This window comes from Achromobacter sp. UBA2119 (assembly GCF_002331005.1).
GTDB lineage: Bacteria > Pseudomonadota > Gammaproteobacteria > Burkholderiales > Burkholderiaceae_B > Achromobacter > Achromobacter animicus.
Genome location: NZ_DCYD01000013.1, coordinates 226,841 through 330,085, shown reverse-complemented (window position 1 = coordinate 330,085; position 103,245 = coordinate 226,841). Strand labels below are relative to the sequence as shown.

The window sequence follows — 103,245 nt, the reverse complement described above, 5'->3', positions numbered from 1 at the left end:
AGTTTTCACTGCAAACCAACACACGCCGGCTTTCCTCACCTCTTTGCCCCAGAAAAGCCGATAAAGGTGGAATTCGGCCCAGGGTGGATTCCATTGTGCTTCGCCCTCTGCGAGGAACTTGAGGCGATGTGGGAAGCGGCTCCACCGCCTAAGTTTCACATCGCCACGATAAGGGAAAAGTTTGGCGTGCTGCGAATCGCATTCTGCGTGCCGTCCGGCGATCCTCTGATGAGCTCTCTATATCAGTTGACCCATCGCTATGTGAAGAGGTCGTCTGAGACATGCGAGCTGTGCGGCGGTCCTGGAGTCCTGATCGATCAACCTTGGCAACGTGTGCGCTGCGCGTTGTGTCGAACTTAGATCTCAACGGGAGGCTCCGTATGAAGCTGAATGTCTTCTTCCGCCGGACCTTGCTGGGCACACTTGAACGCGAGCCTGGGGGAAACTTCTCATTTTCGTACGCTGATAACGTGCCGGCAAATTACGCCCTCGCGCTTGGCATGCCTACATCGCAGAAGTTTTGGAAAAGCCGAACTCTCTTCCCGGTTTTTCAAGTCTCGTATCCCGAAGGCTTTCTTGAACGACTACTGGAACAACGGCTGCAATTGAGTGGCGAGACGTCCTCTGAATTGGCGGTGCTTCTCGCTTCTGGCCAAGATCGAATAGGAGGCCTGCAACTAGTTCCTCCCGCGGTCCTAGGACAGGCGGGAACTCTAGCCCCTATATGGCCGAAAGACAGTGGTGCCGTTTCTTCCCTCGCCGATCTGAAAGCGGTCACATTGGGACGGTTGCCCGGAGTGTCAGGAGGCTTTCCGAAGCACCTGGGGACATCACCGGATCCAACATCACCCAGCCCCCTTCATCCCTGCATTGTGAAAACCAATGACGCTGACCATCCAGAACTAACGGTATTGGAATTTTTTGGCATGAAGGTCGCCAGGGCGATGGGGCTTACGACAGCCACAGCACGACTCTCAGAGGACGGCGAAGAGCTTTTCGTAGAGCGCTTCGATATCGATGCCGACGGAGCGTCGCTGCAGTTTGAAGATATGTGCTCGTTGCTCGGACTCGCAGCGCGTGACAAGTACGCCGGTTCTATCGAACGTGTGGTGCGCACAGTTAGGGACCTTGTGGAACCCGAGATCGCGGACGTCAGCTGCTCGAACCTCTTTGGCCAATACTTGCTGGCAGCTTCTATACGAAACAGTGACGCGCACCTGAAAAACTTTGGCGTTCTCTATTCGCCTGAGTCAAGGCCGCAGCTAGCTCCCGTCTACGACATGCTGACGATGGGAGCTTATGCTCCGCGCAGCAACAATGGCGATGCTTTTGATGGCATGGCGCTAACTTTGTGCGGAACGAAACGATGGCCTCGCAAACCGGAGATCGAGTCCTTCGCACGTCTCTGCCGCATTTCAGCAGCCGAAGAGGCGGCTTGGCACGGCCGTCTCAGCGCGGCGATCAGCCTGGTCAGCAAAGAGGTGGCTGAATTCTCCTGTCGAAAAGTGTCAGCCCCGACCTTACATCGACTTAGAAGAATGCTGGAACTATGGTCGATAGGCTGCTCGCCAATGTCACCCGCAGCATCCCGCGCTGCGCTAGAAGCAAGCCACGCCGTGCGAGATTTGCAGTGATGACATACGTTGGGCAACTTTCACGACTGTGTTCCTCCGTTGCGTGATGCCGATGCACTTGGCAATGAGTAGAGGCGCTGCCTGCCACAATGTCGGCTCTGCTAAAAGCAGATGAGAAGGGTTATCGAACTGACGGCTTACCGGTAAGCGGCAACAACATGGAACACTGGATTGATGTTGCTTAGACGCAGTGGAGACCCGGCAGGAACTGGATCTAGCTTCAATAAGTAGGTGGGCGATCAACCTGGTGAGAAACACGTTGCACACTTCCCTTCGGCTAGGTGTCGGGCCAACTGCCGCCGGCGCTTGCCTTTCTTTGCAGCATTCCTAACAACGACCACCTCAGGCTGCTCGCGCCATCCAGCCATCGCCAGACATACGAGCGATTTGCCGGCATGCCCACTAGGCTTGGAAGGGGTACTCCGCCGAAGGTTGACGTGCGAGAATTAGCCCATGGCAACCGTTCGCAAACGCCCATCCACGACTAGTGGGGACCTGTCTGTAGTCCGCTACGTCGTCCAAACCGGCTCGCCCACTCCGAAGAGCAAAGCTCCTCGGAAGCAAACAGGCGAACTGGTGCGCGCCGCAAAGAAGGTAGCAGATCCTAAGCCAGCTTCTAAGAGGGCCAAAAAAGCTTCGGGCCCGCCCGAGTCGGTTACCTATACTGCTCTGGCGGCACCAAAACGCACCAATCCGTTTTTGGTAGGTCATAGAAAGGCCATTGAGATTGCCAAGCGCGTAGGGATTCTCGACGAAGCCGGCAATCTCCAAACGTTCTACCTGTGAAAGCAGGACATTTGATTGCCGGTTACCGCGGTGGAGATGTAGTAGTCCGTGACGAACTGGTGAGCCGACGACTCGCATTCCGCATTCAGAGTCGCAATGACTACGACTGGCTGGACCGGCGTCTAATTTTCGCGAACGACGCGGAGCGAACTCAATTCTTGTTTCCGTGAGCATTGACCCGTTCACATCAAAGTCCTTGCGGTGGGGCCGAACTCTTTAGACAGTGTCGAACAGCGAAGACGAAGACCTGGCCACACCCCGACAGAAAGGACGATCGGCACTAATGCTTCGACCAAGGGTTGGGTTGACGGTATGCATCTCCTCGAACTTACGACCGAATGCTTAGGGGCGAGGGCCTGCACGCCGCTTCATGGCCGCGAGCCGCCGCTGGTGACGGGCGGCTTCCGACCCATAGCTGCCGTTCGAGTTCCATTGCTAAAGTTCGCTTTGTGCAAGCGGTCATTTGATAGAAGCTGCGTCTAAAGATCGATGCAATCGACGCCAGAGCACAAGATCGACCGTTAGCTCTGAGAAAGAGGCGTGTCGTACATCTTCTTCAACAACGGCTCCATCAACTTGTCCGTTAGCTCCCACTCATCTTCGGTAAGCATGCTGTATCTCTCTGTCAGCGTCATCTCGAGGTCGAACTTGAGGTCGATAGGTGTTTCCAAGCCAACGATAAGTTGCATGCCGGCGGGCAAGTCCTTCGCGATGAAACTCAGGACGGCAGGAAGGTTAAAGTCGTCTTGCGCTTGCTGGTTTGGCGAATCGATGACTACCGGGACGTCGTACGTGCCTTCCTTGCTTTGTACGGTGCGCCAGATGGCGGCGTAATAGGCAAGGATCGAGCGAGGTCCACCACTGCCCGAAAGAGAGGGGCGGGACCCCAGTTGCATCGTTTTGGTCGTGACCGAGTGCAGCTGCAGAGCGATGCGGCCGTCCGCGTAGTGTTCTCGGAACTCGGCCAAGATTTTCTTCGTGCGCTTAAGAGAACGCAGTTCCTTCATCCTTGTTTCAAGTGCGTTGATCTTAAGGACCACGGCGTCGATAGCCGCCTGAATCTGCTTGCGCTCGGCCTCGAACGTTGCGAATGCAGACTCAGCGCCGAGGCTTCCCACAACGTCCTTGAATCTCAGCTCGCCCTTGCGCGAGTCCAGCAAACGAGAGATGCGCTGGTAGTTTTCGTTAAGTGAGCTTAGCTCGGCGAAGACCTTATGAGTACGCTTTCGAACCTCTGCGGCATCTTCTCTCAGGCGTGCAGCGAGCTCGCGAAGGACGCGCGCATCCTCTGCAAACTCCAGCAAATCGAGGAACGGTTTTTCGTGCTCCGCGTGGCACGTCGGGCAGATGAGTGGCGCCGCGCCGTCCTTGAGCAGGTATTTGGCATCGCTGTCATGTGCAGCGAGAGCGATGTCCGCAAGATGGATTTGATGGTCCAAACTGTTGAGAAGCTCTTGCTCGCGGACTGCACTACTTCTAAGCACTTCTTGTCGAACGTTGAGCCCATTGACCTCTTTGGTCAGCAGTTCAATCTCGGCAGCAAAATTATCAGCGTCGACTTTTGGTCCAGACAGCGGGACAGATCTGCTGAAGCGATCTATCGCACGTTCGAGTAGTCGGTATTCTTGTCGGTGTTCCTCTAGAACCTTGGAATGTTGGGACTTTTCGGCACTTGCCGAGTAGTACTCCGGTGGGCATATGCCGGTGAAGTACTCAAGAATCGGCTTAAAAGGTGCGTTGAAGCGCTTCATGCCGCTGAACGTGTTCCATTCAGCCTGCCAGCTTCCATCCTGGTTGACGTAGAAGGGTGCGAAGAAACACGCTGGATCTGCAGGGACCACCTCCGCCTGCTTCTTGTCAGAGAAAACCAAATTGAAGTCGGTTATCTCACAAAAGCGTCTGGACCAGTCGCCGAACTTGGATGTGGAGATGAGCAGATTGAACGTTGCATCAAAGAGCGCGCGCCGCCCATCCTGGTGGAGGGCGAAGTAGCTCCGGCTGTCTACTGAGAACTCGAGTAGTGACGCAGCGTTTTCGTCCCATTGTTCGAGCTTTCCCTGTGGCGTCGCGCCTAGCGTCTCAAACAAGCTCCGAATCAGCGTCGTCTTGCCTGTGTGGTTCCTCCCCACTAGCAGGTTCCTGCTCGGATGAAACTCCACGTGACGTGCCTTCTTCTCGCGATGAGAGAGAAGCCAAATGTTTTTGAATCGGAAGCGATGCATAGTCTTTTGTTCTCAGGCTTCGGACGAGGCGTCTTAGTTCTGGTCCACGCATTTCGTTATGGCTCTCATGACAAACCGGGCAATCAGGTCGATATCGCGCTGTGCGCCGAATTGGGCCTTGAGCGCGGTTAGGGCGGCCTCAGTGTAGGGCCGAAGTTTGGATGTAGGCGGATTTGACGCGAGCCATGCATCGCTGAATTGGTCGATGTCGCGGGATAAGTCAGTCCCCCCGGTGAGTCGATCTTGCTGGGCACGCGTGGCTGCGACCCGGATCGACGAGATGGTCATGAAATCCACGCCCTCAGATTGAAGTTGGTTCAAAAAGTCGTTAAGCAAGGCGCTGCGGTCGGGCACGGCCTCGAGGGCTGCTAGAGCACCCATGAATGCTCTTCGCGAAAATCCGCGTTCTTTAACAAGCTCGTCGAATGATTGGCAGCAGTCTGTTCCACGCGTCAGCGGCGAAATCTTCATCACCAATGACTCTACGAAGGCCCTCGCCTGGCCGGCATGTAATGGGCTGCGCTCGATTAGCAATTCAAGCGCTGCGGCAATCGCCGGTGCATTCAGATTGTCGGGATGTATAGCGACCTTCTGCAGCTTCAGCCGAGTCAAATCAGGTGGAGAACCGTCCGTCGACAACGCGGCAAAAGCGTCGGTCAACAGCTGAACATGGTCGGCAGCCAAATCTGCGAGTGTGCAAGGCAAAGTTGTAGCTGCGGATCCGCCTCCTGCAAGTGGGAAGTCGCAGCCCGCGTTTGAAAGGAATACGCCTTCGACAGACAGCGCCGTGAATGCGTTCAGGCTGAGTTGTAGCTTGCCAAGTGCGGAGCCTTGGACCTTCTTAAAGTCCAGCGCCTTTCGAGTTGCGGCAGGAGCCTTGGTGGGCGTCTTTGGAGCAGTCGATGCTCCCTTGGGAGCAACCGTACCTGTGAGCACAGACCAGCTCCAAGTCCCCGCGTCCTTCTTCTTGACTTGATAAACCCTAGCCCGTGTTGGCTGGGTTGCAGAATCTAGTTCTGCGACGTCCTGAACGGATTCAAAGAGGAGTAGGAAATCCGGCTCATTGGCCTTCTCCAACTCCACCATCCGGACGACAGCCCACCAGCGCGCAAAGTCTACGCCCTTGGCCCCGTGCCCGCCACCGGTCTCTGAGTACTTCGGATTGTTTGCAACGGACAAAAGCTCCGTCGTACCTCTGATTCCGCTCAACGCCCCCTCCTAAATCGGCTTCGTTTACATGGTGGAGTTCTTTGACGCGCCGCCTATCATCGTGGATCAATAGATTTATGTAAAGTCTTGCAACATCCGGCCTCGTTATAAACCAAGATGCTGGATCTCGAAATGTAGGAGGAGAGACGCATGAAAGACGATTCAGATCCGTCGTACGCCAAAGAACTCGCGGAGATGGAAGCTTGGGACAGGATGCTCTGGCTTGCTCGGGCCTACCTGGAGGCAAGCGAGGCGTTGTGCCACGCGATGCTCGATGGAGGATTCTCATCTCAGTACTCGTCGAGCCGCGTCGTTCTTCATATTGCGCGCCAGGGTATTGAGCTCTTTCTGAAAGGAGCCATCGCCGCTCATGACGAGGCGCCTGAACACCATGGCCACAACCTCAATAAGCTTTACAGAGAATACCGACGCCTTTACCCCGAGCTTAGGTACCATTTCGAGGTCCCGCGCCAGTTTTTGGTGTCCCTGAACGAGGAGCTGTTTCCTGAAGATACCGAAGCATTCCATGGAGTATTGGACCAGCGCCATCGATACGCGACAGATAGAAAGGGAGCTTCGTTCGCTATTCCGGAGACTTTCGACCCGGTGACAATGAAAGAGACGCTTAGCGAACTTCGCCGCGTATCCCAAGTTATCGAGTGGGTCGAGTTACGGCCTTATCTAAAGGCAGTGCTGGGGAAGGGCGGGATGTGACGTACGACTTCAGGTGTCTGTGCTATGGGTAGACAAATTCCCGGTGCTCGGCCGACGCGGTGGTCCGCGGGGATAAATTAAAAGGCTGCTTCTGGCCGTAGGTCGTCATGCGACACGAAGCGGCCGCCAAGCACTTGTAAGAACCTCGGCTCAGTAGGATGACAGATACCATTCATACTTTCCCGCACCAAAGATGGTGGCTTGTAGGCTAGCCCGAAGCGACTGTAAGTTATGAACCCACTACATCCCTATATGTTTGATGTATTTGCCTTGTCGCTGCCGAAAGGACTTAGTTTTGGCGACGAGCCTCCAGTAAATGCGTGGATTGGTAGCGGCAGGCTCACTGTCGGTGTGTTGACCCAGAACCAGCATAGCAAAAAGCACGGTGTTCTTGTCATGCGGCGCCGAGAGGACGATGTATGGGTAGTGTTGCGTAGAGAAACGGGTGCCTTCAGGCAAGAAGATGCGATGGCGATTATTCGTCAGGCATGCGACGAGCCCGCTAGACGTGTTCCCGTACCGTCGGGGGTCCGTAGACGGGCGCCACTAGCGGATGCCAAGGGTAATGAACCCAGCGGCATTTTCAAACTGCTCGCACATCCCTGTCGAGAGCGTGGAGCCTGGATGCTCAACCAGTTGTATCTCGCCATGCCGAATCCAGACCCTAACTGGGCCAGCGACTGTCGGACTAATAATTTCCACACTCGCTTATGGGAAGCTCAGCTTCTGGCTAGCTTCCGAGAGCAGGGTCTGTTGGTTACCCAGGACCACTCATCGCCAGACTTCCACGTCGCCAATCGCAAGGGTGGCGAGGCTTGGGTCGAAGCGGTAACTGCTAATCCTCCAGTGCCATACGACCATGCCCATGCAGGCACAGCTCCGTTTCCTCTAGATCGACGCGAACGCGTGCTGGGAGTGGCGGCAGAACGTTATGCCAGAACCCTGCGAAACAAGTTGAGCAAGGGCTACAGCAACATGGCACATGTGGTTGGCAAACCGTTTTTGATCGCAATAACGGACTTCCATTCCCCAGGATCCATGATGTGGAGCCGTGAGGCTCTTATCGCCTATCTCTACGGGGTGTATGCCCGGGAAATAAGTGGCGACAAGAGGATGGTCGCTGTAGCTGAAGCAGTCAATTTTCTCCCGGGAGATCCCGATATTCATGCCGGCTTGTTCTTTTTGCCCGAAGGCCAGGAGTTGTCGGCGGTTATCTTTTCGAATGCAGCTACTTTGGCCAAGTTGAGCCGCGTACCTATTTCCGCCGGTGGAAACAGTGGCAACTACCGTTATGTGAGGATTGGTGAGTTCGCAGATGACACCCCGGGGGCACTGCGCGGTATCCCATTCAGTATGGACGTAAACAGCGACGAGTATCGTCAGTTGTGGAAGCCCTACGGCTACGAACCTTGGACGGCGGAGATCGAGGTGTTCCACAACCCAAACGCGAGGTATCCGATCAACCCGGCGCTATTTCCAGAAGCAACTCATTGGCTTCTTATCAATGGTGTGATGGATTGCCAGCGCTACTTCAACACCAGCATCCTCAAGAGCCAGACTTTGATTCAACCGGCATCGCAGCCTGTCCCAAGGGTGGACGAGCTAGTGTTTCAAGATACCTATGATGGCGTTGACACTGAGTTTGTTGAGGACATCGACTGAGGATCAATATCGCGTTAACGTATGCTTTTGTGCCACTGAGGCAAGAGCGCATCCGTAATTCTGGCGTTCTTCAACGTCCGCTCCTGGCCGGAAGCGGTCGGACAAAGCGCCGCGACATCTGTTCCGGTCACTTCTCGTAGCCACTCTGGCCATCCGCTGTCTGAATTGATTTGGCTCCGTTGTTATTAAGACCGCGCCTCCGCAAATATCCTCCGACGATAAGACGGTTTGCAGCCACTCAACGTCGGCGGTCAGAATCCATCGAATTTCGTCAAAGCTGGAAACCCCGCGCCTTCCAGTCTAAAACCACGCGCAATCCCGCTCATCCGCTCTGTCCGCGGCGGTTTCTCTCCACACAGATTTCTTCCGAAAGTTGTGTTTGGGCATGGGAAGTAGGCGATCAATCAAGGCTGGGTTGACAGCCAGCACGGTCCAGCCGTTCGAGATTAATCATGCCCGCTTGGAGCTACTTGCTTGAGTACGCGCTAAATAATGTTCGCCCCACAACTTCATTGCCTCGAGCGTAGGCGCCAGCGTGGTACCGAGTTTCGTAAGTGTGTATTCCACCCGCGGCGGGACTTCCGCGAAGACCTCTCGGGTGATGATGCCGCTCGCCTCCAGCTCGCGAAGCTGAAGCGTCAAAGAGCGCTGCGTCACCCCCCCGATCAACTTTCTCAATTCTCCGAAGCGTTTGGTCCCACTAAGCAGGTAGTGAATGATCAACGGCTTCCATCTTCCCCCCGCAATGTCGACAGTTATTTCAACTGCGCATCTGAATTCCCGCTGCTTGATGTCCGCCATGGCCTGCTCTCCCCCTCATTAGTATATTTAGTATACCTAGGTATCAAAGGTGTGCCTACTTGTACATAAGCCTCTTGCGTCCAATAATGCGCTCAAGAAGGGCGCTGCGTTGGCGCTCGCAGGAGAATGCAATGAAGGCTGCCTACTATGACCGCCAAGGCCCCGCAGACGAAGTACTGCGCGTCGCTGATCTACCTCTTCCCCACCCCGGTCCGGGAGAGGTTCGGATCCGTGTTCACGTGTCGGGGCTGAATCCAACCGATCTAAAGGCCCGGACGGGATTTTCTTCCGCCATGCCATTTCCCCGGATCATTCCTCACCAGGACGGCGCGGGCGTGATCGATGCCGTCGGAGATCCGGCAGACTCCGGTCGCATCGGCGAACGGGTCTGGATCTACGAAGCCCAGTACGGGCGGCCGAGCGGAACTGCAGCGGAGTACGTTGTAGTACCCAACGCGCAGGCTGTGCAGCTTCCCGAGAATGTCTCCTTCGACACCGGCGCATCGCTTGGAATCCCCGCGCTTACCGCTCACCGCTGTCTTTTCGCAGACGGGGACTTGAGAGGACTGACCGTGCTGGTGCATGGCGGTGCCGGCGTGGTCGGGACAGCCTCCATCCTGCTTGCCAAATGGGCCGGTGCGTCGGTCTTGGCAACGGTCCTGAACGAAGAGCAGGCAGCCATAGCCCGGGCCGTAGGCGCGGATCTCGTCTTGGACCGGCGAACGGATGATATCCCTGCAGCCGTGACGGCCCATACGGCCAGCAAAGGGGTTGATCGCATCGTAGATGTAAACATCCAAGCTAATCTGGATATCAATCTGGCATGCATTGCCCCCGGCGGCGTCATCAGTTCATACGCGATGACGAATGCAGCCGATGAGCTGTCACTCCCCCTTCTGAAAGCGATGGTACGGGGCTGCGTGCTGCGATTCGTATTCATCTATTCCGTTCCCGTCGAGGCCAAGCGCCAGGCGGTCGAAGACATCACGTCATGCCTGCAGAGCGGCGCATACACACCGCATATCGGCCTGAAAGTCGGCTTGGAAAGCATCGCGGAAGCCCACCTCGCCCTCGAGTCTGCTTCAGTGATGGGCAAAGTTCTGATCGGCGTGTAAGGCGGAACACTGGATATCAAGGATGGCCCATCCATGCCGTGGAGGAGGCCGTCTCAACACTCGGATTCGTATGAAAAAGAGTATTTCGTTAGACGACATCTACTATTTCGTTCAAGTCGCCCGCCACGGTAACTTCAGTGCGACCGCACAAGCGCTTGATGTGCCGACCGCGACGCTTTCCCGACGTATTACGGAACTGGAGAGGGCGTTGGGCTATGTCCTATTTCAGCGAACCACCCGAAAGGTATCCCTTACGGCGCTTGGCGAACGCTATCTTGAAGAATGCGCCGACAGGCTCGACGGTCTTCTGAATGCGCATGAGCGCGTGCAAACCTATCTTGAATCACCGGCAGGAAAACTGCGCGTTTCCATCTTGCCGGGACTTGCACCCATGCTTCCAGATGTCGCTGAAGATCTGAGCAAGCGTTTTCCCAATCTGAATTGTGAATTCGTACTGAGCAGCGCAACCAAGGAGGCCGAGCTCTGTGGCATGGATGTCCATATCCGCTGCGGGCCGCAGGAAAATTCGTCGTGGATTCAAAAGCCGCTGTTGAACCTGCGCCGAGTGCTGGTGGCATCCCGCGGCTACCTCAAGTGCCATGGCGTTCCGGCCTCGCCGCAAGACCTGTACCGACATATTCAGATCTCGGCGCATGCCGATAGCATCTGGGAGCTTTCGCGGGCCGCAGATATCCAGTCCATCGCGTTGACGCCGAAGCACACCAGCAACAGCGTCATGTTGAATCTGCAGATGGCCAGCCGTGGGTTGGGCATTACGCAGGTTCCGGCGCAGTGCGCCAGGCCGCACATAGCTTCCTTTGATCTGCAAAGAGTGTTGCCGGAATGGGAGCTCCGGCCAACGATGGTCTATGCGTTATTTGAAAGTCGCGTGATATCGGCGCGGGCGGCCGCATTCATCGCAGTACTCAAGGAGCATCTGGTCGCCCAGTTTTCTGAGGACTTGGGAGTCGGGCGCAAGCAAACATCAACGTGGAAAGCCGTCCATGGCTTTGATGGCCTTGAGCTGCTCCATCCCGCGAAATTGCTCGAGAAAACCCAGCCCTGTCCTAGTCTCTGTTGATTTTTACGCCTTCCCAGGACGCGCCAGCGGTCTTCGGCAACGCAGGGGATCCGCTCGGAAGCAGCAACCTTCGGTTGACGCTACGGCACCAGCCCCGCCACCACACCTACAACATGCTGCAGCGCCCGGTCTCTATCCCTGCGCCGATGCCAAGCGAGATGCAAAGGGAATCCGCATACAGCAATCGGCGGCGGCAACACAGTGAGGTCGCCGGCGGGGGGCACGACGCGCGAGGGCAACATCGCGATCATGTTCGAGCCGCGCAGCAAACCCGGGACCATGCCGAATGACGGCAGCACCACCCCGACGCGGCGCTTGCGCCCCATCCGTGCGAGCTGCGCATCCACCGGGCTGCGAGCCTCGGCTCGGCCAGAAACAAGAATGTGCGGGTATGCGTACTTGGATGAAGAAATGTCGATACGAGGAGTGCGGATTATCGCGGCGATTCCCGCCCTTCTAACGACGATGATTAATTTGAAGATATTGAAGAATAATTTCTTTGGGTATAGAAGATAACAAATACGCACAGCAACAACTAGAACACATGTACTGCATTTTTAGAGTTGCACCTGTTCTAGTTACCGCCGCGCGTTGAGGAGACAGACCAAGAATTGCAACGTTATGGCAAGAAATGAGTGCCACGTAACGTCAAGTCTCTGTTCTGATCACGGTTCCGTCCTCGAGTTCGTTCATCGTTTCGCTTACCCAGTCCGCTATCGTATCAACACCAAGCTTGATGTTGTCCACACTGCAATGCTCAGCCCCTCCGTCTTTCAACGTATGCACAAAAAGCTCGGCTTTAGGACTGTTTACGCACTCCCGAATCAGACGCTCTGCTTGCTCCAGCCGAATCTGGCGATCATTTTCGCCGTGCGTGACCAATATCGGGCAACGAATTCTATCGAGAATCCCTTCCAGACTCATACGATCGGCAGTGGTTAGCATGGAGTCTATATCCTTCTCCCCAAAAACCCACATAACGTGATCCCAATAATGCGGTACCGGCAGCCGTTGATCGCGGCTTTCGTAGCGATATCGTTGCGTAGCGCCCCAATCATAATTGGCTCCCCATGCAACGCAACACCGCAATCGGGGTTCGAACGCTGCAGCGCGTGGAGCATGGAAACCGCCTAGCGACAAGGCCATAATGCCAATACGTCCTGTATCCACGTCATCACGGCACTCGAGATAATCAACGCACGCCGCGGCGGGTATCTCTGACTCTGGGAAGTTGGTAAGTCCGTGAAACCGCAAAGCTTCGCCGACGCCGGGATTGTCAACTAGTAATACGGACACACCACGGTTTCGAAGGGCGTCGCCCATCCCCAGGAGGTAAAGAATCTCTTTGGTGACATCTAGGCCATCAAAGTGCACCATGCACGGCGCTAGCCCCTCATCGTGTCCGACAGCGGGAACGAACAGTGCGGGTAGGATGCCGCCTTGGTAGGGAACGTTGACGAATTCAACTGGCTGATTAGTTGTCTCTACATACTGGCGAAAGCAGGTGAGCATTTTGCTATACGCGGTACTGCGGTCAGCGAAGTTCGGAGACTGCATCCTTTCTGCCTGCACATAGTAAATCGCAGCGCGTCTGAACTTTTCGCCAGCACTAAGTTGCCGACCCCGCTGTAAATCTTGATGAGCAAGCAAGGTCAAACGATCACCGAGGCCCGTCCAAGACGCGAAGAGAATTTCCGCCGCTTGGGGATCTTGCCGAAGAGAAGCCTCCTTCGCCAAAAAAGAGGCATCGTCGATTTCGCCAATGGCGGCCCCCATGCCCAGGGCTAAATTAACAGCCATATTCCAGGTGTAGTTTTCGTCAAAGAATTGAAACAAGCTTAGCTCCTAATTCGGGTCTTGAGCACCAACCGACTGGCGCTGGGGATTAAGATAGGAAATCCGCTGGGTCCAGATTGCCATTTTCGCGTCAAAAACTAATCGCGGCAGCACTGTGTCACAGCGAATCTGCAGAAATGTTTTCCTCAGCGATGAGCTTTTCCCAAAGCGTCCTTTCTGCGAGGATATCCTTAGCGAACTGATCAGGAGATTGGTTAACCAGTTCATACCCCTCCTTATGAAGCCTCGCATTCAAACCAGGATCGCTCATAACTATTTTAATTGCCGACGCAAGCCTGTCGCGCACATCAGGGGGTAAATCTTTCGGCCCGAATATACCCTGCCAGATATACGCTTCCACAGGAACCCCATGTTCCGTCATGGTCGGAATATCGGGGACCGCAGCTGTTCTCTTTGCTGCGGTCAGAGCCAATCCCTTCATTTTTCCTGCCTGCACCATGGATTGGGCGTTTCCTACGGAATCGCACATATAATCAACTTCTCCAGACATCAGAGCCGCAATTGTCGGGGCAGCACCCTTGTAAGGAATATGCAGTGCTTGGATGCCTGCGGCGCGATTCATTAGCTCGCACGCGAGGTGATTTCCACTTCCCGTGCCGACGCTTGCGTAAGTCATCGCTCCTGGCTGCGACTTCGCCAGTTCAACAAATTCCTTAAAACTATCGACTTTAACTTTTGGCGACGCCAAAAGGTACATCGGATATCGGACGGGCTCCGTAATGGGAGTGAAGTCCTCTACAGGATCGAAGGGACGGGGTTTTCTCAGCAACGGACTGATGACTTGTGCACTATTAGAGGTATAAAGAAGTGTATATCCGTCGGGTGCTGCATCTTTCACGGCTCTCGTGCCGATGAGGCCCGTAGCCCCTGCGCGATTGTCCACTATGATTGATTGTCCCAATTCGTCGCCAAGTAGCTTGCCGATCAGCCGCGCATAAATGTCGGTTGGACCGCCAGGGGAAAATGGGACTACCAACCGAATAGGCTTAGATGGATACCCTTGTGCGGATACCGTAGCCGTCAGCGCCAGCAGTGCACTAGCAATCCAGGCGCGCAAAGTTCGGCTAGAAGTCAGCATCGATGTCGTCTCCTTTGTATGTGTCCTTTCATTGTGGCGGCCCCACCAACCGACGACAAATGCCAAATAGTTTGCCGTGCTATAAAATTTACTTATAGAGGAGGGGTGCCATGGATTTGGTTCAATTGCGCTACTTTGTGCGGGTTGCTCAGCTAAAAAGCTTTACGAAGGCTTCCAAGGCTCTGCACATCACCCAACCCGCCCTAACGCGCCAGGTTCTTCTACTTGAAGAAGAGCTCAACGTTGCACTCCTGTATCGTCACAGTCGAGGGGTCGAACCCACCGAGGCCGGGGCACGGCTTGCCTCTGGTGCTGAATCGATCTTTAGAGCGGTGCAAGATGTCAGAGCACTCGTCGCAGAGTCAACGTCGACCGTTGCGGGGGTGCTAAGAATCGGCTTCCCCCCTTCTCTGGGCGGCTTCGTGGTAGGTGCTGCAGTTCAGTCCTTCCAGCGCACCTATCCAGATGTACGCTTTGAGCTCCGAGAAGGACTGAGCAGTGACTTACAGGATCATCTTCTCGGTGACCGGTTGGATATCGCCATCTTGATGAGAGGTGCCGACTTTCCTTTAATCAGCGTTCCCCTGTGTGTTGAGGATTTGTGGGTCGTTCGGCCCGTAGGTTCAAAAGGGACGGGGGAATCGGAATGCTGCACCCTTGACGATCTTGCACATCAAGCGCTTATTCAACCTTGTTCGCGGCAAATGGTACGTCAATACCTGGACAGTGAAGCGTCTCGACTTGGCATCACTCTGAACGTCATTGCGGAAGCCGACGGACTAGCCATCACGAAGGACCTCGTGCGACGCGGAGTGGGAGCACATATTTCCCCGTATTCTGGTATTGGCGCTGATATCAAACGAGGAGTTTTTTCGGGCGGCCCAGTTAAAGATTTGGCGATTTCTAGATATATAGCTCGGAGAGTTGACAGACCGCTGACTGTCGCCACGGCCAAATTTCAGGAGGCCCTTCTGGCTACGGTTCACACTTTGCATTTGACGGATGCAGCAATTCGACCAATGGCCGCTTAACAGAAAATTGCGCCCCACTTCGGTCACTCGACCGCAGAGCCGAAAAACAATCTATGCACATCGGACGGTGACTCCAGCAAAGTCCGAGCTTTTGTGGACTTCATTAACGGGTCCGAGAAAATATTGATTTGCGCTCGCGACGGCTATGAAAACAGCTCGCTTGCCGACGAGCTCGAGGACGAAATCCTGGATCTGTTAGCCGAACCGCCGATGCGTATCCCGGCGCATCCCTACGCAACCGCCCCTGAGTGAAATCCGGTCCTGCCTGGACGCTCAGTTCAGAAGCGCCATTCGCGCGACCGAGAGCATGCCAATTAGCGTTGAAGTCAAGCCAGCTCCCGGCCAAGAACGGACTTTCACGCGAGTTTGTAACCGCCAGTCGTGATGGCAGCGCACTGATTAGCCGTTGACCCATGAATTAAGGAAGCGCTTGCCCGTTTCGAGCAAGCATTTCTAGCGCGTCATCGGGCGTTGTCGCCCCGACAGTCTCTCGAAGCACCGCTTCAAATGGCTTCTCTTAAATCAGTTGCTGCCGAAGCACGCAGCAATCCGTGAATGAGGTGGTGGGGGACGCAAAAGCCGATCCTACTGAAGCCGCCGCCGCGCCCCGACGGAAGAAACGACCGGCTAGATTTCATGAAGGGGCCCCCGTCCGGCCGCCTCGGATGAAGGCGCTTGGCGCTTGGCCCAACCGCTTGCGGAACATGGTCGAAAACGCGCTGGAGCTGTCATAGCCGAGATCCAACGCCACCTTCGTGACCGACTGCCCCGCCGACAGTCGGGGCAGCGCTGCTAGCAGGCATGCCTGCTGTCGCCATGCGCCGAAGCTCATGCCCGTTTGCAGCCGGAACAGCCGCGTGAAGGTGCGCAGGCTCTTGTGCATATTCTGCGCCCACGCCTCGGGCGTCGCCTGCAGGCTGGGCGTCTTCAGGAACGCCTTGCACAGTTTCGCAAGCTGGCGGTCCTGCGGGATGGGTGCGAACAGCGGCATGGTCTGCGCCTGCCGCACCTCAAACAGCAGCAGTTGCACCAGGGCGCCATCGCGCCCTTGCTCATCGTAGAGAGCAGGCAGAGCCAGAGAATCCAGCAGCAGCTCGTGCAGCAGCGGCGTGATGACCAGCGGTTCGCAGTGCGCCGTCGGTCGCGGTGCTGCGTTCGGCTCGATGTAGAGGCTGCGCGTGCTCACCCCCTGCATGCGCACCCGGTGACGCTTGCCCGCCGGAATCCACACGCCGCTGTACGGTGGAACCACCCACGCTCCATCGTCCGTTTCAACCTCCATCAAGCCCGTCATGCCATAGAGCACCTGCGCGCGCCGGTGCGTGTGCATATCCAGCAGCGTACCTGACGGATAGTCGGTGCAGATGGCGAGCAGGGGCCGAGCCACGGCGTCGACATCAGCGAGGGAGACGTTCTGCATGATAATTCAATGGCCGAAATAAAAGGATTGTTGACCAATTATCGAATGAAGGCCATTGCCTGCGCAGTTATCGTGATCTTTTGCAAAGAAAACGGCTTTCCATGTATCTGTTACTGGGGTTCTTCGGTGTCCTCGCCGGTGTGACAACCGTGCTGTTCGGCTTCGGCGGCGGGTTCGTCGTCGTGCCCGTCCTTTACTCGGTTCTGCTTGCGACCTATGGTGCCGAAAGCGATGTGGGAGGCTCGGCTATGCACATCGCTGTCGCCACTTCGACTTGCGTGATGATCTTCGGCGCGAGCATGGCTACGCTGCGTCATTACAAGGCTGGCACCGTACCCTGGAGCCAGGTGCGGCCGCTGCTGGGCTACGTTGCGCTGGGCGCCGTGCCGGGCGCGGCCGCCGCGATGGCCTTGAGCGGCGCCTGGGTGCGCTGGGCCTTCATCGTCTATCTGGGGCTTACGATTCTTGACAGTCTGCTGCGACCCGGTTTCACCGAGGAAGCCAAGGCACGGACTCGCCCGCTGGATAGGCTGGGGACTGCCGCCGCAGGGACGACGATTGGCGCAATCGCGGCCTTTCTGGGCGTGGGCGGCAGCGTCATGACAGTGCCACTGATGCGCAGGCGTGGCGCCAGCATGACGGCCGCGACCGCGGCGGCGAATCCCTTGTCGCTGCCGATGGCGGTGGTCGGCTCCGCGAGCTACGTGCTGCTTGCCTGGAATGTGGCGCCGCTGGGCGCATGGCATATCGGCTACATCGACCTACGCGCCTGCCTGGTTCTTGTCGCGGGCTTGTGGTTGGGCATTCGGGTTGCGTCGCGGTGGATCGGCAAGATTCCCGACGCCATCCATGCCAAGGCGTACGTCGCGCTGCTATGTCTGGTTCTGGCCGTTATGCTGGTGGTCTAGCTTTCTACGCGGGACAGGACCGCATCACCTCGGGCGGTCTTTACTGTTTTCGAAGCGGGGCTCACTCAAACCGTTTGGGCGGCCCGGATAGGGCCTGAGGTGCGTTATGGGTCACCAGATGGGCTCAGCCCCCTATCGACAGCATCGCTTTCATCGTTTGCTGGAAGCCTAGGATGCGCATGACCCACTTGAGGTTATAGGCCAGTACATTCAAGCTCATTTCCGTGCTCACATTGCCCAAGCGACGAGTTAGGAAGTGGGTATAGCCCATCCAATGCTTGAACGTGCCGAACACAGGTTCCACCGTGTGTCGCCGCACCTTCATCCAACCTGGCAGTCGGTCTAGTCGGCGCTGCGCCGCCTCAAGCTCGGCCCCAAGTTCCCATCGACTGATACGCCGAAACGCGCTAGGTGTGCATCGCTCCTTTATAGCGCATCGTGGGCAGGCACTACTCCAGTAGCGCCGCAATTGAAGACCATTCTCCTCTCGCGTAAACCGGTGGATGGCGCGCTAGCCTGCAGGGCACTGTACTCATCGTCCTTCGCGACGTAAATGAAGTCCGAACGGTCGAAGCGGCCTACGGCCTTGGCATTGAACGTTGTGGGTTCGGGCAAGATCGCATCTATACCTGTCTCCGCACATACCTTGATCTGCGGCGCGCTGTAGTAGCCGCGATCTGCAATCGCACGCAATCGCTTCTTGCCCATCGCCTACCGCGCGGCTTGTGTCATCGATGCCAATGAGTCCTTGTCATGTCCTCGGTTCGTCACTTCGTGCGCGACGATCAGATGGTGCTTGGCTTCGACAACCATCTGCATAGCAGACCATCTCCGAGCCCCGGCCGCTGGTAGCCATCGAGCGGGCCTCCAGGTCGGTCACTGACAGTTGACCGCCTAGACTGTCTTTTGAGCCTCTCCTTGACGTCATCCAACGTGCGCGTTTATTTGCGCAGACGTTCGATCTTGTCACTGAGCCGATTGGTCCTGACCTCGATCTCGACAGGTTGCGTTCGGTCCGCTGTATCGAGCGCCGCCAGATAGCGGTGGATGGTCTCCTCAATCCGCTGCTGACGACCATCTATCTTGGCAGCCGTGAAGTTCTTGTAAATACGAAAAGTAAAGTCGGTCGCAACCGGAACGAACCAGATCGTCACTGATTGCGTAGCGAAGATGGACTCATCGGTTGTTAAAGCATGCGCGGGGCCGCAGAGCGGCTCTCTTATGGGTGCCTCCGATTAGCTAGGGGCGCACCAGGCTCTGTCCGGCCGGGTTTCGGACCTGCGCGTCTGAGTGCACTTGGGGATAGCGGTCGTCGACGACTGGCCGCTTTCGACCCATTGCTGCCGTTGACGCCTCGTGGCTCGATGTCCGCTGTGCAGCATTCTTGGTCACTCGTCCTGGTTGAGCTGATTCTCGGTCTCCGTACAACTGCGATCATCGAGTGAGCCGGGGCCACCGTCCCGCGGACGGCTGGCATCGAAGGCACGGCGGACGTAGCCAGCATCGCCGCACGATGCACAGTCCGTCCTGTACAAGTCGCCGCGACGCTTTCATTTAGTCGACTGAGTGCTATCAAGCAGCCGCAGGCCCCTTTTCAGTAGTTCCTCTCAACGAGAGCGGTGCACGTCGTCGGCGCGGCCGTCGTGGCAGATGCGTTAGCATCATGTTACAAAAAGCGCCCGCGAACGTCAGACTCAGCTACGCGGGCAACGACGTGGTGACCCAGCGAAGGAGTGAGCATGTATCTGAAACACATACGCGCGCGGAACTACCGCGCGTTCGGGAACGGCACGTCTGCGCCAGCACTTGATTGGGAACTCAATCCTGGGCTCAATATCCTGGTGGGTGAAAACGACGCGGGCAAGACGTGCATCGTTGACTCCATCCGCCAGGTGCTACTTACCACCAGCTACGAGCCCGTCCGGCTCTTCGAGCAGGATTTCCACATCAACGGAAATGACCGTGCGCACACGCTCAACATCGAAGCCACACTGTGCGGCCTAAATCCTGACCAGGAGGCCTCAGTCCTTGAGTGGCTAACGCTTGAGAAAGACGGCACCTGCTCGCTTATCCTTCATCTCGAAGCGCGCTATCACCCGCCTCAGGCGACAAAGAGGGCTCGGGTAGACACCATCGTTCGGACCGGAACGAACGGGACTGGCCCGGAGGTTGGCCACGCGGTCAGAGAACTAGTGCGGGCGACCTATTTGAAGCCGCTGCGCGACGCCGAAGCAGACCTACGCCCGGGTCGGCAATCACGCCTTTCTCAAATTTTGGGTGTACACAACGACATCGCTGGCCAGGAGGTGAACGACTTCGACAAGGCCTCGCCCAAAGAAATTCCAGAGCGGCTGGTTGGTCTGATGGCCTTTGCACAGCATCACCTTAGCGAGCATGAGGTCGTGAAAGGCGTCGAGAAGGATATCAACGACAACTACCTCAGCCAGTTCGCGTTTTCCGGAGACGACCTCCAGTCCCGCATTCGCATCGTCCCTGACCTCGCGCTGTCGCCAATCCTGGAGAAGTTTGAGCTATCGCTGCTTCCGGGTGCGCATATCCATCCCGATGCGCGATGTGCCCGTGGCCTTGGCTACAACAATGCCCTGTTCATGGCTACGGAACTAGTTCTGCTGCGCGATGGTGAGGAACTGGCGCTGCTGCTCGTCGAGGAGCCCGAGGCCCACCTCCATCCTCAATTGCAAGACCGGGTCATGGATCTCCTGAACGAGCATTCGAACGTGGACCAGGCTGACAAGAGGGTTCAAGTCATCATGACGACCCATAGCCCATCGTTGGTGTCAACTGCGCGCATCGAGGATATGACGCTTGTGCACAAAAGCCAGACTTTCCCGCTGGCAGCGGGGAAGACGAAGCTCAAGCGCACAGACTACTCGTTCTTGCGCCGGTTTATCGACGCCACGAAGGCCAACCTCTTCTTTGCGCGTGGCGTCATGATGGTAGAGGGGCCCGCAGAAGCCATCTTGCTCCCTGCCATCGCGGAGATGTGCGGCCGGTCGTTTTCTAAGCACGGCGTGTCGATGGTTAACGTCGGTCACACCGGCCTGTACCACTACGCCCGCATCTTGCAGCGCGAGGGAGGCGGACCGGATATCCCTATTCCGGTCGTTTGCCTGACCGACCGAGACATCGTTCCCGACGTTGCCAAGTCTTACGTGCCGACACCCGCAAAGGGCAAACGCTTCGACTCGGATTATTCCGCGTCGGAGATGGCTACGCTGGTGAAGAACAAGAAGGACCGCGCGGAAGGTGGTAAGACGATCGTTTGTGTCTCAGACCGTTGGACTCTAGAGTACGACCTCGCGCTGTATGGCTGCGCGGAACTTATGTATCTTGCAATCACGCTTGCAGTGAGGGCCGATTCCCGCGAGGAGCGTCTCGACGAGCAGGATGAGGTCGATACGCTCGCGGCTGCCAAGGTGAGTTGGGCCAAGCTCAAGGAAGCTGGGCATGCCCCGGACGAGCTCGCCTCAATCATCTACCGGCCGCTCAAGGTGAAAGAAGCCTCGAAGGCGATCGCCGCACAGTACGCTGCTTACCTAGTCTGCACCGGCGCGTATGGTGAGGGAGAAGGCCTATTCACGAAGCTGCCTCCGTATCTGCAGACTGCGCTTGCCCACCTGACCAGCGCTCCCGCTACGAAATCCGCGGCTGCACCCGTTGCGGCAGCCGGTGTGGCCGTGCCGGCCGCAGTGGCAACTCCCTTGGTGCCAGGAGCAGCGGTGGTGTTTCCTTCGCCGGTGCCAGTTGGTGCGGGAGCTGTCGCATCCATCCCCAGTCCGCCGTGGCCTTCGACTCCGCCGGCGGTTCCGGCCGTGCCATCGGCAATTCCCTCTGTCCTGAAGGTTACGAAGGTTTCCGCGCCTGCCGTTGCTGCATCTGCTCAGTTAGTAGCTACTCAGCCCGCGAATCCGACGCCACCTGGCACCGAGGCAGCAAAGGGAACTGAGGGAGCAGGCGTGTGAATACGGTAAGAATCCAACCCGAAGACCTAGCCGAGCTGGCGACGTTGGCCAAGGACTTGAACTTCGACGATAGCGAGCGCCGCTGCGCGCTGCTCGAGAACAATTCTCGCGATTTCAACGCTGTGCCAGGCAGCGGGAAGACGTCGCTGCTCGCGGCCAAGTTGCTGCTGCTCGCCAAGAAGTGGCCCCATACGCGACGAGGCATTTGCGTGCTGAGTCACACGAACGTCGCACGTGATGAAATTGCTCGGCGCCTTGCGGAGACGGCGGACGGAGCGCAACTGCTTAGCTACCCTCACTTTATCGGAACCATTCACAGCTTCGTCAATCAGTTCTTCGCCATGCCGATGTTGCGAAGCTTGGCGCAGAAGGTCGACGTCATCGACGATTCAGTGTTCGCTGAGAAGGCTCTGGCCCGGTTGCAGCTGGGTCAGTTCTCCAAGCTGCGTTATTTCCTGAAGAACCAGAACAATGGCGATGGCATCGCCACGTCGCTGTTTTACAGAACGGCAGCGCTTACGGTGAATGTCGAGAGCGGTGCGCTGCCGGCCACTCACACGCAGTCCTATCAATCCCTGGTCAGCCTCAAGAAGCAACTCACCAGCCTGGGTATCTTTCGGCATCGCGACATGTTCGCGTATGCAGACTTGGCACTCCAAACGTGCCCGCACCTTACCGACGTCGTGCATCGACGCTTCCCCATGGTGTTCATCGACGAGATGCAGGACACCTCGTGGGACCAAGAGTCCTTCCTGAACCGCATCTTTGATTCGAAGTCCGTAATGCAGAGGTTCGGAGACGTCGACCAGAAGATTCTGTCGGACGAGGAAAACGTTGACTTGCTCACATTTCCGCGCCAGAACTACGGTTGCATCAGTACTAGCAAGCGGTTCGGTGGAGCAATTGCGCACGCCATAGGCAGGGTGCGAATGAGTGGCGCTGCCGTGGTTGGTGAAGGGGCTGATACCCAAGCTCTCACTCTATTCCTATACGCGGCCGATGACGTCACAAAGGTCGTCCAGCACTTCGGACGAACCGTCATCGACCGCCTCAGCGAAGCTGAGGTCAGCACACGTGATGTGAAGGCGATGTGTGCTCGAAAAACGGGCGAGACCACTCAATTGGCTGGGCGTCATTTACGTGACTACTGGCCGGTCTATGGAGATGGGCTGCCCAGCAAGGGCATGCGCTCAGGAAACTTCTGGAGCCTGGTCGGAGATGCGGAGCAGTCTTTTCAAGACACCTCACTCAGTGCGCGAGTTTCCGATGTCCGTAGGGCCTTGCTTCTAGTGCTTCGTGATGCGGATGCTCCGTTAGCTAAGGACCTCCGTGACGGGCGCGCATTGCCAAGAGCCGCCAGCGCGTTCGCGCCTACGGGTCGTATAGACGCGCTGACCCGCCAGTTGACCCTGTTCGGTGAGCGGCTTTGTTCAAACGACCAACGCGCAGTTCTCTTCCAGCTTCTGTACGAAGGGCTTAAGCCCTATCTTCCAGAGGCGCTCGAACTTGACGCATTCAAGGCGTTGAGGGTATTTGCCGAGCCCGAAGTTGCGACCGCTGCGGCTACTCCTGTAGCAACCACGTGCGAAGCTCTTCACCAAGGAAGGTCTCTCCGGTTTGGACTAGGGACGGTCGCAAGCATGAAGGGGGAGACGCATTCAGCTTCGCTGGTGCTCGAGTCCTATGGTGGCATCAGTCGCAAGTTCGATGTTGCCCTCGGGCTCGAGTACATCGCAGGTGTGCCGTCAAAGGCGCTAGCAAAGCTTCCGAAGACTCAGCAGGCGCAGATGCGGAACCTCTACGTGGCGATGTCACGTCCAACGACCCTGCTATGTCTTGCTGCAAATGAGAGTCGTGTCCCGCAGAAGGTACGTGAGGCCCTCGTTAGTCAGGGCTGGCACATCGAGACGGTGACTTGAAATCCCTCTTCGGACGGACGCATCTGCAGCATGGTCCAAGGAAATTGGCCGCATAGAAGAAGGTTTCCCAACCTATATGGCCACGAGGAGGTCAACATCAGCTTCGGGTCCGCCCCATTAATCACCTCTGGCGCGACAGGTCGTTCAAATGCCAAGCTCTAGCGGGCCTGGGGTGAGTGACCGGTGGCGGTGGTGTGACGGGCGTACGAGGCGCGGACCATCGAATGCAGGGCTATCGTCGCAGCGGCCGTTCAGGCCATCGACCACGTATGACCGGGTTCATCCTGAACCGGTCGGCCGAGACACAATCATCAAGGGGCGGCTCTTGGCCAAAAGCGGCCACCATGGCGGCGCTAGGCCTCGCCGGCCTGCATGCGGCAAGAGGCCGTACGACATTTCGATTCGCATCTCGGTCAGATTGAACCCGGGCGGCAGGGACTTTGCGACCGACTTTGACCCATGTTGTTTAATCCTGGATGCCGTTCAAAATCATTGGGTTACCCGGGCCGATCGCGACCGACTTTATTTCCCATTTTCACTTGTCGGGCGTATTGACTGCCTCAGCAGATTTTGATGCAGCCCCCGAGACGCGCCAGCGGCCTCCGGCAATGGCATGGGACCCGGCCGGAAGCAGCAGCTTACGATTGACGCTACGCCAACAGCCATGCCAGCAAACCTGCAACGTGCTGCAGCGCCCGGTCTCTATCCCTGCGCCGATGCCAAGCGAGATGCAAAGGAAATCCGCTTACAGCAATCGGCGGCGGCAAAACAGCTAGGTCGCCGGCGGCAGGCACGACGCGCGAGGGCAACATCGCGATCATGTTCGAGCCGCGCAGCAAATCCGGGACCATGCCGAACGACGGCAGCACCACCCCGACGCGGCGCTTGCGCCCCATCCGTGCGAGCTGCGTGTCAAGCGGGCTGCGAGCCTCGCCTCGGCCGGAAACAAGAATGTGCGGGTAGGCAAGCCAGCGGTCGAGGTCGAAGTCCGGTAAGGCCGGGTGGCCGCGACGGAGCGCGATGACGTACTTTTCTTCCAGCAATTTCTTAGAATGGATGTCCTCATCCTCGCCGGGAAATACCGAAACTGCGATGTCGGTTGCTCCCCCGATGAGCGCGGCGCGAGCGGCCTCGGCGCCACGCCATGGCTGGATCACCAAGTCAATCCCAGGTGCGCTTTCGCCGAGGGCCCGCAGCAATCTGGGAATCACGAACACGGCCGGATAGTCAGCGATCGAAATGCGTAGCGACTGACGGACGTCGATAAGGGGCACCTCGGGCGGATCCACAAGATCGGCCACGTCTGACAAAAGGGACTTCAACGGTGCGCGCAGGCACTCCGCCTTGGGAGTCAGACGCATGGTTCCGCGCCCCCGTTCCAGCAACTCGTCGCCGAACAGATGCCGGCAACGTTGGAGCGCGGCGGACGCTGCGGGTTGGGACAAGCACAGGCGGTCAGCCGCTCGGCTGACGTGCGCCTCGTCCAGAAGCGCGTCGAGAATTACCAGCAGGTTCAGGTCAAGGGAACGCAAATTCATGAAACGGATAACTGAAAAGACGAACAATCAATTGGATTGATTCTATGGATACCGACATCATCGCTTCATTCCCACTTTGAAGACGGCGATGTCCAAAACCCTTCTGCTCCTTTTCCATCCTGACCTGACCCGCTCAAAGGCAAACACCGTTCTGTCCAAAGCCGCCGCCGCGTTGCCCGGCGTCGAGGTGGTCGACATGACTGCTGCCTACCCGGAAGGAATCGACCTTTTACGCGATGGCGAACACGAGGCGGCCCGATTGCTAGCCGCCGATCGGATCGTGCTGCAATTTCCAATCCAGTGGTACTCAACCCCAGCATCGCTGAAAGAGTGGCAGGACGCCGTTCTTACGCGGATGTTCTATCTCGCTTATGAGTCCGAGGGTCAGCGGCTTGAGGGCACTCCGCTGATGGTCGCGACCACTGCCGGCGCAGCGGCGGACGCCTACACACCAGAAGGGCGCAACCTGTTCGCGATGACGGACCTTTTAGCGCCATTGCGCGCCACTGCAAACCGCTGCGGACTGAAATGGTGCGAGCCCTTTGTTCTCTATCGAGCCGACCAGCTTTCCGCTGAAGAACATGAGGTGGCGGCGATTGGTTACGCCACGCATCTGGCTCGTTGGATCTCGAAGACGGCAGTACAGCCTCGCATCAGAACTGCTTGAGCAGAGTGGCGATCTCCGCGCCGAGACGATCCTCTGTCGTGACTCTGACGGGATAACCGAACGCTCTGCCCAGCGGGACCACTAACGCACGCAAGGGAAGGGCAATCACTTCACTCGATACGATCACAATGCTGCCCGCGCAGACGCGCTTCAACTGATCGCGATTGCTCTTAAACCAAAGGGCTAATCGCTTCCGGTCCCGACCATCGGCGTCGTGTTCCCGATCGGGCCTGTCGCGCGTCAGTAACAAGAAGGGTTCGCCCCGGCTTAACAATGCATTGAGTTCCGGCTCCCAATTGGACGGTCCACAAGAGGACATCCAGACCAAAGGGAATCGGCTGCTATCGATGTGCATAAGACGGCTCCGTTAAAGATCAGCGCTGTTGGCTGTTGGCCGCCAGCGCTGCCGCTATGTTTTGCCGCGCCCCGCTGATCAGCAGATCTAAGCCGACCGAAAAACGCCCGTCGAAGTCTTCCGAAAAAATTGCATCGCGGGCCACCCAGTTATTGGGGAATTTTTCTTTCGCCAGCTCGAAGAAAGCCTGCTTTCGTGATGCCAGATCAAGCATGCTGCCAGGTCCCAACGCCTGCTCTTCCATCACGAAGCCCAGCACGAAATAAGTCACGCTGAAGCTATACGTCGCGGCGAGTTGCGCACCTGCGCCTGACTGAACAAAGGCTGAGATCAAGGCTTCGCTTGTGCGAAGCACATTGTCGGTAACGACATACGTCCCCGCAAATACGCGAGCGCCATCACGGTGCTGCAGCAAGGCTCGACGAAGTTCTACTGCAATCCACCTGACTCGCTCATCCCACGACTGCCGTCTTGGAAGGTCACGCGCCACATCTTGAACCAAGGCGTCAGCCATACCGTCGATCAGCACTTGCTTGCTCTCGAAATGCCAATACAGCGAGGGCGCCTGTATCTGCAACGCCTGAGCCAGCTTGCGTAGAGTCAGTCCCTCAAGGCCCTCCCGGTCCAGCAGTGCAAGTGCGGCTTCAATGACCTTTTCTCGTTGGATTTTTGGTGCTTTCACGCCACGATTTCTCTGTAAAAAGTGCAACCTAACAGTGTTAGTGTATCATTAGGCTTTCCATCTAACGATGTTAGGTTAGAAATGAAGCATGTGTTGTTCATCAGTTTGATTGCGGGGTGTCTTGCGGGCTGCGCGGGAATGCAGGGTTTGGACACCGAGCCCCGGGCATCCATGACCGGCCCGGCAGACGTCGGAGCGACCGGCGAATCGACGGATGAATGGCCGCCCGTCCGTTGGTGGGAGCGCTACCAGGATCCGAACCTGAATAACCTTCTTGATCGGGCGCTGGAGCAAAGCCCGGATCTACGTCTGGCACAAGCTCGTATGGAACAAGCCGCAGCCATGGCAGAACAGGTAGGCGCGCAATCCTGGCCGAAGATCAATGCGAACGCCAGCACGGCGCGCAAACGATATGCCCAAGAATACGACGCAGGCCCGCCGCTCGCCGGCAACTATGGATCGGCGTTCACCTTGGGCGTTGAGGCTCAGTACACCTTTGACTTTTGGGGCGGTCAACGCGCCGCACTGCGAGCCGCGCTGGGGGAGGCCTCCGCTCGTAACGTCGAAATTCAGGCAGCGCGATTGATGCTGACCAGCCGCATAGTCCGAGCCTGGTTCGAACTCGCCCATTCAATATCCACGCTGGAACTGGCGAAAGAGGCCTTGGCGCTGCGTAGCCAGACGCTGCGAGTCGTCGACCGGCGGGTCCGGGCCGGTCTGGATACGGAGGTGCAATACCAGCAAGCCCAAGGTGATCTGCCTGCAACAGAAGGCGACATTCTCCGTCTGACAGAACAAATCGCGTTGCAACGCAATGCGCTCTCGGCATTGGCAGGGTTACCAATCGACGCTCTTTCAGAAGCAAAGCCGCGCACGACGTCAGTCGCGCAAAGCCCGCTGCCCGCATCGGTGCCGGCGGCGCTGATCGGTCATCGTCCCGATCTGGTGGCCGCCAGATGGAGGGTGGAAGCGGCTACCCAGGACGTGGAAGGTGCCAGAACAGAGTTCTATCCAAACATCAGTCTGCGGGCATTTGCTGGTTTCGCGCGACAAAGTCTGTCAGTGGGGCTGTCCGACTGGTTGAACGCAGGCAGTCGGACCTATGTTATCGAGCCCGCAATCACGTTGCCCATTTTTGACGCAGGTCGGCTACGTGCCCGGTACAAGGGGCGAGCAGCAGAGCTGGACGCGGCGATCGAAACCTACAACCAGACCTTGTTGAGCGCCGTGCGCGACGTGGCGGATCAGCTCGTCTCGCTTGAAGCGCTGGCGCCTCAATCCTCGGCCCAAGCGAGAACCCTGTCGGCGAGACAGACCGCATTCGATCTCGCCCAAAAGCAATATCAAGCCGGCTTGACGGATTACCTCACGGTGTTGAATGCGCAGAACGTCTTGCTGCGAGAGCGCGAACGGAAACTGGATTTGCAGACGCGCGCGCTAATCCTGGATGCGGAACTCAACCGCGCCCTGGGCGGTGGCTTTGACGCAGCCGACACCACGATTAACCTTGCACGAAAACAGCGATGAACACACAGGAAAACTTGAATCAAAGTAGAGCCTTGGCCCTCCGCGTCGCTCCTTGGCTGGGATGCGCCGCGATCATCGCCCTGGTGGTACTGGCAACGACCCAATGGCGTGATTGGACCAGCAGCAGAGCCGTGCAGACGACGCAGAATGCCTATGTGAAATCCGATTTTGCCGTCCTGAGCGCCAAGGTTTCAGGCTATATCGAGGCGCTGCCTGCCGGCGATTACCAATACGTAAAAGCAGGCGATCTGATTGCACAGATCGACGCAGGCGACTATGCGTTGGCCGTGATGGGAGCGGAGGCGGATCTCTCCAAGGCGCAAGCGACGCTGGACAACCTCGACGGCGAAATTGCACAGCAGCGCGCCCGCATGGCAGAGTCGCAGGCCAACGTCAGATCAGCAGAAGTCAGGATTCGCCAGCATCGTAACAATCCGGCACGCCAAGCCGACCTGGTTAAAGACGGCGCGCTCTCACGTCAGCTATACGAGAGCGCACAAGCAGATCTCGATTACGCGGTCAGCCAGCGCGATGCCGCCGTCGCCCAGGCAGACATGGCAAGCAGATCCCTCGAGGTGCTGCAAGGGCAGCGTGCGATTCGAACGGCGGGCGTCAGTGCGGCAATGGCCGCCGTACAAACCGCCAAGCGCAACTTCAGTTACACACGCATCGTCGCCCCCTTTGATGGCATGCTGAGCAAACGCCATGTGCAAGTGGGCAGCCTAGTGGGGAACGGCACGCAAATCGTGTCCATCGTGCCCGCGGCGAAGGCCTACGTCATTGCCAACTACAAGGAGACCCAACTCGCTCGCGTTGCGCCAGGGCAGCCTGTGCTGGTGACGGTTGATGGTCTGCCGGGCAGCACGTTTCGCGGCCGCGTCGGCGAGATTGCTCCCATGAGCGGAGCTGAATCAGCCCTGCTGCCTGCGGACAACGCGTCGGGAAACTTTACCAAGGTGGTACAGCGTATTCCGGTTCGCATCGAGTTGGACCCCCGACAGCAGGCGCTTGAACGACTGCGCCCTGGCATGTCGACCGAGGTCAATATCGACACCCGGGGCAAGGCCGTAGCACCCTATGCGGCACAGACCGTCCCATTGATGCAGCCGGTCGCCATCGCTGTGAACGAAGGGCGTTGATCATGCGAGTTTCCGGCCTCTGGTCCAATACGGTCCGTCCTCGGCCTTTGCTGACAGTGGCGGCCATTTTTCTCGGGGCGGTACTCACCACATTGCAGGGAAGACTGTTCTCGGCAGCATTGCCCGACTTACGCGGGCAGTTTGGCCTGGACGTGTTGGAAGCGGCGTGGCTGGGCACGGCGCTCAATGGTGCGCAACTTGTCACCATGCCGATCGTTCCCTGGCTTGCATCAGTTATCGGCCCAACTCGGGTGTTGGTTGGGCCCAGCCTGCTGCTTGGCCTAGTCGCCGGATTGATTCCCATATTCGCCCATCATTATCCCGTGCTGCTGGCGCTGCACGGTATTGGAGGACTGTGCCTGGGCATCTACTTGCCGCTGACCATTTCCTTGGCGCTGCGAAGCGTGCATCCGCGGTTCTGGCTGATCGTCATGGCTGCCTACAGCTTGCGGGTCTCCACCGGCATGGACGCAGGGTACGGCGTATCAGGTTTCCTGGTAGAGGAGATCAGTTGGCAGTGGGTGTATTGGCCGACGGTGCTTGTAGGTCCGGCAATCGCATTGCTGGCATGGAAGGCTATGCCATTGACACTAATCGAACACCAACAATTGCGCGAAGCCGACTGGGCTGGTATGGCCCTGTTCTGCACGGGGCTGGTGCTGCTATTCATCGGCATCGAACCCGCCGAGCGCATGGGTTGGAACGATTCCGGGCTGGTGATGTCCGCGCTGTTGGGTGGCGCCATTCTGTTGTGCGCGGCGGTGATACGCACTGCAATCCTTAAGGACACTTTTGCTGGCCTGGCTGCCTTCAGCAATCGAAACATCTGTATCTGCCTGGTGATCGCGTGCTTGTTCGGGGTGCTGATGACACCTACGTCGTTGTTGATTCCGACGTTCCTGTCTCAGATGGGAAGTTTGAAACCCATGCAGGCCAGCAGCGCCACGTGGATTGCCTTCGCCGCATATCTTTCTGCAACGCCTATTGCGATCTACCTCGGAAGACGTGCGGAACCTCGACTGCTCATGATATGTGGCCTGATTATTATTGCCCTCACGGCGTGGTCGGGTACGCATATCAGTCACGACTGGCGAGTAGACCAGTTCATCACGATGCTTATTCTGCAATCGCTGGGGGAAAGCATCATGTTGATTGGACTGATCGCCGCGTTTGTCACCAATCTGAATCCGCAACACGGCGTGGCACTGGGCGCTTATGTGTCCATCGCACGTGTGCTGATGCCCGTGGCGGCCGGAACAATCATGTCTGCGTGGCTGCGCATCGCCGGCGACATCAGCCGCGCGACGCTAAGCACCTACCTTCCCGCAGGAGACCCGCTAGTGATCGAGCGTGCGGCATCGGGCTTGGCGGGCGTTGCCCAAGTGCTCAACCGTGAATCTCAGGTGGCGGCGCAGATCAGCGGATACTATTTGGTCTTCTGGTGTAGTGTGCTCGGACTTGCCTTGGCAGTGCTGATCCGCTCGTCGCCACCGAATCCGATCGCCCCACCGTTAAAAACGGCGGACAGAGCATGAGGGCGGCATGTGCAGATGCAACTCGCATCTAGCCGGCACTGCACAGGTAGGGACTTCTGGCGCAGCGCTCCATCATCGCTTAAATTCGGTCGCCATCCCTTATAACTTCATAGCGGAAAACAAATGGAATATCTGCCCCAGTTGGTGACGCTGGCCAGCATCGTCCTTTTGGCGTGCGCCAGCCCTGGTCCGGACTTTGTAGCAGTGACGTCGCATGCGCTCCATAGCAGGCGATCCGGTGTATTCGTGGGCCTGGGTATTGCCTGCGCCGTCACGGCATGGGCCACGTTAGCCATCCTTGGCTTCGGATTGCTCATCAAGGAAATGTTCTGGCTCTATGAGCTCATTCGCATCGCGGGCGCGGTCTATCTGACTTACCTGGGCATTCGCATGCTGCTGGCGGCTTGGAGGCAAGCACCAACAGATGGTCTCGTCATCAAAACCGCCACCGCCACCGCCTGTCATTCATGGAAGCGCGGCTTGCTCGTGGGCATGACCAACCCGAAGACAGCGACCTTCTTTGCCACGCTCTTCGTGACCTTGCTGCCAGTCGGTGCGCCCGTTTGGTTCTACGTCACTGTCGTGGGCCTGGTTGGCACCATCACCGCCTTGTGGTTGAGCTTGCTGGCGGCCTTTTTCTCTGTGGGATGCGTGCGCTCGGTTTACGCCCGCATCCAACGGCCTATCGACGCTTTGATGGGTGCAGCGCTCGTAGGCCTTGGCGTTCGCATGGCGACCAGCCGTTGATACTGCCCGGCGTGGCCATCTGGATCACAGCGTGGCTACGACCTGGACCTCCACCAGAAACCCGGGCGCGAACAGCGTCTCGACACCTACGGCGACGCTCGCCGGAGGCGTTTCACCCGGTAACCTCGCGGCGGATATCGCCCCCATCAGGTCCCCCGCCTTTTCCGGCGTGTAGCCGACAAGGTAGATGGTCTCGTTGATCACGTTCGCGCGAGACGTACCCGCTTCCTTGAGCACAAGATCGACATTCTCGTAGGCAAGCTTGAACTGCTCGACGAGACTTCCGGGAACCAGATCCCCGTTTTCGTCCCACGCAAGCTGCCCGGACGCATAGACCAGCCCAGCCCGTTCAACCACGACGCCATGAGAGATGACCGAAGCCAACTTGGGCAGCTTCGCGGGGTTGATCGCTCGAATTTCACTTTTCATATCAAAACTCCATGTGAGGTTGGACAGACTGCGCCGCCGCGCGGCGATTCATCTCTTGTTGATGTTTATGACCTGGACCTGGGTGAACTCGTGCAAGCCCTCTTCTCCAAGTTCGACACCGAAGCCGGAGTGCTTTGCACCTGCCTGCGGGATATGAGGGGCCAGGTCGATGTGCTGATTGATCCAGACGGTACCTGCGATCAACTGCGAGGCCACCTTTTCCGCCCGTGTCAGATCGGAAGACCAAACAGAGGCGCCCAGTCCGTAGTCGCCTGCGTTCGCTCTGCGAATCGCATCATCCAGGTCACGGTATCGAAGCACTGGAAGAATCGGTCCGAACTGCTCCTCTTTCACCAATCGCATTCCGTCGTCTCGGTCGGCCGCGACTATGGTCGGTTGCACGTAGTAGCCGCCTCCTTCGGGTATGTCCCCACCAGCCACAATGCGCCCGCGTTCACGCGCGTCCGCCAGCAATCCTTTCACTCGCTCATACTGCATTCGGTTCTGTAGGGGACTCACACTGGAAGGCGAGTCCACACCATTTCCGACGACCGTGCTGGCGGCGACTCGCCCCAACGCGCGACACATGTCTTCGTACATGGCGTCTGGCACATACAGTCGCTTGAGTGCGATGCAGGCCTGACCACTATTGAAAAAAGCGCCGCGGTAAATGTCGTCTGCGATCGCGGAAGGATCAGCGTCATCAAGAACGATGCCAGGGTCGTTTCCGCCCAGTTCGAGCGTTACCCGCTTGAGCGATCGAGCGGCGTTGGCCATTACCTTCATGCCGGTGGCCGTGGATCCTGTGAACGAGACCTTCGCGACGTCCGGATGGCCGGTCAAGACGTCGCCCAGATCGTTTGCGTCACTTACGATATTAATCACGCCCGCCGGAACAACATCGGCGATCAGACTGGCAAGTCGCAATGTCGTCAACGGCGTGGTCGCCGCCGGTTTGATGATCACCGTATTGCCCGCGAGCAAAGCTGGTGGCACCTTGAAGGCCATGATCAACATCGGAAAGTTCCAAGGAACGATCACCGCCACCACGCCAAGCGGTCTGCGATGCAACTCCGCGCGACGCTGATCACTGTCCTCCAGGATGCGCGGAGCAAACGCCGCTTCGGCAATGTGACGAAAAAAGGCGGCGGCGCCACCGATCTCAAAAGACGCGTCCGCGAGCGGCTTTCCTTGCTCCAGGGTCAGCAAGTTGGCCAGCTCGGATTTGTTCGCGTCGATGATGTCGGCGATTCTGTGCAGCAGGATCCGGCGTTCGGCGATCGGTGTTTCGCTCCACCGAAGGAATGCCGTCTTCGCGGCGGCGACCGCAGCTTCGAACTGCGCGACCGATCCTCGCGGGCAGGTCGCGCCCACCTTCCCGGTCGCGGGATTCACCACATCCATGCGGCTATCGCCCGGTGATAGTTCCCCGCCAATCAACAGCTGGAAGTCGTTATCGGTGCTGAGCTGGACTGTTCGCTCGGGAGCGCCAAGAGGGAAGGTCGTCATGATGGTTCCTGGAAGCTGGAGAAGCACGATCGGTGATCAAGATCGTTGGGCAGGACCGCAAGCCCAGCCGAATCATCGATCCTCATATGCGAGGACGTGATGCGCGCTTCAAACGCGCGCCAATAGAACAACGCCTTCTACCGGTCAGGCATGCGTCGTACGCGGCGAATCGATGGCTCGCGCCCCCCGGGCGGTCTGGCCAAGAGTGGAAGCCAGCACCGTATCGAGTTCGCGGGCGAGCAGATGATGATGCTCTTGCCCGCTTGCCCATGCCACGTATCCGTCAGGCCGAATCAATGCGGCGGTCACGCCCGACCACGCGCTGTGCGCTCCGGATATTGATCCGCGGTGGAAGCGCCGTTGCGGATGGACGTTTCGTACATGTGCGGCTTGGACTGCCGAAGGCCCATCGTTGGCGGAAAGGTCGAGCAGAATGTACTGCCCACCACGCATCATGGAGAACAGACTCCCCTCCGCTCCGACGAATACAAGATCCGGGGCTCGCGTTCCCACCAATTGATGCCCTTCGTGAGACGAGTATTCCACATGCAACCCCGTCAAACGCTTGGTCAGCGAGACCTCGATCTCGGGACGTTCCTCCATCAGCGTAGTAAGGAAGGCTCGAAGTCCTTGATTCTCGACGGTGAAAGCGCTCATGAGTGCGGTTTGGGCTTGCGTGTGCTCCAGCAGGTCTCGCCCGACCGCGTGACGCTCCTCGTGGTAAGTATCGAGCAGGCCCTCCGGTGCCCAACCATGAATCGTTGCAGCCAGCTTCCAGCCCAAATTCATTGCATCCTGCACCCCCACATTCAAGCCGACGCCTCCCGCCGGAAAGTGCTGATGTGCAGCATCCCCGGCCAAGATCACTCGTCCTTTTCGATAGGTCGTCGCTTGGCGACTAGCATTGCTGTATCGCGACAGCCAGGTCGGCGAATGTAGTCCGAAGTCCGTTCCAAAAATTGCAATGGTATTGGCGCGCAACTCCTCGATGGAGAACTCTCCCGGCCAGTCCGTGCGCACATCATGGGGATTTATTCCGACGACGCGGTAGCGACCATCCGCCAGGCGAACTATCATCCCCGCACCGTTGAGACTCCACTCGGAAATGACAGGTTCTGACGGAGGATTGCGAAGCTCGACGTCTCCCAGCCAACCCAATACCGTGGACGCCGTTCCTGGAAAATCAATGCCGGCAGCGGCGCGTACCGTACTGCGCGTGCCATCACAACCCACGAGGTAGCTCGAGTCGACGGTGTACATGCCATTTGGTCCATGGATGGTGGAAATGATCGATTCCCCACTCTCTACGAACCCCATGAGGCACTGCCCTCGCCGGACCACAGCACCCAGCTCTATCGCACGTTGCTGCAACAGCGCGGTGGTACGTGCCTGAAAGATTGCAAGCGTGTAGGGATAAGGTGTATCGAGCGCGGAGAAGTCCAGCTTGCTATTCAACAGCGCGAAATGCCCCGTCGGAATTCGAGCGCCTTCCGCAAGGAGTTGCTCGTGCGCGCCCCGTGACGCCAGAATCTCGATCGTTCGAGGGTGGATCGTGAGTGCGCGAGAGTTCGGATCGATTTCCTCAGTCTGCTCGACGACCAACGTAGAGACGTTGGCGAGCCTGAGTTCACACGCCAGCCACATTCCGACCGGACCTCCGCCTGAGATCACAACTTGAAATTCCATAGCATGCCCTTTCAAAAGTCTCTGAGAGTTGGCGCGTGCTCACCGCGCTTCGAGTTCCAACAACGTAATGGCCATGACACAACCGATGAACGGTGGATCAACGGTTCGACAACGTTCCCGACTTTCCTACGCAGCCCAATAAGGCATCGAGCGCTGCATCCGCTGCGGTGCCTTGTGGTGTTTGATCAACCGGCAGCCGCCTCAGCTATGCAGTCGGGATCCGTTTTCAAGACTCGCCGAGCGAAGTACTGAAACGTCAAGTCGATGATCTCGGGCTTGAGCAGGAAATCGCGAGACTCGGCCGCCAACTCCGGCGGAATGTCACGAATCTGACCAATCGCCGAGGCACGCAGTTGCGCCTGGGCTGCCTGTTCCATCCAGATCGCGAGTACGGCCGCCTCTTCGACGCTGACCCCTGCCGTAAGAAGCCCATGATGTGCCAGTAAAATCGCCTTGTTTTTTGGACCCAGGGCGGCAGCGATAGCCTCGCCCTCACCATCGCTGATCGGCAATCCAGGCCATTCCGCCAAGTAGCTGCAGTTCTCATGAAAGGGGGTTGCGTCCATCTGCGCCACTTTCAACGGTTGCCCGGTCATCGCTAGCGCCGACACCGCAGGCGGATGGGTATGCACGATGCTGCGAACATCCGGGCGTGCGCGATAAACCCAAAGATGGAAGCGAATAGCTGGATTCGCAAGACTGCCGCCTTCCAACACGTTTAACTGATCATCGACGAGGATCAAATCGGACAAGGTCGCCTCATCGGCCCCCACCCCGAAACGCAAGGTCCAGTACGTGCCTTCGCGCTCTCCTTTGGTCGAGATTTGCCCAGCCAATCCCCCATACCAGTGGCCATGCGCGCCCAGCATCCGGCAAGCGAGAACCAGTCGTTCCCGTGCACTGTGCCGCGTTGGCGCCAGCTTCTCGGAAATTTCCATGTCGACACGTGCACGTGTCAGCAACTTTTCTTCCATAAATTCCTCTGCGTCCTGTCCAAACAATCTGGTCAACATGTTGACCACAAGTATGCTTTTTCTCTTATTGGTCAACACGTGGGACTTACCCTAAGATTGTGTCTTGATAGGAACCTGCTGGACATTTCAAGTACTCCGCCACACATTCAATGACCAACTCCCAGATCGAATCGACTCTTTCCGCCAGCAGTCTTCAACTAGGCGCCAGACTTCGCCAGCTTCGGCGAGCCAAGGGAATGACGGTTGACGGCCTCGCGCGGGCAATCGGCGTCAACAAGGCACACCTCTCGAGAGTTGAGAACAACGTCAAGACTCCATCCATCGCGATGCTGGCGCAGCTCGCTCATGAGCTGGGAACCACCATGGGGCGCTTACTTGGCGAAACGTTGGACGAATCGGAAATCAGGATTACGCGAGCCAAGGACTTGGAATCCACCGACGACTACAGCAGTTCTCATCGGTTTCTTCCGCTTTCGCACGGCAGTTCAGTGGGATCGTATGAGGCCTTCCTGTTCTATCCAGGAACGAATGCGGACGAAGTGGAGGGGAAGCACGAGGGCCAGGAAATGATTTTCGTGGTCGCGGGATCGATGGAGATCATCATTGGGACGCAATCGTTTCAGTTGCGGCGAGGCGATTGCGTTCAGTTTCCCGGATACCTTTCGCATCGGCTCCGGCGAATCGGTCGCGCTCAGGCAGCCGCGCTCCTTGTCTTGTCAAACGAATAGAAACGAATAGACTGGATGATCTGAAGCGTGAGCGCAGAGGTCAGGAAAGGCTGGCGGCTATCAGTCCCCACAGCGCCTGGGTCGCCGGTTTAGATTGCGACATCAAGCCGCGCGCCAGGCGCAATCATGCCGATCGCAGGCACTATTACTCTGGCGAGGGCGATCGCACCTCTGGCCCCCACGTCACGCCGCCATCGACAGCACTGTTGGGCATAGCCGGATGGGCTTGAGCGCGCGCTTCGCGGATGTTCCGTCCGGGAGGCTGACCGAACATTCGCGCGTATTCTCGCGTGAATTGAGGCACGCTCTCATAGCCGACTGCGTAAGCGGTGGTGCTAATCGCCGCCCCTTCCGCGAGCAGTCTCCGGCGCGCTTCTAGCAAGCGGAGCTGTTTCTGGAATTGCAGCGGCGTAAGCGTGGTAACTGTGCGAAAGTGCGTGTGAAACGCCGATAGGCTCATGCTGGCGGCCTTGGCAAGCGTCTCAACGGGCAAGGGCTCGGCAAATCTCTTCCGTAAGACGGCAATGGCTCGCGCAATCCTATTGGCATGACTGCCGTTGACTCCCAGTGCGCGAATGCTGCTGCCTTGTCGCCCGACCAGCAGCCAATAGTGCAGCTCACGCACAAGTTGACGACCCAATACGGCAATTGAGACCGGCCTGTCCAGCAATCGAAGCAGGCGCAATGCAACGTCAGCCACTTCAGTTTCGGTACGATCTACGCACGCGGCGTGGCCCAGCTTGGTCGACGCGGATCCAATCTCGTTAACCAGGTCCGCGATCACTCCGGCGTCCAGCTCCATGACCAGTGAGTAGTAAGGCGTGGCACTGCTGGCAGCGACTATCTGACTAACCGTGGGCACTTCCGCCGTGATCAGCAAGGACTCGCCCGCGCTGAATTCGAGAGTTTCCGTGCCCATGGTCACCCGCTTGCGGCCTTGCAAGACCAGGGCAACCAATGGTTTGGTGATGGCATATTGAAGCGCCGATGGAAACATCTCGCGCAGGATGACCACGCCATCGATGGGCGTCGCCGCGACGCCTTCGCGGTTCACATTCACATCGGCATAGCGTCGCGCCACGTGCAGCAATGCGTCCGCCACACCGGCATTCATGTATAGATCGGCAGCAGCGTCCACGATTAGGAAGATTGGGCAAGAGCGTTCATTGTCTTCGGGAGACGAGAATAGGCGAAATCGTAGAGAAACATGATGCCTATGATCTTCGATCCTCTACGACAAAACGATTAGGCAATGGGCCAACATGATCAGGCAATCCGATTAGTACGGCAATTCCTAAGATAAAAGCTCAACGATTCAGGAACTCTTTCATGACAACCATTTCTCTCGTTACTGGTGCAAGTCGTGGTCTAGGCCGCAACACCGCATTGAGCATCGCCCGCCAGGGTGGCGATGTGATAGTTACCTATCGCGTCGACCGGGCATCGGCGGATTCCGTGGTCGCCGAGATAGTGGCGCTCGGCCGCAAAGCCGTCGCGCTGCAATTAGACACCAGCCAGGTGGCCGCCTTCACCGGCTTTGTGGCAGCCTTGCGCGACGCTCTGAAAGAAAACTGGGGCCGCGACAGCTTCGATCACTTGGTCAACAATGCCGGGCATGGCGAAATGGCGGACTTTGAATCCACCACCGAGGCGCAGTTCGACACTCTCTTTAGCGTGCATGTAAAGGGAGTTTTTTTCCTGACCCAGGTACTGCTACCGTTACTTGCGGACGGCGGACGCATCGTCAATCTATCGTCTGGTCTGACCCGTGTGTCATTCCCGGGTTTTTCAGCCTATGCCGCCGCCAAGGGTGCCGTGGAAACGCTCACCGTTTATATGGCTAAGGAATTTGGGCGCCGAGGCATCACGGTTAACGCCGTTGCCCCGGGCGCCATCGAGACCGATTTCCTCGGGGGGGCCGTTCGCGACATTCCCGACTACAACGCGACCTTCGCCAACATGACTACGCTTGGCCGTGTAGGTATTCCCGACGACGTCGGTCCAATGATCGCCAGCCTGCTGGGGCCGGGCAACCGCTGGGTCAACGGTCAGCGCATCGAAGTCTCGGGGGGGCAGTCAATTTGAGTGAATAGGGGCGGATCCTGGCAAGGTCCCGCCATTGCCCAGCGCTGGCGAGATTCCAATCGGGTATTGCATCGCCCGCGCGCAGCCGGCTCCTTCGCTTAGCTCCCGCATTCACCGCCGCCTTCACCGCCGCCTTCACCGCCGACAACGTCTGAACCGGCAAAGTGTTTCGAGCGCCCTTAGTCTTGTTGAAGAATTGAAGGGCGAAGCGCTTCGTTGATTTCATCGGCACGACGCGGCCCCAGAGCCTGATGCACTTTCAGCCTCTGGAGCCTTTTTCATGTTTCGAGACTCCTGCAGTTGCGGGGCGAAGTGGAAAGGGAAGTTGTCGCGCCAGGCCTTTTCCGCGTCACCCAAGCCCGACCCGGATCTCGAGCAACAGGCGGAGGTAGCTCACCCGAACAACGCAACGATTGGGCACTGAATGACGAACGCTCTACCTGCCGTGGGTGTTGACCTAGCCGATATTGGGGGAACAGGCTTTCTGGACTGCGGAAGGCCCGCCGACAACGGGGGCTTTGCTCCCGAAAACCTCTGCAGTTGCTCAGGAATTCTGCTTGTGAAGCGCGCAGGCGTCTTTTACTGGCCACTGACGCATATCACTTGTAAGCCGCTTGCGCTCAAGCTCTGCAATGTCTAGTGCCACGTATGAAATAGTCTTTCCCAAAGTCTAGACAGTTGATTGAGGTAACCTCAACCCCGTCCCTGAGGCAGATAGACAGACAGGAACATCCGTGGACAAACGAATTTCGTTGGACGACATCTACTACTTTTCTGAAGTAGCGAAACGCGGCAATTTTTCGGCCACTTCTTTAGCACTGGACATTCCCACCGCCACGCTCTCAAGACGCATCACTGAATTGGAGGGTTTGCTCGGTTATGCGCTATTCCAACGCACGACACGGAAAGTGAGCCTGACTGCCCTCGGAAAAAGATATTTCGATGAATGCACCGGCCAACTGGAGGGGTTGCTCAACGCCAACGAGCGAATGCAGGCTTATCTACAGTCGCCAGACGGAAAACTGCGCGTATCGATGTTGCCTGGCCTAGCGCCAATGCTACCGGCCGTGGCGGCGGACTTGTCTCGACGGTTTCCACGATTGTCGTTCGAGTTCGACTTGAGCACAGCCGCGATGGAGTCCGAAATCAACGGCATGGACGTCTACATCAGAGGAGGAGCACCAGTTAATTCTTCGTTGATCCAAAAACCGCTATTGGACCTACGGCGCGTTCTTGTGGCATCTCCTGGGTATCTACGAACCAAGGGAGCCCTTTCAGAACCCGATGACCTTATTCATCATGACCATATAGCGGCACAAACGGACGAGTCCACGTGGGAGCTCAACCGAGAGGGTGACAAACGAATTGTTCAGCTCACTCCGAGATTCATAAGTAATAGCGCAATGTTGGGTTTGCAGCTTGCCGCGCAGGGACTCGGTGTCACCCAGGCGCCTGTTCAGCTAATAGGGGATACGCTTAAAGAACTCAACCTCGTTCGCGTATTGCCTGGTTGGGAGCTCCCGCGTGCAATGTTATATGCCCTGTTTGAGAGTCGGGTGCTATCCGCGCGAGCTATTGCATTCATCGACGTCTTCAAGGCACACCTTCACGCGCACATGGGTGCTTCGGAGGCGGTCTAAAGTGGCAGCCCTACTGGGTCGGATCCCAGAATCGGCTGAACATAGTGATCAGACGCCAACCAAGCTGGGCAGATGATCTACAGACGTATCTTCTCCTTCGCCGAACGTTTCCAGAGCGGACCACCATTTGCTGAACCTTAAAAAGTAAGGGCCGCATCCGCAGCCCTTACAGAAAACAGATTTTGTGAACCCTTCAGCGAAAATAGCAGGAGTTGACTGAAATTGTTGCGGTACCGACTTTATTCCTAAGTACCGACTTTATTCCTCGTTTTCATTTGGATAAGCGCTGCGCTACCGCATCACTCCACCGTCACGCTCTTAGCCAGGTTTCGCGGCTTATCCACATCCGTCCCCCGCGCGCATGCCGTGTGATACGACAGCAACTGCAGCGGCACCGTGTGCAGAATCGGCGACAGCTTGCCGTAGTGTTCCGGCATGCGGATCACGTGCATGCCTTCGGCGCTCTGGATCTTGCTATCGGCATCAGCAAAGACATACAACTCGCCGCCACGCGCACGCACTTCCTGCATGTTGGACTTCAGCTTTTCCAGCAGCTCGTCCTTGGGCGCGATGGTGACGACCGGCATGTGCTCGGTGACCAGCGCCAGCGGACCGTGCTTCAGTTCGCCGGCCGGGTAGGCTTCGGCGTGGATGTAGCTGATTTCCTTGAGCTTGAGCGCGCCTTCCAGCGCGATCGGGTAGTGCATGCCGCGGCCCAGGAACAGGGCGTTTTCCTTGGACGCGAAACGATCGGCCCAGGCCATGATCTGCGGTTCCAGCGCCAGCACCGAACCGATAGCGGACGGCAGGTGGCGCAGGGCCTTCAGATGCTCGGCTTCCTGCTCTTCCGTGAGCTTGCCGCGCGTTTGCGCCAGCGCCAGCGTCAAGAGGAACAGCGCAGTGAGCTGGGTGGTGAAGGCCTTGGTCGAGGCCACGCCGATTTCGACGCCGGCGCGCGTGATGTACGACAGCTTGCACTCGCGCACCATGGCGCTGGTGGACACGTTGCAGATGGTCAGCGTGTTTTCCATGCCCAGCGAGCGGGCGTGCTTCAGCGCGGCCAGCGTGTCGGCGGTTTCGCCGGACTGCGAGATCGTCACGACCAGCGAGCGCGGGTTCGGCACGCTGTCGCGGTAGCGGTATTCGCTGGCGATTTCGACGTTGACCGGGATCTTGGCGATGGATTCGATCCAGTACTTGGCTGTCAGGCCGGCGTAGTAGCTGGTGCCGCAGGCCAGGATCAGCAGGGAATCGACTTCCTTGAAGATCTTGTAGGCCTCGTCGCCAAAGAGTTCGGGCGTGATGGACTCGATGTCCTGCAGGGTGTCGCCAACCGCGCGCGGCTGCTCGAAGATTTCCTTCTGCATGTAGTGGCGGTAGGGACCCAGCTCGGCGGCGCCGGTGTGGACGTGCACGGTGTGCACTTCACGGTCGACGTTCCTGCCGGCGGCATCCACAATCCAGACGCGCGAGAGCTGCAGGTCAACGACGTCGCCGTCTTCCAGGTAGATGATCTGGTCGGTCGTGCCGGCCAACGCCAGCGCGTCGGACGCAAGGAAGTTCTCGTTCTGGCCCACGCCCACCACCAGCGGCGAGCCTTGGCGCGCGCCGACCACACGGTGCGGTTCATCGCGGCAGAACACGGCGATCGCATAGGCGCCATGCAGGCGGCGAACGGCGTTCTGCACCGTTTCGAAGAGGTCGCCCGAATACAGGTGGTTCACCAGGTGTGCGATGACCTCGGTGTCGGTCTGGCTTTCGAAGACGTAGCCGACGGCTTGCAGCTCGGCGCGCAGTTCGTCGTGGTTTTCAATGATGCCGTTGTGAACGAGCGCGATGCGCGGCTCGTCGTTGCCCAAACGCGAGAAGTGCGGGTGGGCGTTGTGCGTGGCGGGCACGCCATGCGTTGCCCAACGGGTGTGGGCGATACCGGTGAAGCCTTGGATCTTGTCCTGCGCAACCTGGTCGGCCAGCTCGGCCACGCGCTGCGTGCTGCGCGTGCGGCGCAGATGGCCGTCGGCGTAGACAGCGACGCCGCAGGAGTCATAGCCGCGGTATTCCAGGCGCTTCAGGCCTTCAACGAGGATCGGGGTGATGTCGCGCTGGGCGACGGCGCCAACAATGCCGCACATAGGAGTGACTCCGGGTAAGTTCAGTACCGACGCATTGTGCGCGACCCTTAAAGAAATTTGATTTCTTTATGTGCGTCAATTTGGCAGTTAATTCCCTTACATAAATGTGATTAAATTATCTTTCGTCAAGATCGACATTCTGAATTAATCATGCAAAACACGTCCATTCCCCTGCCTGAACTGGATGATCTGGACCGGCGCATTCTTGAACAGTTACAAGAAGACAGTTCGCTGACCAACCAGGATCTGGCCGCGCGGGTGCACGCCTCGCCCCCGACCTGCCTGCGGCGGGTGCGGCGATTGGTGGAAGAAGGGGTGATCGACCGGCAGGTGGCCATCCTGTCGGCCGAGAAGCTGGGTAGCACGCTGACGGCGATTGTGGAGATCACGCTTGACGTGCAGGCGGCTGAAAGCCTGGACGCGTTCGAGCAAAGCATGCTGACGGAGCCGGCGGTGCTGCAGTGCTACCGCGTATCGCCCGGTCCGGATTTTGTGGTGATCGCGCAGGTGAAGGACATGCCGGCGTATCACGCGCTGGTGCACCGCGCCTTCACCGCGCAGGCCAACGTGCGCAACGTGCGCACGTTTTTCTCGGTGCATCGCGCCAAGTTCGAGACGCGGATTGATGTGCGGGGGTGAAGTGCCGGCATGAGGTGCGGCTATCGAACAGCCGCAGAGAAACGCGGCAGATGAAGCGGCCTACTTCCGCCCCACCAGCCGCTCAAACTGCGCCAGATACCGGTTCCCCATCTTCTGCACGTCGTGCTCATTGCGCACGTACTCATACGCGCGTTCGGTGACCTCGTGCCGGAACGCCGCATCATCCAGGCAGCGCGCCATGCCGGCCGCCATGGCCTGATGATCGCCCACGGCACATAGCACGCCGCGGCCGTCGGCCAGGCTTTCCTTCAAGCCGCCGGCGTCGGTGGAAACAACGGGCACACGTTGCAGGAAGGCGTCGAGCACACTGCTGCCCAGCGCTTCTTCCTCGGAGCTCATGACGAAGACGTCGAGAATGCTGTAGAAGTCTTCCACGCCCTTGCGAAAGCCGGCAAAGCGGTAGACGTCTTCGATGCCGAGCTTGCGGGCCTCGTCCTTGGCCTGCTGTTCGCGGTCGCCGCCGGCGCCGAAGTGCAGGAAGACGAAGTCGCGGCGCGTCTTGGCCAGTTCGCCGACGGCGCGCACCAGCGTAACGGGGTCCTTGTCGCGGATGAGGGCGGCGGAGGTCGCCATGACCTTCTTGCCCTCAAGGTCGAACTCGCGCACCAGGTTGGCGACGTTCTCGGTGTTGATCTGATGCGGTTCGACGGCGCTGCGGATGATGACGGGCTCGATGCCCAGTCGGCGCGGCTCGCCGGCGGCCATCTCGCTGATCGCCACAAACAGATCCGTGTGGCGCCACTTGTATCCGGTCTTCCATTCGTCGCCCGGCTTGACGACGAACGACGTGCGGCGCGAGAACACCACGGGCCGGCGATGCAGCCATTTGGTCAGCACGGCCCACGTGATGGTGTTGGCGGTCTGCGCGTGGATGATGTCGTAGCGGCCGGCGCCGGCCAGAAACGCGAGCTGTCCGGGCACGTTGCGCACGGTGTGGGCGACGAATCCTTCCTGGCGGGCGCGCTCGGCCAGCGGCGCGCCTTCGCGGCACATCACTTCGACGTCATGCCCGGCCTTGCGGAACGCGCGCATGCAATACAGCGTCTGGCGCTCGCCGCCGCGCCAGCCTTTCTCGAAGTTCAGCTGCAGGATCTTCATGCGCGGCCGATGCCTGAATACTCGAAGCCCAGGCCGCGCACGTCGGCCGGCGTGTACAGGTTGCGGCCGTCGATGATGAGCGGCGTCTTGAGCAGGGCCTTGACGCGATCGAAGTCGGGCGCGCGGAAGACCTTCCATTCGGTGGCGATGAGCAGAGCGTCCGCGCCGTCCAGCGCGTCGTACATGTCGGTGGCGAAGCTGACGCCCTGATGGCCAGCCAGCGCGCGGCCGGCTTCGTGCATGGCCACCGGATCGTAGGCGCGCACCTCGGCGCCGCGGCGCGTGAGTTCGGCGATGACGGTCAGGCTGGGCGCTTCGCGCATGTCGTCGGTGTTGGGCTTGAAGGACAGGCCCCACAACGCAATCTTGCGGCCGCGCAGGTCTTCGCCGAAGCGCTCGATCAGTTTCTCGGACAGGCGGAATTTCTGCGCGTGGTTCGCGGCTTCGGCGGCTTCGATGACGCGCATCGGCAGGCCGTGCTCGGACGCCGTGTTGACCAGCGCCTGCACGTCCTTCGGAAAGCACGAGCCGCCGTAGCCCGCGCCGGGATACAGGAAGTGATAGCCGATGCGCGGATCGGCGCCGATGCCGCGGCGCACCTGTTCGACGTCGGCGCCCAGGACTTCGGCCAGGTTCGCCATCTCGTTCATGAACGAGATGCGCGTGGCCAGCATGGCGTTGGCGGCGTATTTGGTCAGTTCGGCGGAGCGCACGTCCATCACCATCAGGCGGTCGTGCGTGCGCTGGAAGGGCTCGTAGATGCGGCGCATGACGCCGATCGTGTAGTCGTCGTCGGCGCCGACGATGACGCGGTCGGGGCTCATGAAGTCGTTGATGGCCGCGCCTTCCTTCAGGAATTCCGGATTGGACGCCACCGTGAACGGCAGGTCGACGCCGCGCTCGGCCAGTTCCTTGGCGACCACGGCGCGCACCTTGTCGGCCGTGCCGACGGGCACCGTGGACTTGTCCACGATCAGCTTGCGCGAGGTCATGTGGCGGGCGATATTCTGCGCGGCGGCCAGCACGTACTTGAGGTCCGCGGAACCGTCTTCGCCGGGCGGCGTGCCCACGGCGATGAACTGGACGTCGCCAAACGCCACGCTCTGGGCGACGTCATCGGTGAAATGCAGCCGGCCGGCCTGCACGTTGCGGCGCACCAGGTCTTCGAGGCCCGGCTCGTAAATGGGAATGCCGCCCTGGCGCAGCAGCGCGATCTTGGCCGCGTCCACGTCCAGGCACATGACATCGTTGCCCATGTCGGCCAGGCACGCTCCCGACACCAATCCTACGTAACCGGTACCCACGACCGTGATTTTCATGCCTGTGCGCCTTCAAATAGGTAATCTTTGCGCCCGGAAAGTGAAACCGGGCGCCGGCCGCCATTATAGAAGCGGCCCGCGCCCGGGGGTCCGAGCGGGCTCAAGCCGGCGCCAGCGGCTGCTAAGTCCGCAGCTTGTTGAAGCGGACGGTGTTGACCACCACGGCCAGCGCCGCGCACACCGTGCCCAGCACAAGCGCCAGTCCCGGCCCGTGGGCCGCGCTGACACTGAAGGCAATGGCCACCAGCGCGGTGCCGAAGCTCTGCCCGAAGACCCGGGTGGTGGCCTGCAAGCCGCCCGCCGCGCCGCTGCGCAGCCGGGGCGCGGCAGAGAGCAGCGCGCGGTTGTTCGGCGTCTGGAAGAAACCGAAGCCCACGCCGGCCACGAACATGCCGGCGATGACCGGCCAGTTCGACACCGTGGACGGCAGGAGCGCCAGCCACAGCATGCCCGCGACCATCGTGGCCGCGCCAATGCCACTGAGTGTGGCGGCGGAATAGCGGTCGGACAGGCGTCCGGCCAGCGGCGCGATGATGGCCGTGCCGACCGGCCACGCCCCCATCAGCATGCCCACTTCCAGATACGGCCGGCCGAGCACCTGCTGGAAGTAGAACGGCAGCGACACATACGAGGCCATCTGCGCGGCGAAGGTGCACGCCGACGCGCCCACCGCGAACGCCAGCGGCCGGATGCGCAGCAGGTCCACCGGCACCAGCGGAGCGGTCTGCTGGCTGGCGCGGCGCACCAGCACAATACCCGCCACCGCTGAAATCGCGACCAGACCGATGCCGCGCAGCAGGTCCTCGCCCATCATGTCCACGCCGGAGATGAACACGCCCAGCGTCGCCATGCAGAGCAGCGCGCTGATCCAGTCCAGCTTCACATCGTTGCGCGGCACTTCGGGCAGATGACGCAGGCCGAACATGGCAAGCGCGCAGATCGGCAGGTTGACGGCAAAGATCCACGGCCACGGCGCGACGGACAGAATCGCCGAGCCGATGGTGGGGCCCAGGACCGACATCACCGCCACCGTGGTGGCGTTGATGCTGATGCCCCGCCCCAGCATCTTGAGCGGATAGATGTTGCGCACCAGCCCGCCGAACATGCACATGAGCGTGGCGGCGCCCAGCCCCTGGAACACGCGCGCGGCGGTCAATTGCCACAGCGTGCCGGCCAGCGCGCAGCCCAGCGAGGCCAGCGTGAACAGCACCAGTCCGAACGTGAACATGCGGCGAAAGCCGATGCGCTCGGCCAGCGCGGACAGCGGCAAGAGCGCCATCACGACGGCCAGGTTATAGGCGTTGACGATCCACACCGCCTGCGCGGGCAGCGCGTTCAGATCCTTGGCGATCGTGGGCAGCGCCACGTTGGCGATGGTGGTGTCCAGCACCGACAGGCTGATGCCCGTCATCACGGTGGCCGCCGCCCAGTACCGGCGCGGCGCCGGCAGGCCGTCGGGCGGCGCGGGCTTGGCCCCGCCGCCCGCGGCCGCTTCCTGTTCCTGCGTCACGACTTCTTGACCGGGCGCTGCCATCCGTCGACGGTGACCTGCTTGGGACGCGACACCGTCAGCTTGTCGGCCGGTGCGTCGCGCGTGAGGGTGGTGCCGGCGCCCAGCGTGGCGCCGCGGCCCACGCGCACGGGCGCGACGAGCTGCGTGTCAGAGCCGATGAAAGCGTCGTCTTCGATGACGGTGCGGTGCTTGTTCACGCCGTCGTAGTTGCAGGTGATGGTGCCCGCGCCCACGTTCACGCGCGCGCCGATGTCCGCATCGCCGATGTAGGCAAGATGGTTCGCCTTGCTGTCGGCGCCCAGCACGCTTTTCTTGATCTCGACAAAGTTGCCGACGTGGCTGCGGTCGCCCAGTTCGGCGCCGGGACGCAGGCGGGCGTAGGGACCCACGCGCGCATCGCGGCCGACTTCGGCCTGCTGCAGGTGGCTGAAGGCTTCGATCTGCGTGCCCGCACCGACGCTGACATCACGCAGCACGCAATGCGGGCCCACGCGCACGCCGTCGGCCAGCGAGACCTGGCCTTCGAACACGCAGCCCACGTCGATGAACACGTCGCGGCCGCAGGTGAGCGTGCCACGCACGTCAAAGCGCGCCGGGTCGGCCAGCGTGACGCCGGCTTCCAGCTGGCGGCGGGCCTGCTCGGCCTGCCAGCGGCGCTCCAGTTCGGCCTGCTGCACACGGCTGTTCACGCCCAGCGTTTCCCAGCCGGCGCCCGGCTGGGCCGCCCCCACGGGCACGTCGTCGACCACGGCCAGCCCGACCACGTCGGTCAGGTAGTACTCGCCCTGGGCGTTGTTGTTGTCGATGCGGGTCAGCCAGTTCTTCAGCTTCGCGGTGGGCGCGCTGAGAATGCCGGTGTTCACTTCCTTGATCTCGCGCTCGGCGTCGGACGCGTCCTTGTGTTCGACGATGCGGCACACGTTGCCGTTGGCATCGCGCACGATGCGGCCGTAGCCGGTGGAATCGGCCAGCACTTCGGTCAGCACGGCGGCGCCCTGGCCGCGCGCGTCCAGCAAACGCTGCAGCGTTTCGGGCTGCACCAGCGGCACGTCGCCATACAGCACCAGCGTGACGTCGTCCTTGCCGTCGCCTTCCAGCAGCAGCGGCACGGCCTGTTGCACGGCGTGACCCGTGCCCTGTTGCGGTTGCTGCAGCACGAAGTGCAGGTCCGGCTGGCCTTCAAACGCCTGCTTGACGCGTTCAGCGCCATGGCCGACCACCACGATGATGCGCGCGGGCTTCAGTTGGCGCGCGCTGTCCAGCACGTGCGACAGCATGGGTTTGCCGGCCAGCGTGTGCAGCACTTTGGGAAGGTCGGACTGCATGCGTTTACCCAGTCCGGCGGCAAGAATCACAACATTAAGCATAGGTTCCAGTAGGTTGAGAGACGGGCGGAGGGCCTTGCGGCCTACCGCGTGTCGATTGAAGGATGGATTCAGGGCTTGCCGTCGGCAGGCCCGGTTTTCTTGGCGGTCTTGGCCGTGCGCTTGGCGGCGGCCGGTTTGCGCGCGGCGGCGGGTTTGGCGGACGGTTTGCCGGTCTTTGCGTCCGGCTGGGCCGACGCCTTGGGGTCCGCGGCTTCGGGCTTGGTCTTTGCGGCGCCGGTAGCGCCCGGCGTTCCTGCCGCGCCCGGTGCGCCGGCCGGCATGGATGCAGCGGTAGCCGCTGCGATCTGATTGAACTGCTGCTGCAGCAGATCCCACCACGCCTTGGACGCCGACTGCGCCGCGGCGCCCATCTGTTCGCTCATGGCGGCGGCCGATTCCGGTCCGCTCCCGGCCGATGCGCCTGCGCCTTCCGGTTGAGCACCCGACTGCGCGGCGCCGTTTTCCTTTTCACTTGAAGGGGTCGCATTGCTGGACTGCGCAGAAGCGGCACCGGCAGAACCCGCCGTTTTCGGCGCCGGCTTCAACCCCAGCGCAACTTCCAGCGGCGACGCCGCGGCGCCGTCCTGGCTTGCTCCCATATCCATACGCGATGCGCTGTCCACGAAGGCGCGCAAGGTGCTGATCGTGGAGCGCTGCACTTCCATGCCCTGGATGGTGCTCGAGAGCATGCTGAGATTCATGCGCAGCCAGTTTTCCACCGAGCGAAGCTCGGCGATGCGGCGGTCCAGGTCTTCCAAATTCATCGGCGGGGCCATGGGCAGGCTGCTGGCGAGGCCGCCGGGACCGGTCAACCCGGCCCACGCCTGACGCATCATCTCCATGCTGGCCAGCAGCGGGTTGCCCGACAAATCAGAGCTCTGGCCCATGCCGGGCAGGACGAACGGGTTGTTGTATTGGTCGCTCATTCCAGGTGTCTCCATAGTCGGGTGCTTGCTGCCGGCGGCCGGGGTCACCCGGGCAGCAGTTGATTGTTCTCCACGCGCACGTGGTCGCCGGAGGCGAACGCGAACGGCTGCGCGCTGCGGAACTGGCGCGTGCTGCCGTCATTCATGCGCACCGTGAGTTCATAGTGCGTCACTGTTTGTTGCTGTCTGATATTACGCTCAACTTCACGGCCTGCCAAAGCACCGCCGACCGCGCCCAGCACCGTCAGCGCCGTCTTGCCGTTGCCTCCGCCAAACTGATTACCCACAACGCCGCCGGCCACGCCGCCCGCGATAGTGCCGACCAGATGGTTGCTGTCGTCCTTGGTGGGCACCTGCACCTGGCGGATGGTCTGGACCACGCCGCAGGTCGCGCAGGCCTGCTGCGCCGGCGCTGCCGCCGCACGCTGGGGCTGGGCGGGTTGCGATGGCTGCGATTGCTGCGCCTGATGCATCTGGCCGGCGGGCCTGCCCGCGCCCGGCGGTGCGGTATTCGCGGCGGTGGGCGGTTCAGCGGCCGGCGCCGGCGCCAGGTTGGCGTCCTCGGGTCCGGCCTCGGCCACGGCGGCCTGCGCGTGCGGATTGGCGGACGGCGACGGCAGCCAGCCCAGCACGGCAGCGACGCCTACCGAACACATGACGATGACGGCGATCGCCGCGGCGGCAAGCAGCGGATGCAAGCCGCGGCGCGGCGACGCGGAAGAGGTCGAGGTATTCATGACGATGCTCCATCGTAACTAACCGGCAGTGGTATAGCACCCGCGCGCGGTTTCGGCATGTTGCGATGGTGACCCTTCATTGCAGGGCAGATGGAGGGTGGACAGGGTGGGGCATTCGTGGACAATAGGCCCCATGGATTCGATCACGCTGACCCAACTGGAACAGGCAATCAACTACTGGCGCAACACGTCGCCATCAGTGGGAGAAGAGTCTCGCCTGTGCCCCGAGGCGGCCGCGCTGGCCACCCCTTACGCGCTGATGATCATCAGCCATCAACGCGAAATCGCCGCCGCCGAACTCGGCGATAAAGCGCGCGCGGCGCTGGCGGCCTGGGCGGCTGCAAAGGTCTGAGCAGGCTGGCGGCCAGTTCCGCCGCAATGAACCCCCCCCGTTATCCCTTCAGCAGCGCCTGGATGTCATGCGTCAGGGCATCAACCCCGACGTTGTTGTTGACCAGCACGCGCGACTCGCCCTTGCCGTCCAGCAGGTAGAACGCGGCCGTGTGGTCCATCGTGTAGTTGCCGTCCTTGGTGGGCGCCTTGGCGTAATACGCCTTGAACGACGCCGCCGCCTTCTTCACCTGATCCGGCGTGCCGGTCAGCCCCAGGAACCGCGGATCAAACGCCGTGACGTACTGCTCGAGCACCTCGGGTGTATCGCGCTCAGGGTCCACCGAAATCAGCAGCACCTGCACGCGATCGGCGTCCGGACCCAGCTTTTTCATGACTTCGGTCAGTTCGGCCAGCGACGTCGGGCACACGTCTGGACACTGCGTGAAACCGAAGAACACGACCACGACCTTGCCGGAAAAGTCCGACAGCTGGCGCATCTTGCCATTGTGATCGGGCAGTTCCATGGCGCGGCCCAGCTGCGTGCCGCTGATGTCGCTGCCCTTGAATACGGGTTTGCTTTCGCCGCAGGCAGCCAGGGCGGCGGCGACGGCGGCAGCTGCGCCCAGTCGCAGGGCCAGCCGGCGGCTGGCGGAAAACACGGACATCAACAACCTCCAGGGGATCAGCGCAACAGGCCGACCCAGTGGTCCACCAGCAGCGCGCCAAACAGCAGCGCCAGGTAGAGAATGGAAAAACGGAACATGCTGCGGGCCAGCTCGTCGCTGTACGCGCGGTACAGGCGCCAGGCGTAGGACACGAACATGCCGCCCAGCACCAGAGCGGACAGCAGATAGAGTTCGCCGCTCATGCGGATGGCGTAGGGCAACAGCGTGGTCGCCATCAGCGCCAGGCTATACAACAGGATGTGCAGGCGGGTGAACTGGTTGCCGTGCGTCACCGGCAGCATGGGCAAACCGGCCTTGGCGTAATCGTGATTGCGATAGAGCGCCAGCGCCCAGAAGTGCGGCGGGGTCCAGATGAAGATGATGAGGACCAGCACCCAGGCCTCAGCCGGCACCGAGTCCGCAACGGCGGCCCAGCCCAGCGCGGGCGGCATTGCGCCCGACAGGCCGCCGATCACGATGTTCTGCGGCGTGCGCGGCTTGAGGATGATGGTGTAGATGATGGCGTAGCCCACGAACGTGGCGAACGTCAGCCACATGGTCAGCGGGTTGACCATGTTGTAGAGCACGAACATGCCCGCGCCGCCCAACAGGCCCGACAGGCTCAGCACCTGGAATGCCGAAATGGTGCCGCGCGCCGTGGCCCGGCGCGCGGTGCGCAGCATGCGGGCGTCGACTTCCTGTTCGATCAGACAGTTGATGGCGAACGCGGCGGCGGCCAGCAGCCAGATGCCGATCGTGCCAAACAGCACACGGCGCATGTCGGGAATGCCGGGCGCCGCGAGGAACATGCCGATCACGGCGCAAAACACCGCCAGCTGCGTGACGCGCGGCTTGGTGAGAACGAGGTACTGGCGGAGCAATCCGGATTGAGGAGCGGCAAGACTGGTCATAGTGGACCTCATTTTAAACGCGCACCAAATTGGGGTCGTACCGCCCCACCGGCTCGCGGCCGGCCGACGCCAGACGCACCATCAAAACCACCGCCGCCAGCGTCAGGCCCGCAGCGCCCCCATTGTGCAGCACGGCGATCAGCAGCGGCCACTGGAAGAAGATGGTGGTCAGTCCCGTAAACAGCTGCGCGGCCAGCAGGGCCAGCATCAGCGTGGCCGGGCCGCGCAGACCGGGCTCGGCGGCGCGCAGCCGCCACGCCAGGATGCCCAGATAGACGAACACCACGAAAGCGAAATTGCGGTGCACCCAGTGGATCGCCGTCAGCGCGGGCTGCGAGATCATTTCGCCGGAAGGCAGCTCGCCCAGGCCCCGGATGACGGAATAGCCGCCGTGGAAGTCCATTTCCGGCACCCACACCCCGTGGCAGGTGGGAAAGTCCATGCAGGCGAGCGCCGCATAGTTGGTGCTGACCCAGCCGCCCAAGGTGACCTGCACCAGCAGAAGTCCGAATCCGACCGCCACCCACGGCTTCCAGCGCACGGCCTGCGCGCTTACCGGGAGGTGCGGACGCTCGCGCGAAGACAGCCAGGTCATCAGCGCCAGCACCGACAGGCCAAAGACCAGATGGGCCGTCACGACAGCGGGCATGAGCTTGTGGGTCACGGTCCAGGCGCCGAACGCGCCCTGCACGCACACGGCGACCAGCGTCGTGATGGCCAGCGCGGGCGAACGGCCCAGTTCGCGGCGATAGCGCCACGCCATGTAGACGATGCCGATGATGAGCATGCCCAGGATGGCGCCGACATAGCGGTGGATCATCTCGATCCAGGCCTTGGACAACGTCACCGGCCCGAAGGGCATGGCCTGCGAGGCCTCGTGGATGTCGCCCATCGCGCCGATCGGCGTGACGCTGCCGTAGCAGCCGGGCCAATCCGGACAGCCCAGGCCGGAATCCGTCAGGCGCACGAAGGCGCCGAACATGATGAGGTCCAGCGTCAGGAACCAGGTAAAGAAGACGAGCTTGCGATAACGCGCTTTGATGCGTTCCATATTCAAATCAAAAACCTACATTCAACCAATGCGCGAGTTATAGACGAGCTTGCTGATGTCCTTGCGCACCCGCACGCCATCCGCCTCGGCGGGATACTGCATCATCAGGTTGCCCAGCGGATCGATCACCCAGATCGGATCCTGCAGGCCGGGCTGGCCAGCGGCCGTGTCGCGCGCCAGGAGGAACCGCGCCAGCTGATCCGGATCCACGCGCACCATTACCGTGCCCTTGTAGGCCTCCAGCACCTTGTCCGGCACCACCGCGTCATCCGTGATGAACCAGACACGTGCCAGGCGGTCCACGTTCTTGCCCTGGCTGGCGTGGCTGTTGCGCGTGATGAACAGCTTGCGCGCGCAGCTTTCGGGGCAGGCCGCGCCGTCGGCGGCCACCAGCAGCCATTTGCCCTTCAGGCTTTCCAGATCGAAGGGCTTGCCGTCCAGCGTGGTCAGACGCAGTTCGGACGCCGCGGGCATGGGCCGTTGGGGCGACAGCAGCGTACCGTAATTGCTGGAATCGGTGGGCCACCACTGCGGGTTCAGGTAGACCACGAACGCCGCAACGATGGGCGCCAGCGAGCACAGGAACACCAGCACCATGGGCGTCAGCGAACGCTTGACTGCGGGCTTGTTGGTTGGAATGTCGCGAGCCACTTTTTATCCTGGATTAGCGTTGGTCATCTGCGCGCACGCATGCGCGCCTGGGCCTGCTGGTCCACGCGCTGGCGTGAGCGGCGGATGGCGCCCCCCAGCACCACCAGCCATGCAATGGCGGCAATTGCGCCAAAAGCGAACCACTGTACCGCGTACGACGTGTTCTGCTGGAAATCGACAGAGGGCTGGGGCCAGTCGCGCACCAGGCCATCATCGGCCTGGCCGCCTTGGCTCAGCACCGTAGGCAAAAAATTCAGTCCGGTCGCGCGGGCATAGGCGTCCAGCGGCAGGTTCTGCACCTGCGGCACCGTGCCGCCCGCCACCGGCAGCGCCGCGGGCAGGGTGGAGGTTTCCGCGCCGCTCAGCGACCACAGCTCGAACATGCGCGGCACACGCACCGACAGCTCGCCCTGCACGGTCTGCACGCCCTCGGGCGTAGCCGGCAGTTGCGGCTCGCCCTGGCCCTGGATGACGCGCGGCAGCCAGCCCCGCAGCACCAGCACCGCGCGATTCGTGGCCGCGTCCAGCAGCAGCGGCGTGGCCAGCCAGTAGCCCGGCCGGCCTTCATGGTTGCGATTGTCCAGCAGTACACTGAATTGCGGCAGCCACGTGCCGCTTGCTTGCGCCACGCGCCAGGGCGTCATGTCGGCGGGCGGCGTTGACGGCGTCAACGCCAGCGGCGCTTGCTTGCGGCCCGCTTCGATCGAGGCCAGAATGGCGCGTCGCTCATCGCTGCGGCGCAACTGCCATTGCCCCAGCGACACCAGGACCATCACGGCCAGGCCAAGCAGCAATAAGGCGGCTACCGTGTAGCGGGTGGAATGCGGTCGGGACATCTGTCGTTGCTGAATCTGAATAGTCGGGAGACCACAATGCGCGTTTTCGTCGTTCTGGCCTTCATCGGGATACTGGCCAGTCTGGCATCCGCCCTGGTCTACCTGATGCGGGACAAAGGTACCACCAACCGCACGGTCAACGCGCTGACGGTCCGCATCGGCCTGTCGGTCGCCCTGTTCCTGTTCGTGCTGTTCGCCCATCACATGGGCTGGATCGAAAGCACCGGTTTTAGATAGGCTGCACGGGTCCCGGTTCCCCGGGTCCTGCACTGCATTGCCGGCGCGCCCCTCCAAATAGCCTGAAAGCGCGATGGATGCCGGCTTGCCGCCCAGCCATCCCTTCGCGCTTTCCCGTGCTGCAACCGCAGCCGGCGCCCCCGGCCGCGATCAGAACCACGACGTCAGAACCAGTACACGAACAGGTACAGGCCCAGCCACACCACGTCGACAAAGTGCCAGTACCAGGCCGCGCCTTCGAACCCGAAGTGATGGTCCGGCGTGAAATGGCCGCGGATCAGGCGGATAAGGATGACGGTGAGCATCGTGGCGCCCAGGATCACGTGGAACCCGTGAAAACCCGTCAGCATGTAGAACAGCGACCCGTACGCGCCCGAGTTGAACTTGAGGTTCAGGTCCTGGTAGGCGTGGATGTACTCAAACGCCTGACAGGCCACGAACACAAAGCCCAGGATGACGGTGGCCGCCAGCCAGAACTTCGCCTTGCCGCGGTGGTTTTCACGCAGCGCATGGTGGGCGATGGTCAGCGTGACGCCGGAGCTCAGCAGCAGGGCCGTGTTGATCGTGGGCAGCCAGAAGGGCCCCACGGTCTGGAACGGTTCCACCACGCCAGCCGGACCGAAGTTCGGCCACGCGGCCTGGAAATCCGGCCACAGCATCAGGCGGTGGTCGATGTCGCCCAGCCACGGCGTCGTGATCGTGCGCGTGTACCAGAGCGCGCCAAAGAACGCCGCAAAGAACATGACCTCGGAGAAGATGAACCAGCTCATGCTCCAGCGGTACGAACCGTCGATGCGCTTGCTGTTCAGCCCGGTCTCGGACTCGTGGATGGCATCGCCGAACCAGTAATACATGACGATGACCACGCCGATGAACCCCACCAGCACGGACCACTTGCCCCAGTCCGCGCCGTTGACCCAGGCCGCGGCTCCCAGGCCCATGAAGAGCAGTGCCACGGCCATGCGCACGGGATGGCCCGAGTCGGCGGGGACAAAGTAGTACGGTGCCTCTTTACCTTGAACCGAGTGGCTTGCACTCATGGCTTTCTCCCTGGTACAGATTTAGATTTAGGTAATTCAAGTCAGGCTGGATACGGCCCAACGAACAATTAAAACCAGCACAGTCACAAAGATTGCCGCTGCCAGCAGTCCGGCCACGATCACGTGAACCGGATTGAGCTTGGCGCTGTCCTCACGGTAGCCCGCGCCCTTGCGCACGCCGAAAAACCCCCACGCCACCGCCTTCATCGTCTGAAGGAAACTCAGCTTGCGCTGAGACGTTTCGCGAAGGTCGTCGCTCATGGCCCCGGCTCCTAGCCGACGGCCTTGCCGGTCAGCAAGGCCGAACCGCGGATCACCGTCCAGGCAAACACGGCAACGACGAAAACCAGAAGAACCAGTCCTGCGATCTTGTTACGGCGGCGCTGCTCGGGTGTCATTGCTGTGCTACCTGGAACATGGATAGGGATTTACTTCACTTCGGGCGGCGTTTCGAAGGTGTGGAACGGCGCGGGCGACGGCACCGTCCATTCCAGTCCTTCGGCGCCTTCCCACGGCTTGGCCGGGGCCGGTTCACCCTTGCCCATGTAGCAGCGCAGGATCGCAACCAGGAAAATCAGCTGCGACAGGCCGAACCAGAACGCGCCGATGGTGGCGAGCTGATGGAACGTCGTGAACTGCGCGGCGTAGTCGGCGTAACGGCGCGGCATGCCGGCCAGACCCAGGAAGTGCATCGGGAAGAAGGTTACGTTGAACGAGATCAGCGTCGACCAGAAGTGCAGCTTGCCCAGCTTTTCGCTGTACATGCGGCCCGTCCACTTGGGCACCCAGTAGTAGGCGCCGGCAAACAGCGCGAACAGGGAACCGGCCACCAGCACGTAGTGGAAGTGCGCCACCACGTAATAGGTGTCGTGGACCTGGATGTCGATCGGGGCCACGGACAGGATCAGACCGGTAAAGCCGCCCATCGTGAACACGAAGATGAAGCCGATGGAAAACAGCATCGGCGTCTCGAACGTCATGGAACCGCGCCACATCGTCGCGACCCAGTTGAACACCTTCACCCCGGTCGGGATGGAGATGAGCATGGTGGCGTACATGAAGTAGAGCTGACCGGTCACCGGCATGCCCGTCGTGAACATGTGGTGCGCCCACACGATGAACGACAGCACGGCGATGGAGGCGGTGGCGTACACCATCGAGGCGTAGCCGAAGAGCTTCTTGCGGGCGAACGCAGGCACGATGGCCGACACGATGCCGAACGCCGGCAAGATCATGATGTAGACCTCGGGGTGCCCGAAGAACCAGAACACGTGCTGGTACAGGACCGGGTCACCGCCGGCGGCGGCATTGAAGAAGCCCGTGCCGAAGTGGCGGTCGGTCAGCACCATGGTGATGGCGGCGGCCAGCACCGGCATCACAGCCAGCAGCAGGAACGCCGTGATCAGCCAGGTCCAGCAGAACAGCGGCATCTTCATCAGCGTCAGGCCGGGCGCGCGCATGTTCAGGATGGTCACGATGATGTTGATCGCGCCCATGATGGACGACGCGCCCATGATGTGGATGGCGAAGATGGCCAGGTCCATGCCGGGGCCCATCTGCAGCGACAGCGGCGCGTACAGCGTCCAGCCCGCGGCGGTGGCGCCGCCCGGCACGAAGAACGAGGCGGTCAGCATGATCGCGGCGACCGGCAGCAGCCAGAAGCTGAAGTTGTTCATCCGCGCGAACGCCATGTCGGATGCGCCGATCTGCATCGGAATCATCCAGTTCGCAAAGCCCACGAAGGCCGGCATGATCGCGCCGAACACCATGATCAGGCCGTGCATCGTGGTGAACTGGTTGAACAGCTCGGGGCGGAAGAACTGCAGGCCGGGCTCGAAGAGCTCGGTGCGCAGCAGAAGGGCGAGCGTGCCGCCCTCCAGAAGCATGACGAACGAGAAGATGAGATACATCGTCCCGATGTCTTTGTGGTTCGTTGCAAAAAGCCACCGGCGCCAGCCCGTGGGCACGCCGTGGTGGTGGTCATCGTGACCGTGGCCGTGGCCCGGCGACACGTGGTCTACAGTGACGCTGCTCATGATGGACTCCTTCCTGCTGAGTGCCAGCCCCGTTCAACGGGGCGGCAGGGTATCTCTGACTAAACGGAACCGGTTCTACCGGTGAAGGAACGGCCCACGCGCAATCAGCGCGCGGGCGTGATGTCCTTCGGAAGAACCGTCGGGTCCTGCCCCTTGCCGGCGTTGCTCCAGGCATGGCGCGTATAGCTGATGACCGCTGCGATCTCGACATCGTTGAGCTGCCCGCCGAACGCCGCCATGGCGGTGCCGGGCTTGCCCTTCAGCACGGTGTTGATCTGCTCCCCCTTGGGGCCCAGAACAACCTTGTCTCCGTCGAGCGGCGGGAAGGAACCGGGAATGCCCTTGCCGTTGGCCTGGTGGCAGGCCACGCAATTTGCCGCGAAAACCTTTTCGCCGCGGGCAACCAGTTCAGCTTCCGTCCACTCTTTATTGGGATCGTCGGCGTTTGCCGCCATCTTCTTCTTTTGGTCTTCAACCCACTTATCGTAGTCGGGCTGCGCCAGGACTTCCACGACGATGGGCATGAAGGCGTGGTCCTTGCCGCACAATTCCGCGCACTGGCCGCGATAGATGCCAGGCTTTTCGGCGTTGAACCAGGTGTCGCGCAGGAACCCGGGGATGGCGTCCTGCTTCACGCCGAAGTCCGGAACCATCCACGAGTGGATGACGTCGGCCGCCGTGAGGACGATGCGGATCTTCTTGTTGGCGGGGACGACCAGGTGGTTGTCCACTTCCATCAGATAGAACTCGCCCTTGGGCTCGCGGTTCTCGATCTGGGCGCGCGGCGTGGAAAGCGTGGAGAGAAACTTGATGCCGGCGGCCGAGCCGTCCAGATATTCGTAGCCCCACTTCCATTGATAGCCGGTGACCTTGACGGTCAGGTCCGCGCTGGAAGTGTCTTTCATGGCGACGACCGTCTTGGTGGCCGGCAGCGCCATGGCGATGACGATGATGAAGGGGATGACAGTCCAGGCGACTTCGACGCCCAGGTGTTCGTGGAAGGTCGCCGCCTTGTGGCCGCGGGACTTCCGGTGCGCCCAGATGGAGTAGAACATCACTCCAAAGACGCCGATGAAAATCACAATACAGATCGTGAGCAGCAACCAATGCAGCCACATGATGTCGCGCGAAATCGCGGTGACGCCTTCATGCAGGTTCAGCTGATTGACCTTCGGACCGCCGGGCATGTTTTGCACCTGGGCACCGGCCACGCCGCCAATCAGCATCGCACAAGCCCCCAGTATCCCTCTCCACTTCTTCATGCTTACCTCGAAATACGGCGCGAAGGCCCATTTGCTGGTGGCGGAAGTCACCGGAATACGGGCAACACGCAATTATTAGATGGCAGGGCGATGCAGGGAGATAGAGCGGCCCTGTCGTTCCCTCTCGAAATCACAAAGAAACTGGCGGATTATAGCGGACGCGCAAACAGATGTAATTTAGTGCTCTTGAATTCATGCGGCCCGCCCCCATGTGCGCTCGCCCCTTGACTACGGGCCGTAAACCGGGTGGCTTAAAATCGCCCGCAACCTCATCTCCTTGGCGCCACGATGCAAAAGCAGTTGCCCGATTTGTATGCCGCCCTGTGCGCCCGCGCGCAGGAGCCCGCCCCAGAAGGCGCGCGCGCTTTATATATAGCGGGGCGCCGCTGCGGCTGGGCCACGCACGCAGCCTGCGACGCGCTGCGCGATGCGCCGCAAACGCACGCGGACGACACGGCGCTGCGTATCGGCGAGGGCCTTGCCCCCGGCAATGCGCTGGACGCCGTGCTGGAACAGGCCGCGGAACTGTTGCGCCAAGCCAACTGCCTGCGCGGCTGGCGCGATGAATTGCTGGACGTTCTGGATGGCGACGAGCCGCTGGGCGTCATCGAACGCGCAGCAGTGCGGCCGCTCGGTCTGTTGACCAAGGCCGTGCATCTGAATGCGTGGACGCCCGACGGCAAGCTGTGGGTCGCCCGGCGCTCGCTCAGCAAGTCGACCGATCCCGGTATGTGGGACACGCTGGTCGGTGGACTGGCAGGAAGGGGCGAGGATCTGGAACTGGCGCTGGTGCGCGAATGCGGCGAAGAAGCCGGCCTGGACGAACCCGACCTCGCGCGCCGCACGCCGCTGCGCACGATTTTGCGCATCCACCGCCGGCTGCCCGAGGGCTATCAGGTGGAAGATGTGCTGACCAGCACGTGCATCCTGGCGCCGGACGCGCAGCCCGCCAACCGTGATGGCGAGGTCATGGAAATCGCCACCGTCGACGTCGCGACGGCCTTGCACCATATCGCCGAAGGCGAGTTCACGCTGGAAGCGGCCCTGGTGCTGGTCGAAGACATCATGCGGCGCCAGGCCGCCGGCGACATCAAGATCTGAACCGCTGAATCGGGCCACGCGCACGGGGCGGGCCCTCTCCCTCAAATGAAACTGCCGGCACGCGCGCGGTGGCGCGCCCGGCAGAGTGCGGCTAGCGGGACGCTGGTTCCGGCGTTCCCAGCACGGGGCCGCTCGGCGCAGCGGCGTCCGGGGCATCGGCGCCCGACGCACCGGCGCCCGACGCATTGGCGCCCAACGCATCGGCGCCCGGCACCTCTCCGCCGTCAGCCGGCTCGCCGCGCAGTTCACGCGCCGCCCGCAGGTCCTCGCCTTCCGGCGGACCGCCTGCGCCGGCCGCTTCCGCCGCTTCGGCCGCCTGCGCGGAGCTAGGCCCCGCCACCGGCGCGGGCGTGGCCGCCGCCGCGGAAGCCTGCGAAAACTGCTTCCAGACTTCAATCGCCCGCAGACGCTGCTTGGCCACGACCTGAATGCGATCGCGCAGGTTTTCGTCGCGGGCCAGCAGCGCATGGAAATCGCGCGAGGACAGCATCAGCAGCTTGCTGTACCCCAGCGATGTCACGTCCGGCGTCAGTTGCTCTTCGCCTAGCAAGCCCAGTTCGCCAAAGAATTCGCCGCTGCCCAGTTCGATCATGGTGTTGTCGGGCAGATGGACCGCCACCGCGCCCGACGCCACAAAGCACATCTCCTCGCCGTGCCGCCCCTTGGTCAACACCCGCTGGTCGGGCAGGGCCAGGCGCGGCTTGAGCAGCTTGCTGATGGCGCGCAGCGAATCGGGCGACAGGCCTTCAAAAAGCGGCACGCGCTTGATGAGTTCGGCCGCACTCATTTCGATGTCCAGCGGGGGATGCTTGTCGATGTGCGCCCAGCGGCTTTTCAGTTGCTCGGTCAGGTCGGCATAGACTTCGCCGCTGATCAGGAACTGCTCAAGCATGTCGCGGTAGCGGATGCGTTCAAGCTCGCGCGCCACGCGGCCCAAGTAGCTTTCCTGCAGCCATTGGGCGTACGACGGATATTGCAGGTTCAGCGCCTGCATCGCGTTCTCGATCAGGTCCAGGCGGCGCTGATGCAGCGACACGATGCGCTGCGTGGCCTCTTCGCCCAGCAGCGGCGTGATCTGTTCGCGGGCAAAGCCGATCAGGCGCTGCGCGACCGACCGCTTGCTCATCAGGTTGGCAAAGCGCTGGCCGAGCTCGCGCGCCAGCCATCCCTGGAATCCGAATACGTAATGCAGCCGCAGCGCCAGCCGGAAGCCCGTCGAATAGCGGACGTCGGCAGCAATAGCGCGCTCAAAGCCCTCCACGCCGCCCAGCCGGATGGCGTCTTCCAGCCGCTCGGCCCGCGCCAGCAGCGTTTCCGCCATGCGCCAGTCCACGATCTGCGCCTTCAGGATGTCGAAGAACATTTCCTCTTCGCGCTGCGCCACGATCGCCAAGCCCACGGCCACGCGCTGCTCGTCGGTCATCTGGCTGACCCGGCCGTCGTGCACGCTGGCCAGGCTGGCGTCGAACACCGCACGGATGCGGTCACGCACTTCGTTGCCGATATGCTCGGCCTTGGCCACTTCCTCGGTCTTGCCCTGCAGGTCTTCCAGCGCCACGGCCAGCACCTGGTTGCGGATGGTGCGCTCGACGGGCGACAGCTGGTTCAGCCCCAGCATCCGGATCAGCGGCCGCAGGCTGATGCCGTTGACGAACAAGGTCATCAGCACAAAGCCCGTGGTCGCCACGGCAATGAACTGGCGCGCCTCTTCGGGCACGCCGGTCTGTTCGGTCACCGCCAGCGCCAGCGCCAGCGACACGGCGCCGCGCAGGCCGCCCCACAGCATCACCACCTTGTACGGATTGCTGACCTTGGTGCCCAGCCGCGTCAGACCCAAAAGCGGCAGCAGCCCGAACACCACAATCGCACGCGCCACCAGCGTCACCACGAACACCACGCCCACCAGCACCAGTTCCTGCCAATCGGCCGCGGCCATCAGCTTGGGGATCAGCATCGCCGCAAACAGGAAGATGAGGGAGTTGGCCCAGAAGCCAAACTGCTCCCACGCGCTGGACAGATGCTCGAAGGTGGTCGGCGACATGCGCGTGCGGCCGGTGGAACCCACCACCAGGCCCGCGATCACCGTGGCCACCACACCCGAGACGTTCAGGTAATGCTCGGAGATGAAGAAGGACAGGTAGGCCAGCGTCAGGGTCAGCGTGATCTCGGCAGTAGGAAAGCCGCGCAGCCAGGCAAACAGGAAGCAGGCCAGACGCCCCATCGCAAAGCCGGCCACGCCGCCGCCGATGAAGTGCACGATGAAGTCGTTGAAGATGCCGCTGACGGACAATTCGCCCTTGCCACTCAGCACCGCCAGCAGCACCGAATACAGCGCGATGGACGCCGCATCGTTGAACAGGCTCTCGCCCTCGACCAGCGTGGTCAGGCGCTTGGGCGCGCCCACCTCGCGAAAGATGCCGACCACCGCCACCGGGTCGGTCGTGGCCACGATGGCGCCGAGCAGCAAGCACACCACCAGCCCATAGGGCGAGATGGCGTCCAGCGTCACGCCGACCACAACCGTGCAGACGACCACGGCCACGATGGCCATCATCAGGATCGGACCGATGTCGTCCATCAGACGCCGCACGTTCATCGACAGCGCCGTCTCAAAGAGCAGCACCGGCAGGAACACCATCAGGAAGGTCTCTGACGAGATCTCGAAGCGCTCCAGCGAATCGAGAAAGTCGCCGATCCAGGCCGGCGCCCAGCCGTGCACGTGAATCACGATCCCGAGCAGACAGCCAACGATGGCGAGCAGCACCGAATAGGGCAGCTTGACGCGGCCGGCCAGGGGCGGCATGAAGCAGACCAGCGTGAGCAGGCCCGCAAGACCAAATACAAGAAAACCAACATCCATGGGTAGCGCCGCGTCCCGATCGTAGTGCGTGTGGAAAGTTCCACAAGAATAGCGGCTTTTTTCCGGCGCTCGCGGCCGGGGCGTGACGGGAATCGAGGAGAATGCACGTTTCGTTACCCCAATGGACGCTTGCGAAACGTGCCGCGCCATGTTTTTTGGGTAATGTGGCATCACGCGAACTTTTGCAGGAGCGGCACGTGGCACGCATCCACACCTTGACCCGGCGCCACGACGCGCCCGCGATGCTCGTCCAGTTGACCGATAGCCATCTGTTCGGCGAGCCCGAAACGTCGATGCTGGGCGTCAATACCGACGCCAGCCTGCGCGCCGTGCTGCGCCAGATCGAGGCCGATGGCAAGCATCCCGACCTGCTGCTCGCCACCGGCGACCTGTCGCAGGATGGCGAGGCTGCGGACTACCAGCGCTTTGCGCGCATCCTGTCCGAATCGGCCGCGCTGGATCGTGCAACGATCCGTTGCCTGCCGGGCAATCACGATCAACCGGCCGTCCTGCGCCAGGAATTGTCCGATTGGTCGATGCCGGTGACGGACGTGGGCGCATGGCGCGTCGTCACGCTGGACACGACGGTGCCCGGCTCGAACGCCGGCCATCTGTGCAACAGTGAACTCGACATGCTGGAAGCGGCGCTGGCCCAGGCGACCAACCGCCACACGCTGGTGGCGATGCACCACAACCCGATGCAGATCGACAGCCACTGGCATGACTCGATGATGATCGACAACCCGCAGGCGCTCTTCAAGCTGCTGGCACGGTTTCCGCAGGTGCGCGTGCTGCTGTGGGGCCATGTGCACCACGAGTTCGACCGCCGCCGCCACAACCTGCGCATGCTGGCCACGCCGTCCACATGCTTTCAGTTCAGCATCCGCGACGGCAAGCATATCGTCGACAACATGGCGCCGGGTTACCGGTGGATCAAGCTTTATCAGGATGGATCGATGGCGACCGGCGTGCGCCGCGTGCAGGACGCGCTGTGGCACTCCGCGCTGCAACCGCCAGACAGCGCGCGCGCGGCTTGATCTATGCGAGGACGGCGTCGAAACAGGCGCCGTTTTTTATGGGCGCTGCGTTCCGAGCGCGCATAAAAAACGGGGCACCGATATGCTAGGTGCCCCGCAAGCATCCGTCTCATAGGGGAGGGGAAAGAGGAGAAGCCGAGACGGATGACAAGACTGCTAACCGAAGTTCGCGGTCTACATGAAGTTAGGCGGCGCCTTCCTCATTTAGTTTCTGCGAACGCAGAAAATTTGCCCCCGAATTTGTATCAATTTATTGGCCGTCCCGTTGTCATCGGCCGGCTGCTGAACGCGGCGCGCTATGTCAGGCGCCAAAGAAAAAGGCCGCAATGTGCGGCCTTTTCCATGCGCGGGACAGCAATCACGAGGCGAGGTTGCCGCGCATCTTCTTGAGCGCCGCCGCTTCGATCTGGCGAATGCGTTCGGCCGACACGCCGAACTCTTGCGCAAGCTCGTGCAGGGTGGCGCCGCCGTCGTCCTGCAGCCAGCGGGCTTCGACGATGCGGCGCGAGCGCGGATCCAGCGCTTCAAGCGCGGTGGTCAGGCCGGCGCTTTGCAGGTGATCGCGCGCAGCGCGCTCGAGCACGCGCGTGGGTTCCTGGCGGCCTTCGTCGGACAGGTAGGCGATCGGCGCGTAGCTGTCGTCGTCGTCGTCCTGGTTTTCCAGCGACATGTCGCGGCCGGACATGCGGACTTCCATTTCGCTCACGTCTTCGTTGCGCACGTTCAGCTCGCGAGCGATGTGGTCGACCTGTTCAGGATCCAGGGTCTGGCCGTCGGGACGCATGCTGCGCAGATTGAAGAACAGTTTGCGCTGCGCCTTGGTCGTAGCCACCTTGACCAGCCGCCAGTTGCGGATGATGTATTCGTGGATTTCGGCCTTGATCCAGTGAACCGCGAAGGACACCAGGCGCACGCCGCGCTCGGGGTCGAAACGCTTGACGGCCTTCATGAGGCCGACGTTGCCTTCCTGGATGAGGTCGGCGTGGGGCAGGCCGTAACCCAGATACTGACGGGCCACGGACACCACAAGACGCAGGTGCGAAAGAATCAGCTCGCGGGCGGCGCCCAGATCTTCCTGGTCGCGCAGGCGGCGGCCGAGTTCCGTTTCGCGATCCGCGGACAACACCGGCAGGCGGTTGACGGCGGAAATATAAGCGTCGATCGTACCGAGAGCGCCCGGATTGGCGATGGCCAACGCCAGAGCGTTGCCGGAGGCGGTCAACGAGGTACTGGGTTGCTTCATAGCGGGGGTCTCCGGATGGCGAGAAAACGACATGAATTTGATGTTAGCACTCAAGTAATAGGAGTGCTAATTCGACTGTTGCGACGCGTCAAAGTTTCAGTTCCGCGACGCGTCCCCGTTTATTCGAGAGCCGGGGCGGTTCACCACCCGAGGCGCTTCAGCCCTTCGGCGGTGGCTTCGCCGTCCGGACGGATGAAGAGCGCGCCGCGCGGGTCCATGAAGACCTGGTAACGGGCCCCGTCGAACAGGGGCATGTAGGCGCCGCTGCCAAATTGGACATCGACAAAGGGGAACCAGTTCGGAAAACTTTTCTTCAGGGATCCGAGGTCCGGCGCGGGCCAGTCGTCCAGGGGATGCACCGAGCGCGTGGCCGTCGCTTCGCGGGCGGCATCGCTGTAGCGGCCCGACAGGCGCTCCAGCCGATACAGGGGCGGCATGCCGGCCATGAGCGCCGGCAGTTTCCAGCGCACGACCCGGGCGTCGATCTGCCACTGGTCGCCGTAAAGTACATATTGCTTGTCGCCGATGCCCGGGGCATTGGCGTTGACCTGGAACTGACCCTCGGCCTGTTGGCGGATGTCGATGCGGGCGACCGGCTGGTCGGTTGTCAGGCGAACGAACTGCACCAGCGACAACGCGAGCAGGCCCGATACGCATCCCAGGCATACCAGCAGCAGGCCGCATGCGCGGCGCACGGGCCGGAACTGGAACATGCGGCGTCCGCGTTCGTCGCGGGGACCACCCCTGCCCAGCAGCATGACGATGCCGGGCAACAGGACGATGACGGCGCCCAGCAGGATCCAGGCGAAGGGAGCAATTCCGTTGATCAAATCAGGCGTTCCTATTCAAGCCGCCGCGTCGTACAGCGCGGCGGGCGCAGGAAGCCGCCACCCGCCGCGGCAGGCTTCCCAGTATAGAAGCGCGTCTTCAGGCGCCCGGTTTTCCAAGCCGTTCGACGTGAAACCGGATGTGATCCTCGATGAACGTCGAGATGAAGTAATAGCCGTGGTCGTAGCCGGCCTGGCGACGCAGGGTGAGCGGCTGTCCGGCGGCGGCGCAGGCCGCCTCGAATACCTCGGGATACAACTGTTCGGCCAGAAATTGGTCGGCTTCGCCCTGGTCGATGAGGATGCCGCCGGGGAAGGGCTGCTGCAGGCCGCGCATCAGGGCGGACGCGTCGTAGGCCGCCCAGTCTTCGGTTTGCGCGCCCAGGTAGGCGCCGAACGCCTTTTTGCCCCACGGGCATTGGCTGGGCGCCGCGATCGGTGCAAACGCCGACACCGAACGGAACTTGCCGGGATTGCGCAGCGCCAGCACCAGCGCGCCGTGGCCGCCCATGGAGTGTCCGAAGATGCCGGTGCGCGACGCGTCGCCCGGCAGTGCGCCGCCGGTGACGATGCCATGCAGTTCTTGCGTGACGTAGCTGTACATGCGGTAGTGATCGCGCCATGCAGTCGTGGTGGCGTCGACATAGAAGCCGGCGCCGGTGCCCAGGTCCCAGCTTTCGTCCTCGCCGGGTACGCCAGCGCCGCGGGGGCTGGTGTCGGGCGCCACCAGCATGACGCCCAATTCCGCTGCCAGCCGCTGCGCGCCGGCCTTGATCATGAACGTTTCTTCGGTGCAGGTCAGGCCCGCCAGGTAGAACAGCACCGGCACCGGGCCGTGCTCGGCCTGCGGCGGCACGTACACGGAAAACCGCATGGGCAGGCCGATCTCGGTGGAGTCGTGGCGGTAGTAGCGCTGCGTGCCGCCGAAGCACCGATGCTGCGAGATGAGTTCGAGGGACGCGGCCATGGGCTTGCTCCGGAAAAGAAAAAATCGAGGTGGATAAAACGTCGGCGGATTAGGGGAATCCACGGTGCGACGTTCCGTCGCCGAATGTTAACCTGCCCCTCAATGAGCGCTCGCCACAAAAAAATACGATTCCGCGCTCAGATTGTGATCACGGCACTTGACCAGCGCCCACCGTGGCACTATTTATATACCGTGTGTGAAGACAACCCGTTCTTCCTGATACGCAAGCCCTGACACTATGGCCCGTCTGCCCCGTCTGTATGCCCCTGGGCTGCCCCAACTGGTGCAGGCCAACTTTATTCAGCCGTTGGCGGCGCCATCGCAACCCGCGCCCGCCGACATCCTGAATCAGCTCGCCACGTGGCTGGGCGAGTCGGCCCAGCGGCACCGCGTATCGGTGCACGGCTGGCTCCTCGCCAACGACCGCATCCTGCTGCTTGCCACGCCCGCAGACGAAGAAGGCCTGCCGCGGCTGATGCAGACGCTGGGCCGCAATCTTGCGGCGCGGCTGCGCGGCGGGCGGGTGTTCGCCGGCCGATACCGGTCGGCGTTGCTGGAACCCGGCGCGTGGGTGCTGCCCTCGCTGGTCTGGCTGGAAACGTATCCGGTTCGCAGCGGGGCTTCGCAGGACCCCGATTCGTGGCCCTGGTCGTCCGCGTCCAGCCATACCGGCAACACCAGCGCCGCGCCGGCCCAATGGCAGTCCGATCACGCCGACTACTGGGCTTGCGGCAACACGCCGTTTGACCGGCAGGCCAATTACCGCAAGCGGCTTCAGGATGGGCTGTCGCGCGAGGAAACCCAACGCATCGACCAGGCGGTCTCTGGCCAGTGGGCGCTGGGCGGTCCCAGCTTTATTGCCAGCCTGGCTCATACGGCCAGCCGGCGTGTGGCGCCCGGCCAGCGTGGCCGGCCCCGCAAGAAGCCGGCCGCGGCGCCCGCGGACAATGAGTCCAGCCCGCCGACGCCACCGACCACCACACCACCGGTCAACAACTCCTGACCCCCCGACCCGCCATCACGGCGGGTTTTGTTTGTCTGCGTCCAGGCATTGCGGTGCCGCGCTGGCGCAGGAAGGCATTCGGGCAACTCGCGGAGTCGGCGCCGCAAGAACGCGATCTGCACGTGCGCTTGACGACATCTGCGCCGCAAAAGCGCGATCCGCGCGTGCGCTTGATTCACATCATCGCGGGACCTGCGCGACGACAAGGTGCAATTTCGCCACACCTGACATTGATCGCGCACAGAAAAAACATCCTTTTAAATAGGGACGTATAGCGTGATTTTGCACCGCTTTGGACGCCCGACTGACTGCGACAAAAGACCTGCTCCGGCGACAGCCAATAACGGCGCGGCCGTTGTTGTGTCCCTATATTCATGCACTATGACGGCGCAACTATTTAATTAGGGTCATACCCCGTTTGTTCCTGTTGCACCCCACTTGCGTCGGGGGTATTGTCCGACTCCTGCACTGCAACATTAGACGCAGGCCCACTGCGGAGCGCGCCATGCCCCAAATTACCCCGACCGAATCCTGTCCCACCTCCAAGGCAGTTGCCATCGATGCGACGCGCATCGGCCTGCCTCCGGCTCAGGGCCTGTACAACCCCAAGAACGAACATGATGCCTGCGGCGTCGGCTTCGTTGCCCACATCAAGGGCAAGAAAAGCCACGCGATCATCCAGCAGGGTCTGAAGATTCTTGAGAACCTGGACCACCGCGGCGCGGTCGGCGCAGACAAGCTCATGGGCGACGGCGCAGGCATCCTGATCCAGATCCCCGACACGCTGTACCGCGACGAACTCAGCCAGCAAGGCATCATCCTGCCCCCGCCCGGCGAGTACGGCGTGGCCATGGTGTTCCTGCCCAAGGAAACGGCCTCGCGCCTGGCCTGCGAACAGGAACTGGAGCGCTCGGTGCGCGCCGAGGGCCAGGTCGTGCTGGGCTGGCGCGACGTGCCGGTGGATGTCGACATGCCCATGTCGCCCACCGTCCGCGACTGCGAACCCGTGATCCGCCAGCTGTTCATCGGCCGCGGCGCCGACGTGATGGTGCCGGACGCGCTGGAACGCAAGCTCTACGTCATCCGCAAGACCGCCAGCCACGCCATCCAGAACATGCATCTGGCGCACGGCAAGGAATACTTCGTGCCCTCGGCCTCGGTGCGTACCGTGGTCTACAAGGGCCTGCTGCTGGCCGATCAGGTCGGCCGCTACTACCGCGACCTGGCCGACACCCGCACGGTGTCCGCGCTGGCGCTGGTCCACCAGCGTTTCTCGACCAACACGTTCCCCGCCTGGCCGCTGGCCCACCCGTACCGCATGATTGCCCACAACGGTGAAATCAACACGGTCAAGGGCAACTTCAACTGGCTGCGCGCCCGCGAAGGCATGATGCAGTCGGCCGTGCTGGGCGACGATCTGAAAAAGCTGTACCCCATCGTCTACGAAGGCCAGTCGGACACAGCAACGTTCGACAACTGCCTGGAACTGCTGGTGAATTCGGGCTACTCGCTGGCCCACGCCATGATGATGATGATCCCGGAAGCCTGGGAACAGCACACGCAGATGGACGAAAGCCGCCGCGCTTTCTATGAGTACCACGCCGCCATGATGGAGCCGTGGGACGGCCCCGCCGCGGTCGCGTTCACCGATGGCCGCCAGATCGGCGCCACGCTGGACCGCAACGGCCTGCGTCCTGCCCGCTACCTGGTCACCGACGACGACATGGTCATCCTGGCTTCCGAAGCCGGCACGCTGTCGATCCCCGAAAACCGCATCGTCAAGAAGTGGCGCCTGCAGCCGGGCAAGATGTTCCTGATCGACCTGGAACAAGGCCGCATCATCGACGACGCCGAGATCAAGCTGCAGTTGGCCAACAGCCGTCCGTACCGCCAGTGGATCGAACGCCTGCAGATCAAGCTGGAATCGCTGCCCGCGCCGCGTCAGGTCGCCGTGGCCACGCAATCGGCCGTGTCGCTGCTGGACCGCCAACAGGCGTTTGGCTGGACCCAGGAAGACTACAAGTTCATCCTGGAACCCATGGCGTCGAGCGGCGAAGAAGTCATCGGCTCGATGGGCAACGACGCCCCGCTGGCCGTGCTGTCGGACCGCGCCAAGCCGTTCTACAACTATTTCCGCCAGCTGTTCGCCCAGGTCACGAACCCGCCGATCGACCCGATTCGCGAACAGCTCGTGATGTCGCTGGTGTCCTTCATCGGTCCCAAGCCGAACCTGCTGGACATCAACAACGTCAACCCGCCGCTGCGTCTGGAAGTGTCCCAGCCGGTGCTGGACTTCGCCGCCATGGCGCAGATCCGCGACATCGACCAGGTCACGGGCAAGAAATTCCGCAGCTTTGAACTGGACATCACGTACCCCGCCGCCTGGGGTCCCGAGGGCATCGAAGCCCGCGTGGCGGCCCTGTGCGCGCGCGCCGTCGACGCGGTGCGCAGCGGCTACAACATCCTGATCGTGTCGGACCGCCTGGTCGACAGCGAGCGCGTGGCCATCCCCGCGCTGCTGGCCACGTCGGCCGTGCACCAGCACCTGATCCGCGCCGGCCTGCGCACCAACACGGGTCTCGTCGTCGAAACCGGGTCGGCCCGCGAAGTGCATCACTTCGCGCTTCTGGGCGGCTACGGCGCCGAAGCCATTCACCCCTACCTGGCGCTCGAATCGCTGGGCAAGATGAATGATCCCGAAAAGGCCGTGAAGAACTACATCAAGGCGCTGGGCAAGGGCCTGAACAAGGTCATGTCCAAGATGGGCATTTCCACGTACATGTCCTACACCGGCGCGCAGATCTTCGAAGCCGTTGGCCTGCAGAGCGCCCTGGTGAACAAGTACTTCACCGGCACCGCTTCCAACATCGAAGGCATCGGCATCTTCCAGGTCGCCGAAGAAGCGCTGCGCCAGCACCGCGCCGCCTTCAGCACCGACCCCGTGCTTGCCAACGACCTGGACGCCGGCGGCGAATACGCCTACCGCGTCCGCGGCGAAGAGCACATGTGGACGCCGGATTCGATCGCCAAGCTGCAGCACGCGTCGCGCGCCAACAACTACCGCACGTACAAGGAGTACGCGCAGATCATCAACGACCAGAGCCGTCGCCACATGACGCTGCGCGGCCTGTTCGAGTTCCGCTTCGACCCGTCGCGCGCCATCCCGCTGGACGACGTCGAGCCGGCCAAGGAAATCGTCAAGCGCTTTGCCACCGGCGCCATGTCGCTGGGCTCGATTTCGACCGAAGCCCACTCGGTGCTGGCCGTTGCCATGAACCGCATCGGCGGCAAGTCGAACACCGGCGAAGGCGGCGAGGACGAACTGCGCTACCGCGCCGAAATGCGCGAAGGCAAGAGCACCATCAAGGACGGCGACACGCTGGCCTCGGTGCTGGGCACGGACCGCATCGAAGCCGACGTCGAACTCAAGCGGGGCGACTCGCTGCGTTCGAAGATCAAGCAGGTGGCGTCGGGCCGTTTCGGCGTGACCGCCGAGTACCTGTCGTCCGCCGACCAGATCCAGATCAAGATGGCGCAGGGCGCCAAGCCCGGCGAAGGCGGCCAGCTGCCCGGCCACAAGGTGTCGGAATACATCGCCAAGCTGCGCTACTCGGTGCCCGGCGTGGGCCTCATCTCGCCCCCGCCGCACCATGACATCTACTCGATCGAAGATCTGGCGCAGCTGATCCACGACCTGAAGAACGTCAATTCCAAGTCCTCGATCTCGGTCAAGCTGGTGTCCGAAGTCGGCGTGGGCACGGTGGCCGCGGGCGTGGCCAAGGCCAAGGCCGACCACGTCGTGATCGCCGGCCATGATGGCGGCACGGGCGCGTCGCCGGTGTCGTCCATCAAGCACGTGGGCACGCCCTGGGAACTGGGCCTGGCCGAAACGCAGCAAACGCTGGTGCTGAACCGCCTGCGCAGCCGCATCCGCGTGCAGGCCGACGGCCAGATGAAGACCGGCCGCGACGTCGTCATCGGCGCGCTGCTGGGCGCCGACGAATTCGGCTTCGCGACCGCGCCGCTGGTCGTCGAAGGCTGCATCATGATGCGCAAGTGCCACCTGAACACCTGCCCGGTGGGCGTGGCCACGCAGGATCCCGCGCTGCGCAAGAAGTTCCAGGGCAAGCCCGAGCACGTCGTGAACTTCTTCTTCTTCATCGCCGAAGAAGTCCGCGAAATCATGGCCCAACTGGGCATCCGCAAGTTCGACGACCTGATCGGCCGCGCCGATCTGCTGGACATGCGTTCGGGCGTTGAGCACTGGAAGGCGCAAGGGCTGGACTTCACCCGCGTGTTCCACCAGACGGTGTCCGACGCCGAAGTGCATCAGACCGAAGAGCAGGACCACGGCTTGGCCGGCGCGCTGGATCACCTGCTGATCGAGCGCAGCAAGCCCGCGCTGGAGCGTGGCGAGAAGGTGTCGTTCATCGTGCCGGTGCGCAACCGCAACCGCACGATCGGCGCGATGCTGTCCGGCGCCGTGGCCTCGCGCTACGGCCATGACGGCCTGCCCGACGACACCATCCACATCCAGTGCAACGGCACCGCCGGCCAGAGCTTCGGCGCGTTCCTGGCGCACGGCATCACGATGGATCTGGTGGGCGAAGGCAACGACTACGTGGGCAAGGGTCTGTCCGGCGGCCGCATCATCGTGCGCTCGCCCAACGACTTCCGCGGCTTCGGACCCGACCACATCATTGCCGGCAACACCGTGCTGTACGGCGCGCTGGCAGGCGAGGCGTTCTTCAACGGCGTGGCGGGCGAGCGTTTCGCCGTGCGCAACTCGGGCGCGGCCACCGTCGTGGAAGGCACCGGCGACCACGGCTGCGAATACATGACCGGCGGCACCGTCGTCGTGCTGGGTTCCACCGGCCGCAACTTCGCGGCGGGCATGTCCGGCGGCGTGGCGTACGTCTGGGATCCGGACCGCACGCTCAAGCACCGTGTGAACCTGTCGATGGTGGAACTGGAATCGGTGGTGCCGCACGCCGAGCAGCAGTCGCTGAACAACATCGACATCTGGCACAGCGCGCAGCGCGGTGGCGAACGCGAGACGGACGAGTCCATCCTGCGCCGCCTGGTGGAAGATCACTTCCGCTACACCGGCAGCTACCGTGCCCGCGAAATCCTGGGCGACTGGGAAGCCTCGCGCGGCAAATTCGTGAAGATCATGCCGACGGACTACCGCCGCGCATTGGGTGAAATGTGGCGTGCAGCCAACCCGCAACAACTGGCTGCGTGAGGGATACCATGGGAAAGATCACTGGATTTATGGAATTTCAGCGTCTGCAGGAGGCCTCCGAGGCCCCGCAGAAGCGGCTGAAGAACTGGCGCGAATTCGTGCTGCACCTGACCGACGATCAGGCCAAGCAGCAGGCGGCGCGCTGCATGGACTGCGGCATCCCGTTCTGCAACAACGGCTGCCCGGTCAACAACATCATCCCGGACTGGAATGACCTGGTGTACAAGCAGGACTGGCGCCGCGCGCTGGATGTCCTGCATTCCACCAACAACTTCCCGGAGTTCACGGGCCGCATCTGCCCGGCGCCCTGCGAAGCCGCCTGTACCTTGAACATCAACAGCGACGCCGTGGGCATCAAGTCCATCGAGCACGCGATCATCGACAAGGGTTGGGCCGAAGGCTGGGTCGCGCCGCAAGTGCCGGCGCGCAAGACGGGCAAGAAGGTCGCCGTCGTGGGCTCGGGCCCTGCCGGCATGGCATGCGCGCAGCAACTGGCGCGCGCCGGCCACTCCGTGACCCTGTTCGAAAAGAGCGACCGCATCGGCGGCCTGCTGCGCTACGGCATCCCCGACTTCAAGCTCGAGAAGCACCAGATCGACCGCCGCATCTCGCAGATGGAAGCCGAGGGTGTGGAATTCGCGCCGTCGACCTACGTCGGCGATCCGAAGGATCCCGTTGCCGATGGCCTGACGGTGCGCACGCCGAAATCGCTGATGGCCGAATTCGACGCCGTCGTGATGAGCGGGGGATCGGAAACGCCGCGTGACCTGCCGGTGCCTGGCCGCGAGCTCGAAGGCGTGTACTTCGCCATGGACTTCCTGCGTCAGCAGAACAAGGCCGTGGCGGGCGACCGCCTCACCAACCAGACGCTGGCCAAGGGCAAGCACGTGGTGGTGATCGGCGGCGGCGATACGGGTTCCGACTGCGTCGGCACCAGCAACCGCCACGGCGCCGCATCGGTCACGCAGTTCGAACTGATGCCCCAGCCGCCCGAGTCCGAAAACAAGGCCATGACGTGGCCGTACTGGCCGCTGAAGATGCGCACGTCGTCCTCGCACGAGGAAGGCTGCGACCGCGACTGGTCGGTGACCACCAAGCTGCTCAAGGGCGCCAACGGCAAGGTCGAGAAGCTGGTCGGCGCGCGCGTCGAATGGTTCAAGGACGACGCCACCGGCCAGATGAAGATGCGCGAAGTCGAAGGCTCGGAGTTCGAGATCAAGGCGGATCTGGTGCTGCTGGCCATGGGCTTCGTGTCGCCGGTGCAGAACGTGCTGGACGCGTTCGGCGTGGATCGCGATGGCCGCGGCAATGTGCGCGCCAACACCGACGACTACCGCACCAATGTGGAAAAGGTCTTCACCGCCGGCGACATGCGCCGCGGCCAGTCGCTGGTCGTGTGGGCCATCCGCGAAGGCCGCCAGTGTGCGCGCTCGGTCGACGCCTACCTGATGGGAAGCAGTGAATTGCCGCGTTGATCGTATTGCGACATATCAACGCCGCCGGTTGCCTCGCGCACCGGCGGCGTTTTTTTTGCCCTTGCGTTGCGGTTAACCGCAGTTGTTGCGACATAACCACTTTCTGAAAACGGTCTTTTCACGAATTGACACAAGTCAAGAACGGGGACGGGGCGGTCTGAGAACCTGTCGTCTCACCCCACACGGAAAGATCGGAGAAGAAAATGTTTTCGCTGAACGGGCGTATCCGCGCCACCGCCATTGCCGGTTTGATCGCTGCCGGCGCCTTTGCCGCTCCCGCCCACGCCCACGAAGCGGGCGACGTGCTGTTCCGCGTCGGCGTCACGCAAGTCCGCCCCTCGCAAAACAATGGCACCGTGCTCGACGGCAGCGTCAAGCTGGACGTGAACAACAATGTGCGCCCCAGCTTCACCCTGGCCTACATGGCCACCCGCAACATCGGCATCGAACTGCTGGGCGCCTGGCCCTTCCAGCATGACGTCAGCGGCAGCGGCGGCCTGGGCAAGATCGGCTCCTCCAAGCAACTGCCCCCCACGCTCAGCCTGCAATGGCACATCCTGCCCGACAGCATGATCCAGCCGTACATCGGCGTCGGCATCAACTACACCCACTTCTTCGACACCAAGGCCGAGGGCGCGCTCAAGGGCTCGAACCTGAAGCTGGGCGATTCCTGGGGCGTGGCCGCGCAACTGGGCGCGGACATCAAGATCAATGATCGCTGGTTCATGAACGCCGACATCCGCTACATCGACATCAAGTCGAAGGTGACGCTGGACGGCGAACGCGTCGGTACCGCGCGCATCGATCCGTGGGTGGCCACGGTGGGCGTTGGTTATCGCTTCTGATAGCGGACCTGACGATGCGCGCGGCCCCGCGCGCATCTATCAATTCTGGGGCGGCGCAAGCCGGCTGCGCAGCGCCTGCAATGCCGGCGTGTCGTCGTCGGCGCGCCAGATCAGCTGGGTAAGCGCCTGCCCATGGGACCCGGACAACGCGCCCACGCGCACCGAATGCTCCGCCCCCAGCACCGCCAGCACGGACCGCGGCACGATCGCCACCCCGGTTCCCGCTGCCACACACGCCACGATGGCGTGATACGACGCAAACTCCATCACCTTGCCGGGCGCAATGCCCTCCTGGTTCAACCACGATTCCAGGATGCGCCGGTATGAGCAGCCCGCCGCGAAGGCGATGACGCTGCGGTTGCCCAGGTCTTTCGGACTGCCGATCGGATCCCACGCCAACGGCGAGATCAGCGCCAGTTCCTCCCTGAACGCATCCATCGCCGCCAGTCCCTCTGCGGGGAAGGGTTGCGCCACGAAGGCAGCCTCGATCTCGTAATTGCGCACTTTGGCGGCCAATGCGCCCGAGGTGCCGGTGACCAGCTCGATCCGCACCTGCGGCCAGGCCGCGTGATAGGCCGCCAGGATGGGGGGCAGGCGGGCGGCGGCCGTGCTTTCCATGGTGCCGATGCGCAGCACGCCCTGCAGGGCGCCTTCCCGGACGGCCGCCTGCGCCTCATCGGACAGGCGCAGCAGACGGTCGGCGTAGGACAGCAGCACGCGGCCCTGATCCGACAGCACCAGCCGGCGGTTCTGCCGCCGAAAGAGCGGCGTTCCCAGCGAGGATTCCAGCTGCTTCAGGCGCGTCGACACATTGGACTGCACCCGGTTCAGATGCGCGGCGGCGCGCGCCACGCCACCCTGATCCGCCACGGTCTTGAAGATTTGCAGCGCGTCGAGATCCAAGTTTCTCATTTTGGGAACTCACGTTCTTAATAATTCACTATTCAAGATATAAGTACAGCCGTAGAGTAGGCTCCATGTCAACGCCTGCTTACCCTTCCCCCCGCCCTTCCGCCAGCGCTGCAAGCCTGGCTTGGCCCGCGGCGCTTGCGCTGGCGGCGGCCATGGGCATCGGCCGTTTCGCCTTCACGCCGGTATGGCCGCTGATGGCGCAGGAGTCCGGCCTGTCGCTGGCGCAGGGCGGCTGGATGGCGTCGGCCAATTACGCGGGCTATCTGTTGGGCGCACTGGCGGCGATCGTCTGGCCGGTGCGCCGGCTGCGCGTCACGCTGGCGGTCAGCCTGGCCGCCGTGGCCGCGCTGACGCTGGCCATGCCAATGCTCAACAGCGTGGCGGGCTGGTCGGTGCTGCGGCTGGCGGCCGGCTATGCCAGCGCCAGTGCCTTCATCTGCGTCGTCGCATGGCGGCCGGTGCCCGCCGGCGACCCGCGCGAGGCCGCGGCTTCGGCGGTGACGTATGCCGGCGTGGGCGCGGGCATTGCGCTGACGGGGTTGGCCTGTCTGGCCTTGATGGCCTCGCACGCGAGCGCCGGGGTGACCTGGACCGCGCTGGGCGGCCTGGCGCTGGCGTTGTCCGTGGCGGCGTGGCCCGGACTCAGCCGGCAATCGCCTCCCGTGCGACGGACGGCTGCTGACGCGCCGCAAACCCGCCTGCCGCGCGGCATCGCCGCGCTGTCGCTGCACTACGGTGTCTTCGGAGTCGGCTACATCATTCCCGCCACCTTTCTGCCGGCCATGGCCAAAGAGATCTTTCCCGACCCGGCGATCTTCGGCTGGGCCTGGCCTCTTTTCGGCATGGCGGCGGCGCTGTCGTGCCTGCTGGTCCCGCGGCTGGCGCGCGGCCGTGACGACCGGCAGGTGTGGCGTGGCGCGCAGGCGCTGATGGCGGCCGGCATGCTGACCGTGGCGCTGTGGCATCACATCGCCGCCGTGATCGTCGCGGCGCTGCTGGTCGGCGGCACGTTCATGGTGATCACGCAGGCGGGCATGCTGACCGCGCGCCGCCTGTCCGGCCCGGCGGCGCCGCGGGCGGCGGCCATCATGACGGCGGCGTTTGCGGCGGGGCAGATTCTGGGGCCGTTGCTGGCCTCGTGGGCGGCGCGCTGGGGCGCCGGCCTGCCGCAGGTGCTGGCGGCCAGCGCGGCGTTGCTGGCGGCGTCGGCCTGGGGGCTGGGAAAAGTCACGACAGACGGCAATGGCGCTGGGCATAATGCCATCGGCCCTTCGGGCCAACCACACAGCAATTAGAAAGCAGGTAACGAGGAGTCCCCAGCATGAAAGCACTACGCCCCCTGATCGCCGCCCTGGCCGCCACCGCCGCCTTTGGCGGCGCTGCCCAAGCCCAGAACGGCGAATGGCCCGCCAAACCCGTGACCATGATCGTGCCCTACGCGCCGGGCGGTTTTGCCGACACCCGCGTGCGCCTCTTGGCCCGCAAGCTGGGCGAATCGCTGGGCCAGCCCATCGTTGTCGAAAACAAGGCGGGCGCAGGCGGCGTGGTCGGCACCAACCTCATCGCCAAGGCGGCCCCGGACGGCTACACGATCGGCACGGGCAACCTGGCCCCGATGGCGGTCAACCCGTCGCTGATGAATGAAATGCCCTACAACCCGCAAAAGGATCTGGCCCCAATCATCCTGATCGAGAACAGCCCGCTGGTCCTGAGCGTGAACAACGAACTGCCGGTCAAGACGCTGGCCGACCTGATCGCACTGGCCAAGAAGGAACCGGGCAAGCTGACCTTCGGCTCGTCCGGCGTGGGCGGCGCGCACCACTTGTCGGGCGAGATGTTCCGCGAGCAGGCCAACATCGACATCGTCCACGTGCCCTACAAGGGCGGCAGCCTGGCCGCGACAGATCTCATGGGCGGCCACATCGCGATGATGTTCGAAATGGGCTATTCCGCGCTGCCCGCCATTCAGGGCAAGAAGATCCACCCGATCGCCGTCACGTCCGCCAAGCGCCTGGACGTGCTGCCCGATGTGCCCACCATGGCCGAATCCGGCCTGCCGGGCTTCGAGTCCTACAACTGGCAGGGCATCGTGGCGCCCGCCGGTACGCCCGCGCCGATCATCGCCAAGCTCAATGCCGAATTCAACCGCATCCTGAAGGACCCGGATGTGCAGAAGGCCATTGCCGACACCGGCAGCCAGGCCGGCGGCGGCACGCCCGAGGAATTCGCCGCCTTCATCAAAACCGAAAGCGACAAGTGGGCGCACGTCATCAAGGCTGGAAACATCCAGCTCCAATAACCTCCCAGGAGTTTTCCCATGGCTACCCCTTTGATTGAACTGCTCAAGCTGACCCATCCCATCATCCAGGCGCCCATGGCGGGCGGCGCCACCACGGTGGACATGGTGGCGGAGGCATCGAAGGCGGGTGCCCTGGGATCGCTCGGCGGGGCGTACATGACGCCCGAACAGATCGAGGCGGCGGCCGAAGGGGTCCGCGCCCGCACGGATCGCCCGTTCGCCATCAACCTGTTCGCATCCGTGCCGCCAGAGCCCATGCAGGGCGATGCGAGCCGGATGCTGGCCCTGATGGCGCGCTATCACGAGCAACTTGGTCTGCCGGCGCCCGAGGCCCCCGGCCCGCAGGCCGACCCGCTGCCGGGCCAGCTCGAGGCCGTGCTGCGCATCCGGCCCGCCGTCCTCAGCTTCACCTTCGGCCGCCTGCCGGCCGAAGCGCTGGCCCGCTGCCGCGAACTCGGCATTCTGACCGTGGGCACGGCCACGACCGTCCGCGAGGCGCAAGCGCTGGAGCAGGACGGCGTTGACGCCATCGTGGCGCAGGGCGCGGAGGCAGGCGGCCACCGCGGCACGTTCCTCGACACGTTCGAGGCGTCCATGATCGGCACCATGGCGCTGGTCCCGCAGGTGGCGGACGCCGTCTCGGTGCCAGTCATCGCGTCGGGCGGGATCATGGACGGGCGCGGCATCGCGGCCGCCCTGGCGCTGGGCGCCGACTTCGCCCAAATGGGGACGGCCTTCCTCACCACGGAAGAATCCGGCATCAGCGACGCCTACAAGGCGGTCGTGGCGGCCTCCCGCGCCGAACAATCCCGGATCACCCGCGGCTTCTCCGGCCGTCCGGCGCGCGGCATCGCCAATGCCTTCATGCGTGATGTGGACGCCATCGGCGGCGACGTCCTGCCGTATCCGCTGCAGAACGCCCTGACCCGGCCCATGCGCACGGCGGGCGGCAAGAGCGGCAACATCAATGTCCTGTCCCTGTGGGCCGGCCAGGGCGCGCCGCTGGCGCGTCGCGAGTCGACGGCGGAATTGATCCAGCGGCTGGCCCGGGAAACGGCGGCGGCTCAGGCGCGACGTTGAGGGCTGGCGGCGGTCTGTCCGGAATGGGTGTCTGACACCCGTGTAGGAGCCGTGTGTGCCGGGCCAGTGCCTCAAGGGTGTCAGACACCCATGGAGCATCGGCAAACGCCATCAGCACCGAAACGGCGACGACCCAATTGTTCCTGAAGCCGAAAACACTGTTCCACGGGCGGCCGCTCCAATTGTGATTACACAGCGTCGGGCTACAATGGCGCCTCGCCGCCGGGAGCGAACGCTTACGCTTGCCCCGGTATCTGAGTAACAGGGCGCTTCCCGACGCAGTCTGTCTTGCCCGCGCCGGCCAGGCCCTCGGTCCCGCGTGTCGACAGGACCGCAGGGCAAGCTCCGCCGCCGAAACTCCCTTTCGTTGCCCATGCCCGCTCAAACCAGCAGCACCCCGGAATTCGCCCTGCGCCTGGAAGGTGTGGCGCTTGGCTACGGTGATTTCACCGTCTTGCGCGATATTTCCATGGACGTCCGGGCAGGCCAGGTGGTGGCAGTCATGGGCGGCTCCGGTTCCGGCAAGACCACGCTGCTGCGCGCGGCCACCGGCCAGATCACCGCCCAGCAGGGCCGCGTGCTGGCATTCGGCCAGGATATCGGCACCGCCTCCCGCGCCGAAGTGCAATCCCTGCGCAAGCGCATGGGCGTGCTGTTCCAGCAGGGCGCGCTGTTCACCGACCTGAACGTCTTCGAAAACGTGGCGTTTCCGCTGCGCGAACACACCCGTATCAGCGAGGCAGAGGTCACCGACCGCGTGCTCGACAAGCTGGACGCCGTCGGCCTGCGCGCCGCCGCGCACCTGAAGGTCTCCGAAATATCCGGCGGCATGGCGCGGCGCGTGGCACTGGCCCGCGCCGTGGTGCTTGAGCCGGAACTCATCCTGTACGACGAACCCTTCGCGGGGCTGGACCCGATCTCGCTGGGCATCACCGCCCGCCTGATCCGCAGCCTTGCCGACCGGCTGGGCTGCGCCTCGGTGCTGATCACCCACGACGTGCAGGAATCCTTTGCCATCGCGGACCAGGTCTATCTGGTGGGCCGCGGCCAACTGGCTGCCGCCGGCACGCCGCAGATGCTGGCCGCCTCGCCGGACCCCTACGTCCAGCAATTCCTCAAGGGCCAGCCGGACGGTCCGGTCGCGTTCCAGTATCCCGAAACGCCCGCCTTCCAGAAATGGCTGTCGCAACAGAAAGGGCGCAAAGCATGAGCGCTTCCAATAACGCCGTCGCCGTACTGGGCCACTGGGTGCGCTCCCGCGTCGCCGGCATCGGCTACTTCACCCGCTTCTTCGGCGCCATGCTGGCGCGCAGCGGCATCGCGCTGTCGCGGCCGCGCCTGGTGTCGCAACAGGTCCACTTCATCGGCAATTATTCGCTGCTGATCATTGCCGTCTCCGGCATGTTCGTGGGCTTCGTGCTGGGTCTGCAGGGTTATTACACGCTGAACCGCTACGGCTCCGAGGAGGCATTGGGCTTGCTGGTGGCCCTGTCGCTGGTGCGCGAACTGGGTCCGGTGGTCACTGCGCTGCTCTTTGCAGGGCGCGCCGGCACCTCGCTCACCGCCGAGATCGGGCTGATGAAAGCGGGCGAACAGCTGTCGGCCATGGAAGTCATGGCCGTCGACCCGATCCGCCGCGTGCTCGTGCCGCGCCTGTGGGGCGGCATCATCGCCATGCCCATCCTGGCGGCCGTGTTCTCCATGGTGGGCATCCTGGGCGGCTGGGTCGTGGGCGTGCTGCTCATCGGTGTAGACGCAGGCGCCTTCTGGTCGCAGATGCAGAACGGCGTCGATGTATGGAAAGACGTCGCCAACGGCGCCATCAAGAGCGTCGTCTTCGGCGTCACGGTGACGCTGGTGGCGCTTTATGAAGGCTGGCAGGCCAAGCCCACCCCCGAAGGCGTTGCCCGCGCCACCACGCGCACCGTGGTCGTGGGCTCCCTGGCGGTTCTCGGGCTGGACTTCCTGCTCACCGCCTTGATGTTTGGAAATTGATACGGATCGATCATGTCACGCGAAAAAACCGACTTCTGGGTAGGCCTGTTTGTATTGCTGGGCGCGATCGCGCTTGGGTTCCTGGCGTTGCGCGCCGGCAACTTGAGCACGTTTTCCTTTGCCCCGACCTATACCGTGACCGCCAACTTCGATAACGTAGGCGGCCTCAAGGTGCGCGCGCCGGTCAAGAGCGCCGGCGTGGTGGTGGGCCGGGTCACGGGCATTTCCTTCGACGACAAGACCTTCCAGGCGATTGTGTCGGTCGATCTGGAGACGGCCTACCAGTTCCCCAAGGACTCGTCGGCGGCCATCCTGACCTCCGGCCTTTTGGGCGAGCAATACCTGGGCCTGACCGCCGGCAGCGAGGAAGATAACTTTACCGACGGCGGAAAAATCCGCTATACACAAAGCGCCGTGGTCCTGGAGCAGCTGATCAGCCAGTTCCTGTACGGGTCGGCGGAAAAGCAAGGCACGACCGCTGCGCCGGAATCGGCCCCCAAGGCCCAGGACTAAAGGCGCGGCGCCATCAGGCTGTTACAACGCTGCGTCTCGCCGTCGCGATAACAAAAGAATTGTTGATAGGGATACCCGGAACATGAATAAGAAAGCTATTTCCCGAATTGCCACTGTCGCCGCCGCGGGCGCGCTGATGGCTGGTTGCGCCGCCCCCAAGAATCCGGATCCGCGCGACCCCTGGGAAGGCTTCAACCGCGGCGTCTACCAGTTCAACGACACGGTCGACCGCGCGGTGTTCAAGCCGGTCGCGCAGGCCTACACGTTCGTCACGCCGCAGCCGGTGCGCAGCTGCATCCACAACATCTTCAGCAACGTCGGCGACCTCTGGTCCGGCACCAACAGCTTCCTGCAGGGCCGCGGCCACGACTTCGTCAACACGCTGGGCCGCTTCCTGTTCAACACGACCATGGGCGTGGGCGGCTGCTTCGACGTCGCCTCGGCCAATGGCGCGCGCAAGATCCCCAACGACTTCGGCACCACGCTGGGCGTCTGGGGCTTCAGCCAGGGTCCGTATTTGGTGCTGCCATTCTTCGGCGCCTCCAGCGTGCGCGACGGCGTCGGCCTGGTCGGCGACCTGTACGGCACCACCTACGGCTACATGGGCGTGGACTCGATCGACAACGTCCGCCTGCGCAACTCGCTGTGGGGCCTGCGCATCGTCGACACGCGCGCCAGCCTGCTCGACACCACCGACACCATCGACCGCGTGGCGCTCGACCCGTACAGCTTCGTGCGCGACGCCTTCCTGCAACGCCGCGCCGCCATGGTGCTGGGCCACCGCGTGGACGAGGAAGGCTCGCTGCCCAACTACGAAGACGACGGCGACGACGACACCCCCGCCGCGCCCGCGCCGGCCCCCGTGCCTGCGCCGCAACCCGCGAACAAGTAAGCTGAGGCCTTGCGCTTTCGGTATTTGAAGGAGATTTGATGCGATTTTCCATTCCCTCTCTGTTGCAGCGGCTGGTGTTCACGGGCCTCGTCGGCCTGGCGGCCGCCACGGCCGCGAACGCCAAGCCGGACCCCAACGGCCCGCCCGAGCAGTTCGTCCTGGCCGCCGCCAACGAGGCCCTCGCGGTCCTGAAGTCCGACGGCGCGCTGCGGGCCGGCAACACCGCCCGCATCAACGAAGTCGTTGACCAGCACATCCTGCCGTACGTCAATTTCCAGAAGACCACGCGCCTGGCCGCCGGCCGCTACTGGCGCCAGGCCTCCGAGCAGCAGAAAACCGCGCTGGCCGACGCCTTCCGCGGCACGCTGATCCGCACGTACAGCGGCGCGTTGACCCGCGTCACGTCCAGCACCACCATCACCGGCCTGCCGTTCCGCGGCGATCCCAAGGCCGACGACGTGGTCGTGCGCACCCTGATCAGCCAGTCCAACAGCCAGCCGGTGGGTGTGGATTACCGCCTGGAAAAGACGCCGCAAGGCTGGAAGATCTACGACATGAACGTCGAAGGCATCTGGCTGATCGAGAACTACCGCAACCAGTTCGCCCAGCAGATCAACCAGAACGGCATCGACGGCCTGATCCAGGCGCTGAACCAGCGCAACAAGTAAAGATTCGCTCAGGCTTGCCTCGGCCCGGCGCGACCCCTCGGGGGTCCGCCGGGCCGATTGTTTTGGGGGACGCAACAGGGCGCCGCCCCCATCGCCACCGGGGCCATCCCCGGTTTCCGCCACATCGCGCTTATATAATGGTCAATTCGCTCTTTTCGGGCCATCTCCCCCCGTCATGTCCGCCGTCAGCCTAGAAAACGTCTCCAAGATCTACTCGCCGCGCCAGCGCGGCTGGCAGAAGCTGCTCGGGCGCACGCCCCGGCCCGGCTTCCAGGCGCTGGACAATGTCAGCCTGAATATCGAGCACGGCGAGTTCTTCGGCCTGCTCGGTCCCAACGGCGCGGGCAAGACCACGCTCATTTCCATTCTGGCGGGCCTGGCGCACGCCACCGCGGGCCGCGCCACCGTCTGTGGATACGACGTCGTGGCCGACTACAAGTCGGCACGGCGGGCGCTGGGCGTCGTGCCGCAAGAATTGGTCTATGACCCGTTCTTTACCGTGCGCGAAACATTGCGCATCCAGTCCGGGTATTTCGGCCTGCGCAAGAACGACGACTGGATCGACGAAATCCTGTTCAACCTGGGCCTGGCCGACAAGGCCAACTCCAACATGCGCGCGCTGTCCGGCGGCATGAAGCGCCGCGTGCTGGTGGCGCAGGCGCTCGTGCACCGGCCGCCGGTCATCGTGCTGGACGAGCCGACCGCCGGCGTCGACGTGGACCTGCGCCGCACGCTGTGGGAGTTCATCTCGCGGCTGAACAAGGCCGGCCACACCATCATGCTGACCACGCACTACCTTGAAGAAGCCGAGGCGCTCTGCAATCGCATCGCCATGCTCAAGGGCGGTCGCATCGTGGCGCTGGACACCACCCAGGCTCTCCTGGCCCGCGTCGGCGGCGTGGACCTGGAAGACGCCTTCGTGCGCATCATGCATCAGGACGACGAGCCCGGCGCGCGCGCCCTGCAACCCGAAGAGATCTCATCATGACCCAGCCCGCCACGTCTGCCGGCCAGCCGCTGGTGCAACCCCGCCTGGACGCGGGTTCCGGCTTTCCGACCCTGCTGCGCAAGGAATTGCTGCGCTTCTGGAAGGTCAGCTTCCAGACCATCGCCGCCCCCGTCATCACGGCGCTGCTGTATCTGCTGGTGTTCGCCCACGTGCTGGAAGGGCGCGTCACCGTGTACGGCACCGTGCCCTACACGTCGTTCCTGATTCCCGGGCTCATGATGATGAGCATGCTGCAGAACGCGTTCGCCAACCCGTCCTCGTCGCTCATACAAAGCCGCATCACCGGCAATCTGGTGTTCATGCTGCTGCCGCCGCTGTCGCACCGCGATATCTTCGGCGCGTACGTGCTGGCCGCCATCGCGCGCGGTCTTGCCGTCGGGCTGTGCGTGTGGGCCGTGGCGCTGTTCTTCGTGCCGCTGTCGCCCGCGCATCCGCTGTGGGTGCTGGTGTTTGCGGTGCTGGCGTGCGGCATCATGGGCACGCTGGGGTTGATCGCGGGCCTGTGGTCCGAAAAATTCGACCAGCTTGCGGCCTTTCAAAACTTCCTGATCATGCCGGCGACCTTCCTGTCCGGCGTGTTCTATTCCATCCATACGCTGCCGCCGTTCTGGCAAAGCGTCTCGCACTGGAACCCCATCTTCTACACCATCGACGGATTCCGCCACGGGTTCTTCTCGGTGTCGGACGTCTCGCCCTGGCACAGCCTGGCGGTGGTGACGGCGGTGTTCCTCGCGCTCTCCGCTTACGCTCTGCGGCTTCTGTCCAGCGGCTACAAACTCAGGAACTGACGTCCATGCTTCCCACTCCCGCGCAAGTCCGCCAATACATCGCTGACGGCCTGCCCTGTGAACATCTCGACGTGCAGGGCGACGGTTCGCACTTTGACGCCGTCATCGTCAGCACCGCCTTTGAAGGCAAGCGCCTGATCCAGCGTCACCAGCTTGTCTACGCCGCGCTGGGCGACCGCATGAAGGCCGAGATCCACGCACTGTCGATGCGCACCCTCACCCCCGCCGAATACAACAAAGCGGGCGAATGATGGACAAGCTACGCATCACCGGCGGCGCGCAGCTGCACGGCGAGATCTCGATCTCCGGGGCCAAGAATTCGGCGCTGCCGATCCTGTGCGCGGGTCTGCTGACCGCCGACACGCTGGTCCTGTCCAACGTGCCGCGCCTGAACGACACCGGCACCATGCTGCGCCTCCTGGCCCAGATGGGCGTGCGCGCCGAGCGCGCCGACGACGGCGTGGTGACGCTGCAAGCCGGCAACGTCGACAGCCTGGAAGCCCCGTACGACCTGGTCAAGACGATGCGCGCCTCGATCCTGGTGCTGGGTCCGCTGGTCGCACGCTTTGGCGAAGCCCGCGTCAGCCTGCCGGGCGGCTGCACCATCGGCCAGCGGCCGGTCGACCAGCACATCAAGGGTCTGGCCGCGCTGGGCGCTGAAATCAGCATCGAACACGGCTTTGTCGTGGCGCGCGCCACGCGCCTGAAGGGCGCTTCGATCCGCACCGACATGGTTACGGTCACCGGCACCGAAAACCTGCTGATGGCCGCCGTCCTGGCCGAAGGCCGCACCGTGCTGGAAAACGCCGCGCGCGAACCCGAGGTCGTGGACCTGGCCGAACTGCTCATCAAGATGGGCGCCCGCATCCAGGGCCACGGCACCGACCGCATCGTCATCGATGGCGTCGACCGCCTGCACGGCGCCGAACACCGCGTCATCTCCGACCGCATCGAAGCCGGCACCTTCCTGTGCGCGGTGGGCGCAGCCGGCGGCGACATCCTGCTCAAGAACGCAGATGCCGGCATCTTGGGCGCCACGCTGGACAAACTGACCGAAGCAGGCCTGACCATCGAGACCGGCCCGGACTGGATCCGCGGCGCCATGGACAAGCGTCCCAAGGCCGTGGGCTTTCGCACGCACGAGTACCCGGGCTTTGCCACCGACATGCAGGCCCAGTTGATGGCGTTGAATGCCGTGGCCGACGGCACGTCGGTCATCGTCGAGACCATCTTCGAAAACCGCTACATGCACGTGCAGGAACTGCGCCGCATGGGCGCCCAGATCGACATCGACGGCCACACCGCCATCGTGCGCGGCGTGCCGCGCCTGTCCGGCGCCACCGTCATGGCGACCGACCTGCGCGCCTCGGCCAGCCTGGTCATCGCCGGCCTGGCCGCCGATGGTGACACGCTGGTCGACCGCATCTACCACCTGGATCGCGGCTACGACCAGATGGAAGTGAAACTGCGCGCCCTGGGCGCGAACATCCAACGAGTTACCGGCAAGGAACAGCGATGAACGGTGCGACCGTCACCCCCCTGACCCTGGCGCTGTCCAAGGGCCGCATCTTCGAAGAAACCATGCCGCTGCTGGCGGAAGCCGGCATCGAAGTCCCGGAAAACCCGGAAAGCTCGCGCAAGCTCATCCTGCCCACCAGCGATCCCGGCCTGCGCCTGATCATCGTGCGCGCCTCGGATGTACCCACATACGTGCAGTACGGCGCGGCCGACCTGGGCATCGCAGGCAAGGACGTGCTGATCGAGCACGCCAAGGAACAGCCCGGCGGCCTGTACCAGCCCATCGACCTGAACATCGCCAAGTGCCGCCTGGCCGTGGCCGTGCGCAACGGCTTCGACTACGAGGCCGCCGTCCACCAGGGCGCGCGCCTGCGCGTGGCCACCAAGTACGTGCACTCAGCCCGTGAACACTTCGCGAGCAAGGGTGTGTACGTGGACATCATCAAGCTGTATGGTTCGATGGAACTCGCACCGCTGGTCGGTCTGGCCGACTGCATCGTCGATCTGGTGTCCACCGGCGGCACGCTGCGCGCCAACGACCTGGTCGCCGTGGAAGACGTCATGCCGATCTCGTCGCGCCTGATCGTCAACCAGGCCGCCCTGAAGACCCGCGGCGACCGCCTGCAACCGCTGCTGGACGCTTTCGCAAGAGCCGCCTCCCGCAACGTCTGATTCCCGACCGTCCGCCGCGCCCGGCGTGGCGGACGTTACCGTTACCCGCTTTGCTCCATGACGCCATGGCCCTGATCAATCGTCTCGACTCCCGCGATCCCGGTTTCAAAACCGCCCTGTCCACGCTGCTGGCCTTCGAGGCCACCGAGGACGAATCCATCGACCGCGCCGCCGCCAGCATCCTGGCCGACGTGCGCACCCGCGGCGACGCCGCGCTGGTGGAATACACGCAGCGGTTCGACCGCATGCCGGACGCGGCAGCGCATACGCTGGAGATCCCCAAGGCCGATTGGCATGCGGCCCTGGCCGCGCTGCCGGCTGCCCAGCGCAATGCGCTGGAAGCCGCCGCCGACCGCGTGCGCGCCTACCACGAGCGCCAGCGCGCCGAGACCTGGACCTACACCGAAGCCGACGGCACGCTGCTGGGCCAGCAGGTCACCCCGCTGGACCGCGTGGGCCTGTACGTGCCCGGCGGCAAGGCCGCCTACCCGTCGTCCGTGCTGATGAACGCCATCCCGGCCAAGGTCGCCGGCGTGCAGGAACTGGTCATGGTCACGCCCACGCCTGACGGCGCGCGCAATCCCATCGTGCTGGCCGCGGCCGCCATCAGCGGCGTGGATCGCGTGTTCGCCATCGGCGGCGCGCAGGCCGTGGGCGCGCTGGCGTATGGCACCAACACGGTGCCGGCCGTGGACAAGATCGTCGGCCCGGGCAACGCCTATGTCGCCGCCGCCAAGCGCCGCGTGTTCGGCGTCGTCGGCATCGACATGATCGCCGGCCCCAGTGAAATCCTGGTCATCTGCGACGGCAAGACGCCGGCCGACTGGATCGCCATGGACCTGTTCTCGCAGGCCGAGCACGACGAACTGGCCCAGTCCATTCTGCTCTGTCCCGACGCCGCCTTCATCGAGGAAGTCGAAGCGTCCATCGCCCGCCTCTTGCCCACCATGCCGCGCGCCGACATCCTGCGCGTCAGCCTGGCCAACCGCGGCGCGCTGATCCTTGTGCGCGACCTGGAAGAAGCCTGCCAGATCGCCAACGACATCGCCCCCGAACACCTCGAGATCTCCACCGAGCAACCCGAAGTCTGGACCGCCCGCATCCGTCACGCCGGCGCCATCTTCATGGGCCGTTTCAGTTCGGAAGCCTTGGGCGACTACTGCGCCGGCCCGAACCACGTGCTGCCCACTTCGCGCACGGCGCGTTTCTCGTCGCCGCTGGGCGTGTATGACTTCCAGAAGCGTTCCAGCCTGATCCAGGTCTCGCACGCCGGCGCGCAGACGCTGGGCCGCATCGCCGCCGAACTGGCGCTGGGCGAGGGCCTGCAGGCGCACGCCGCCAGCGCCCAGTACCGGATCGACAAGTCATGAGCGTCGGACCGGCGGACGTCGCCGGCCGCATTAGAAGCACCGTCCGGGCGGACATTCGCGGGTTGGCGGCATACCCCGTCGCCCATGCCGAAGGCTGCATCAAGCTGGACGCCATGGAATGCCCGTACGAGCTGCCCGACGCCGTGCGCGACGACATCGCGCGCGCCGTCCGCGACACGCCGCTCAACCGCTATCCGTCCGCCGACCTGTCGGCGCTTGAGGCCGCCGTCAAGATGGCCTTTGGCGTGCCGGACGCCGCAGACGTGCTGTTCGGCAACGGCTCGGACGAGCTCATCCACCTGATGGTGCAGGCGTGCTGCAACCCGGGCGACGTGGTGCTGTCGCCGTGGCCGTCGTTCGTGTATTTCGACATGGCGGCCCGCTTCGATCACGCGCGCTTCGTGGGCGTGCCGTTGACAGCGGACCTGGCCTTGGATCTGCCGGCCATGCTGGCCGCCATCCGCGAACACCAGCCCAGGCTCGTGTTTCTGGCCACGCCCAACAACCCCACCGGCGGCCTGTGGTCGCCAGAAGACGTCAACGCCATCATCCAGGCCGCGCCCGGGCTGGTGGTGATCGACGAGGCCTACCAGCCGTTCGCCGACTACACGTTCATGCCGCGCGTACTGGATGCGCCCAACGTGGTGGTCATGCGCACCGTGTCCAAGATCGGGCTGGCCGGCCTGCGTTTCGGCTACCTGGCCGGGCATCCCGCGTGGATCGCCGAGCTGAACAAGGTACGTCCGCCGTACAACCTGAACGTGCTGACCCAGGCGACGCTGCTGGCCGTGCTGCGCCACAAGGCCGTGCTGGACGACCAGGCCGCACGGCTGCGCGCGGACCGCGAACCGCTGGCCGCGGCGCTGGCGCAACTGCCCGGCGTCAGGGTATTCCCTTCCGCCGCCAACTTCATACTCGCCCGCTTTTCCGGCAAGCTCGACGGCAACGCCGTGCATCTTGCCCTGAAAGCGCGCAAAATATTGATTCGCAACTTCTCCAATGCCCACCCGCTGCTGGCCGACTGCCTGCGCATTTCGGTGGGCGCCCCGGCCGAGAACGCCGCCTTGCTGGCTGCCCTGCAAGAGATCTTGAGTGCTTAACATGCGTACCGCAGAAATCACCCGAAACACCAACGAAACCCGCATCCGCGTGGCCATCAACCTTGACGGCACCGGCAAGCAGACGATCGACACCGGCGTGCCCTTCCTGGACCACATGCTGGACCAGATCGCGCGCCACGGCCTGATCGACCTGGACATCAAGGCCGAGGGCGACCTGCACATCGACGCGCATCACACGGTGGAAGACGTGGGTATCACGCTGGGCATGGCCATCGCCAAGGCCGCCGGCACCAAGGCGGGTCTGCGCCGCTACGGTCATGCGTACGTGCCGCTGGACGAAGCCCTGTCGCGCGTCGTGATCGACTTTTCCGGCCGTCCCGGCCTGGAATACCACATCCCCTTCACGCGTTCGCACATCGGCAGCTTCGACGTGGACCTCACGCGCGAATTCTTCCAGGGCCTGGTCAATCACGCGCTGATCACCATGCACATCGACAACCTGCGCGGCTTCAACTCGCACCACCAGGCGGAAACCGTGTTCAAGGCCTGTGGCCGCGCGCTGCGCATGGCCCTCGAAGTCGACCCCCGCATGGGCGACGTCGTGCCGTCCACCAAGGGCGTGCTGTAACGCTGTAACGCTGTAACGTACGCATTCCACCTTCGCACCGCACCAGGCAGACAGAAGTGACCACTATCGCCATCGTCGACTATGGAATGGGCAATTTCCATTCCGTCGCACGCGCCCTGAAATACGCCGCGCCTGACGCCGACATCCGCATCTGCAACCAGCCCCACGAAATCGCCGCCGCCGACCGCGTGGTCTTCCCGGGCCAGGGCGCCATGGCGGACTGCATGCGCACCCTGAACGAATCCGGCCTGCGCGACGCCGTCGTGCGCGCCGCCCGCGAGAAGCCCCTCTTGGGCGTCTGCGTCGGCGAACAGATGCTGTTCGAATCCAGCGAAGAGGGCGGCACCGCCTGCCTGGGCCTGTTCCCCGGCGTCGTGCGCCGCTTTTCCGGCCCCGGCTTTGCCGACCTGATCCCCGCCGACGACGAGGCCTGCCTGGCCGACACGGGCGCGGCCGGTCTCGTGGACGCCCGTCCCGAGCGCCTGAAGGTGCCGCACATGGGCTGGAACAAAGTCCGTCACACCCGCTCTCACCCGATCTGGGACGGCATTCCGGACGACTCGCACTTCTATTTCGTCCACAGTTATTACGCCGATCCGGCCGATCCGGGCCTGACGGTTGGTGAAACCGATTATGGCGTCGCCTTTACCTGCGCGGTGGCGGCAGCTAACATTTTCGCGGTGCAGTTCCACCCCGAAAAAAGCGCCGAGCACGGTTTGCGCCTGTATCGCAATTTTGTAGACTGGCAGCCCTAGGCCTCGAGCCGCGTGCGCCAGCCCGTTCAACCCCACTTTCTTACTCGCTGCCAACCATGCTGCTGATCCCCGCCATCGACCTCAAAGACGGGCGCTGTGTTCGCCTGCGCCAGGGTGACCTGGACGATGCAACGGTGTTCTCCGAAGACCCCGCCGCCATGGCCACCCGCTGGCTGGACCAGGGCGCCCGCCGCCTGCATCTGGTCGACCTGAACGGCGCCGTCGCCGGCAAGCCCAAGAACGAAGCCCCCATCAAGGCGATCCTGGACGCCGTCGGCGACGACATTCCCGTCCAGATCGGCGGAGGCATCCGCGACCTCGACACCATCGAACGTTACCTCGACGCGGGCATCTCGTACGTCATCATCGGCACCGCCGCGGTCAAGAACCCGGGCTTCCTGCAGGACGCCTGCGGCGCCTTCCCCGGCCAGATCATCGTCGGCCTGGATGCCCGCGACGGCAAGATCGCCACCGACGGCTGGAGCAAACTCACCCGCCACGACGTGCTGGATCTGGCCAAGAAGTTCGAAGACTACGGCTGCGAAGCCATCATCTACACCGACATCGGCCGCGACGGCATGCTGTCGGGCGTCAACGTCGAAGCCACGGTCCGCCTGGCCCAGCACGTGCGCATTCCCGTGTACGCCTCGGGCGGCATCGCCGGCATCCAGGACATCGAGGCGCTGTGCGCCGTCGAGGAAGAGGGTGTCGAAGGCGCCATCCTGGGCCGCAGCATCTACGAAGGCACGCTCGACTTCCAGGCCGCGCAGGCGCGCGCCGACGAATTGGCAAAATGACCACATCCAGCAGCACCCCCGGGGCCGGCGCGTCCGCACAGAACGCGCTGACCCGCCGCATCATTCCCTGCCTTGACGTCACGGCCGGCCGCGTCGTCAAGGGCGTGAACTTCGTCAACCTGCTCGACGCAGGCGACCCCGTCGAGATCGCCCGCCGCTACAACGAGCAGGGCGCCGACGAACTCACGTTCCTGGACATCACCGCCACCAGCGACGGCCGCGACCTGATCCTGCCCATCATCGAGCAGGTGGCCTCGCAGGTCTTCATTCCGCTGACCGTGGGCGGCGGCGTGCGCCAGGTGTCCGACATCCAGCGCCTGCTCAACGCCGGCGCCGACAAGATCAGCATCAACAGCGCCGCCGTGGCCAACCCTGAACTGGTTCGCGCCGCGTCGGACTACCACGGCTCGCAATGCGTGGTCGTGGCCATCGACGCGCGCCGGGTGTCCGCGCCCGGCGAACCGGCACGCTGGGAAGTCTTCACGCACGGCGGCCGCAAGGCCACCGGCCTGGACGCCGTGGCGTGGGCGCGCCGCATGGCCGCCTATGGCGCCGGCGAAATCCTGCTGACCAGCATGGACCGTGACGGCACCAAGTCCGGCTTTGACCTCGAACTGACCCGCACCGTCTCGGACGCCGTGCCGGTGCCCGTCATCGCCTCGGGCGGCGTGGGCAACCTGCAGCATCTGGCCGACGGCGTCACCACCGGCCGCGCCAGCGCGGTGCTGGCCGCCAGCATTTTCCATTTTGGCCAGCATACCGTCGGCGAGTGCAAGCGCTTCATGGCCGAACAGGGCATCGCCGTACGATTGGACTGATTATGAGCAACGAACCCGCCTGGCTGGCCGACGTCGTCTTCGACGAAAACGGCCTGATTCCCGCCATCGCCCAAGACGCCGACAACGGCCAGATCATGATGGTGGCCTGGATGAACCGCGAATCCCTGGCCGAAACGGCCGCCACCGGCCGCGCCGTGTACTGGTCGCGTTCGCGCCAGCGCCTGTGGCGCAAGGGCGAAGAATCTGGCCACGTCCAGGAAGTCCACGAACTGCGCCTGGATTGCGACGGCGACGTGGTGCTGCTGAAGGTGCACCAGGAAGGCGGCATCGCCTGCCATACCGGCCGCGCCAGCTGTTTCTTCCGCCGCCTGGAAGGCCAGACCGATCACGCGTCCTGGGTCACGGTGGATCCGGTGCTCAAAGATCCGGAACTCATCTACAAATGACCGATCAGACCCTGACCGCGGCCGACATCCTGGCCCGCATCGCAGACACCCTGGAAACCCGCCGTCCGCAAAACGGCGGCGACCCTTCCGCCTCTTACACAGCCAAGCTGCTGGCCAAGGGGCCGGATGCCTTCCTGAAGAAGATCGGGGAAGAAGCCACGGAACTGGTCATGGCCGCCAAGGACGGCGTGCCCGACCGCATCGTCAGCGAAACCGCCGATCTGTGGTTCCATTGCCTGGTGGCGCTGACGCATTTCAACCTGCGGCCCGAAGACGTGCTGGCTGAGCTGGCCCGCCGCGAAGGCCTGTCGGGCCTGGTGGAAAAGGCAAGCCGCGCCAAGGACTGACCACGGAAACCACCCCATGAGCGACAACTGTCTTTTCTGCAAGATCGCCGCCGGCGAGATCCCGTCCAAGAAGGTCTACGAGGACGAGGACTTTGTTGCATTTCACGATATCAATCCGGCCGCACCGGTGCATTTACTGCTGATCCCTCGACGTCATGTCACATCCATGCAGGATATTACGGGCGAGGACGCAGATTGGTTGGGTAGAATGATGTCGTTGGCGCCGCGGCTTGCCGCCGAGAACGGTTGCCGTCCGGGCCCTGATGGCGGATTTCGCATCATGATCAATTCTGGCGTCGAAGGCGGCCAGGAAGTCCCGCATCTGCATTTCCACATCATCGGCGGCTCGCGTCCCTGGAAAGGGCGCGTGGCCCCCACTGCGTAATTCGGAGAATCATCATGGGTAGTTTCAGCATTTGGCATTGGTTGGTCGTCCTGGTCATCGTTGCGCTGATTTTCGGCACCAAGAAGCTGCGCAACATCGGCGGCGATCTGGGCGGCGCGGTCAAGGGCTTCAAGGACGGCATGAAAGAAGCCAACAGCGACAAGCCCGCTGAACCGGTCACGCAGCAACGCGTCGCCGGCGACACCATCGACGTGCAGGCCAAGGAAAAGTCCAACTCCTGAGCGCCAGCCAGTCTCCCTCCGGGCCAGCCCTGAACGGGCCGGCCCTTATTGCTTCAATTCCCGAGCGGCCGTCGAATGTTTGATGTCAGCCTCACTGAACTGATGGTGATCGGCGTCGTCGCCCTGATCGTCATCGGCCCCGAACGCCTGCCCAAGGTTGCCCGCACCGTCGGCCACCTGCTCGGGCGCGCGCAGCGTTACGTCAATGACGTCAAGTCCGATATCCAGCGCGAAATCGAACTCGACGAACTCCGCAAATTCAAGACCGAAATGGAAGACGCGGCCCAGGGCGTGCAGCAATCGCTGAACGAAACCGGGGCCTCGCTGCAGGAACCCGTGCAGCAGTTCCGCGCCGAACTCGACGAAGTCGCCCGCGAAGCCAGCGGCAAGGCGACGCCGGCGGTTGCGCAGGCGCCGGTGACCGCCCAGGTGGCTGACGCTGCACAAGCGCCTGCCGCAGGGATGCCTGCCACAGGTTCGCCTGCCGCAGGATCGCCCACTGCCGACGCGTCCGTCGCTGGCGCATCCGCTGAGCCTGCGCGCACGATCGCACCGCCCAGCCAGAACCACAATCTGGACCTGGACCTGCCTGCCGCCGAGCCCGCACCGCGTCCGGCCGCCGCCCCTCAACCACCCGCCCCGGCGCCCAGCGCGCCAGCGGCCGACGTCGCCGCGCCCGCCGCCAAGCCCGTCTCGCCCTCCGGAACTCCGTCGTGACCCAGGACGCAACCCAAGAAGAAGGCCAGCAAGAGACCTTCATCTCCCACCTGGTCGAGCTGCGCACGCGCCTCTTGCGCGCCGTCGGCGCCGTGGTGGCCGTGTTTATCGTGCTCTTCATCTATCCCGGCGCGTCGGCCATCTATGACGTGCTGGCCGCCCCGATGCTGGCCTCGCTGCCCGAAGGCACCCGCATGATCGCCACCGGCGTCATCACGCCATTCATGGTGCCGGTCAAGGTCACGATGATGGCCGCGTTCATCCTGGCGCTGCCCGTGGTGCTGTACCAGGCGTGGGCCTTCGTCGCGCCCGGGCTGTACCGGCACGAAAAGCGCCTGGCGCTGCCCCTCATCGTGTCCAGCACCTTTCTCTTCATCGCGGGCATGGCGTTCTGCTATTTCGTGGTGTTCCGCACGGTGTTCCACTTCATCGCCACGTTCGCGCCGCAGTCCATCACCCCGGCGCCGGACATCGAGGCCTACCTCAGCTTCGTCATGACGATGTTCCTGGCGTTCGGCATCACGTTCGAAGTGCCCGTGGCCGTGGTGCTGCTGGTGAAGATGGGCGTGGTCGAATTGTCCAAGCTGAAGGCGGCGCGCGGCTACGTCGTGGTGGGCGCGTTCATCATCGCCGCCGTCGTCACCCCGCCCGACGTGGTCAGCCAGTTCATGCTGGCAGTGCCGCTGTGCCTGCTCTATGAAGTCGGGCTGATCTGCGCCCGGATGGTCACACCGAAAGAAGGTGCGTCGACAGATGACGCCGCCGACTCCCTGACCGAACGCCACTGAAATCGCGCATTCGGCAGGGTAGAAGGAAACCAGAACGGTCCGCACAAAAGCGGACCGTTTTACCTTGTCGGCCCATGACTGCAGTCCTACATTGCAGTCATGTCGCTCTCACAAAGACTGCGCACCCTCATGCGGTGGCGCGGCATCCATAGCCAGAACCAGCTTTCGCGCCTGTCGGGCGTGCCGCAGTCCTGCATCCACCGCATCCTCACTCGCGAAGACCACTATTCGCCAGCACGCAACACGGTGGTGCGGCTGGCGCAGGCCCTGGGCACCAGCGCGTCGTGGCTGACGGATGGCGTGGTGCCCGCCACTTCCCCGGGGTCGGGGCTGCAGGACGCCGCCGCCAACGGCATCGACGGCTATTGCGCCGAAATCTGCGCGCGGCTGGCGCCGCAACCCGACAGCACCAAGCGCCTGATCCTGGCCCTGGTGCGTGAACTCTCCGACAAACCAGACACCGGCGCCACCCCCGCCCCCCGTCCAGCGGCGCGCAAATGCGCCTAGCGCGGCTTGCCCGGCCGCGTCCCCACCACCACCGCCAGTTCCGCAGGTTTGCCGCTGCGCAAGATGCCCAGCGTGGCCCGCTGGCCCGGCGGCACCTGCGCAATCTCCGACAGCAGGCCGTTTGTGTCCGCCACCCGCTTGCCATTGACCGACTGGACGATATCTCCCACGCGCAGGCCGCCGCGCGCGGCCGGGCCGTCGCGCATCACACCGGCAATGATCACGCCCGCCGCATCGCGCGGCAGCTCGAAGGCCCGCGCCAGTTCCGGCGTCATGTCCTGCGGCTCCACGCCCAGCCAGCCGCGCTTGACCGCCCCGGTCTTGACGATGTCGTCCATGACCTTGCGCGCAATCTCGATCGGCGTCGCAAAGCCGATGCCCATCGACCCGCCCGACTCCGAATAGATTGCGGTGTTGATGCCCACCAGGTTGCCGTAGGCATCGACCAGCGCGCCGCCCGAATTGCCCGGATTGATCGCCGCGTCGGTCTGGATGAAGTTCTCGTACGTGTTCAGCCCCAGGCCATTGCGGCCCAGCGCCGACACGATGCCCTGCGTGGTGGTCTGACCCACACCGAACGGATTGCCGATCGCCAGCACCACGTCGCCTACGCGCAAGCCTTTGTCGGACGCCAGCGTTGCGGCAGGCAAGTCGCGCAACTTGGATAGCTTGAGCACCGCCAGGTCCGTGTCCGGGTCCGCGCCCACCACTTTGGCGGTATCGCGCCGTCCGTCGCGCAGCGCCACCTCGATGGCGTCGGCGGCCTGCACCACGTGGTAATTGGTCAGCACGTAGCCGTCCGCATTCACGATCACGCCCGAACCCAGACTGGTCGACGCCTCGCGCCGGCTCACGCCGGGCACCTGCCCGAAAAGCTGGCGCAGCACCGGATCATCGGGCAGAGGAATCAACGGCACGTTCACGTGCTTGGTGGTGAACACATTCACCACCGACGGCGCCGCCTTCGCCACGCCGTCCGCGTACGACACAGCACCCACATCCCCCGCGGGCGCGCCGCCCGCAGCGGCAGTGGCTGGTGGGACCGTGCCGGGCCCGTTCACCCGCAGCAGGTCGGGCCGCAACGTCGTCACCACGAATAGAATAGCCAGGCAGACCGTGACGGCCTGAGCAAAGATCAGCCAATATCGGCGCATGTTTCTGATAGGACTAGCAATGAATAAAGTGGACTCCCGCGTCCTGGCCAACTGGCTGGACGACACCCTGCAGGCAGCCCGTTTCAAGGACTACTGTCCCAACGGGATGCAGGTGGAAGGCCGATCCGAGGTCGGACACATTATCACCGGTGTCACGGCCAGCGAAGCATTGCTGCGCGAGGCGGTCGACCGCGGCGCCGATGCGGTGCTGGTGCACCACGGCTGGATGTGGCGCAACGAAGACCGCCGCGTCATCGGCACCCGGCGCACGCGCATGGCGTTGACCCTCAAGAGCGACTTGAACCTGTTCGCCTACCATCTGCCGCTGGATGCACACCCCACGCTGGGCAACAACGCGCAGCTGGCACGCGTGCTGGGTCTGACGCCGGCGCTACGCGACGACGGCGCCCCGCGGACCTGCGGGCAGGACGGGCTGATCTGGCTGGGCGAGGCCAGCGGCCTGCAGACGCTGGGCCAACTGGGCGACCAGGTGGCCCAACGCCTTGGCCGCCAGCCGCTCGTCGTGGGCGACCCGGACCAGCCGTTGGGGACAGTCGCGTGGTGCACCGGTGGCGCCCAAGGCATGATGGGCGACGCCGTTGACGCGGGCGCCAGCGTCTACATCACTGGCGAGGTCTCGGAGTCCACGGTACATCTGGCGCGGGAAACCGGCGTGGGCTTCATCGCCGCCGGGCACCACGCCACCGAACGCTATGGCGTTCAGGCACTGGGGCAGGCCGTGGCCGAGCGCTTCGGCATCAAGGTCGAATTCGTCGACATCGACAACCCGGCCTGAATCCTTGACGCCGGCGCGCCGGACCGCCGGACCGCCGGCCGTCTACCCGGCAGAAAACAAAAGCGCCCCGATGGGGCGCTTTGCTGTTTACGGCCGCTTCAGCAGGTCGCGAATCTCGCGCAGCAGGGCCACGTCTTCCGGCGTCTTGGCGGGCGCCGGCGCTTCCTCCTGCTTGTTGCGGGCCTTGTAGATGGCCTTGACCATCCAGAAGATCACGAACGCCAGCAAGACGAAGTTGATGATGATGGTGACGAAGTTGCCCCACGCAAACACGTTGGCGCCGGCCTTGGTGAGATCCGCGTAGGTCATCGGCCCCGCATAGCCTTCAGGCATCGACAAGACCAGGAACTTGTTCGAGAAATCGACCGATCCGCCAAGGATGAAATTGACGAGCGGCATGATGATGTCCCGGACCAGCGAGTCGACAATCCTGCCAAACGCCGCACCGATGATCACACCAACGGCCAAGTCGACCGCGTTGCCCTTGACCGCGAAATCTCGAAACTCTTTGACGAAACCAGTCGATTTGCTCATAAATCCGCTCCATTCGTGATACGCCTGGGGTAGGCTGGCCTATAATACGCGGTTGCTATGTTGTTACATATTCCCGCGAACCCGATGCCGCAGAAGTGATGCTACTCGTTGAGCGGGCGCATCAACAAGGATAGGAAGATGAGTCAGGATACGCTGGTGCATGACGATGACGGTGCGGTTGATCCCAACCTGCCACCTGATCCTTCGCGACGTTTCTGGGTTACCACCGCCTGTGCTGTGGGCGGCGTAGCAGGTGTCGCAACGGCAGTGCCGCTTGTGAGCACGTTTTCCCCCTCCGAAAAAGCCCGCGCGGCCGGAGCGCCCGTTGAAGTGGATATCGGCGACATTCCCGTCGGCGCCATGAAAACGGTCGAATGGCGCGGCAAACCGGTCTGGATCATCCACCGCTCGCCCGAGCAGCTGGCCGGACTGAAAGCGCTGGATCCCCAGCTCGCCGACCCGCAATCCAAGCGGCCCGGCTTCACGCCTCCGTATGCCGAAAACGAAGCCCGCTCGCGCAAGCCCGAGATCTTCGTCTGCGTCGGCATCTGCACCCACCTGGGCTGCTCGCCCACCGCGCATTTCGAAACGGGTGGCGGCGGCGGTCTGGGCGCGGATTGGCAAGGCGGATTCCTCTGTCCGTGCCACGGCTCCACGTTCGACCTGGCTGGCCGGGTCTTCAAGAACAAGCCTGCTCCCGATAATCTCGAAGTTCCGCCGTACCAGTACCTCACCGACACCCGCATCATCGTGGGCGTCGATGAAGACAACAAGGCCTGACGCTCGCGTCGCGCTTTTTTCCCGATCTACGTAAGTAAGAACAATACGCCACGTATAGAAGGAGCCGTTACATGGCTGGCGAGAAAACCGTCGAGACGACAGGCCTGTTGGGCTGGCTGGACCGGCGCTTTCCGGTGACCTCCACCTGGAAAGCCCATCTGTCCGAGTACTACGCACCCAAGAATTTCAACTTCTGGTATTTCTTTGGCTCGCTGGCGCTACTGGTGCTGGTGCTGCAGATCGTGACCGGCATTTTCCTGGTCATGCATTACAAGCCGGACGCCGAGCGCGCGTTCCAATCCGTCGAATACATCATGCGCGAGGTCCCGTGGGGCTGGCTGGTGCGCTACATGCACTCGACCGGCGCGTCGATGTTCTTCGTCGTCGTCTACCTGCACATGCTGCGCGGCCTGCTTTACGGTTCCTACCGCAAGCCCCGCGAACTGGTGTGGATCTTCGGCGTCGCGATCTTCCTCTGTCTGATGGCCGAAGCCTTCTTCGGCTACCTGCTGCCCTGGGGCCAGATGTCGTACTGGGGCGCTCAGGTGATCGTGAACCTGTTCGCAGCCATTCCGTTCATTGGTCCTGAACTGTCCATCTGGATCCGCGGCGACTACGTCGTGTCCGATGCCACGCTGAACCGCTTCTTCGCCTTCCACGTCATCGCCATTCCGCTGGTGCTGATCGGTCTGGTCGCGGCTCACCTGGTGGCGCTGCACGAAGTCGGCTCGAACAACCCGGACGGCATCGAAATCAAGCAGGGCCCGAAAGACAAGTACGGCCGCCCGAAAGACGGCATCCCGTTCCATCCGTTCTACTCGGTGCATGACCTGGTGGGCGTGGCGGGCTTCCTGCTGGTGTTCGCGGCCATCGTGTTCTTCGCCCCGGAAATGGGCGGGTACTTCCTCGAGTTCAACAACTTCATTCCTGCTGACTCGCTGAAGACGCCTCCGCACATCGCCCCGGTCTGGTACTTCACGCCGTTCTACTCGATGCTGCGCGCCACCACGGATGAATTCACGTGGGTGCTGGCGGGCGCGTCGGTGCTGGGCGCCATCGTGCTGTTCGCCAAGAGCAACCTGAAGGGCTTCATGCGCATCGCCGTCCCCGGCATCCTGATCGTCGTCGCCGTGCTGCTGCGCGTCATCGACGCCAAGTTCTGGGGCGTGGTGGCCATGGGCGGCACGGTCGTCATCCTGTTCTTCCTGCCCTGGCTCGATCATTCGCCGGTCAAGTCGATCCGCTACCGCCCCACGTGGCACAAGTGGATCTACGGCATCTTCATGGTCAACTTCCTGGTGCTCGGCTACATCGGTACGCAGCCGCCCAGTCCGCCGTTGAACCTGACGTCGCAGATCGGCACGCTGCTGTACCTGGCCTTCTTCTTCCTGATGCCGGTATGGAGCCGCCTGGGCACGTTCAAGCAAGTGCCCGACCGCGTCACGTTCCACGCCCACTGAGCCAACGAGAATAACGGACTAACCATGATCAAGAAGCTGATTGGTGCCGTGGCCTTGATGCTCACGTGTACCGCAACCTTTGCCGCCGGAGGCGGATTCCCGCTGGACAAGGCGCCTTACCGCGTCAACGACATGGCGTCGCTGCAAAACGGCGCCAAGCTGTTCGTCAACTACTGCCTGAACTGTCATAGCGCGTCTTCGATGCGCTACAACAAGCTCCGGGATATCGGTCTGACCGACGAACAGATCAAGGAAAGCCTGCTGTTCTCCGGCGAAAAAATCGGCGACATGATGCACGTCGCCATGACGCCGAAGGACGCCAAGGCGTGGTTTGGCACGACGCCCCCGGACTTGTCCGTGATCGCCCGCGCCAAATCCGTGAACGCCGGCCCCTCGGGATCCGACTACCTGTACACCTACCTGCGCACGTTCTACCGCGACACGTCGCGCGCCACGGGCTGGAATAACCTGGTCTTCCCGTCGGTCGGCATGCCGCACGCGCTCTGGCAGGAACAGGGTCCGCGCGAGCTCACCACCGTCGCCGTTCACGAAGTCGAAGGCAAGGAAGGCGCCCCCAAAACGTGGGAACGCGTCACAACGGTGTACGATGCACAGGGTTTTGCCACGGTGAAGGCCGAGCCGTTAGCCAATCACCATGGCCATGCCACCTTCGATGCCAAATTCAAGGCCGCCAACCCGGCCCAAACCGCAACATACGACAACGACGTCGCTGATCTGACCGCATTCATGTCCTGGATGGCCGAGCCCGTCCAGACACTGCGCGTCCGCATCGGCGTCGGCGTCATGTTGTTCCTGCTCCTGTTCTTCTTTGTTACGTGGCGCCTGAATGCCTCGTACTGGAAACACGTGCGCTAACCGTAACGCCCCGCCAGGTTCCCCAGCCACCCCGTCTATCGGGGACGGAAGAGGCGGATAGGGCTGTAAGCCTATCCTGCCTGGCAATTGGGGCCAGCGCCTGCTAGATTTAGGCGCTGGCCTTTCGTTTTTCAATAAAGGACTTACCGCCATGATGGTGCTCTATTCCGGAACCACGTGTCCGTTTTCGCAACGCTGCCGCTTCGTGTTGTTCGAAAAGGGTATGGATTTCGAGATCCGCGACATCGACCTGTACAACAAGCCCGAAGACATCTCGGTGATGAACCCGTACGGTCAAGTGCCCATTCTGGTCGAACGTGACCTGGTGCTGTACGAGTCGAACATCATCAACGAGTACATCGACGAGCGCTTCCCGCACCCGCAGCTCATGCCCGCCGACCCGGTCATGCGCGCCCGCACGCGTCTGTTCCTGTACAAC

General features: G+C 62.4%; 98 protein-coding genes and 1 pseudogene (1 of these 99 running past the window's edge). 59 read left to right on the top strand and 40 right to left on the bottom strand.

From position 1 onward, the window contains the following. Positions 1-380 precede the first annotated feature (380 nt). Positions 381-1,634 (top strand): type II toxin-antitoxin system HipA family toxin, encoded by a 1,254-nt coding sequence (locus B3098_RS13820; RefSeq protein WP_286897080.1) that lies wholly within the window; start codon positions 381-383, stop codon positions 1,632-1,634. A gap of 453 nt (positions 1,635-2,087) precedes the next feature. Then, positions 2,088-2,420, top strand: a complete 333-nt coding sequence (locus B3098_RS13815; RefSeq protein ID WP_286897078.1) for a hypothetical protein — start codon at positions 2,088-2,090, stop codon at positions 2,418-2,420. 521 nt (positions 2,421-2,941) lie between these two features. Here the strand turns inward: B3098_RS13815 and B3098_RS13810 are convergent. After that, the gene (locus B3098_RS13810) at positions 2,942-4,507 is read right to left on the bottom strand and encodes a hypothetical protein (protein WP_286897076.1); all 1,566 of its coding nucleotides are present in this window, start codon (positions 4,505-4,507) and stop codon (positions 2,942-2,944) included. 168 nt (positions 4,508-4,675) lie between these two features. After that, on the bottom strand, positions 4,676-5,851 hold the full coding sequence (locus B3098_RS13805; protein ID WP_286897073.1) for a dsDNA nuclease domain-containing protein: 1,176 nt from the start codon (positions 5,849-5,851) through the stop codon (positions 4,676-4,678). A gap of 150 nt (positions 5,852-6,001) precedes the next feature. On the opposite strand from B3098_RS13805, the gene B3098_RS13800 reads away from it, so the two are divergent. Beyond that, on the top strand, positions 6,002-6,565 hold the full coding sequence (locus tag B3098_RS13800) for a hypothetical protein (protein WP_286897070.1): 564 nt from the start codon (positions 6,002-6,004) through the stop codon (positions 6,563-6,565). 231 nt (positions 6,566-6,796) lie between these two features. After that, positions 6,797-8,227 (top strand): hypothetical protein, encoded by a 1,431-nt coding sequence (locus B3098_RS13795; RefSeq protein WP_286897067.1) that lies wholly within the window; start codon positions 6,797-6,799, stop codon positions 8,225-8,227. A gap of 450 nt (positions 8,228-8,677) precedes the next feature. Here B3098_RS13795 and B3098_RS13790 read toward each other — a convergent pair whose 3' ends face one another. Beyond that, entirely contained in the window at positions 8,678-9,028 is a 351-nt protein-coding gene (locus B3098_RS13790) for a winged helix-turn-helix transcriptional regulator (protein WP_286897065.1), read from the bottom strand. Between the two features lie 131 nt (positions 9,029-9,159). On the opposite strand from B3098_RS13790, the gene B3098_RS13785 reads away from it, so the two are divergent. Then, positions 9,160-10,143 (top strand): NADPH:quinone reductase, encoded by a 984-nt coding sequence (locus B3098_RS13785; RefSeq protein WP_286897062.1) that lies wholly within the window; start codon positions 9,160-9,162, stop codon positions 10,141-10,143. A gap of 70 nt (positions 10,144-10,213) precedes the next feature. Then, positions 10,214-11,224 carry a LysR family transcriptional regulator gene (locus tag B3098_RS13780; RefSeq protein ID WP_286897060.1) on the top strand — a complete coding sequence of 337 codons (1,011 nt, stop codon included), beginning with the start codon at positions 10,214-10,216 and terminating at the stop codon, positions 11,222-11,224. An 80-nt stretch (positions 11,225-11,304) separates the two neighbouring features. On the opposite strand, the gene B3098_RS13775 is transcribed toward B3098_RS13780, so the two are convergent. The 3 genes from B3098_RS13775 to B3098_RS13765 form a co-directional block, all read right to left on the bottom strand. Then, positions 11,305-11,751: a LysR substrate-binding domain-containing protein gene (locus tag B3098_RS13775; protein WP_286897057.1), complete on the bottom strand. Its 447-nt coding sequence runs from the start codon at positions 11,749-11,751 to the stop codon at positions 11,305-11,307. Between the two features lie 121 nt (positions 11,752-11,872). Then, positions 11,873-13,060, bottom strand: a complete 1,188-nt coding sequence (locus B3098_RS13770; protein WP_286897055.1) for an alpha/beta hydrolase family protein — start codon at positions 13,058-13,060, stop codon at positions 11,873-11,875. 118 nt (positions 13,061-13,178) lie between these two features. Next, positions 13,179-14,159, bottom strand: a complete 981-nt coding sequence (locus tag B3098_RS13765) for a Bug family tripartite tricarboxylate transporter substrate binding protein (RefSeq protein ID WP_286897052.1) — start codon at positions 14,157-14,159, stop codon at positions 13,179-13,181. A gap of 110 nt (positions 14,160-14,269) precedes the next feature. Here B3098_RS13765 and B3098_RS13760 point away from each other — a divergent pair, with 110 nt between their 5' ends. Further along, entirely contained in the window at positions 14,270-15,190 is a 921-nt protein-coding gene (locus B3098_RS13760; protein ID WP_286897050.1) for a LysR family transcriptional regulator, read from the top strand. A 93-nt stretch (positions 15,191-15,283) separates the two neighbouring features. Beyond that, positions 15,284-15,442: a hypothetical protein gene (locus B3098_RS13755; protein WP_286897047.1), complete on the top strand. Its 159-nt coding sequence runs from the start codon at positions 15,284-15,286 to the stop codon at positions 15,440-15,442. Positions 15,443-15,824: 382 nt separating this feature from the next. Here B3098_RS13755 and B3098_RS13750 read toward each other — a convergent pair whose 3' ends face one another. Continuing rightward, positions 15,825-16,610 (bottom strand): AraC family transcriptional regulator, encoded by a 786-nt coding sequence (locus B3098_RS13750; protein WP_286897044.1) that lies wholly within the window; start codon positions 16,608-16,610, stop codon positions 15,825-15,827. A gap of 101 nt (positions 16,611-16,711) precedes the next feature. Here B3098_RS13750 and B3098_RS13745 point away from each other — a divergent pair, with 101 nt between their 5' ends. Further along, on the top strand, positions 16,712-17,518 hold the full coding sequence (locus B3098_RS13745; protein ID WP_286897042.1) for a sulfite exporter TauE/SafE family protein: 807 nt from the start codon (positions 16,712-16,714) through the stop codon (positions 17,516-17,518). 124 nt (positions 17,519-17,642) lie between these two features. Here the strand turns inward: B3098_RS13745 and B3098_RS29225 are convergent. Then, a pseudogene (locus tag B3098_RS29225) lies at positions 17,643-18,621 on the bottom strand (transposase); the annotation flags it as partial. Positions 18,622-19,257: 636 nt separating this feature from the next. Between B3098_RS29225 and B3098_RS13725 the strand changes: the two are divergent. Both B3098_RS13725 and B3098_RS13720 read left to right on the top strand, forming a co-directional pair. Beyond that, positions 19,258-21,501 carry an ATP-dependent nuclease gene (locus tag B3098_RS13725; RefSeq protein WP_286897030.1) on the top strand — a complete coding sequence of 748 codons (2,244 nt, stop codon included), beginning with the start codon at positions 19,258-19,260 and terminating at the stop codon, positions 21,499-21,501. Positions 21,502-21,557: 56 nt separating this feature from the next. After that, complete coding sequence (locus B3098_RS13720) at positions 21,558-23,420, top strand: UvrD-helicase domain-containing protein (protein ID WP_286897028.1); 1,863 nt, start codon at positions 21,558-21,560, stop codon at positions 23,418-23,420. 650 nt (positions 23,421-24,070) lie between these two features. Here the strand turns inward: B3098_RS13720 and B3098_RS13715 are convergent. After that, complete coding sequence (locus tag B3098_RS13715) at positions 24,071-24,958, bottom strand: LysR family transcriptional regulator (RefSeq protein WP_286897025.1); 888 nt, start codon at positions 24,956-24,958, stop codon at positions 24,071-24,073. An 88-nt stretch (positions 24,959-25,046) separates the two neighbouring features. Here B3098_RS13715 and B3098_RS13710 point away from each other — a divergent pair, with 88 nt between their 5' ends. Beyond that, the gene (locus B3098_RS13710; RefSeq protein WP_286897023.1) at positions 25,047-25,625 is read left to right on the top strand and encodes an NAD(P)H-dependent oxidoreductase; all 579 of its coding nucleotides are present in this window, start codon (positions 25,047-25,049) and stop codon (positions 25,623-25,625) included. On the opposite strand, the gene B3098_RS13705 is transcribed toward B3098_RS13710, so the two are convergent. Together B3098_RS13705 and B3098_RS13700 are read right to left on the bottom strand one after the other, a co-directional pair. Further along, on the bottom strand, positions 25,612-25,980 hold the full coding sequence (locus B3098_RS13705; RefSeq protein ID WP_286897021.1) for a hypothetical protein: 369 nt from the start codon (positions 25,978-25,980) through the stop codon (positions 25,612-25,614). The genes B3098_RS13710 and B3098_RS13705 overlap by 14 nt on opposite strands. 19 nt (positions 25,981-25,999) lie before the next feature. Next, a complete protein-coding gene (locus tag B3098_RS13700; RefSeq protein WP_286897018.1) occupies positions 26,000-26,662 on the bottom strand; it encodes a TetR/AcrR family transcriptional regulator C-terminal domain-containing protein in 663 nt (220 codons plus the stop codon). An 81-nt stretch (positions 26,663-26,743) separates the two neighbouring features. On the opposite strand from B3098_RS13700, the gene B3098_RS13695 reads away from it, so the two are divergent. The 4 genes from B3098_RS13695 to B3098_RS13680 all read left to right on the top strand — a co-directional run bounded on the left by B3098_RS13695 (position 26,744) and on the right by B3098_RS13680 (position 31,610). Beyond that, a complete protein-coding gene (locus tag B3098_RS13695) occupies positions 26,744-28,189 on the top strand; it encodes an efflux transporter outer membrane subunit (protein ID WP_286897017.1) in 1,446 nt (481 codons plus the stop codon). Further along, positions 28,186-29,328 carry an HlyD family secretion protein gene (locus tag B3098_RS13690; protein WP_286897015.1) on the top strand — a complete coding sequence of 381 codons (1,143 nt, stop codon included), beginning with the start codon at positions 28,186-28,188 and terminating at the stop codon, positions 29,326-29,328. Before B3098_RS13695 ends, B3098_RS13690 begins: the two co-directional genes overlap by 4 nt. Positions 29,329-29,330: 2 nt before the next feature. Then, on the top strand, positions 29,331-30,863 hold the full coding sequence (locus B3098_RS13685) for an MFS transporter (protein WP_286897012.1): 1,533 nt from the start codon (positions 29,331-29,333) through the stop codon (positions 30,861-30,863). Positions 30,864-30,986: 123 nt separating this feature from the next. Continuing rightward, positions 30,987-31,610 (top strand): LysE family translocator, encoded by a 624-nt coding sequence (locus B3098_RS13680; RefSeq protein ID WP_286897010.1) that lies wholly within the window; start codon positions 30,987-30,989, stop codon positions 31,608-31,610. 24 nt (positions 31,611-31,634) lie between these two features. Here B3098_RS13680 and B3098_RS13675 read toward each other — a convergent pair whose 3' ends face one another. The 4 genes from B3098_RS13675 to B3098_RS13660 all read right to left on the bottom strand — a co-directional run bounded on the left by B3098_RS13675 (position 31,635) and on the right by B3098_RS13660 (position 36,208). Then, the gene (locus B3098_RS13675) at positions 31,635-32,039 is read right to left on the bottom strand and encodes a RidA family protein (protein ID WP_286897007.1); all 405 of its coding nucleotides are present in this window, start codon (positions 32,037-32,039) and stop codon (positions 31,635-31,637) included. A 48-nt stretch (positions 32,040-32,087) separates the two neighbouring features. After that, a complete protein-coding gene (locus B3098_RS13670; RefSeq protein WP_286897004.1) occupies positions 32,088-33,548 on the bottom strand; it encodes an aldehyde dehydrogenase family protein in 1,461 nt (486 codons plus the stop codon). Positions 33,549-33,692: 144 nt separating this feature from the next. After that, positions 33,693-35,234 (bottom strand): FAD-dependent monooxygenase, encoded by a 1,542-nt coding sequence (locus tag B3098_RS13665; RefSeq protein ID WP_286897001.1) that lies wholly within the window; start codon positions 35,232-35,234, stop codon positions 33,693-33,695. A 185-nt stretch (positions 35,235-35,419) separates the two neighbouring features. Continuing rightward, a complete protein-coding gene (locus tag B3098_RS13660; RefSeq protein WP_349677756.1) occupies positions 35,420-36,208 on the bottom strand; it encodes an aldolase in 789 nt (262 codons plus the stop codon). Between the two features lie 149 nt (positions 36,209-36,357). Here B3098_RS13660 and B3098_RS13655 point away from each other — a divergent pair, with 149 nt between their 5' ends. Further along, positions 36,358-36,936 (top strand): helix-turn-helix domain-containing protein, encoded by a 579-nt coding sequence (locus tag B3098_RS13655; RefSeq protein ID WP_286896997.1) that lies wholly within the window; start codon positions 36,358-36,360, stop codon positions 36,934-36,936. 145 nt (positions 36,937-37,081) lie between these two features. On the opposite strand, the gene B3098_RS13650 is transcribed toward B3098_RS13655, so the two are convergent. Then, on the bottom strand, positions 37,082-38,050 hold the full coding sequence (locus tag B3098_RS13650; RefSeq protein WP_286896994.1) for an AraC family transcriptional regulator: 969 nt from the start codon (positions 38,048-38,050) through the stop codon (positions 37,082-37,084). Positions 38,051-38,265: 215 nt separating this feature from the next. Here B3098_RS13650 and B3098_RS13645 point away from each other — a divergent pair, with 215 nt between their 5' ends. Together B3098_RS13645 and B3098_RS13640 are read left to right on the top strand one after the other, a co-directional pair. Next, complete coding sequence (locus B3098_RS13645) at positions 38,266-39,021, top strand: SDR family NAD(P)-dependent oxidoreductase (protein WP_286896991.1); 756 nt, start codon at positions 38,266-38,268, stop codon at positions 39,019-39,021. A 734-nt stretch (positions 39,022-39,755) separates the two neighbouring features. Beyond that, positions 39,756-40,661, top strand: a complete 906-nt coding sequence (locus tag B3098_RS13640; RefSeq protein WP_286896988.1) for a LysR family transcriptional regulator — start codon at positions 39,756-39,758, stop codon at positions 40,659-40,661. A 299-nt stretch (positions 40,662-40,960) separates the two neighbouring features. On the opposite strand, the gene glmS is transcribed toward B3098_RS13640, so the two are convergent. Further along, a complete protein-coding gene (gene glmS, locus B3098_RS13635; RefSeq protein ID WP_286896984.1) occupies positions 40,961-42,793 on the bottom strand; it encodes a glutamine--fructose-6-phosphate transaminase (isomerizing) in 1,833 nt (610 codons plus the stop codon). A 150-nt stretch (positions 42,794-42,943) separates the two neighbouring features. Here glmS and B3098_RS13630 point away from each other — a divergent pair, with 150 nt between their 5' ends. After that, entirely contained in the window at positions 42,944-43,432 is a 489-nt protein-coding gene (locus B3098_RS13630) for an Lrp/AsnC family transcriptional regulator (RefSeq protein WP_175123873.1), read from the top strand. Positions 43,433-43,492: 60 nt separating this feature from the next. Here the strand turns inward: B3098_RS13630 and B3098_RS13625 are convergent, their stop codons facing one another. The 6 genes from B3098_RS13625 to B3098_RS13600 form a co-directional block, all read right to left on the bottom strand. Beyond that, positions 43,493-44,551 (bottom strand): glycosyltransferase family 4 protein, encoded by a 1,059-nt coding sequence (locus B3098_RS13625; protein ID WP_175123874.1) that lies wholly within the window; start codon positions 44,549-44,551, stop codon positions 43,493-43,495. Continuing rightward, entirely contained in the window at positions 44,548-45,870 is a 1,323-nt protein-coding gene (locus B3098_RS13620; protein WP_286896979.1) for a UDP-glucose dehydrogenase family protein, read from the bottom strand. Before B3098_RS13620 ends, B3098_RS13625 begins: the two co-directional genes overlap by 4 nt. 121 nt (positions 45,871-45,991) lie before the next feature. Beyond that, positions 45,992-47,404 (bottom strand): MFS transporter, encoded by a 1,413-nt coding sequence (locus B3098_RS13615; protein WP_175123876.1) that lies wholly within the window; start codon positions 47,402-47,404, stop codon positions 45,992-45,994. Further along, positions 47,377-48,750 (bottom strand): bifunctional UDP-N-acetylglucosamine diphosphorylase/glucosamine-1-phosphate N-acetyltransferase GlmU, encoded by a 1,374-nt coding sequence (gene glmU, locus B3098_RS13610; protein WP_175137078.1) that lies wholly within the window; start codon positions 48,748-48,750, stop codon positions 47,377-47,379. Before glmU ends, B3098_RS13615 begins: the two co-directional genes overlap by 28 nt. A 68-nt stretch (positions 48,751-48,818) precedes the next feature. Continuing rightward, a complete protein-coding gene (locus B3098_RS13605) occupies positions 48,819-49,676 on the bottom strand; it encodes a PhaM family polyhydroxyalkanoate granule multifunctional regulatory protein (RefSeq protein ID WP_286896975.1) in 858 nt (285 codons plus the stop codon). 44 nt (positions 49,677-49,720) lie between these two features. Beyond that, positions 49,721-50,413 (bottom strand): glycine zipper 2TM domain-containing protein, encoded by a 693-nt coding sequence (locus B3098_RS13600; protein ID WP_286896973.1) that lies wholly within the window; start codon positions 50,411-50,413, stop codon positions 49,721-49,723. A 133-nt stretch (positions 50,414-50,546) separates the two neighbouring features. On the opposite strand from B3098_RS13600, the gene B3098_RS13595 reads away from it, so the two are divergent. Continuing rightward, a complete protein-coding gene (locus B3098_RS13595; protein WP_175123880.1) occupies positions 50,547-50,765 on the top strand; it encodes a DUF3717 domain-containing protein in 219 nt (72 codons plus the stop codon). 40 nt (positions 50,766-50,805) lie between these two features. Here the strand turns inward: B3098_RS13595 and B3098_RS13590 are convergent, their stop codons facing one another. The 5 genes from B3098_RS13590 to B3098_RS13570 all read right to left on the bottom strand — a co-directional run bounded on the left by B3098_RS13590 (position 50,806) and on the right by B3098_RS13570 (position 54,860). Next, positions 50,806-51,411, bottom strand: coding sequence for an SCO family protein (locus tag B3098_RS13590; protein WP_286896969.1), 606 nt, complete (start codon positions 51,409-51,411; stop codon positions 50,806-50,808). 17 nt (positions 51,412-51,428) lie between these two features. Then, entirely contained in the window at positions 51,429-52,322 is an 894-nt protein-coding gene (cyoE, locus tag B3098_RS13585; protein ID WP_175123882.1) for a heme o synthase, read from the bottom strand. Between the two features lie 13 nt (positions 52,323-52,335). After that, positions 52,336-53,373: a COX15/CtaA family protein gene (locus tag B3098_RS13580; protein ID WP_175137074.1), complete on the bottom strand. Its 1,038-nt coding sequence runs from the start codon at positions 53,371-53,373 to the stop codon at positions 52,336-52,338. A 21-nt stretch (positions 53,374-53,394) separates the two neighbouring features. Beyond that, entirely contained in the window at positions 53,395-53,970 is a 576-nt protein-coding gene (locus tag B3098_RS13575; RefSeq protein ID WP_175123983.1) for an SCO family protein, read from the bottom strand. Positions 53,971-54,047: 77 nt separating this feature from the next. Next, the gene (locus B3098_RS13570) at positions 54,048-54,860 is read right to left on the bottom strand and encodes an SURF1 family protein (RefSeq protein WP_175123884.1); all 813 of its coding nucleotides are present in this window, start codon (positions 54,858-54,860) and stop codon (positions 54,048-54,050) included. Positions 54,861-54,896: 36 nt separating this feature from the next. Between B3098_RS13570 and B3098_RS13565 the strand changes: the two genes are divergently transcribed. After that, the gene (locus B3098_RS13565; RefSeq protein ID WP_105236947.1) at positions 54,897-55,097 is read left to right on the top strand and encodes a twin transmembrane helix small protein; all 201 of its coding nucleotides are present in this window, start codon (positions 54,897-54,899) and stop codon (positions 55,095-55,097) included. A 164-nt stretch (positions 55,098-55,261) separates the two neighbouring features. Here B3098_RS13565 and B3098_RS13560 read toward each other — a convergent pair whose 3' ends face one another. The 5 genes from B3098_RS13560 to coxB all read right to left on the bottom strand — a co-directional run bounded on the left by B3098_RS13560 (position 55,262) and on the right by coxB (position 59,435). After that, entirely contained in the window at positions 55,262-56,137 is an 876-nt protein-coding gene (locus B3098_RS13560) for a cytochrome c oxidase subunit 3 (protein WP_175123885.1), read from the bottom strand. A 36-nt stretch (positions 56,138-56,173) separates the two neighbouring features. Further along, entirely contained in the window at positions 56,174-56,398 is a 225-nt protein-coding gene (locus tag B3098_RS13555) for a DUF2970 domain-containing protein (protein WP_056565538.1), read from the bottom strand. An 11-nt stretch (positions 56,399-56,409) separates the two neighbouring features. Then, entirely contained in the window at positions 56,410-56,535 is a 126-nt protein-coding gene (locus B3098_RS13550; protein WP_217467855.1) for a cytochrome oxidase small assembly protein, read from the bottom strand. Positions 56,536-56,565: 30 nt separating this feature from the next. Further along, a complete protein-coding gene (ctaD, locus tag B3098_RS13545; RefSeq protein WP_175123886.1) occupies positions 56,566-58,173 on the bottom strand; it encodes a cytochrome c oxidase subunit I in 1,608 nt (535 codons plus the stop codon). A gap of 104 nt (positions 58,174-58,277) precedes the next feature. Then, the gene (gene coxB, locus B3098_RS13540; protein ID WP_175137072.1) at positions 58,278-59,435 is read right to left on the bottom strand and encodes a cytochrome c oxidase subunit II; all 1,158 of its coding nucleotides are present in this window, start codon (positions 59,433-59,435) and stop codon (positions 58,278-58,280) included. A gap of 288 nt (positions 59,436-59,723) precedes the next feature. On the opposite strand from coxB, the gene B3098_RS13535 reads away from it, so the two are divergent. After that, positions 59,724-60,536: an NUDIX hydrolase gene (locus tag B3098_RS13535; RefSeq protein ID WP_286896958.1), complete on the top strand. Its 813-nt coding sequence runs from the start codon at positions 59,724-59,726 to the stop codon at positions 60,534-60,536. A 91-nt stretch (positions 60,537-60,627) separates the two neighbouring features. Here the strand turns inward: B3098_RS13535 and B3098_RS13530 are convergent, their stop codons facing one another. Next, on the bottom strand, positions 60,628-63,396 hold the full coding sequence (locus tag B3098_RS13530) for a cation:proton antiporter (protein ID WP_286896955.1): 2,769 nt from the start codon (positions 63,394-63,396) through the stop codon (positions 60,628-60,630). Between the two features lie 197 nt (positions 63,397-63,593). Here B3098_RS13530 and cpdA point away from each other — a divergent pair, with 197 nt between their 5' ends. Continuing rightward, positions 63,594-64,433 (top strand): 3',5'-cyclic-AMP phosphodiesterase, encoded by an 840-nt coding sequence (gene cpdA, locus B3098_RS13525; protein WP_286896952.1) that lies wholly within the window; start codon positions 63,594-63,596, stop codon positions 64,431-64,433. A gap of 358 nt (positions 64,434-64,791) precedes the next feature. On the opposite strand, the gene rpoH is transcribed toward cpdA, so the two are convergent. From rpoH to fghA, 3 genes are all read right to left on the bottom strand, one after another. Next, positions 64,792-65,676 (bottom strand): RNA polymerase sigma factor RpoH, encoded by an 885-nt coding sequence (gene rpoH, locus B3098_RS13520; RefSeq protein WP_175137069.1) that lies wholly within the window; start codon positions 65,674-65,676, stop codon positions 64,792-64,794. Positions 65,677-65,816: 140 nt separating this feature from the next. Next, positions 65,817-66,506, bottom strand: a complete 690-nt coding sequence (locus B3098_RS13515) for a hypothetical protein (RefSeq protein WP_286896948.1) — start codon at positions 66,504-66,506, stop codon at positions 65,817-65,819. Positions 66,507-66,603: 97 nt separating this feature from the next. After that, the gene (gene fghA / locus B3098_RS13510) at positions 66,604-67,470 is read right to left on the bottom strand and encodes an S-formylglutathione hydrolase (RefSeq protein WP_286896945.1); all 867 of its coding nucleotides are present in this window, start codon (positions 67,468-67,470) and stop codon (positions 66,604-66,606) included. Between the two features lie 238 nt (positions 67,471-67,708). Between fghA and B3098_RS13505 the strand changes: the two genes are divergently transcribed. From B3098_RS13505 to B3098_RS13490, 4 genes are all read left to right on the top strand, one after another. Continuing rightward, complete coding sequence (locus B3098_RS13505; RefSeq protein WP_175123892.1) at positions 67,709-68,473, top strand: hypothetical protein; 765 nt, start codon at positions 67,709-67,711, stop codon at positions 68,471-68,473. A gap of 505 nt (positions 68,474-68,978) precedes the next feature. Next, a complete protein-coding gene (locus B3098_RS13500; protein WP_175137067.1) occupies positions 68,979-73,718 on the top strand; it encodes a glutamate synthase-related protein in 4,740 nt (1,579 codons plus the stop codon). An 8-nt stretch (positions 73,719-73,726) separates the two neighbouring features. Beyond that, entirely contained in the window at positions 73,727-75,193 is a 1,467-nt protein-coding gene (locus B3098_RS13495) for a glutamate synthase subunit beta (protein ID WP_286896942.1), read from the top strand. Between the two features lie 203 nt (positions 75,194-75,396). Next, a complete protein-coding gene (locus B3098_RS13490) occupies positions 75,397-76,038 on the top strand; it encodes an OmpW/AlkL family protein (protein WP_175123895.1) in 642 nt (213 codons plus the stop codon). A gap of 39 nt (positions 76,039-76,077) precedes the next feature. Here the strand turns inward: B3098_RS13490 and B3098_RS13485 are convergent, their stop codons facing one another. Further along, positions 76,078-76,950: a LysR family transcriptional regulator gene (locus tag B3098_RS13485; RefSeq protein ID WP_239215077.1), complete on the bottom strand. Its 873-nt coding sequence runs from the start codon at positions 76,948-76,950 to the stop codon at positions 76,078-76,080. Positions 76,951-77,015: 65 nt separating this feature from the next. Between B3098_RS13485 and B3098_RS13480 the strand changes: the two genes are divergently transcribed. From B3098_RS13480 to B3098_RS13355, 26 genes are all read left to right on the top strand, one after another. Continuing rightward, positions 77,016-78,245 carry a YbfB/YjiJ family MFS transporter gene (locus B3098_RS13480; protein WP_286896939.1) on the top strand — a complete coding sequence of 410 codons (1,230 nt, stop codon included), beginning with the start codon at positions 77,016-77,018 and terminating at the stop codon, positions 78,243-78,245. A gap of 26 nt (positions 78,246-78,271) precedes the next feature. Then, entirely contained in the window at positions 78,272-79,249 is a 978-nt protein-coding gene (locus tag B3098_RS13475) for a Bug family tripartite tricarboxylate transporter substrate binding protein (RefSeq protein WP_286896937.1), read from the top strand. Between the two features lie 18 nt (positions 79,250-79,267). Next, the gene (locus B3098_RS13470; RefSeq protein ID WP_286896934.1) at positions 79,268-80,329 is read left to right on the top strand and encodes an NAD(P)H-dependent flavin oxidoreductase; all 1,062 of its coding nucleotides are present in this window, start codon (positions 79,268-79,270) and stop codon (positions 80,327-80,329) included. A 373-nt stretch (positions 80,330-80,702) separates the two neighbouring features. Further along, positions 80,703-81,539, top strand: coding sequence for an ABC transporter ATP-binding protein (locus B3098_RS13465; RefSeq protein WP_286896931.1), 837 nt, complete (start codon positions 80,703-80,705; stop codon positions 81,537-81,539). Then, positions 81,536-82,324 (top strand): lipid asymmetry maintenance ABC transporter permease subunit MlaE, encoded by a 789-nt coding sequence (gene mlaE / locus B3098_RS13460; protein WP_175123901.1) that lies wholly within the window; start codon positions 81,536-81,538, stop codon positions 82,322-82,324. Before B3098_RS13465 ends, mlaE begins: the two co-directional genes overlap by 4 nt. 12 nt (positions 82,325-82,336) lie before the next feature. Beyond that, positions 82,337-82,837, top strand: a complete 501-nt coding sequence (gene mlaD, locus B3098_RS13455) for an outer membrane lipid asymmetry maintenance protein MlaD (RefSeq protein ID WP_175123902.1) — start codon at positions 82,337-82,339, stop codon at positions 82,835-82,837. Between the two features lie 82 nt (positions 82,838-82,919). Continuing rightward, on the top strand, positions 82,920-83,729 hold the full coding sequence (locus tag B3098_RS13450) for an MlaA family lipoprotein (protein ID WP_175123903.1): 810 nt from the start codon (positions 82,920-82,922) through the stop codon (positions 83,727-83,729). A 38-nt stretch (positions 83,730-83,767) separates the two neighbouring features. Continuing rightward, positions 83,768-84,397 carry an MlaC/ttg2D family ABC transporter substrate-binding protein gene (locus B3098_RS13445; protein WP_286896927.1) on the top strand — a complete coding sequence of 210 codons (630 nt, stop codon included), beginning with the start codon at positions 83,768-83,770 and terminating at the stop codon, positions 84,395-84,397. Between the two features lie 175 nt (positions 84,398-84,572). Further along, positions 84,573-85,385 carry an ABC transporter ATP-binding protein gene (locus B3098_RS13440; protein ID WP_175123905.1) on the top strand — a complete coding sequence of 271 codons (813 nt, stop codon included), beginning with the start codon at positions 84,573-84,575 and terminating at the stop codon, positions 85,383-85,385. After that, positions 85,382-86,194 carry an ABC transporter permease gene (locus tag B3098_RS13435; protein WP_175123906.1) on the top strand — a complete coding sequence of 271 codons (813 nt, stop codon included), beginning with the start codon at positions 85,382-85,384 and terminating at the stop codon, positions 86,192-86,194. Before B3098_RS13440 ends, B3098_RS13435 begins: the two co-directional genes overlap by 4 nt. 5 nt (positions 86,195-86,199) lie before the next feature. Then, entirely contained in the window at positions 86,200-86,445 is a 246-nt protein-coding gene (locus B3098_RS13430; protein WP_175123907.1) for a BolA family protein, read from the top strand. Then, positions 86,445-87,713: a UDP-N-acetylglucosamine 1-carboxyvinyltransferase gene (murA, locus tag B3098_RS13425; protein ID WP_286897104.1), complete on the top strand. Its 1,269-nt coding sequence runs from the start codon at positions 86,445-86,447 to the stop codon at positions 87,711-87,713. The genes B3098_RS13430 and murA overlap by 1 nt, the downstream gene beginning before the upstream one ends. Then, positions 87,710-88,384: an ATP phosphoribosyltransferase gene (gene hisG / locus B3098_RS13420; RefSeq protein ID WP_175123908.1), complete on the top strand. Its 675-nt coding sequence runs from the start codon at positions 87,710-87,712 to the stop codon at positions 88,382-88,384. The genes murA and hisG overlap by 4 nt, the downstream gene beginning before the upstream one ends. A 65-nt stretch (positions 88,385-88,449) precedes the next feature. Then, complete coding sequence (hisD, locus tag B3098_RS13415) at positions 88,450-89,754, top strand: histidinol dehydrogenase (protein ID WP_286896921.1); 1,305 nt, start codon at positions 88,450-88,452, stop codon at positions 89,752-89,754. Beyond that, on the top strand, positions 89,751-90,854 hold the full coding sequence (hisC, locus tag B3098_RS13410; protein WP_279971234.1) for a histidinol-phosphate transaminase: 1,104 nt from the start codon (positions 89,751-89,753) through the stop codon (positions 90,852-90,854). Before hisD ends, hisC begins: the two co-directional genes overlap by 4 nt. 1 nt (position 90,855) lies before the next feature. Next, positions 90,856-91,443 carry an imidazoleglycerol-phosphate dehydratase HisB gene (gene hisB, locus B3098_RS13405; RefSeq protein ID WP_105236925.1) on the top strand — a complete coding sequence of 196 codons (588 nt, stop codon included), beginning with the start codon at positions 90,856-90,858 and terminating at the stop codon, positions 91,441-91,443. 56 nt (positions 91,444-91,499) lie between these two features. Continuing rightward, the gene (gene hisH, locus B3098_RS13400) at positions 91,500-92,198 is read left to right on the top strand and encodes an imidazole glycerol phosphate synthase subunit HisH (RefSeq protein WP_279971238.1); all 699 of its coding nucleotides are present in this window, start codon (positions 91,500-91,502) and stop codon (positions 92,196-92,198) included. Between the two features lie 56 nt (positions 92,199-92,254). Next, on the top strand, positions 92,255-92,995 hold the full coding sequence (gene hisA / locus B3098_RS13395) for a 1-(5-phosphoribosyl)-5-[(5-phosphoribosylamino)methylideneamino]imidazole-4-carboxamide isomerase (RefSeq protein ID WP_006224535.1): 741 nt from the start codon (positions 92,255-92,257) through the stop codon (positions 92,993-92,995). Beyond that, positions 92,992-93,813: an imidazole glycerol phosphate synthase subunit HisF gene (gene hisF, locus B3098_RS13390; RefSeq protein WP_191576275.1), complete on the top strand. Its 822-nt coding sequence runs from the start codon at positions 92,992-92,994 to the stop codon at positions 93,811-93,813. Before hisA ends, hisF begins: the two co-directional genes overlap by 4 nt. A gap of 2 nt (positions 93,814-93,815) precedes the next feature. Further along, positions 93,816-94,220, top strand: coding sequence for a phosphoribosyl-AMP cyclohydrolase (gene hisI / locus B3098_RS13385; protein ID WP_239215070.1), 405 nt, complete (start codon positions 93,816-93,818; stop codon positions 94,218-94,220). Beyond that, entirely contained in the window at positions 94,217-94,567 is a 351-nt protein-coding gene (locus B3098_RS13380; RefSeq protein ID WP_286896910.1) for a phosphoribosyl-ATP diphosphatase, read from the top strand. The genes hisI and B3098_RS13380 overlap by 4 nt, the downstream gene beginning before the upstream one ends. Before the next feature lie 16 nt (positions 94,568-94,583). Then, on the top strand, positions 94,584-94,952 hold the full coding sequence (locus tag B3098_RS13375; RefSeq protein ID WP_286896907.1) for a histidine triad nucleotide-binding protein: 369 nt from the start codon (positions 94,584-94,586) through the stop codon (positions 94,950-94,952). A gap of 14 nt (positions 94,953-94,966) precedes the next feature. Then, a complete protein-coding gene (gene tatA, locus B3098_RS13370) occupies positions 94,967-95,194 on the top strand; it encodes a Sec-independent protein translocase subunit TatA (protein ID WP_056320404.1) in 228 nt (75 codons plus the stop codon). A 75-nt stretch (positions 95,195-95,269) separates the two neighbouring features. After that, positions 95,270-95,911, top strand: a complete 642-nt coding sequence (tatB, locus tag B3098_RS13365; protein WP_279971248.1) for a Sec-independent protein translocase protein TatB — start codon at positions 95,270-95,272, stop codon at positions 95,909-95,911. Next, a complete protein-coding gene (tatC, locus tag B3098_RS13360; RefSeq protein WP_175123917.1) occupies positions 95,908-96,699 on the top strand; it encodes a twin-arginine translocase subunit TatC in 792 nt (263 codons plus the stop codon). Before tatB ends, tatC begins: the two co-directional genes overlap by 4 nt. 99 nt (positions 96,700-96,798) lie before the next feature. Then, a complete protein-coding gene (locus B3098_RS13355) occupies positions 96,799-97,206 on the top strand; it encodes a helix-turn-helix domain-containing protein (RefSeq protein ID WP_286896899.1) in 408 nt (135 codons plus the stop codon). On the opposite strand, the gene B3098_RS13350 is transcribed toward B3098_RS13355, so the two are convergent. Continuing rightward, positions 97,203-98,360 carry a trypsin-like peptidase domain-containing protein gene (locus B3098_RS13350; protein ID WP_286896896.1) on the bottom strand — a complete coding sequence of 386 codons (1,158 nt, stop codon included), beginning with the start codon at positions 98,358-98,360 and terminating at the stop codon, positions 97,203-97,205. The genes B3098_RS13355 and B3098_RS13350 overlap by 4 nt on opposite strands. Positions 98,361-98,379: 19 nt before the next feature. Between B3098_RS13350 and B3098_RS13345 the strand changes: the two genes are divergently transcribed. Continuing rightward, the gene (locus tag B3098_RS13345) at positions 98,380-99,156 is read left to right on the top strand and encodes a Nif3-like dinuclear metal center hexameric protein (protein ID WP_286896894.1); all 777 of its coding nucleotides are present in this window, start codon (positions 98,380-98,382) and stop codon (positions 99,154-99,156) included. Between the two features lie 87 nt (positions 99,157-99,243). On the opposite strand, the gene mscL is transcribed toward B3098_RS13345, so the two are convergent. Further along, positions 99,244-99,690, bottom strand: coding sequence for a large conductance mechanosensitive channel protein MscL (gene mscL / locus B3098_RS13340; RefSeq protein WP_105236917.1), 447 nt, complete (start codon positions 99,688-99,690; stop codon positions 99,244-99,246). Positions 99,691-99,828: 138 nt separating this feature from the next. On the opposite strand from mscL, the gene petA reads away from it, so the two are divergent. The 4 genes from petA to B3098_RS13320 all read left to right on the top strand — a co-directional run. After that, positions 99,829-100,470: a ubiquinol-cytochrome c reductase iron-sulfur subunit gene (gene petA, locus B3098_RS13335; RefSeq protein WP_063954111.1), complete on the top strand. Its 642-nt coding sequence runs from the start codon at positions 99,829-99,831 to the stop codon at positions 100,468-100,470. 71 nt (positions 100,471-100,541) lie between these two features. Further along, entirely contained in the window at positions 100,542-101,930 is a 1,389-nt protein-coding gene (locus B3098_RS13330) for a cytochrome b (protein ID WP_105236915.1), read from the top strand. A 24-nt stretch (positions 101,931-101,954) separates the two neighbouring features. Then, positions 101,955-102,806, top strand: coding sequence for a cytochrome c1 (locus B3098_RS13325; protein ID WP_175123920.1), 852 nt, complete (start codon positions 101,955-101,957; stop codon positions 102,804-102,806). Positions 102,807-102,957: 151 nt separating this feature from the next. Next, positions 102,958-103,245 carry the beginning of a glutathione S-transferase N-terminal domain-containing protein gene (locus B3098_RS13320; protein ID WP_006388039.1) on the top strand. The gene runs 324 nt beyond the window's last position, so the window shows 288 of its 612 coding nt (coding positions 1-288); it begins with the start codon at positions 102,958-102,960; the stop codon falls past the right edge of the window.

Bases quoted from the DNA above. Each gene is read 5' to 3' on its own strand.
- B3098_RS13820 (WP_286897080.1), top strand. From the start codon at position 381: ATGAAGCTGAATGTCTTCTTCCGCCGGACCTTGCTGGGCACACTTGAA.
- B3098_RS13815 (WP_286897078.1), top strand. From the start codon at position 2,088: ATGGCAACCGTTCGCAAACGCCCATCCACGACTAGTGGGGACCTGTCT.
- B3098_RS13800 (WP_286897070.1), top strand. From the start codon at position 6,002: ATGAAAGACGATTCAGATCCGTCGTACGCCAAAGAACTCGCGGAGATG.
- B3098_RS13795 (WP_286897067.1), top strand. From the start codon at position 6,797: ATGAACCCACTACATCCCTATATGTTTGATGTATTTGCCTTGTCGCTG.
- B3098_RS13790 (WP_286897065.1), bottom strand. From the start codon at position 9,028: ATGGCGGACATCAAGCAGCGGGAATTCAGATGCGCAGTTGAAATAACT.
- B3098_RS13785 (WP_286897062.1), top strand. From the start codon at position 9,160: ATGAAGGCTGCCTACTATGACCGCCAAGGCCCCGCAGACGAAGTACTG.
- B3098_RS13780 (WP_286897060.1), top strand. From the start codon at position 10,214: ATGAAAAAGAGTATTTCGTTAGACGACATCTACTATTTCGTTCAAGTC.
- B3098_RS13765 (WP_286897052.1), bottom strand. From the start codon at position 14,159: ATGCTGACTTCTAGCCGAACTTTGCGCGCCTGGATTGCTAGTGCACTG.
- B3098_RS13760 (WP_286897050.1), top strand. From the start codon at position 14,270: ATGGATTTGGTTCAATTGCGCTACTTTGTGCGGGTTGCTCAGCTAAAA.
- B3098_RS13750 (WP_286897044.1), bottom strand. From the start codon at position 16,610: ATGCAGAACGTCTCCCTCGCTGATGTCGACGCCGTGGCTCGGCCCCTG.
- B3098_RS13745 (WP_286897042.1), top strand. From the start codon at position 16,712: ATGTATCTGTTACTGGGGTTCTTCGGTGTCCTCGCCGGTGTGACAACC.
- B3098_RS13725 (WP_286897030.1), top strand. From the start codon at position 19,258: ATGTATCTGAAACACATACGCGCGCGGAACTACCGCGCGTTCGGGAAC.
- B3098_RS13715 (WP_286897025.1), bottom strand. From the start codon at position 24,958: ATGAATTTGCGTTCCCTTGACCTGAACCTGCTGGTAATTCTCGACGCG.
- B3098_RS13710 (WP_286897023.1), top strand. From the start codon at position 25,047: ATGTCCAAAACCCTTCTGCTCCTTTTCCATCCTGACCTGACCCGCTCA.
- B3098_RS13705 (WP_286897021.1), bottom strand. From the start codon at position 25,980: ATGCACATCGATAGCAGCCGATTCCCTTTGGTCTGGATGTCCTCTTGT.
- B3098_RS13695 (WP_286897017.1), top strand. From the start codon at position 26,744: ATGAAGCATGTGTTGTTCATCAGTTTGATTGCGGGGTGTCTTGCGGGC.
- B3098_RS13690 (WP_286897015.1), top strand. From the start codon at position 28,186: ATGAACACACAGGAAAACTTGAATCAAAGTAGAGCCTTGGCCCTCCGC.
- B3098_RS13685 (WP_286897012.1), top strand. From the start codon at position 29,331: ATGCGAGTTTCCGGCCTCTGGTCCAATACGGTCCGTCCTCGGCCTTTG.
- B3098_RS13680 (WP_286897010.1), top strand. From the start codon at position 30,987: ATGGAATATCTGCCCCAGTTGGTGACGCTGGCCAGCATCGTCCTTTTG.
- B3098_RS13675 (WP_286897007.1), bottom strand. From the start codon at position 32,039: ATGAAAAGTGAAATTCGAGCGATCAACCCCGCGAAGCTGCCCAAGTTG.
- B3098_RS13670 (WP_286897004.1), bottom strand. From the start codon at position 33,548: ATGACGACCTTCCCTCTTGGCGCTCCCGAGCGAACAGTCCAGCTCAGC.
- B3098_RS13665 (WP_286897001.1), bottom strand. From the start codon at position 35,234: ATGGAATTTCAAGTTGTGATCTCAGGCGGAGGTCCGGTCGGAATGTGG.
- B3098_RS13660 (WP_349677756.1), bottom strand. From the start codon at position 36,208: ATGGAAGAAAAGTTGCTGACACGTGCACGTGTCGACATGGAAATTTCC.
- B3098_RS13655 (WP_286896997.1), top strand. From the start codon at position 36,358: ATGACCAACTCCCAGATCGAATCGACTCTTTCCGCCAGCAGTCTTCAA.
- B3098_RS13650 (WP_286896994.1), bottom strand. From the start codon at position 38,050: ATGAATGCCGGTGTGGCGGACGCATTGCTGCACGTGGCGCGACGCTAT.
- B3098_RS13645 (WP_286896991.1), top strand. From the start codon at position 38,266: ATGACAACCATTTCTCTCGTTACTGGTGCAAGTCGTGGTCTAGGCCGC.
- glmS (WP_286896984.1), bottom strand. From the start codon at position 42,793: ATGTGCGGCATTGTTGGCGCCGTCGCCCAGCGCGACATCACCCCGATC.
- B3098_RS13630 (WP_175123873.1), top strand. From the start codon at position 42,944: ATGCAAAACACGTCCATTCCCCTGCCTGAACTGGATGATCTGGACCGG.
- B3098_RS13625 (WP_175123874.1), bottom strand. From the start codon at position 44,551: ATGAAGATCCTGCAGCTGAACTTCGAGAAAGGCTGGCGCGGCGGCGAG.
- B3098_RS13620 (WP_286896979.1), bottom strand. From the start codon at position 45,870: ATGAAAATCACGGTCGTGGGTACCGGTTACGTAGGATTGGTGTCGGGA.
- B3098_RS13615 (WP_175123876.1), bottom strand. From the start codon at position 47,404: ATGGCAGCGCCCGGTCAAGAAGTCGTGACGCAGGAACAGGAAGCGGCC.
- glmU (WP_175137078.1), bottom strand. From the start codon at position 48,750: ATGCTTAATGTTGTGATTCTTGCCGCCGGACTGGGTAAACGCATGCAG.
- B3098_RS13605 (WP_286896975.1), bottom strand. From the start codon at position 49,676: ATGAGCGACCAATACAACAACCCGTTCGTCCTGCCCGGCATGGGCCAG.
- B3098_RS13600 (WP_286896973.1), bottom strand. From the start codon at position 50,413: ATGAATACCTCGACCTCTTCCGCGTCGCCGCGCCGCGGCTTGCATCCG.
- B3098_RS13595 (WP_175123880.1), top strand. From the start codon at position 50,547: ATGGATTCGATCACGCTGACCCAACTGGAACAGGCAATCAACTACTGG.
- B3098_RS13590 (WP_286896969.1), bottom strand. From the start codon at position 51,411: ATGTCCGTGTTTTCCGCCAGCCGCCGGCTGGCCCTGCGACTGGGCGCA.
- cyoE (WP_175123882.1), bottom strand. From the start codon at position 52,322: ATGACCAGTCTTGCCGCTCCTCAATCCGGATTGCTCCGCCAGTACCTC.
- B3098_RS13580 (WP_175137074.1), bottom strand. From the start codon at position 53,373: ATGGAACGCATCAAAGCGCGTTATCGCAAGCTCGTCTTCTTTACCTGG.
- B3098_RS13575 (WP_175123983.1), bottom strand. From the start codon at position 53,970: ATGGTGCTGGTGTTCCTGTGCTCGCTGGCGCCCATCGTTGCGGCGTTC.
- B3098_RS13570 (WP_175123884.1), bottom strand. From the start codon at position 54,860: ATGTCCCGACCGCATTCCACCCGCTACACGGTAGCCGCCTTATTGCTG.
- B3098_RS13565 (WP_105236947.1), top strand. From the start codon at position 54,897: ATGCGCGTTTTCGTCGTTCTGGCCTTCATCGGGATACTGGCCAGTCTG.
- B3098_RS13560 (WP_175123885.1), bottom strand. From the start codon at position 56,137: ATGAGTGCAAGCCACTCGGTTCAAGGTAAAGAGGCACCGTACTACTTT.
- B3098_RS13555 (WP_056565538.1), bottom strand. From the start codon at position 56,398: ATGAGCGACGACCTTCGCGAAACGTCTCAGCGCAAGCTGAGTTTCCTT.
- B3098_RS13550 (WP_217467855.1), bottom strand. From the start codon at position 56,535: ATGACACCCGAGCAGCGCCGCCGTAACAAGATCGCAGGACTGGTTCTT.
- ctaD (WP_175123886.1), bottom strand. From the start codon at position 58,173: ATGAGCAGCGTCACTGTAGACCACGTGTCGCCGGGCCACGGCCACGGT.
- coxB (WP_175137072.1), bottom strand. From the start codon at position 59,435: ATGAAGAAGTGGAGAGGGATACTGGGGGCTTGTGCGATGCTGATTGGC.
- B3098_RS13535 (WP_286896958.1), top strand. From the start codon at position 59,724: ATGCAAAAGCAGTTGCCCGATTTGTATGCCGCCCTGTGCGCCCGCGCG.
- B3098_RS13530 (WP_286896955.1), bottom strand. From the start codon at position 63,396: ATGGATGTTGGTTTTCTTGTATTTGGTCTTGCGGGCCTGCTCACGCTG.
- rpoH (WP_175137069.1), bottom strand. From the start codon at position 65,676: ATGAAGCAACCCAGTACCTCGTTGACCGCCTCCGGCAACGCTCTGGCG.
- fghA (WP_286896945.1), bottom strand. From the start codon at position 67,470: ATGGCCGCGTCCCTCGAACTCATCTCGCAGCATCGGTGCTTCGGCGGC.
- B3098_RS13505 (WP_175123892.1), top strand. From the start codon at position 67,709: ATGGCCCGTCTGCCCCGTCTGTATGCCCCTGGGCTGCCCCAACTGGTG.
- B3098_RS13500 (WP_175137067.1), top strand. From the start codon at position 68,979: ATGCCCCAAATTACCCCGACCGAATCCTGTCCCACCTCCAAGGCAGTT.
- B3098_RS13495 (WP_286896942.1), top strand. From the start codon at position 73,727: ATGGGAAAGATCACTGGATTTATGGAATTTCAGCGTCTGCAGGAGGCC.
- B3098_RS13490 (WP_175123895.1), top strand. From the start codon at position 75,397: ATGTTTTCGCTGAACGGGCGTATCCGCGCCACCGCCATTGCCGGTTTG.
- B3098_RS13485 (WP_239215077.1), bottom strand. From the start codon at position 76,950: ATGAGAAACTTGGATCTCGACGCGCTGCAAATCTTCAAGACCGTGGCG.
- B3098_RS13480 (WP_286896939.1), top strand. From the start codon at position 77,016: ATGTCAACGCCTGCTTACCCTTCCCCCCGCCCTTCCGCCAGCGCTGCA.
- B3098_RS13475 (WP_286896937.1), top strand. From the start codon at position 78,272: ATGAAAGCACTACGCCCCCTGATCGCCGCCCTGGCCGCCACCGCCGCC.
- B3098_RS13470 (WP_286896934.1), top strand. From the start codon at position 79,268: ATGGCTACCCCTTTGATTGAACTGCTCAAGCTGACCCATCCCATCATC.
- B3098_RS13465 (WP_286896931.1), top strand. From the start codon at position 80,703: ATGCCCGCTCAAACCAGCAGCACCCCGGAATTCGCCCTGCGCCTGGAA.
- mlaE (WP_175123901.1), top strand. From the start codon at position 81,536: ATGAGCGCTTCCAATAACGCCGTCGCCGTACTGGGCCACTGGGTGCGC.
- mlaD (WP_175123902.1), top strand. From the start codon at position 82,337: ATGTCACGCGAAAAAACCGACTTCTGGGTAGGCCTGTTTGTATTGCTG.
- B3098_RS13450 (WP_175123903.1), top strand. From the start codon at position 82,920: ATGAATAAGAAAGCTATTTCCCGAATTGCCACTGTCGCCGCCGCGGGC.
- B3098_RS13445 (WP_286896927.1), top strand. From the start codon at position 83,768: ATGCGATTTTCCATTCCCTCTCTGTTGCAGCGGCTGGTGTTCACGGGC.
- B3098_RS13440 (WP_175123905.1), top strand. From the start codon at position 84,573: ATGTCCGCCGTCAGCCTAGAAAACGTCTCCAAGATCTACTCGCCGCGC.
- B3098_RS13435 (WP_175123906.1), top strand. From the start codon at position 85,382: ATGACCCAGCCCGCCACGTCTGCCGGCCAGCCGCTGGTGCAACCCCGC.
- B3098_RS13430 (WP_175123907.1), top strand. From the start codon at position 86,200: ATGCTTCCCACTCCCGCGCAAGTCCGCCAATACATCGCTGACGGCCTG.
- murA (WP_286897104.1), top strand. From the start codon at position 86,445: ATGGACAAGCTACGCATCACCGGCGGCGCGCAGCTGCACGGCGAGATC.
- hisG (WP_175123908.1), top strand. From the start codon at position 87,710: ATGAACGGTGCGACCGTCACCCCCCTGACCCTGGCGCTGTCCAAGGGC.
- hisD (WP_286896921.1), top strand. From the start codon at position 88,450: ATGGCCCTGATCAATCGTCTCGACTCCCGCGATCCCGGTTTCAAAACC.
- hisC (WP_279971234.1), top strand. From the start codon at position 89,751: ATGAGCGTCGGACCGGCGGACGTCGCCGGCCGCATTAGAAGCACCGTC.
- hisB (WP_105236925.1), top strand. From the start codon at position 90,856: ATGCGTACCGCAGAAATCACCCGAAACACCAACGAAACCCGCATCCGC.
- hisA (WP_006224535.1), top strand. From the start codon at position 92,255: ATGCTGCTGATCCCCGCCATCGACCTCAAAGACGGGCGCTGTGTTCGC.
- hisF (WP_191576275.1), top strand. From the start codon at position 92,992: ATGACCACATCCAGCAGCACCCCCGGGGCCGGCGCGTCCGCACAGAAC.
- hisI (WP_239215070.1), top strand. From the start codon at position 93,816: ATGAGCAACGAACCCGCCTGGCTGGCCGACGTCGTCTTCGACGAAAAC.
- B3098_RS13380 (WP_286896910.1), top strand. From the start codon at position 94,217: ATGACCGATCAGACCCTGACCGCGGCCGACATCCTGGCCCGCATCGCA.
- B3098_RS13375 (WP_286896907.1), top strand. From the start codon at position 94,584: ATGAGCGACAACTGTCTTTTCTGCAAGATCGCCGCCGGCGAGATCCCG.
- tatA (WP_056320404.1), top strand. From the start codon at position 94,967: ATGGGTAGTTTCAGCATTTGGCATTGGTTGGTCGTCCTGGTCATCGTT.
- tatB (WP_279971248.1), top strand. From the start codon at position 95,270: ATGTTTGATGTCAGCCTCACTGAACTGATGGTGATCGGCGTCGTCGCC.
- B3098_RS13355 (WP_286896899.1), top strand. From the start codon at position 96,799: ATGTCGCTCTCACAAAGACTGCGCACCCTCATGCGGTGGCGCGGCATC.
- B3098_RS13350 (WP_286896896.1), bottom strand. From the start codon at position 98,360: ATGCGCCGATATTGGCTGATCTTTGCTCAGGCCGTCACGGTCTGCCTG.
- B3098_RS13345 (WP_286896894.1), top strand. From the start codon at position 98,380: ATGAATAAAGTGGACTCCCGCGTCCTGGCCAACTGGCTGGACGACACC.
- mscL (WP_105236917.1), bottom strand. From the start codon at position 99,690: ATGAGCAAATCGACTGGTTTCGTCAAAGAGTTTCGAGATTTCGCGGTC.
- petA (WP_063954111.1), top strand. From the start codon at position 99,829: ATGAGTCAGGATACGCTGGTGCATGACGATGACGGTGCGGTTGATCCC.
- B3098_RS13330 (WP_105236915.1), top strand. From the start codon at position 100,542: ATGGCTGGCGAGAAAACCGTCGAGACGACAGGCCTGTTGGGCTGGCTG.
- B3098_RS13325 (WP_175123920.1), top strand. From the start codon at position 101,955: ATGATCAAGAAGCTGATTGGTGCCGTGGCCTTGATGCTCACGTGTACC.